Below are 114131 nucleotides of genomic sequence, written 5' to 3'. Positions count from 1 at the left end.
CACCACCGCCCAGCAGTGCATCAACGTCACCGACAACGGGTTCTCCATCACCCGGCAGGACGGCCAGGGCAGCACCAGCGGCGCACCGGTGTCGTACCCGTCGGTCTTCCTCGGCTGCCACTACACCAACTGCTCCCCCGGCACCAACCTGCCGATGCAGGTGAGCCAGATCAGCAGCGCGAACAGCAGCATCAACTACAACTTCGTCGGCGGCGCCACCTACAACGCCTCGTACGACATCTGGCTGGACCCGACCCCGAAGCGGGACGGCGTCAACCAGATGGAGATCATGATCTGGTTCAACCGGCAGGGCTCGATCCAGCCGATCGGCTCCCCGGTCGGCAACGCCACGGTCGGTGGGCGCAACTGGGAGGTGTGGCGGGGCAACAACGGCGGCAACAACGTCATCTCGTACGTCTCGTCGTCCCCGATCAACAGCTGGAGCTTCAGCGTTCTCGACTTCATCAACGACACCCGCAACCGGGGCGCGATCACCAACTCCTGGTACCTGACCAGCATCCAGGCCGGTTTCGAGCCGTGGATCGGCGGCACCGGCCTCGGCGTGAACTCGTTCTCCGCGTCGGTCAACGGCGGCGGCAACCCGGGGCCGACGAACCCGCCGACCAACCCGCCGGGCGGCGCCGGCTGCCGGGTGGCGTACACGGCGAACTCGTGGAACAACGGCTTCACCGCCTCGGTCACCATCACCAACACCGGTTCGAGCCCGATCAACGGCTGGACGATGAACTACACCCTGCCGTCCGGGCAGCAGGTGACCAACACCTGGAACGCGACGGTGACGCAGAGCGGATCGGCGGTGACCGCCCGCAACGTCGGCCACAACGGCTCGATCGCCCCCGGGGCTACCGCCTCGTTCGGCTACCAGGGGACCCTGAGCGGAAGCTACTCCTCGCCCACCTCGTTCACCCTCAACGGTTCAGCCTGCACCCGGGCCTGACCCACGGACAGAACCGGCGTGACACCCGCCTCCGGCCCGATCTCCGGGCCGGAGGCGGGGTCACCGCGACCACCAGTTCGGTTCCTACGCCACTGTCCCCCGATCAGCACCGACGATCGACGAATGGCGGCTGTCGAGCCGGGCACGGTAGGTGCGCAGGAGAACCGTCAGGACCGTTGTGCCGGCGACAACCCCGAGTACGTTGTGTACGGCGGCGACAGCCAGTTCCTCCGGCCAGACGGTGTCGGCCGGTGACGCCACCGCCAGGTAGAACGCGAACGGCAGCTTCCAGCAGCTCCAGGCGACGAGAAATCCCGACGCGAGCCAGCCGAGGCTCACCGGTATCCAGAGTGGCAGCGCGGCGTGACGGGCGTGGAGCAGAACCCAGACGCTCCCGGCACCGACAACCGACCAGATGCCGAAGTTGCCGGCCTGGAGATGCCACTCGAGGATGCGCGCGGAGGGATGCCGCAGGCCCAGCGTGCCACCCGCCGCCCAGTAGAGATTGATCGCGCCGAGAGCCACGGTCGACACGACGGCGGTCACCGCCGGCCACGACCGGTGGGGCTGTCCTTGGCAGGCCGCAGCCGCGTCGGGCCGTACCCGGCCGACAAACGCGGCCGGCCAGCGTCCGCGCAGATAGAGCGGGAGTGCGACGGCCAGCCCGATCCCCATACCGAGGAAGCTGAGCTGGATCAGCGACGCCTCCCAGCCGGGCAGGACAGCCGCGTCGGCACCGGATGCCCCGTCGTCGGCCGACAACAGAGAATCCAGCAGGGCGTAGGGAATCATCGGGATCAGGAATCCACACCCGATCCACGCGCAGGCGAGCAGCGGTACGGCGGGAATCCGTTCTCCCCAGGGCCGAACCAGAGCCAGGGCGAGTGTTATCCCGGCCGCCGCCATCCCGATGGTCACCACGTTGAGAAAGACGAAGCCCGACACGCTCAACTGCTCCGCCCGGGGCAGCAGACCCAGCAGGGCGCCGACCACCCAGGAGATCTTGATCAGCAGGTACGGCGTCATCGCCAGGGCGGCCCCGTAGGCGGAGAACCGACGAACCGACAACCAGCGACGCTCGGACACGAGAAGATCCACATCGCCGATCCTGACGCGCATCGGCTGTGACCGTACTGAGAGCGTCGATGCCCCCCGCCCGGGCTGTCACCCGGGCGAGGGGCCGCTCGGCGCGCTGATGCCGGCGGCGGCCGGATCAGTCGGAGGTGCCGCGACTCAGTTGTGCGACCTGGCCAGGTTGATGAACGCCTGCCAGGCGGCGGGCCGGAAGCTCAACGTGCCACCGTCCCGGTCCTTCGTGTCCCGGACCAACACCCGACCGGGAAGATTGTCGGCAACCTCGACACAGTTGCCCTGGTTGCTGCTGCTGCGGCTGCTCTTGCGCCAGCTCGGCTCAGTGATAGTCATTGATCGCCTTTGTGATCAGGTCTTGCGACAGGTTTACCGGTAGGGCCAGGCCCCGGACGATCTCCCACGACCGCTCCAGCTCGTCCACGTCCGCCCCATCGGTCACGGTACGGCCCCGGAGTTGGTCGTCAAGATAGACCGACCGGTGCCGCAGCGGCAGGGTCGCGAGCACAAACGCCCCCGCCAGGCCAGGATGCAGGCCGGCGGTCCGGGGCACAACCAGGATCTGCACCTGAGGGCGGCGGCTCGCCTCGACCAGGTGCGTCAACTGCTCCCGCATCACGTCGGCGGGCCCGTAGCCCAGCGCCGCCTCGCCGATGAGGGCGGAGAGCATCGGTGGCTTGGGCCGGTCGACGGTGGCCGCCTGCCGTTCCCGCCGGACCTGCACCGTCCGCTCGATCACGTCGTCCGGCAGCCGGCAGTTCCGCAGCAACGCCCGGGTGTACGCCTCGGTCTGCAACAGTCCCGGGATCAGGCTGTGCTCGAAGCTGCGCAGCATCGTCGCCCGCTGCTCATGCTCGGTCCAGGGGCGCAGCCAGGCCGGCCGGGCGTCGTCCCGGGCCTCCTCCGCCCCGCGCTGGATCTTGTCGCCGGTCTTGAACACCTGGTCCAGCCGCTCTATAGGAGCAGGTCCAGAGTGGAAATCGACGGAGCACAACACGACCCAACCCGCGTCGGGCGTTGCGTGCCCCACACGTACCCCGACGGGTCGCTCCGTCGGCGGGGGCCGCCCAACCGGCAGCGCCGTATCGCGCCGGGCGGTCCCCGCCCTCCTGTCCACCGAGAGCAGGGAGGTTCACCGATGGCGGTCCGAAACCAACAACCCCGTCCTCGACACCGACGCGACTGGCAGCGGCTCTGGCGCTACTGCCGATGCGGCCTCCGATGGCCCTGTCCCGACCTGGCGCCGCAGCCGACCCGGCCGTTCCACCCCGGTTCGGTCCCGCCGGCACCAGCGCCGACGACCCCGGACGGTCCGCCCGCGACCACCCGTCCACGCGGATGGAACCAACGGCCGGCCTGGGACGGCCCCACCAACCTCGGGCACCGGGTCGGACGGGCGGGGCGGCTGACCCCGGCCCAGACGTCCCGGGCCGAGCCCGGATTCTGAAAGGTGGGTGTCGTGGTGATGCGGGATGTCGCGGCGCTGGCCCGACCCGGCCGGGAGCACCCGCCCCGGCGTCCCACCTGGACGTGTCGGACCTGCGAAAACGACTGGCCCTGCGCGGCGGCGAGGGTGAAACTGCCGGCCGAGTTCAGGCTCGACCCGCTGGCACTCTTCGTGTACCTCGGCATCTGTCTCTACGAGGCAACCGCCGACCTCTGCACACTCAACCCGAACCCCGGGCCGGACCCGATCGTCCTACACGCCCGGTTCCTGGGCTGGGTGCCGGAACGTCGGCTGATCATCGGGGCACTGGCCCGCCGGTACGCCGACGGCTGGCCCGCAGTCCCGACAACCGGCACCGGACAGACCCCGGCCGCACCGGACATGCCCGACACCGGACGGATCACCGCCTGGCCCAACACGAACAGCGGCCCGTAGGCCGCAGGATCCGGCTCGTACTCAGTTGAGGGTCGAACCGCTCGGGGTACGTGGAACGCCGCCCGGACCGAGTTCCAGGCGCTGGCCGGGGACCAGCCCGTCGCGGTCCCGGGCATCGGCGAAGACGACCCGGCTCAGGTCGTGCGCGCCGGGGTCACCGGCCAGCACCCCGGGCACCGCCGACAGCATGCCCGAACCGACCGGCGGCACCGTCGGCAACTGCCCGGGACGACCGGGCGGCAGCACCGGGGCCAGCGCCCGGAACACGCCACGCACCCGGTCGGCCCGATAGTCGGCCGGATCGTCGGTCGCCCGGAGCAGTACGCCACCGTGGCGCAGCGGATACACCTCGGCGAAGGCCCCGCAGGCCCGCAGCCGGTCCGGCCCGCCCAGCTGACCGGTCAGCTCCCGGGGGCAGAGCGTGACCCACTCGTAACCGCGCAGCTGGTGCCGGCTCGCCGCCGCCGAGGCGGACGGGTCCCGGCCCAGCGCCGCGTCCAGCATGGTGGCCGGGGCGAGGATGCCGGCGTTGACCACGATCTCCCCGTACGCCGGGTCCGTCGCGTCGCCGACCCGCCGGGCCAGTTCGACAAGCGCCGGTACGACCAGCGGCAGCCGGCCCGGCCGGTCCGCGAAACCGACCGAGATCTGCAGTCGGACGTGCCGGGACCCGGCGAACCGGTCGAGGAAGACGTCCAGTTCGGAGGCGGTCGCCTGCGGAGGGGCGTCGAACCAGCGGGCCGACAGGTGGCTGCAGTCCGGGGTGAGCCCGTCGACCCAGCGGGTCGGTCGGCGACGCCGTCCCCGCCCGGTCGGATCCTGCTCGAACGCGGTCAGCGAGGTCGCCGGGGCGGCGGCGCCGGCCGGGTGGACGTACGGCAGCAGGGTCCGGCACGCCTCGTCGTACCACCACTGGGCCAGGGCGGCGAGTCGGGCCGGGTCGTCACCCGAGTCGACGTAGACCAGCCAGGTGACGAAGTCGGGCTCCGGCCCGCCGTCCCCCCGGCCCGGCGGCGCGTACCCACCGAAGAACTGGTCCCCCACCATCACGTGCCCCCCTCGCCCCACCCCGTCCGGATGCCGCGACCCGGCGACGGCGACGGCGGCGATACCGCACGTCAACCCGGGCAGCGGATCCGGTCAGGGTAGTCGGCGGCACTGATCTTGGGGCAGCCGGCGCCCACCCCGTCGGTCGATCCGCCCGGGTCAGCCGGCCATCGCGTCGAGCTGGCGCCGCTCGTCCTCGCTGAGTGAGAAGCCGAAGACGTCGAAGTTCTCCCGGATCCGGGCCGGGGTCGCCGACTTCGGGATGGCCACGAAACCGTGGTCGAGGTGCCAGCGCAGCACCACCTGGCTCGGGGTGACCCCGTGCGCGCGGGCGATCCCGGCCAGCACCGGGTCAGACAGGTTGGTGGTCTTGAACGGGCTGTACCCCTCCAGTACCACGCCACGGTCCCGGTGGTCGGCGACCACCCGCGCGTCGTACAGCGCCGGACCCCAGCGGATCTGGTTGACCGCCGGCGTCTCCCCGGTCGCCTCGACCAGCGCGTCGATCTCGGCGGTGTCGTAGTTGCTGACCCCGATCGCCCGGGTCAGCCCCTCGTCCCGGACGGCCCGGAGCTCCTGCCAGGCGGCAAGACTCTGCCGGGCCGAGGACGGCGGCCAGTGGATCAGCCACAGGTCGACCCGGTCGAGGTCGAGGGCGGCGAGACTCGCCGCGATGGTCTGCCGTTCCTTCCCGACCTGGGACGGGGGCAGCTTGGTGGTGACGAAGATGTCCTCGCGGGGCACCCCGCTGTCCCGGATCGCCCGGCCGACCTCGGCCTCGTTGCCGTACATGGTGGCGGTGTCCAGGTGCCGGTAGCCGACGTCGAGCGCCTCCCGGACGGCGTCGTACGCCTGACCGCCGGTGATCTGCCAGGTGCCGAAGCCGAGCAGCGGCATCCGGAGGCCACCGGGCAGTTCGACGGTGGGCTGGTCGGTAGCTCGACTCACTTCGTCCTCCTGCCCCGGTCGGCTGTCCTCATCCGGACCTGCTACCCCGGTCGGCCCGGGCCATGCGTTTCCGACCGTCACCGGCCGGCCTGCGGACCATACCCGACGCCGGTAACCTGCCCGGTAGGAAACGGACGATCGGTTCCGGGAAAAGAGTGATCCAGCCCGCACCGGGTACCACCGAGGTCGGCGACCGTGCCGGGGATCATGGGAGGACCCGACGTACTGGAGGCCAGCCGGTGTTTCTCACGCACCTGGAATGCCCACGCTGCGGCGCCACCCACGACGCCGACCGTCCGCAGAATCTCTGCACCTGCGGCTCCCCGCTGCTCGCCCGCTACGACCTGCCCAGGGTCCGGCAGGCGGTCCGTCCGGAGGAGTTCGCCCGACGCTCGGCCGACCTGTGGCGGTACCGCGAACTGCTGCCGGTCGCCGACGACCGGTACGTGACGACCCTCGGCGAGGGCTGGACCCCGCTGCTGCCGGCGCCCCGCTACGGCGAGTCGATCGGCCTGCCCCAGCTGATGGTCAAGGACGAGGGGCTGGTCCCGACCGGTTCGTTCAAGGCCCGGGGCGCGGCGGTCGGCGTCTCCCGGGCCGCCGAACTCGGCATCAAACACGTGGCGATGCCGACCAACGGCAACGCCGGCGCGGCCTGGGCGACGTACGCGGCCCGGGCTGGGCTCCGGGCGACGGTCGCGATGCCGCTCGGCGCCCCGACGATCACCCGCCGGGAGTGTGTCGCCGCCAACGCCGAACTGCACCTGATCGACGGTCTGATCAGCGACGCCGGCCGCCACGTCGGCACCCTCGTCGCCGCCGCCGGTGGCTCGCCGGGCGGGGAGATCTTCGACGCGAGCACCCTCAAGGAGCCGTACCGGCTGGAGGGGAAGAAGACCATGGGGTACGAGATCGTCGAGCAGCTCGGCTGGCGGGTGCCGGACGTCATCCTCTATCCCACCGGCGGCGGGGTCGGTCTGATCGGCATCCACAAGGCACTGCTGGAGATGCGGGAACTCGGCTGGATCGGGGACACCATGCCCCGGCTGGTCGCGGTGCAGTCGACCGGCTGCGCCCCGATCGTGCGGGCGTTCGGCGGCGGCGCGACCCGCGCCGAGCCGTGGGCCGACGCCTGGACGGTCGCCTTCGGGATCAACGTGCCGGCGCCGCTCGGCGACGAACTGATCCTCACCGCGCTGCGGGACACCGCCGGTACCGCGATCGCGGTCGACGACGAGACGATCCTGGCCGACCTGCACGAGTTCGGCGCCCGGGAGGGTCTGCTGCTCTGTCCGGAGGGGGCGGCCTGCCTGAGCGCCGCCCGGCGGCTGCGGGCCGGTGGCTGGATCCGGCCGGACGAACGGGTCGTGGTGCTCAACACCGGTGCCGGTCTGAAGTACCCGGAGACCGTCGACGTGGACAGCCTGCCGGTGGTCGACGCATGACGTAGGTTGCCCGTGGCTCGCCCGGAGATCACCCAAGGGGAATTCGGCCGGGCGGTGGGCGGAAATCCGACAGCGACAGCGGGCCCGGAGACAACGACGGCTCGCGGGAGACGGGCGTTGACTGGTTATGTTCCACCTGGCTAAGCACGCCCGGGCAGACGGGCCGACCGATCCCACCGGTACGTCGGCACCCGCCGACGACCTCGACGAGACGTTGTGGCGCGCTGCGGCCGCGATCCTCGACGCCAACTGGACGGGCACCTACACCGTGCCGTCCCGGACCCTCTATCCGCACCAGTGGAGCTGGGACGCCGCCTTCATCAGCGTCGGCCTGGCCCACACCGCGCCGGACCGGGCCTGGCGTGACCTGCGCAGCCTCTTCGAGGCGCAGTGGCCGGACGGGCGGGTGCCGCACATCGTCTTCGATCCGAACGTCACCGAGCGGGACTACTTCCCGGGGCCGACGTTCTGGGGCGGGGGCGGCACCACGCCGTACCCGGGGGCTCCGCCGACCGGCGCGCAGCGTGTGCCGGTACGGCTGAGCAGCGGGATCGTCCAGCCGCCGGTGCACGCCCTGGGCGCCTGGCTGACCTGGCTCCGGGCGCCCGGCGAGACCGCCGTCGCCGAACTTCGCTGGCTCTATCCGCGGCTGGTGGCCCAGCAGGAGTACCTGGCCACCGCCCGCGACGTGGACGGCGCCGGGCTGACCGCGATCGTGCACCCGTGGGAGTCCGGCCTGGACAACAGCCCGGCCTGGGACCAGGCGCTGGCCGCGGTACCGGCCGACCTCGCCGTGCTGCACCGGTACGCCCGACGGGACACCCAGGTGGTCTCCTCGACCCACCGGCCCACGGACGAGGACTACGCCCGGTACCTGACCATCGCGCTGTCGTACCGGGACCAGGGCTACCGGGACGCGGACCTGGCCGGGCGGCATCCGTTCCTGGTCGAGTGCCCGGGCTTCAACGCGCTGCGGGGCGCCGCCGAACTGGCGCTGGCCCGGATCGCCGAGGTGGTCGGCGCCGACCCGGCACCGCACCGGGCCCGGGCGGCGGCGATCACCCGGGCGCTTGTCGACCGGCTCTTCGACCCGGAGTCGGGGCTGTTCCACGTCCGGGACCTACGGACCGGACTGCGCGGTCCGGCCCGCTGCGTCAACGGGCTGCTGCCGCTGGTCCTGCCCGACCTGCCGCAGGCGCAGGTGTCGAGCCTGGTCGCGGCGGTCACCTCGCCCCGGTTCGGCGTCTCGGAACGGATGCCGGTGCCGAGCTACGACCGTCTCGCCGCCGACTTCGACCCGTACCGCTACTGGCGGGGGCCGGTCTGGTTCAACATCAACTGGCTGCTCTGGCGCGGCCTGCGTACGCACGGGCACGACGCCCTGGCCGACACACTGCGGACCGCCCTGCTCGGCCTGGTCCGCGACGCCGGCTACCACGAGTACTTCCACCCGGACAGCGGTGCGGGGATCGGCTCCCCGGCGTTCAGCTGGACCGCCGCCCTCGCCCTGGACCTGCTCGCCAAGCCGGACGACCTCGACTGATCACCCGGCCCCTGGCCCAACCGGGCCCGGCCGTCGGTCAGGAGGCGCCGTCCGACGGCAGGTCCGAGAGGTCCGGCATGGTCAGCCGCCAGGCGGCGTTGATCAGCCCGATATGCGACAGTGCCTGGGGGAAGTTTCCCAGGTGCGCCCCGGTGGTCAGGTCAAGCTGCTCGGCGAAGAGCCCGACGTCGTTGGCCCGGCGGGCGGTCCGCTCGAACAGCTCGGTGGCACGGTCCGTCTCACCGAGCATTACCAGGCACTCGACCAGCCAGAAGGCGCAGAGCACAAAGCCGGCCGGATCGTCCGGCCAACGGCGGATCAGTCCGTCGGAGCCGAGCTGGTCGTGCACCGCCTCGATGGTGGCCCGCATCCTCGGGTCGGTCGCCGGCAGGAATCGGGCGATCGGCAGCACCAGCACCGAGGCGTCCAGGTCGGGCGAGCCGAAGGCACCGGTGAAGGCGCCGACCTGCGGATTCCAGCCCCGGTCGAGCACGGTCGCCCGGATCTCGTCCCGTACGCGGGTCCAGCGCGCCGGGTCGGCCCGGTCACCGAGCTTCGGCGCGAGCCGGATCGCCCGGTCCAACGCCGCCCAGCACATCACCTTCGACGTCAGGTAGTGCCGGACCTCGCCGCGCACCTCCCACATCCCGGCGTCCGGTTCCCGCCACGTCTCGGCGGCCTTGTCCGCGACCCCGACCAGCAGGGTCCGCAGGGTGTCGTCGAAGTCGCCCAGCGTGTGCTGGAGCCGGTGTGCGGCGATCATGATCTCACCGAGCACGTCGAGCTGGTGTTGGTGCCACGCCTCGTTGCCGATCCGCACCGGTCTGCTGCCCCGGTAGCCGCGCAGGTGGTCCAGGCTCGTCTCACCCAGGCACCGCTCGCCCTCGACGCCGTACATCACGGGAAGCGGACGGGGCCCGATCTGGCCGGTGGAGCGGGCCATCCAGTCGAAGAGCCGGTCAGCCTCGTCAGGACACGCGCCCACCCAGAGGGCGTGCAGGGTGAAGGCGAAGTCACGCAGCCAGGCGTACCGGTAGTCGTAGTTGCGGTCTGCGCCGATCTCCTCCGGCAGCGAGGTGGTGAGGGCGGCGGCGACCGCGCCGCTGCGCTGGTAGGTCAGGCCCTGCAGCACCAGCGCGCTGTGTCGGACCAGCTCCGGATACCGCCCCTGGTAGCGGTGGATCGCCTGGATCGAGCGCCACGCCTCGACGGCGTCGGTGACCGCGGCCACCCGGTCGAGCACGAACTCCGGGGCGCCGTACGTCTCCGCGTAGGCGCAGTCGAACCCGACCCGCTCACCGGCGGAGACGGTGAACTCGGCGACCGCCGTGCTGTCGTCCCGGGCGGTCATCGGTACGTCGCCACGCAGCACCAGCCGGCCCGGCCCACAGTCGCTGACCAGCCGGTCGGCCCCGTTGTACAGGTACGGCGTGAGCAGGCCGTACTGGGGACGCGGGACAAACTCGGCACGCATCCGTACGCTGCCGGCCAACCCTCGGACGACACGGATCAGCACCTGTGGGGAGGCCATGCCGATCTTGTGCCCCCGGGCGCCGGGAGCGACGGCGAGCGCGTCGACAACCTCGACCGCACCGTCGGCGGTGTGGTGCTCGGTGCGCAGCACCAGGGTCCCCGGCAGGTAGGCCCGCTCGGACGACGGTCCCCGCTCGGGCGACGGGTCCCCGACCGGGGCGAGCAGCCAGTAACCGGCCTGCGGGTCGAGTAGTCGAGCGAAGACCGACGGCGCGTCGAACCGGCCGGGACACCACCAGTCGACCGAACCGGCGCGGCTCACCAGCGCGCCCGACCGACAGTCGGACAGGAGGGCGTACTCGCTGATCGGAACGTCGGTCATCGGGCCCGGATACCCGCGCCGCCCGGTTTCACCCGGTCGGCGGTTCGTCCTTACCCGCCTCTTCCAGCGCGTCAGCCTGCTCCTTCGTACGGTGCACCGCCTGGTCGGCGTGCTCCGGCGGCCCGTAGATGGTGTAGAGCACCAGCGGGTTCGGGCCGGTGTTCACGAAGTTGTGCCGGGTTCCGGCCGGTACGACGACCAGGTCGCCCTGCGTCACCTTCCGCCGTTCACCGGCGATCCGCGCCTCTCCGGTGCCGCTGACGAAGGTGAGGATCTGGTCGACCTCCTCGTGGACCTCCTCGCCGATCTCTCCGTCCGGGGGGATCGTCATGATGACCAACTGGGTGTGCTTGCCGGTCCACAGCACCCGCCGGAAGTCCGGGCTCTCCTCGGCGACGGTGGCGATCGTGAAGTGCTCCATGCCCGGTTCCTTACCCCGGGTGGGAACAGCTGATGCGCGGATCACCGGGACGAGGGATGCCGGCGGGAGAAGGCGGGACGAGGGATGCCGGTGGGAGCAGGGTTGCCGGCGGGGTGCCGGGTGCGGCCGAGGCTGGGGCGACCGCTCTACCAGGTCCCGTACCGAGGCAGGTTTGCTTCTCCGGACGGTGGGAAACCCCACACGTAGCCGGAACGGCCGCCATGCCGGGCCGGCGGGCCAGGTCCCCGCTGGCGTACCGCCACTGGGCTGCGCGGGCGGGAGACGGCCGGAGCGCGGCGACGCCTTGATCGATCGGGCGGCGCCGCGCGCTCGTGTGCCGGCACCACCACGCCCTCGTGCCGACGTCCCACTCCGACCCGGCGGATCAGGTCTGCGGCACCCCGGCGGCCCGCAGCGCCCAGAAGTTCGACCGGTACTGGTCGTGGATGGTCGCCGACTGGATCCGCAGCATCGCCTCGTCGTTCTCCCGCAGCGCCGCGTTCGTGTAGTTGTGGCTGCCGGTCACCACCCACTTGGTGTCACGCTGACCGGCGTACGTCCCCTCGATCAGCAGGTACTTGGAGTGCACGATGCGGTCGCCGCTGATCCGGTACAGCTTGATCCGGGCGTGCCCGTCGAGGATGCTCCGGACGTCTGCGTCCATCGTCGTGTAGACGACGTCGACCCAGCACTTCCGGTCGGCGAGTTCCCGCAGCTTGTTGGCGATCGGGTTGCGGCTGAAGTACCACATGCCGATCCGGATGATGGTGCGCCCGGTCTCGGTGCCGACCGAGGTGTTGCCCTCGCAGCTGACGTTCTCGTCGAGCATGTTGTAGACCGTGTCGGTGCCGGCATCCGACCCGGCCCGGGGGAAGAAGTACGACTTGGCGTTCCCGCTCGACGTGCTCCGGTAGTAGTCGTTGTTCTTCACCTGGGCGGCCAGGTCGTTGAAGTAGTCGACGTACGAGTTGTAGACGGCGGTGTTGCCGACCAGCGTGACCGCGTTGTTCCAGTACCGCTCGGCGTTGTCGCCGGTCAGGTTGGCCGAGCTCTGCACCAGCACGTTCGCCGAGCCCGAGGTGTGGGAGAAGAGGAAGAACTTGTTGTGCATGATCGGCGTGGCGAGGTTGCCGATGCAGGCCCGGTCGGTCGTGCAGATGGTCACCCAGGACGGGTTGGCCCGGTTCGTACCCAGCGCGGCGACGAGGTCGAGGGTCGCCTGGTGGCTCCGGGACTGGCTGTCGAGCACCAGCCGGACGTTGACTCCACGTTGGTACGCCGCGATCAGGTCGTTCGACATCCGGGTCAGGCTGAAGTGGTACATCGCGATCCGGATGGTCGATCCCGTGGTGGCGTTGCCGACCAGGCCGCGCAGGTGGTCGACGATGGCGTACTGCCGGTCGGGATTGGTGGGATCGTTGAAGACGGCGCCGCTGGTCACCGCGGCGGCGGCGGGGGCGGCGGGGGTGAGGCAGGCGGCGACGACAACGCCGGCGAGGACGGTTCGCAGGATACGACGCATCGATTGATCGTAGAGAGTCGGTGATCGATGTGACGCCTTCCCGAAGGACACCGGTTCGCAACAGTCACCCGGGACGGGCCGGGCACGCCGGTCCCCGCGGTACCGGGCCGTACCGCGGGGACCGGGGCCGGGCCTGCCGCCGCCCGGCCGGGGTGGGACGTCGGACCGGTGGCGCGCCGGTCCGACGTCGGTTCGCGCCTCCCGCCGTACGGCGGTAGACCTGGGTCAGGACGAGATGTGCAGGTGGAAGGCGCGGTCGGCAGGGGCGCCGGCGCTGTTCCAGGTCTGCACGAAGACCCCGTTGGCGTTGCCGGCCCGGCCGACCACGGCGATCTCACCGGGCGGGGACGCGCCGACGCTGCCGGTCAGCCCGATGGTGGCGGTGTACGCCGAGCGGACGACCGACTGGATGAAGACCACCTGGTACTGGCCGAGGGCCAGGCGGGCGCTGGAGACCACCCCGAACCCCCGGGCCAGGGTCCCGTTCGCGTTGACCACGGCGAAGTGGCCCTGTGCGGTCGCCGGCAGTCCGGCGAGGGTGGCGGGTACGGCCATCAGGCCGACGTCCTCGGTCCCGGCGTCGGTGTCGAGGGCGGGTGGCTGCTCGGCGGCGGCGTACTCGGCCTCGATGGCCTTGGCTGCGTCGTTGGCTTCGGACATGGTGGTGGCTCCTTGCCTGGTCGGGCCGGGGTGCGGCCCGGAGGGAGTGGACGGAGGCGGGCGGCGAGCGGTTGGCTCCCCGGCCGGTGGACGGCGGTGCCTCCGACATCGACGCTACTCTGCGTTATCGCTTGACCACAGTTAGTACGCCTGTCCGATCACGGACACGCTGGCCCGCGACCACACGGCCATGCGACCAGGCAGCCACCGGAGCATCGGGCCGCCGACAGCCGACCGGCCGATGGCGGAGCCCACCAGAGCTTGATAGATATCGATGCGAGCCGGGCACTGGTTGGATCACGATCTCAGAAAGGCTCTCGCCATGCTCCGCCGTACGCTGCCCACGTCGCTGCTCGCCGCCGTGCTCGGCCTGGCCCTGTTGCCGCTCTCACCGGCCCCGGCCCAGGCCGACCCGCTGATCCCGCTCCCCCCGCCGGGCCAACCGGTGGCCGCCTCGGTCACCGCGACCGGCGCCACCCTGACCTGGTCCCCACCCGACGGCCCGGTCTTCCGCTACTCCATGCTGCGCCTGGTCGACGGCGAGTGGCAGGGCTGGCTCTCCATGCCCCGCAACTCGGTGACCCTCGTCGAGCTCACCCCGGACACGTCGTACACCGTGGCGGTCCGGGCCGCCGCCCTGCCCGGAACGGGCTACACGACGAGTCCGCTCTCCGAACCGCTCACCTTCACCACGCTGACCGAGGAACCCACGCCGCCGCGCGGCTTCGGCTGCACCGTCGGTGTCACCGTCGACCGGTACGGCGGCTACCGGGTGAGCGGAAGCGTCACCTGGTCCGGCCCCGAACCGGCGCCCCGGTGGTCGATGCGGTTCACCATCGCCACCAGCGTCTCCATCACCCAGGTCTGGAACGCCAGCATCCAGCGCAGCGGCACCAGCGCCACCCTGACCCCCGCGGTCTGGGACGGTCCGACGCTGCCACCGGCCGACACCCCGTACCAGTTCGGCTTCTCCGGCCGGTACGTCGGAACGTTCGTACCGCCGGGCGACTTCCGGGTCGGCGACACCCCGTGCACCGTCGTCCACTGACGGCTGCCCCGGGGCGCCGGACCGGACGCCGTACGCCGACCCGTCGGTGACCGTCGCCACATGCCGCCTCGCCGGTCCGGCACCGGCGAGGCAGCATGGACGGGTGGATACGCGCACAGCCGAGCGGTACGGCCCGCTGGCGGAACTCCTGGCCGGCGGCGACGTGGTGGTGCTCAGCGGCGCCGGCCTGTCGACCGAGTCCGGGATCCCGGACTACCGGGGACCGAGCGGGGCGGCACGCCGGCACACCCCGATGACGTACCAGACGTTTGTCAGGGACCCGCTGGCCCGGCGCCGCTACTGGGCCCGCAGCCACCTCGGCTGGCGGCTGATGGCCGGAGCCGCCCCGAACGCCGGGCACCACGCGGTCGCCGACCTCGAACGACGGGGTCTGCTCGCCGGCGTGGTGACCCAGAACGTGGACGGGCTGCACCAGGCGGCCGGCGCGCGGTCGGTGATCGAACTGCACGGCAGCCTGGCCCACGTCACCTGCCTGGACTGCGGCGACCGGACCGACCGGGAGACCCTGGACCGGCGGCTGCGGGCCGCGAACCCCGACTTCACCGCCCGGTACGACACGGTCAACCCGGACGGCGACGTGACCCTGCCCGACGAGGTCGCCGAACGGTTCCAGGTGGTCGACTGCCCGGCCTGTCCGGGTGGCGTACTGAAACCGGACGTCGTCTTCTTCGGCGAGACCGTGCCGGCCGCCCGCGTCCAGGCCTGTTTCGAGCTGGTCGAGCGGGCCCGGCTGCTGCTGGTCCTCGGCTCCTCCCTGACGGTCATGTCCGGCCGCCGGTTCGTGATCCGGGCGGCGAAGCACGACATCCCGGTGGTGATCGTCAACCAGGGTCCGACCCGGGGCGACGAGCACGCCTCGCTGACCGTCGACGCACCACTGGGCCAGGTGCTGCCGGACCTGGTCCGGCTCCTGGACCAGGTTCCCGCCGGCCACAGGGTGGCGGCCGTCCCCGGCTAGCGCCTCGCCCTCGGGCCGGGCGCCGCCGACGCCCGCGGCCATCCCGTTCCGGCGGGGACCCGGGCACGGCGCTGTTATCCGCCGCTGGCGACATCCTCCACCGGCGCCGGTTCGCCCCCGGAAACCGTCGGCGCCGGTTCGCCTCCGGAGGCTGCCGGGGCCCCGCCGCCGTCGACCGGAGCCGGTGTCCCAGCACCCGACTGGCCGCCGAGGGGTGTCACACCCCCACCGGTGGGCCCCGGCACAGCCGCCGGCCCGGTGCCGCCCGCCGGGGCCTGGCTGGCGACCGCGGGCAGGCTCCGGGTCACCTCGGCCAGCAACTCCTTCGGATCGGTACGCCCGGTGACCTGGAACTCGACCTCGGCTTCGCCGACCCGCAGCCGTACCCGGGTGTCCCTGCGCTGCTGGGCCACCCAGGTCTGGAGCACCTGGAAGAGTCCGGGCAGCAACGCCTGCGCCACCACCGCGATGATCACCGCGTCGCTGAACCCCGCCCGCCCGTCCTGACGTCCGCGGGTCTCCCGTACCGCGTTGCGGTACTCCGGGTGCCGGCGGAGCCAGTCGCCCAACCCCTGCTGCGGCGACGACGCCGAGTGGGCGGTCAGGATCAGGTGCACCGGTTGGTCGGCCGGTCGCCGGGCGGTCTGCCCGAGCGACGCCGCCGCGTCCGGGTCGGTCACGGTCTGCTCCACTTTCTCCTCGTCGGGTGGCTGTCAAGCACTCTCAGTCGGTGGGGGGCTGGAAGGTGACCTGGTCGCCGTTCACCACCAGCACCCCGCGTACGAAGAACTCGTACTCCTCGGTGTACTGCCGCGACTGGCCGAGGTAGTCCTCGGCCGTCCAGGAGGCCGTGACCGTGCCGCTGCCGTCCTCGAGGGTGGAGACGGCGGCGGTGGCCGCGCCCGTCAACTCGGCTTGGATCGTCGGCTGCTCCGTGATCGTCCACCGCACCTTCTCCACGCTCGTGTTGTACAACCGGAAGGGGCAGCCCGTCGCGGCCGCCGCCCCCTGCTGCACACAGTTGTCGAGGTACGCCTCGACCGCCTGCTCGGCGCGGCTCTGCAGATCCGGTCGCGGCGCGGGGGTGACGACGATGCTGCCGCCCTGGCCGCCGAGCGCGACCACGACCGGGACCGGTGGTGTCTCGCTCAACACGCTGCTCGGCAGGGTGGCGAGGTACCGGCCGGGGAACGCGGTGACCGCCAGGAGGTCACCCTCCGACGCCGAGACCGGCACCCCGTTGATCCGCAGGCCCGGCTGGTCCGGGCCGGACATCTCGGAGAGGCCACCGTCGAGGTGCCAGCCGCGGAGACCGAACGAGGTCGACTCGTCGCGACGGAGCTGCAGCTCGACGGTCATCGGCGTGCCGGCCACCGTGTAGGAGACGTCCGCCACCGCCTGGTCACCCTCGCGCCGCACCGATGTGACGTCCACGTCGGTCGGCGGCTCGTAGTCGTCGGAGGCGACCATCGCGGCGAGCGTCTCGTCCTGCGCGAGGGCCTCGCGGACCGTCGGGTCCAGCCAGTCGAGCGCGGCGCCGGCGTCGCGGTCCTCGAGGGCGGAGAAGTAGCCGTTCACCGCGGACCGGGGCCCGAAGAACGCCCACTGCACGATGCCGAGACCGCTGGCGACCAGGCAGCCGGCCAGCAGCACCGCGAGCGTGACGACCACGGTACGACGCGAGGGGCCGCCCGGCACCGCGTCCTCGAACCCGACGGCGTACCCGGACGGGGCGCCGCCGTCCCCGGTGGACCCGGCGCCGGAGGTGGCGGGTAGGTGTGCCAGCCGGTCCAGCCGTTGCTCGTGTGCGGGGTGGCTGGCACAGACCACCTCGTCCCACCCGCTGCGGCCGTTCTCGAAGGACTTGCGCCGCTCCAGGATCGCCCGCAGTCCGTCGATCCGGCCGGCGTGGACCGCGCCGAGGTCGGCCCGGTATTCCGCCGCCCGGACGTCGCGGGCGTGCAGCGGCATGACCAGGTACTTCATCGTCAGCAGGACCGGCCAGAAGACGAGGAAGACGAGGAAGTTGGTCGCCGGGTGCGGGAAGCTGCGCATCAGCCAGACCGGCAGCGCGTGCAGCAGGAACAACGGCAACGCCACTCCGCGTACGAAGGCCGAGGTGACCTCGTCGCCGGTGCGCCAGTGCACGAGTTCGTGGCTGAGCAGCGCCTCGATCTCGTCGGTCGGTTCGGTCAGCAGGCTCGTGGTGACCACGATGTGCCGCGAGTAGGTACGGGCGTTGGTGAGGACGGGATCGTCCTCGATGAGCAGTCGGGGCACCGTCGGCAGGCCGAGGCGGCGCGCACACTCCCGGAGCACCGGCTCCAACGCGGCCCGCTCGCGTGCGCTGAGGGCGCGTGCGCCGGAGAGCAGCAGCAGCCGTGGCTCCAGCAGTACCCGGTAGAGCGTGTAGGCCACGCCGATCACGATCGCGGCGGCGACCGTTCCGGCCAGGCCGCTCACCAGCGTGACCGGGCTGTCGAGGCTGTCGCCCCAGGGCACCAGCACGACGTAGAGGAAACCGCCGAGGAAACCGACGGCGACCCCCAGCAACCCGCCGAACACGCCGGCCGACCGGGTCAGGAAGGCGTCGAGCAAGCTGCCGACCAGCGGCGTGTCCAGCAGTTCGGCGGGCACCTGGTCGGTCACGTCCAGCCCGCCGGAGAGCGACCCGAAGATCCCGAGCCCGACCGCCGCCCAGAATCCGAGCAACAGCGCGAGTGGTACGTACAGCCAGGTCGCGACGAAGGCACCGAGCACCCCACGCCAGTCGCGGAGGATGCCGGCGCGCAGCCAGACCAGTGCGTTCGGGTATCCCGGTGGTTGGTCGGGAATCTTGCGGCCGGTGGGCGGAGCGGACGACGACGGCGGCGGTCCGGGATCCGTCGTCGGGGGCCGTACTGCCTGCGGCGGTGTTGCCTGCGGCGGTGTTGCCGACGAAGCCGGTGCGGGTGGACCGTCCGGCGGTGGAGTAGGCGAACTCTCCGGCATGGGGGTGCCCCCGGGGTCTCATGGCGCGAGGACTGGAAACGCTCGGCCGCCCGGCGAACGGATGCGACACCGGACGGGTAGCCGTGACGTAGGGGGTCGTCCGGCTACGACTGCCCACAATAGAAGGGCATCGAGTGTGATGTGAGCCCGTTCGAGGATCGATTTTCAGCTCGGCCGTCTCCGACGGCCGGCCCGGCCGGGTGCCACCTGGCCGGGCCTGCCGAGCAGACCTGTCCGCCGAGCGGTTACCTGGTCACCGCCGGCGCGGTCGCCGACGCCCCGGCCCGGGTGGTCGGCGCCGCCGTGGCCAGGAGCACCGCCACCGCGAGCAGCCCGGCGCCGACCGCTCCGACCGGGCCGAGCCGGTCGCCCAGCAGCACCGCGGCGAGCAGCGCGCCGACCAACGGTTCCAGCAGCGTCACCAGCGCGGCGGTACCGGGCCGGACGGTCCGCAGCCCACGGAAGTAGAGCAGGTACGCCACCGCGGTCGGCCCGACGCCCAGGGCGAGCAGCAGCCCCACGGACCGGAGGTCCGGGTCGAACCCGAGCCCGACGGTACTCCCGGCGACGAGGGTCACCAGTAGTCCGCCGGCGGAGAAGCCGAGTCCGGTGCCGGTGAGGTCGTCAAGCGTCGCCACCGGTCGGGCGCCGACCAGGGTGATCGCGGCGAACCCGGCCGCGGAGAGCAGGGCGAGGGCGGCGCTGGCGAGGACGGCCGGGGTGCCGAAGTCGCCGGACGGCAGACCCACCAGCAGGCCGAGTCCGGTCAGCGCGAGGCCGCAGGTGACGGCGGCCCGACGGTCTGTCCGGCGACGGCCGGAGACGGCCTCGGCGGCGAGCACCAGCACCGGGGCGGCGCCGATGGTGACCAGCGTGGCCAGGCTGACCGAGGTCAGCGCCACCGAGCCGAAGTAGCAGACCTGGTAGCTGGCGGCCAGTGCGCCGAGGACGAGGATCCGGGTCCAGGCGGCCCGACCACGCGGCAGCCTCCGCCCGGTGAGCAGGAGGAAGGCCACGATCAGACCACCGCCGACACAGAGGCGGTAACCGGCCACCGCGACCGGGGAGAGTGCGGTGGTCCGGCCGAGCAGGCTGCCGGTCAGCCCTCCGGTGCCCCACAGGGTGCCAGAGATGATCAGGAAGAGAAGGCCGGTGCCGGGCCGGGGACGGGCGACGGCCGGCGAGGTGAACGCTTCGGATGAGGTGTGCATGGACGTACGCGCTCCTGCGACGAGAAGGGAGATGGTCGCGGAAGCGGGGCGTACCCGGGCTCAGGTCACCGGATCGAAGTCATCCACAGTGGAGCAGCACGTCGGCCGGGACGGCTCGACGCGCTGGCCTGGTCGCCCCGCTCAGGAGCGCGGCGGCGGGGTGATCGGAAAGCACCGGTGCACGGGCGTCACTCTACCGTCGGGCCGACGCACGACGGTACGCCCGTCGGGCCGGTCCGTACCGGCGCCGGCGGGCGTACCACGCCAGGTGCTGAGCTCAGCCGAGCGGCTGCTGCTCGGAGAAACCGAACTGCACGGTGCCCTCGGCGTCCACCGCCGCGTCGAGGGCCTTGTCGTCGAGTATCTGGGCGGCCTGCGGGTCGAGGAAGACCCGGGCACCGTCGCTGTCCACCACCTGGTCACCCTGGGCCGGGCTCTCCGCGAGTTCCAGGGTGAGCGACCCGGCGGCGAGGTCGCTGACGATCCGCAGCCCGGCGCCGTCCGGCACCTCCTGCTGTGCGGTCAGGTCCCGGATCACGAGTACGGCGTTCTCGGTCATCGTGAGCATAAAAAACTCCTTGTGGATTCTCTCCGGCCGCACGCCGCATCCCCTGACGCGGGTGCCCCGGACCATCCCCCGACACACCCGTGCCAAACGCGGGCGAGCCGGCAGAGGATGGGGAGGCCTCGAACATGTAGCCAGCCCATCGGAGGGGCCGCGGACGTGCGGCCGGGCTGGCGCCTTGACGTACGGCGGTCGGCGTCTCTCTCGAACTCGCGGGTGTGGCAACAGGCCGTACTTGCCCTACGTTGCCGCTTCCAACCTGATTCGTCAACTCCGGTGAGCCGTCCGGCGGCGTGTGTTATGCCCGCCGCCAGGCGGTGGTCAGCCGTCCGCGACGGACCCGGCCGACACCCGGTCCAGCAGCCGCCGGATCTCGCGTACCGCGGTCCGCCCGGCCCGGTTCGCGCCGATCGTGCTCGCCGACGGCCCGTACCCGAGCAGGTGGATCCGCTCGTCGACGACGACCCGGGTGCCGTCCATCGGGATGCCGCCCCCGGGCGCGCGCAGCCGCAACGGCGCGAGGTGGTTCAGGACGGCCCGGAACCCGGTGCACCAGAGGATCACGTCCGCCGCGAAGCTGTCACCGTCGGCCCAGACCACCCCTTCGGGGACGATCCGGTCGAACACCGGGAACCGCCGCAACACCCCGGTCTCGTGCATCCGGCGCAGTTGCGGGGTCCACGGCAGCCCGGTCACGCTGACCACGCTGCCCGGCGGCAGACCGACGCGTACCCGTTCCTCCACCCTGGCGACGGCGGCCCGGCCCTGTTCCTGGCCGAACCGCTCGGCGAAGACCGGCGGGCGGCGGGTGACCCACCGGGTCGCGGCGGCGACCGCGGCGACCTCGGCCAGCAGCTGCACGGCCGAGGTGCCCCCGCCGACCACCACCACCCGGCGGCCGGCGAACTCCGCCGGGCCCCGGTAGTCGGCGGTGTGCAGCTGCCGGCCGGCGAAGGTGTTCTGCCCGGGATAGACCGGCCAGAACGGGTGCCGCCAGGTGCCGGTGGCGTTGGCCAGGGCCCGGGTCGTCCAGGTGCCGGCGTCGGTACGCACGTCGAGCCGGCCGTCCGGTCGGTCGTGTACCGAACGCACGTTGACCGGCCGGTGCACCGGCAGCCCGAACTCCCGTTCGTAGGCGGCGAAGTACCCGGCCACCACCTCGGCGGCCGGACGGTCCGGGTCGGCGGGGCCGAGCGCCATCCCCGGCAGGTCGTGGATGCCGTGCACACCGGAGAGCCGCAGCGTCGGCCAGCGTTCCCGCCACGCGCCGCCGGGACCGGCCCCGCCGTCCAGCAGCACGTACCCGGTTTCCGGGGCGAACCCGGCCCGGTGCAGGAAGTATCCGGCGGAGAGCCCCGCCTGGCCCGCGCCGATCACCACCACGTCGACATCCCGACCGCTCACACCGGCGACAACCACCGGCCGTGGTCGATCCGTACCGGACCCGGGCGTCTCGTCGCTCACACTCCGCGCGACGCGGTGAGCCCTGGTCCGTGACGCCCGAGGATGCGATGATCCAGGCATGTCGATATGTAGGTTCTTTCCGCGATCGGCGACACGGTCGGCACTGGTCTTCACCGTCGCCGCCGCCACGATCGGCGCACCGGTTGGGCCGGCCGCCGCCGTCGAGCCGGACCCGGTGCTGAACAAGGCCGTCTTCAACCGGCCGACCGGTTCGACCGCCGCGCAGAACGCCATCTTCGTCCAACTGGCCCGGATCATCGACCGGGTACCGGCCGGCGGCGAGATCCAGATGTCGTGGTTCGGCTTCGGGGTGACCGACGTGACCGACTCGGCGACCACCCCGGACCTGCCGGCCCGACTGCTGAACGCACACCAGCGCGGGGTACGCGTCAAAATCATCCTCGACCACGAGCAGGTCAGCCAGCGCCCGTACCAGCGGCTGCTGCCGGTGCTCGGCGCGAACGACACCGCCGGGTCGTACATCGTGCACTGCGCGGACCAGTTCCCGAGCCAGGACCGGGGTTGCATCGGCACCCGGCGTATCGACTACAGCACCTCCTCGGTCACCGCGTACAACCACAACAAGTTCCTGACCGCGTCGAGCGTGGTGTTGGACAACGGTTCCACCGTCGCCAACGTCGTCTTCCAGGGCTCGGCCAACCTCGGCTGGTGGGACGCGAACGAGGCGTACAACAACGCGGTGACGTTCAGCGACGCGACCACTTACCAGGCGTACCGACAGTACTTCGCGGACCTGCGCTCACACCGGTACAGCTCGACCGGGAACAACAACTACTACTGGGGCACGCCGACCGGGACCACCTACCGGGCGTACTTCTTCCCCCGCCGGGAACGGTCCGGCCAGCCGGTCAGCGACCCGGCCACCGACACCATCGTCAGTGTGCTCGACTCGGTGAGTTCGTGCTCGTACGACGACGCCGGCACCCGCCGACAGACCGACGTACGGGTCAACATGTACTCGTTCAACCGACCCGAGGTGGCGAAGAAGCTGACCGCCCTGCGCAACGCCGGCTGCTGGGTCGACGTGGTCTACAGCGAGGCCAACGCCGGGGTACTCGACGCGCTCGGCGGCAACGTGCAGGTCACCCGCTGCAACTTCAACGTCGGGCCGGGCCGGGACATCCGTACCCACAACAAGTACATGCTGATCGACGGCGCGTACGACGACGACATCGTGCCCCGGGTCTTCACCGGCAGCCACAACTACAACGTCTCGGCGCTGCGCCAGGCCGACGAGGCGATGCTGCGCATCATGGGCCGTGGCATGCACGACGACTACCTCGCCGACTTCTGGCACGTCCGGGACACCTGCCGGGCCAACGGCGGCGCGGTCAGCTGACCCACCGGTGATCAGCCGCGCAGGTCGGGAAGGGGTGCCGCCCTCCACCGGAAGCGATAATGAGAGCCCCTTCCCCACCTGGAGGCGTGCATGATCGAGGTCACCGGCCCGCTGGGTGCGCGGTACGCGGAGATTCTCAGTGCGGAGGCGCTGGAGTTCCTCGCGGAGCTGCACCGGGAGTTCGAGCCACGGCGGCGGGAGTTGCTGGCGCTGCGGGCGGAGCGGGAGGCGGCGTTGGCCGCCGGCGGCACGCTCGGTTTCCTGCCGGAGACCGAACACATCCGGGCGGACCCGTCGTGGCGGGTCGCGGAGCCGGCACCGGGACTTGTCGACCGGCGGGTCGAGATCACCGGGCCGACCGACGCCAAGATGACGATCAACGCGTTGAACTCCGGGGCGAAGGTCTGGCTCGCCGACCTCGAGGACGCCAACACTCCACTGTGGTCGAACGTGGTCGAGGGGCAGCTCAACCTCCGCGACGCGATCGCCGGCTACCTGCAGTACGTCTCGCCGGACGGCCGCCGGTACTTTCCGCGCCAGGACGGCGAGTTGGCCACCATCGTGGTGCGGCCGCGCGGCTGGCACCTGACCGAGAAGCACATCCTGGTCGACGGCGAGCGGATCGCGGGAGCACTCGTCGACTTCGGACTCTACTTCTTCCACTGCGCCCGGGCGCAGCTCGCCTCCGGCTCCGGGCCCTACTTCTACCTGCCCAAACTGGAGAGCCACCTCGAGGCGCGGCTCTGGAACGACGTGTTCGTCCTCGCCCAGGAGCGGCTCGGCATCCCGCGCGGCACCGTCCGGGCCACCGTACTGATCGAGACGTTCCCGGCCGCGTTCGAGATGGAGGAGATCCTCTACGAGTTGCGGGAACACTCCGCCGGGCTGAACGCCGGACGCTGGGACTACATGTTCAGCGTGATCAAGAAGTTCCGGACCCGGGGCACCGAGTTCCTGCTCCCGGACCGGGCCGCGGTGACGATGACCGCGCCGTTCCTGCGGGCGTACACGGAACTGCTGGTCCGGACCTGTCACCGGCGTGGCGCGCACGCGATCGGCGGCATGGCGGCGTTCATCCCCAGCCGACGCGACCCGACGGTCAACGAGACCGCCTTCGCGAAGGTCCGGGAGGACAAGACCCGGGAGGCGGACGACGGCTTCGACGGTTCCTGGGTCGCGCACCCGGACCTGGTCCCGGTCTGCCGCGAGGTCTTCGACAACGTGCTCGGCGACCGGCCACACCAGCTCGGCCGGACCCGGGACGAGGTACGGGTCGACGCCGCCCAACTGCTGGACGTCGCCGCCACCGGAGGCCGGCCCACCGAGGCCGGACTGCGCAACAACGTCAGCGTCGGTATCCAGTACCTGGCGAGCTGGCTGCGCGGCTCCGGTGCGGTCGCCATCTTCAACCTGATGGAGGACGCCGCCACCGCCGAGATCTCCCGCTCCCAGGTCTGGCAGTGGCTGCACAACGGTGTCACCCTCGACACCGGCGTGCCGGTGACCCGGGAACTGGTCGAACGGATCGCCGACGAGGAGATCGCCCGGCTCGACGCCGACCCGGACCGGTACGCCGAGGCACGGGCCCTGTTCACGGAGGTCGCGGTCGCGGACGAATTTGTGGACTTCCTCACGCTGCCCGCGTACGAGAGGATGCCGTAACGAGCTGTCCGCAACGGAGGTCGGCGATGACCGGTGACGACGACGGACGATCGACGACGACCGGTCCCGACGGGGATCGGTCGGCGGAACGCGCGGCGACGATCGGGAGGTTGGCCGCCGAACTGCGTACCCGGCTCGACGCCGACCAGGTGATCGACGACCGGGCCCGGCTGCGGACGTACGAGTGTGACGGGCTGGCCGCGTACCGGGTCGTGCCGGCCCTGGTGGTGCTGCCGCACACCGCCCAGGAGTGTGCCCTGGTGGTCCGGTCCTGTGTCGCCGCCGGGGTGCCGTTCGTGGCCCGGGGCTCCGGGACCGGGCTCTCCGGCGGCGCCCTGCCGCACCCGGACGGGGTACTGGTCGTCACCTCCCGGCTACGCGAGATCCGGGAGGTCGCCCCGGCCGACGAGCGGGCGGTGGTCGAACCCGGGGTGATCAACCTGGCGGTCAGTCGGGCCGCCCACCCGCACGGCTACTACTACGCCCCCGACCCGTCCAGTCAGCAGATCTGCTCGATCGGCGGGAACGTGGCGGAGAACTCCGGCGGCGCACACTGCCTCAAGTACGGCTTCACCACCAACCACGTGCTCGGTCTGCAGGTGGTGACCCCGGACGGCGAACTGGTCCGGCTCGGCGGGGCGGCGCCGGACAGCCCCGGGTACGACCTGGTCGGCGCGTTCGTCGGCTCGGAGGGGACCCTCGGCATCGCCACCGAGGTCACCGTACGGCTGGTCCGGTTGCCGGAGTCGGTACGTACCCTGCTCGCCGCCTTTCCCACGACGGACGCCGCCGGTGCGGCGACCTCGGCGATCATCGCGGCCGGGGTGGTCCCGGCGGCGGTGGAGATGATGGACGCGCTCGCCATCGAGGCCGCCGAGGCGGCCGTCCGATGTGGATATCCGGCCGGCGCCGGCGCGGTGCTGATCGTCGAGCTGGACGGCCCGGCGGTCGAGGTGGAGGCCCAGTTCGCCGAGGTGGTGACGTTGTGCCGGACACACCGGGCGTTCGAGGTACGGATCGCCGCCGACGAGGCGCAACGGGCGCTGTTCTGGAAGGGGCGCAAGTCGGCGTTCGCCGCGGTCGGCCGGCTCAGCCCGGACTACATCGTGCAGGACGGGGTGATCCCCCGGACCGCGCTGCCGGAAGTGCTGCGCCGGATCGGCGAACTCGCCGCCGAGCGGGGCATCCGGGTGGCGAACGTCTTCCACGCCGGCGACGGCAACCTGCACCCGCTGGTCCTCTTCGACGAGACGATCGACGGGCAGACCGACCGGGCCGAGGAACTCTCCGGGGCGATCCTCGACCTCTGTGTCGCGTACGGCGGGTCGATCACCGGCGAGCACGGGGTCGGGATGGACAAGGCGACGTACCTGCCCCGGATGTTCACCGACGACGACCTCGACACGATGCAGCTGCTCCGGTGCGCCTTCGACCCCCGGTCGCTGGCGAACCCCGGCAAGATCTTCCCCACGCCCCGGCTCTGTGGTGAGGTGCCCGGCCGGCGCAAGGGTCCCCATCCACTGCAGGAGGCGGGTCTCGCGGAGGTGTTCTGACCATGTCCGACGTACCGGGTTCGGTTGACCTGCTCGCCACGATCGAGGACGCCGGGCTGGTCCGGCCGGCCGGTCCGGTGGACGTGGTCGGTGGCGTACCGGCCCGGTTCGTCGCCGAGCCCGCGACGACGGAGCAGGTGGCGACGGTACTGGCCGCCGCCGCACGGCACGGTCTGACCGTGGTCGCCCGGGGCTCCGGCAGCAAACTCGACTGGGGACATCCGCCGACGGCGCTGGACCTGATCGTCGACACCCGTCGCCTCGCCGGCGTGGTCGAACACGCCGCCGGCGACCTGATCGTGGTGGTCCGGGCCGGTACCCCGCTGGCCGAACTGCGACAACTGCTCGCCCCGGCCGGTCAGCAGCTGGCGCTGGACGACCCGCTGCCCGGGGCCACCGTCGGCGGGGTGGTCTCGACGAACACGAGCGGGCCGCGCCGGATGGGGTACGGCACGGTTCGCGACCTGCTGATCGGGGTCACCCTGGTCCGCGCCGACGGCGTGGTCGCCCACGCCGGCGGCAAGGTGGTGAAGAACGTCGCCGGCTACGACCTGGGCAAGCTGGTGACCGGCGCGTACGGCACCCTCGGGCTGGTCACCGAGTGCGCGTTCCGGCTGCATCCGGTGCCGGCCGCGCAGGCGTACGTCCGCTGCCGGGTCCCGCTGGCCGGGGCGGGTGGCGCCGACCTGGTCGGACGACTGGTCGCCACCGTGCGGGCGGCGCAGCTGGTACCGGACGCGCTGGAGGTCGACGCCCCGGTCGACGGGCCGATCGAGCTGGTGGTGCTGATCGGCGGCACCACCGCCGGGGTGGCCGGGCGGGCCGAGGCGGCCCGACGACTGCTGGCCGGGGCGGCGGGGCCGGGTCCGACCGGCGCCGATCTGGAGGTTCTGGTCGATGCCGGGTCGCCGCCGCCCTGGTGGTCGCGGTACCCGTGGCTGCCCGGTGACACCGGGCTGAAGCTCACCGGGGTGCTCTCCGCCGTACCCGACCTGCTCGGCGCGGCCCGGACCGTGGCCGACCGGCACGACGTGCCGATCCGGGTACGCGGTTCGGCCGGCACCGGGGTCCTCTACGCCGGGCTGCCGGCGAACGCCGAACCCGACCGGGTGGCCGGGGTCGTCGAGGAGTTGCGGGGGGCGGCCGGAACGGCCGGCGGGCATGCGGTGGTGCTGACCGCCCCCGACCGGGTACGCGACCGGGTCGACCTGTGGGGGCCGGTGGAAGGGCTGGAGCTGATGCGTCGGGTGAAGGACCGGTTCGATCCGGAGGCGCGGCTGGCGCCGGGACGTTTTGTGGGAGGAATCTGATGCCGTCGCCGCCGCCGTCTTCGCCTTCTTCCCCGTCGGGGCCGGTGGGGGTGGGGCCGGGTGCCCCGCTCTGGGCGGTCAGGCTTGATCCCGACGCGGGGTCACCCGGCCCCACCCCCCGACCAGGGCGAGCCGGGGACGGAACAGGCGGCTTCGCCTCCCGACCAGGGCGAGCCGGACGCGGAACCGCCGGCCCCGCCGGACCGGGGTGAGCCGGCGTTCGACGGGCACCGGCCGCCGCCGGCCGAGGTGGTGGCCGACTGTGTGCACTGTGGATTCTGTCTGCCCAGCTGCCCCACGTACCTGCTCTGGGGCGAGGAGATGGACTCGCCCCGAGGCCGGATCCACCTGATCAAGCAGGGGCTGGAGGGTGAACCGCTGTCCGAGACGATGGTCGGGCACTTCGACCGCTGCCTGGGCTGCATGGCCTGCGTGACCGCCTGCCCGTCCGGGGTCCGGTACGACACCCTGATCGAGCGGACCCGCCAGCAGGTGGAACGCCGACACGTTCGGTCACCCCGGGAACGGGCGCTGCGGGCAGCGATCTTCGCGCTGTTCCCGTACCCGAGGCGGTTGCGGCTGCTGCGCGGGCCGCTGTGGGCGTACCAGGCGAGCGGGCTGCGTAACCTGGTCGACCGGACCGGACTGCTCCGCCGGCTCGCCCCGACCCTGGCCACCCTGGAGTCGCTGGCGCCCCGGCTGACCCGGGCGCCCCGGCCACCGAGGCGGGTCCCGGCGTACGGGCCGAGGCGGGCGGCGGTGGGCATGCTCACCGGTTGTGTGCAGAGCGCGTTCTTTCCCGGGGTGAACTCGGCGACCGCCCGGGTACTGGCCGCAGAGGGCTGCGAGGTCGTGATCAACCCCGAGCGGCAGGGCTGCTGCGGCGCGTTGAGCCTCCACAATGGCCGGGAGGAGGAGGCCCGTCGGTTCGCCCGGGACCTGATTGACGCGTTCGCCGCCGAGCGGCTCGACTACTTTGTGGTCAACGCGGCCGGCTGCGGCTCGGCCCTGAAGGAGTACGGCGACCTGCTCGCCGACGACCCGGCGTACGCCGAGCGGGCCGCCGCCTTCGCCGCCCGGGTCCGGGACCTCTCCGAACTGCTGGTCGAGTTGGGCCCGGTGGCGACGCGGCATCCGCTGCCGGTCAGCGTCGCCTACCACGACGCCTGCCACCTCGGGCACGCCCAGGGGATCCGCTCCCAGCCCCGGGAGCTGCTGCGGGCCATTCCCGAGCTCGAGCTGCGGGAGATCGCCGACCCGGAACTGTGCTGCGGCTCGGCGGGGGTGTGGAACGTACTCAATCCGGAGCCGGCGGCTCGGCTCGGCGAGCGGAAGGCCCGGGACGTGCTGGCCACCGGGGCGAGCCTGCTGGTGACCGCGAACCCGGGCTGTCTGATGCAGATCGCCGCCGCGCTGCCCCGGGCCGCCGACGCATCGGGCCCCCGGAGTACGTCGCCGCGCGGCGACCGGGGAATGGCGCTGGCGCACACCGCGCAGGTGCTGGACGCCTCGATCCGGCGCCTGCCCGTCACCCGCCTGCTGGACTGAGCCCGCCGGAGCGCCGCCGGGGGGCGCGGTCCGCGCTCCCCGGGCGGGCGCGGGTCAGCTCTGGTAGAGCTTGCTGAGGTACTGCGCGCCGTAGTAGGTCTCCAGCTCCTCCAGCGACTCCGGGATCTCCTGCACCCGCTTGACGAGCTGCGCGTGCGACGGCAGGACCTCGGGGTGCCAGGTCTCCGGCTTCCACAGCTCGGAGCGGAGGAACGCCTTGGCGCAGTGGAAGAAGATCTGCTCGATCTCGACGACCAGCGCCAGCACCGGCCGGTGTCCCTTGACCACCAACTGGTCGAAGAACGGGGCGTCGGAGACGAGCCGGGCCCGCCCGTTGATCCGCAGGGTGTCGTTGCGCCCGGGGATGAAGTAGATCAACCCGACGTGCGGGTTGGCGAGGATGTTCAGGTAGCCGTCCGCGCGCCGGTTGCCGGGCCGCTCCGGCACGGCGATCGTGGTGTCGTCGAGCACCAGGGTGAAGCCGGGCGGGTCCCCCTTCGGCGAGACGTCGCAACTGCCGTCCGCACCGGAGGTCGCGACCAGGCAGAACGGCGAGTTGGCCAGCCATTCGCGGTCGATCTCGTGCAGTCGTACGCGTTCCTTGGTCACCGCCCGGGGCATCGGCTCGCCGAGCAGCTCCCGCAGCTCGGTCGGTGACGTGATCTCGACCAGTTCCGTTCCGGACGTGGCCTCCACCAGCTCGGTCATCTCGTTCCTCCCCGTCCTCCGCCTGTCTGGGGCCAAACCTACGCCTCGCCCGCCAGCAGGGGTATCGACTTCGTGCCGGGATTGAACCGACAGCGTCCGGCGCCCCGGGCGTCGGAAACGGGCCCTTCCTGTCGTTTCTTCGGGAAGGGCCGTTTCCCACTTCTCAGAAGGTGATCAGCGGGTCACCGACGAAGTCGGCGATGAAGTTGACGAAGAAGAAGCCGAAGAAGAGCACGTTGGCGATCAGCAGTACGTGGTGCCAGGGGCGGGGCCGGGCCGGTCGGGGCAGCCGGCGGTTGAGGTAGATCAACAGGAAGGGGTAGATCAGCGCGCCGAGGTTGGACATGTTCGCCGACCACTGGACGAGGTTGACCGGCACCGCCAGGTGCAGCACCACCGCGATGATCACGAGCAGGACCAGCATGAACGGGTAGTAGAACTTGCGCGGGTCACCTTCCAGCAGCCGGCGCAGCCGGGGGCTGGTCGCGTGCGCGGCGTCGGTGCTGACCCGCACCATGCCCTCGAAGATGCCGAGCTGCGTGCTGAACAGCACCAGTACGCCGATCAGCAGCATGCCGTAGAACATCAGCGGCCCGTAGTCGGGTTCGAGGGCGGTGGCGACGAACGTCGGTACGTCGGCGGCGGTCGGCGTCGTACCGGAGACCTGCACGGCGTGCGCCATCAGGATGGTCGGGAGCAGCATGCCGAGCATCGCCCCGACGAAGAAGATGCCCCACATGTCGGTGAGCAGCAGCCGGTACCAGCGCCGCCAACGGGCCGCGTTGACCGGGGTGTCGGGAAAGGTGACGCCGGTGGCGAGCAGTTCCCGCCGCTCGCCCCGCAGCCCGGAGAGGTAGCCGGTCCGGTGCCCCATGCCGTAGCCCTTGTCCCGGTAGTGGCCCATCACGTACCAGTTGAGGCCGGAGGCGAGGGCGGTGAAGCCGGCGAGTCCGCCGAGTTGGGTGGCGGTGATGCCGTCCGGCGGGGCGGCCGGGGTGACGAAGCCCCGGATCCCCTCCCACCAGATGTCCCACGGCACCACCAGGATCGCGACGACCAGGAGCACCACCAGGATGCTGCCGACCATCACCCAGTTGGCGAGTTCGAGGGCCCGGCTGATCCGTTTCGCCCCGGCGGCGATCAGGAAGACCAGCACCAGCAGGGCGATCGCCCAGAGCCGGGGTTCCTCGGCGCCGGCCGGGGCGACCTCGCCGTGGATCAACGCGTACACGCCCTGGCCGGCCGAGGCCGCCCAGCCCCCGGCGATGAACGCGAAGATGACGAGGAAGACCGAGGCCGGGACCCAGAGCAGGACGCCGGGCGGCACCCGACCCCAGCCGACCACCGGGGCCTCGCCGGTGGCCATCACGTACCGCGAGCACTCGATGTTGTAGAAGGTCTGCAGTACGGCCGAGACCAGGATGACCCAGCCGACGCCGACAAAACCGAACTGGCCGACGGCCTGCGGCCCGAGCAGCCACTCGCCGCTGCCGACCGAGATGCCGAGCGCGATCAGGCTGGGCCCGAGGGCGTACATGAACAGCTCGCGCGGTCCGAGGCGACGGACCTTGAAGACCTCCTCGGGTTCGGGGAGATCGGCGACGGCGAGCGGGGGACGACTGGTGCCGAGCGGGTGGGATGGGAGATCCGGAGCCTGGGTGACTTCCGCCATGTGACGCCTCCTTGTGGGAGATCCCCCCGGACATCAATGGTCATCCACACGTAACCGTCAGGCAATAATCGACGGCCATCTCAATCGGTTGTTTCCGATCCGATCCGGCTGGTATCCAGTGGACGGAGCAGGTTTCGATCGGGGAGGCGCCGTGGGCGTACTGGACGGCAAGGGTGCGATCGTCACCGGCGGATCCCGGGGAATCGGCCGCGCCGTCGTGGCCCGGCTGGTCGCCGACGGCGCCACCGTCGTCTTCAGCTACCGGGAGAATGAGACGGCGGCCCGGGAGGTCGCCGAGCGGTCCGCCGGCCGTGCCATTCCGGTACGGGCCGACGTCGGCCTCGACGCCGACGTGGACGCGCTCTTCGTGACCGCCGAGGACCATCTCGACGGGCTCGACATCCTGGTCAACAACGCGGCGGTCGTCCGGACCGCGATGATCGCGGACGTCTCCGACCAGGAGTACGACCGGACGATGGCGGTCAACGTCCGGGGTGTCTTCCGGGCCCTGCGGCACGCCACCGGTCGGATGCGCGACGGCGGACGGATCGTCAACATCTCCACCGCCAACACCGTGCTGGCCTTCCCCGGCATCTCGCTCTACGCGGCCAGCAAGGCGGCGGTCGAGCAGTTCACCCGGGTGGCCGCGAAGGAACTCGGCCCCCGGGGGATCACCGTCAACACCGTCTCCCCCGGCGCCACCGACACCGACATGCTGCGCGGCGCGAACAGCGCCGAGGTGCTCGAGCTGATGCGGTCGTGGAGTCCGCTGGGCCGGCTCGGCGAGCCGGCCGACGTCGCCGACGTGGTGGCGTTCCTGGTGGGGCCGGACGGACGGTGGATGACCGGGCAGAACCTGCGGGCGACCGGCGGCCTGGCCTGAGCCACCGCCCCCGTTGGGATGAATTCCCTGGTCATCGCGGCGTCCGTCGGGCCGGGTGTCGGGGTTGCGACAGCGGGTCGGGGCGGCACGGGGCACCGTGGGACGGACCGACCCCGACCCGTTCGGGTGTCCGGGCGCCCGCCGGGGCCACGCCGGCGGGCGTACGGGCACCGGCTGCCGCGTGCGGATCCTCCGTTCCGATCCAGGTGGGGCCTCATGCCGCTGCAGCGTCACAGCACGTCCCCGGTGCCGCGCCCGTCCGGGCTCGTCCCGCCGGTCCCCGACCTCGGCGGGGTCACCGAACTCCGGCTGCACGGGGTCGGCGGCACCACACCGGAGAACCTGCTCGGCGACCTGGCACCGCAGCAGGTCGCCGGGGACCGGATCGCCGGCTTCTACCGGACGGCGGACGTGGCCGGCCGGCACGTCGAGGCGTACTCCTGGGGTGGGTTGACCTCACGCAGCGGCGCCCGGGTGCTGTGGCTGCTGCTCTTCCCGTTCGCGCTGGCGAACGTGGCCGGCTGGATGTGCAGCCCGGGCACCCACGCCAGCCCGGTCCGGTTCTGGCTGCACCGGGCGGCGGTCCGCTGGGCCGCCGTCGGGCTCACCCTCAACCTGCTGCTGATCGTCGCGCTGACCGGGATGGAACTGCTCGGCTACCAGTGTGGTGGGCAGGCCGCCTGCGCCGACGACACCTGGCCGGTACGGCTGCTGCACGCCACTCCGCTGGCCGGTTTTCCCGGGCGGCGGATCCTGGCCGGTACGGTCCTGCCGCTCGCGGTACTCGCCCTGCTGGCGATCCTGGCGCTGCGCACCGTACGCCGGTACGAGGCGGTCAACCCCCGGCCGCCGGTCGCCGGGGACCAGGCGACCGAGTCTGTGCCCGGGCGGCCCGGCCGACGGTCGGAGACCGCGACCCGGTGCGGGGTGGGCCTGGCCGACCCGCGCTTCTGGGACGGCCAGCGCAGCACCCTCGACCTGGGATTCCTGCACCTCGCCGCCGGGCTGGCCTTCGTCGCGGTCACCCTGGCGCACACCGTACGCCAGACCGGGCGGCTGGCCGGCGCACCGGCCGCGGCCCCGGTGGTCGGCTGGGTCGCACTGCTGCTCGGCGGGCTGGTCCTGCTCGGCGCCCTGGTCCTCGTCGCGGTGGAGCACCGGCCGGCGGCAGCACCCGGCCTGCTGCTCGGGCTCGGCGGTGCGGCGGTCTGCGCGGCCGGCTGGTTCGCGACCGTGCAACCCGGGTACGACCAGCCGTTCGGTTACCTGCCCGGGATGCGTACCGTGGCCGACCTGACCCTCGGCGGGGTGTTCCTCACCGTGCTGCTGGTGCTGGCGGCCGTGATCCCGGGCGGCTGGGTACGCGGCACCTTCGTGATCTTCGGCCCGTTCGTGGCGTTCACGCTCAGCGTCTTCGCGCTCAACGTGGTCCTGGTCAGCATGATGACCCGGGTCGCCGCGCTGACCGCCGAGGTGTCGACCCGGGCGTACCTGCCGGACGGCCCGACCGGTCGGGTCGAGCTGTACGTCTATCCCGTGGTCGGCAAACTGGTGCACTACCTGACCCTGGTCCCGCTGGCGCTGATCCTGATCTTCGTCTGCTACGAGTTGGTCAGCTACGTACGGGCCGGCCTCGATCCGGTGGCCCGGGCCCGGATCGTCGCCTGGTACCGGGGTCAGCGGCCCCGGCCGGAGACCGAACCGGACTGGCAGCGCGACGCGATCGACGACGCCCGCCGCGACCGCCCCCGTCCCGGTACGAGGTCGCCCGCCCGGCCGGTCGTCCTGGCGCGGATCCCGTTGAACCGGATCCGGTTCCGTCGTGCCGGGATCGGCCAGGGCTGGGCGGCCGGGATCGCCCGGGCCCGCCGGTTCGCCCGGATGCCCCGGGACCTCGACAAGCTGCTCACCGCAATGGCGACGGTCGGGGCGGCCCTGCTCGCCGTGGTGCTGATCCGCTACTGGATCCACGACAAACTGCCCTGGGGCACCCAGTGGACGATCACCATCGGCAGCTGGCTGGCCTCCTGCATCCCGCTGCTGCTCATCGTCGTACTCCGGCGGGGCTGGCGGGACCTGCACAGCCGGCGCCGGATCGGGGTGCTCTGGGACGTCCTCACCTTCTGGCCGCGGGCGTACCACCCGCTGGCGCCGCCGTCGTACGCCGAACGGGCCGTACCCGAACTGCAGCAGCGGCTGTGGCGACTGCACGACAGCGGCGGACGGGTGGTCGTCGCCGCACACAGCCAGGGCACCGTGCTCGCCGCCGCCGCCCTGCTACAACCCGACAACCGGCCGCCGGACGACCGGGTGGCCCTGGTCACCTTCGGCTCCCCGCTGACCACCCTGTACGGCTGGGCCTTCCCGGCGTACTTCAACGAGTCGGTGCTGCGCCGGCTCGGCCCGACCGGCGACGACGCCGACTCCCCGGTGTACGCCTGGCGCAACTTCCACTACCGGACCGACTACATCGGCGGCCCGGTCTTCCCGCAGGGGCACCCGGCCGCGATCGACGTGGAACTACCCGACCCGCCCACCAGCTGGTACGTCCACGGCCAACCGGCGCCCGCGCCGACCCGGCACTCCGGCTACTGGGTCGACCCGGCGGTCTGGCGTACCGTCGACGACCTCGCCGACCACCTCACCAGAACCCGGGCGTGAGGAGGCGTCCCTTCCCGGTCCGGGGTGAAGAGCAGGTCACCGTTGCGCGGCGCTCGGTCGCAGCAGTCTGATCTGTCGGCGGAGTTCGACGACCCGCTCGTGGTCGTCGCCGAACTCGGCGCGTTCGTCGCGCAGCAGCTCGTCCAGTTGCCGCAGCGCAAGACTGGTCTGCCCGGTCAGGGCATGGCAGGCGGCCTCCTGGCGTCGGCAGTCGAGAGCCCGCTCGACCGGGACGCCGGGGCGTTGGGCGAGGTCGGCGGCGAGCCGCTGGTAGGCGGGAGCCGCCCGGCGGTAGTCGCCGCCGTTGAACAGCACCTCGGCGAGCTGCAGCCGGACGCTGAGCACGTCGTCGTCGAGCGGGCCGAGGGCCCGGCTCGCCGGTTCCACCACTGCGGCGAGTACGTCGGCCGCCTGCCGGTGCCGGGACTGTTCGACGAGTCGCCTGGCCTCGCTGCGGGCCTGGTCGAGGTCACCGCGACCGATCGGAGTTCCAGCGTTCCCGGCGCGGTTGTCCCTCGCGGCCGGTCTGTCGTCCCGGCCCTCCTCCGACGGCGGTCCGGCAGATGCCGGGGCCGGGGCGAGGACCCGACCGAGTACGTCGGCGTACATCCGGAGCGGGCTGGACCGGGCCGACCGGTCGACCACGCCCGGCAGCGGACCAAGATCGGCGGCGAAGGGCAGCAGCCGTTCGTAGACGACGTCGGCGTTTGCCGGCCGCTGTGCGGGGTCTCGCCGCAGCAGGTCGCGCAGCAGGTCGACCAGTGGGGCGGGGATGTCGGCCCGGGACATCCGGAACGGTCGACTCCATCCGTCGAGCTGGCCGCGGATCACCGCGTACGGGGTGGCGCCGGGGAAGAGCAGCTCGCCGGTCAGCATCTCGTACAGGGTGCAGCCCAACGCGTAGAGGTCTGTCCGGTGATCGCTCTGCGCGGCCTCGATCTGTTCAGGGGCCATGTAGGGCAGGGTCCCGACGCTCTCGCCGCTCTGGGTTATCCGCGAGAAGTCGGAGAGGTCCAGGGCGACCGCGAGCCCGAAGTCGAGCACCTTGACGCCGCCGTCGGGTTCGAGCATCAGGTTGTTCGGCTTGAGGTCACGGTGGACGAGTGACGCCCGGTGCGCGACGGAGAGCACCGCGCAGGTCTGGGCGGTGATCGCGGCGGCCCAGCCGAGCGGAAGCGGGCCGCCCGTCTCCGCGATCACGTCGGCGACGGTCGCCCCACGCACCCGCTGCATGACGAGGAACGACCGTCCCTCGTGGACGCCGAAGTCGTACACCGCCGGCACGCCGGGGTGGACGAGCCGGGCGGTGATCCGGGCCTCGCGCTCGAACCGTCGGACCAGGTCGTCGCTGCCGGCGTCGCTGCGCGGACGGATGAACTTGACCGCGACCTCGCGGCCGAGCGTGATGTCCCGGCCGCCCCACACCTCACCCATGCCACCCTTGCCGATCGGGAACTCGTCGAGTTCGTATCGGTCGTTGATGACCGTCCGGTCGGACACGGCTCCTCCAGCACGCTGTGGTCGGGGTCGTTGCGTGGCTAGTCGGTCAGTCGGCAGGTGGTGGCTGCACGCTCCCGTCAGCCAAACCGTTGAAGCTCAGGCGAGTCAGGGTGTCCGCGAGCGCCGTCGTTTCCCGCATGACGTCGGAAAAGACGGTCAGCTGCCGGAACGCCTCGCCGTACCGCTGCTGTTCGGCCAGCGGCAGTCGCGGGACGGGGGTACGGCGGACGTCCGTTCGGGCCAGCACGGACGAGGTACGGCTGCTGGCCGCCTGTTGCTGTGCCGCGCGGAGGAACCCGGCGAGGAAGTACGGATCCATCCGCTCGGGGTCGACCCGGAACAGGAAAAGCTGTGGACCGAGGACGGCACCCGCCGCGGTGACCACCCGTGCCACCGGTTCCCGCAATCCGGCCGGTACGACCACATCTCCCGCCTCGACCGTCACCAGCCCGGGCACGTCGACGGTCCGACCGGACGGCGGCTGACCGGCGAGCACGTCCTGCGCGGTGAGCACGGGAAGCTCACCCTCGTCGATCCGTGTCTTCAACGGAGCCTGGTGGAGGGTGACGATCCCCGCCTTGACGAGTTCAGCCACCGTCGTCGTGCTCCGCGTCGGCGCCCGGTCGCAGGTGCTCAGCTCGGGCAGTCGCTCCGGCAACGCCGCCAGGGCGGAGAGCAGCTTCGCCCGTACCGGCTGGAGTTTCCCGGCCTGCGCGTCCCGACCGGCGGCGTGCAGGTGGCGGGCCGGGCTGACGTCCACCTCGTCGTCGAGCAGGTCGATCACTCGTACCGCTGTGCTCGACGGCGGCAGGTCCCCGGCCGTGCCGTCACCGGTGCTGCCGGCGCCGGCCGCTTCGGCGGCGAGGAACGCCCGCCACGCCGGGCCGGCCACGGAGAGGTCCGCCACCGCGTCGACCAGCAGGATCCGCGACGGTGCCGGGTCCGTGTCCGCCGGTCGGCGGAGCACCCACAGGTCCGGCGGCACCGGGCCGGTGGCGGCGCTGGGCAGGCTGATGACGGCCCGCAGTGCGCCGGTCCGGAGCAGGTTGGCCCGGATGCGCCGCCCGGCGCGCCGGTTTGCCACGCTCGCCGGCATGGTCAGCAGCACCCAGCCGCCGGGTTTGACCCGGGCCAGGCAGTGCTGTGTCCAGGCGAGTTCCGGCTCGCCGCGCGGCGGCAGCCCGTACGCCCAGCGGGGGTCGCTGACCAGGTCGTCGTATCCCCAGGAGCGTTCGTTGAACGGCGGATCGCAGAGTACGACGTCGGCAAGTTCGTCGGCGAAGGCGTCGGCGCGCAACGAGTCGGCGGCGACGACGCGTACGGCACTGTCGTGCAGCAGCAGCCGGGCGGCGGCGAGGCGGGCGGAGACGGAGTCGAGTTCCTGCCCACCGAGCCGGGTCGCCCCTGCGTCGTGTGCCGCGATCAGCAGGGTGCCGATCCCGCAGGCCGGGTCGAGCACCACGCTCCCGCGTACGTCGGCCAGCTCGACCATCAGTTCGGCGAGTTGGGTCGAGGTGACCGCGGCGTGCCGGCGGGCGTGGACCTGGAGGTAGCGGTTGCAGAGGAACTCGAGAAGCTTCCGGCCCGGCTGCGTCCCGTCGGTCTGGGCGGACCCGTCGGTCTGGGCGGACTCCGCTGCCTCGGCGACGTGGCGGACGACGCCGACCCACCCGGTGTCGAGCCGGGTGACCGGCGTGCCGGGGACGTCCGGGAGGACCGAGGCCATCATCTCGGGCAGTCGCTCGGCGAGCGTCTCGTCGGGCTCGGTCGACAGCCGCTTCCAGCACGCCGGTTCCCGGCGCAGGAAGACCAGGAACGCGCCGAGGGTGCCGACCAGCTCGCCGAGCGCCAGGTCGTCGACCGCCCCCCGGACCTGTTGCCAGACCCGGTCCCCGGGCAGCAACCTGAACTGCTTGCCGTGTCGGGTCAGCCACGCCTCGACCTCGGCCAGGGAATAGAGCGGGCTGGCGGAGCTGCCGCCGACGGGCTCCGGGAAGTCGGTGAACCGGCGGCGCCAGTTGCTGACCGCGGCCCGTCCGACGTCGGCGAGACGGGCGATGTCGTGTGCGGCGACGGTCGCTCCGGTGTCGCCGCTCATCGTCGTCTCACTGGGCATGGTGTTCTCTCCCTACCGTCCGCCCCAGACTCGGTCAGGTTGGTGCTCGGCGCCAGCGGCGTCCGTGGGTCGGCCAGGGTACGGCCGGGCGACGTGGTGCGCCACCGCTGACCGCGCACCGCGAAACGATACGCGCCCCAGTGACGCGAGTCGAGTCTCCAAAAATTTCTGTGTCGCGAGTTCACAAACAAAACTGTTGACCGGATTCACAGTAGATGGTTTCCTTGACGTCGACATCAGATCGGGGAGGAACCATGCGGAAGATCGGCCTGTTCGGCCTGGCACTCGCGGCGGCACTCGCGTTCGGCTGCGGCGCGGGCGCCACCGACCAGGACAACGCCGGAGGCGGAGACGGCGACTCAGGGGCGGTGAGCGACTCCGGCGACACGAAGGACACCAAGGGCGGCGACGACAAGGGCGAGGACAAGACCGCGAAGGTCGGTGACCCGGCCCGGGACGGCAAGTTCGAGTTCACCGTCCAGCGCGTGAAGTGCGGTGTGCACAAGGTCGGCACCGACCTGCTCGGCACCACCGCCCAGGGACAGTTCTGCCTGGTCACCGTCAAGGTCAAGAACATCGCCAAGGAGCCGCAGTCGTTCTCCGACAGCTACCAGAAGGCGTACGCCGCCGACGGCACCGAGTACACCAGCGACTCGGAGGCCGCCATCTACGCCAACAAGGACGCCGCCACGCTCTTCAACGAGATCAACCCCGGCAACGGGATCACCGGCGTACTCGTCTTCGACATCCCCGAAAAGGCCAAGCTCGCCAAGCTCGAGCTGCACGACTCGATGTTCTCCGGCGGTGTCACCGTCCAGCTCAGCTGACCCGCCGCCATCCGTAGTCACGACGGAGGCCGGCCGGCGAACCCGCGTCGGCCTCCCGCTCCCTTCCCCCAACAGGAGTCGCCGTGCGCCCGGACCAGTTCACCAGATCCCTGCCCCTGCTTCCCCCGCCCGTGGCGGAACGCGCCCACGCGCTACGCCGCCACCTCTCCAGCCGCCACTGTGACCAGTGCCAGCAGGTCGCCGACGCGCTGAAGCTCGCGATCATCGCCGCCCGCTACGACGATGTCGCCGCGGCCACCCGACTCGTCGAGACGGCGGAGCGGCTCGCCGCCGGGCACGACACCCCGCGGGCCGGATCGTGCGCGCTGCCGCCGACCTGGCCGGCCACCTCCGGCGTACGCGGTCAGGTCACCCGCTGGCTCCGCCACGACGGCCCGCTGGTCGCCGCGACCGACGCGAGCTGGAAGGACCGGACCGCCGGCATCGGGTACGTGGTCAGCGACGGCCGCTTCGGGCTGCGGGGCCGGACCAGCGACCGGCTCGACCCGACCGGTCCGTCCCGGGTGCTGATCAACGAGCTCCGGGCGGTGGAGTTCCTGCTCGCCGACCCCACGCTCGGCGCCGAACCGGTGACCGTCCTGGTCGACAGCACCGGCGCCCTCTCCTACCTGCAGCTGTGGCGCGGCGGCGAGACCGGCACCATGCCCACCGGCTACAACCTGCGACCCCGGGCCCGGGGTGGCCGGCCCACCCTGGTCCGGCTCGCCCAACGGGTCGCCGACCTGCCGCAGGTCACCTTCGAGCACGTCCGGGGCCACACCGGCCACCTGCTCAACGAGGCCGCCGACGCCCTCTCCGCGATGGCCCGGCGGCGGCTACGGGAACGGTTCGACCACCGCGCCCGGGCCCGTGACCTGGTGGACGCCTTCCTGACCCAGTGGCACACCACCAACTCCCCGTCACCCCGCTGACCGGGCGACTCAAGGGGCGTTTGCGGAAGCCCGCCCCCTCGCCCCTCCTCCGGCGTGCGGCGGGTTGACACAGTGTTCGAGGTGACGACACCCGCCGATGCCCGCCCTCTGCCCGCCGACAACGCGGACGAGCTGGCCTGGCTGCTGTTCCGGCAGGACAACGTGATCGCCTGGCGGCAGGCCCGGGACTTCCTCACCCCGGCCGCCATCCGGCACCGGGTCTTCTCCGGACGCTGGCGTCGGGTCCACCCCCGGACGTACGTCACGCACAGCGGTCCGATCGGCCCGGAACAACGGCTCTGGATCGCGGTACTGTCCGCCGGTCCGGGCGCGCTGCTCGCCGGTCCGACCGCCCTGGACGGGTACGGTCTGCGGCGCTACCGCACCACCGGCGTCCACGTGCTGGTGGCGACCGAGCGGCAACCGAGGAACATCCCGCCGTGGGTGGTGGTCCACCGGACGAGCGTGCTGCCGCAGACCGACGTACACGAGATGGCGGCGCCGCCACGGACCATGCCGGCACGCTCCGTCGTCGACGCCGCGAGTTGGGCCGACAGCGACGACCGGGCGGTCGCCATCGTGGCCGCCGCGTTCCAGCGTCGCCTGGTGAGTCTCGCCGAGATCGAGGCGGTTCTGGACCATCTGCCCAGGGCCCGGCGGCGCGGCTTGATCGCCACGGCAGCGCAGGACGCCGCCGGCGGCTCCCACTCCCTCGCCGAACTGGACTACCTGCGACTCAACCGGCGGTACGGCCTGCCCGAGCCGAGCCGGCAGACGGTCCGCCGGGATCCGGACGGGAAGCGTCGTTACCTGGACATCTACTACCAGCGGTGGGGCGTGCACGTGGAGATCGACGGTAGTCAGCATCTCGACGTCGGGCAGCAGTGGGCGGACATGAAACGCCAGAACGAGATCTGGATCAGCGGTGACCGGGTGCTGCGGTTTCCGGCGTACCTGGTCCGGCGTCGCCCGGACGAGGTCTTCGGGCAGGTACGCGCCGCACTGGTCGCCGCCGGCTGGCGGCCGTGACCCTGATCGAACATGGATCTTGGTATTCCAGCGTTGCCAGAGCAACGCCGGAATACCAAGATCCAGAGAAGACAGGAGAGCAGATTTTCGCGTTCGGCGTCGCTCGCGTTATCACGATCATAGGCTTGACCTGCGGTTTTCCCATTTTCCGGGGCGAACCGAGCCGACCGATCGGTGGTCGAGATGCCACACCGCGCCAAACGAACGTGCCACGGAATCCAGCGGTCCGAACAGTGGGAGCAGCCGACACCCCGGCGGATCGGCCGGGAATCCCGCGCGGCCCCCGCCGTGCTGCCGCTGCCACGTCCCGGCCGCGCCGCGATTATCAAGATCCTCACAACGGTCGCCCTGCTCGCCGCGCTGTGCTGGGCCGGGCAGGCCCACCTGCGCCCGAACCGGCCCGACTCCTGGCTGCTCACCCCGCTGGACGGGCTGGCCATCGCGGTCGGCGGCGACGGGCCGCACCCGGCCCGGCAACGGCTCGGCCTGCTGATCCTCACCCTGATCTGCTTCGCCGCCTGGCGACACCACCGCCGGGTCCGGCTCGCCTACCATCCCGGGCCGGTCGACGTACACGAGTTCACCGACGCGACGGCGGACCGCAGCGCACCCGTCGACGACCTGAAGAGCCAGTTCTGCCAGCGACTCTCCGAGACGCACATCTATCCCCCGTACGCCGGACCGGCCGACCCGCCGCCGGAGAGTTTCCTCGACGTGGCCAGCGGCGTCGACCCGAAGACCACCAACCCGCTCGCCATGCTGCTGCAGATGCTGCCCCGACTCTGGCCGAAGGTCGGCTACCGGGTCACCGGGGTACTGCAGAAACGCACCCAGGAACCGTGTTACGGCGTCTCCGTCACGGTCACCTCGTTCCTCGGTGGCGGTCGGAGCGCGATGACCACCCAGTGGGGCGGCACCTGGGAGGAGGCGACCCGGCGGACCGCGTACTGGGTGCTGGCCACGATCCTGCCGGTGACCCGGCTGGGCCGGGCCGCGCCGTGGCGGAACTGGTGCGGCCGGGAGATGCCGACCGCCCTCTTCGCCGCCTACAACAAGGGCAAGGAACTGCAGGACCGTCGACAGTTCGACGAGGCGCTCTGGTACTACGCGGAGGCGCTCAAGCTCGACCCGTTCAACGCCGACCTGCGGGTGATGGTGGCGAGCGTGCAGGAGGAGATGGGGCTCTTCCTGGACGCCCTCGACACGTACCAGTCGGCGCTGGTCCTGCGCGAACAGGGCGGCTGGTACGACGACCACGTCTGGACCACCCGCACCGACCGGCTCCGCCACCCGCGCCGGCACATCCTCGGCACCCTGCGCTACCTGCGCCGCCGGCCCGACTCGATCAAGCTCCGCTACCAGTACGCCTGCACCCTCGCCTACACCGAGCGGACGGTGCACCAGTGGTTCAAGTCCGACGGCGTCGGCGACCGGGAGAAGGTACGCCGGCAGATCCGCCAGCGTCTGGAGAAGGCGTTCGTCGACCGGTACTGGCCGGTGGCGGTGACCTTCGCCGAGGCGCCCGGCGAGGCGGCGGCGAAGGAGTGGCTGCGCCGGGTGCTGCGGGAGTTCCCGGTGGCGGCCACGGTGGTGTTCCAGATCGCCGCCGCGCAGGAGCTGTACCGGCTCCGCGAGGACGCGGTGCTGGCCTGGTTCGTCCGGGCCACCCGCTCCGAGGCGACCCACTCCGCCCTGCTGCTGCTCCGGGATGTCTGGGCCCCGTTGCGGCTGGCGAAGGCGTGGCACGACTGGGCCGAGGCCGGCTGGCCGCCGGTTGGTCGGGAGCCGACCGGGCCGTTCGACGACGGCGGCTGTCTCGCCGACTGGTGGCGGCGCGGGCCACGACGGCGGGCCGGCATCCTGATGCGGGAGTGGCCCTCCGGCGGCGTACTGCTGGACCGGGCGATCCGCCGGGCCCAGCGGGGGCGGTGGCCGGCCCGTCCGCTCCGGTCGTTCGACTTCTACAACGCGGCCTGCACCTACGGCTTCGCCCTCAAGGGTTACTTCCCGGACCCGGACCGGGCTCCGGCACCACCGGTCTCCGCCGCCGGTCGGGCACTCGGGCTCGGCCGTCGGCTGATCTCCGACGCGCTGCCGCTGCCCCATCCACCCCGTTGGCCGCGTCGACCGTCGGCACCGCCGGCCGACCCGGGCACCGGCGGTGGCGGCTGGTGGGCCCGGGCCGCCACGACGGTGGACGGCCGGGCCGGATCGGACGGCAGCCGGGCCGGACCGGCCGCGCCGGCCAGCGGCGGCCGCGCTGGTACCGGTGCGGCCGTTGGCGGTACGCCGGTGACCGGTGCCGGCGCGGGCAGCGGCCCCGGCGGCACCGGCGCGGGCAGTGGCTTCGGAGCGGTCACCGGTGACCCGGCCGGGGGCGGGAACCCGCATCCGCTGCCGCCGCCGGTCGCGCCCCTGGTCGCAAAGGCGGTCGAGCAGTTGCGCGCCGCGCTGGCCTGCACCGAGAGCGGGGTGGCCGCCGACCGGCTGCGGCGGTGGATCCTGAGCAGCGAACCGGACCTGGCACCACTGCGCCGGCTGCAGGACTTCGGCTACTTCGAGGAGGAGGTCTATCCCAGTCTGCGGGTCGTCCTCCCCCGCCCGGACAAGCCGATCAACATCCGGATGTCGGCGTACGCCAAGCAGCTGATCTGCCAGGGCGCCGTGCTGCTCGAACAGACCTGGCACGACCGCGCCCTGCCACCGCAGACCGCCGACCCGCACCTGCTGATCCGCTGGCTCGACCTGGACGCCGAAACCTGGGACACGCTCTGCCGGATCGCCCTGGACCACGCCCGCTACTGGCGCGACCGGGCGGAGTTCATCCGGCTGCTCCGCCGGGCGGTCGACCCGATCCGGATCGCCGAGGCCCGGTTTCCGCCACAGATCCCGCGTTTCGACGACCTGGTGCTCTCCGGCGCGGACCGGCTGGTCGGCGACGGCACCCGCGCCGAGGAGAACGTCGAACAGGTGGCCCGGTCCAATATCGCGCTGGTCGACCGCAAACTCAACGCGATCCACCAGGCCGTCGCCGAGCAGGCCGGGGACGGCAGTCTGCGGGCCCGGCGGCGGCTGTCCGGAATGGACTACCGGGGTGAGCCGCTGCGCGGCGACGAGACACAGCAGATCTGCACCCGGCAGGCGGGACGGTGGCACCAGGTCGCCGAACGGATGCGGGAGACCGGTCCGGCGGTGGACGTCAACGGCCTGGACCCGGTACGCCTGCGCGAGTGAGCGCCGGGCAGCACCGCCCCGGACCACCGTCGGCGCCGCAGACCACCGACCGGGTCGCCGCCGCAGCAGGCCACAGACCAGGTCGCCGCGGTAGACCAGGGCGGGTCGCCGCCTCAGACCAGGTCGGCGTCGTGGACCAGCAGCGCCACCTGGACCCGGTTGTTCAACTCCAGCTTGGTCAGCAACCGCGAGACGTACGCCTTCACCGTGGCGACGCTCATGAACAGTTCGGCGGCGATCTCGGCGTTGGACCAGCCCCGACCGATCGCGACCGCGACCTCCCGTTCCCGTTCGCTGAGTCCGGCGAGCAGTCGTACCGCCCGGTCCCGGCGGAGGTCGGCGTCCCGGCGGCCGGGTGTGCCGGGGCCGGTCACGTGCGCGATGAGTCGACGGGTGACCGTCGGGGAGAGGGTCGCCTCGCCGGCCGCGACCCGACGTACCGCCTGGACGATCTCCGCCGGCGGGGTGTCCTTGAGCAGGAAGCCGCTCGCCCCGGCCCGCAGCGCACGCAGCACGTACTCGTCGGCGTCGAAGGTGGTGAGCACGAGCACCTGTGGCGGATCCGGCATCTGCCGCACCGCCTCGGTGGCGGCCAGCCCGTCGACCCGGGGCATCCGGATGTCCATCAGCACCACGTCCGGCCGGTACGCGGCGATCGCCGCCGGCACCTCGCTCCCGTCGGCGGCCTCGCCGACCACCCGCAGCTCCGGTACGCCGCCGAGGATCATCGACAGGCCGGCCCGGACCAGCGCGTCGTCGTCGACGATGAGGACCCGTACCGGGGTGGCCGGCCGGTCCGGCCCGGCGGCCGAGGTGTCGGCCGCTCCGGCGGCGGCCGAGGCGTCGACCGGCCCGGCGGTGTCCGGCCCGGGAGCGGTCGCGGCGGGCGGTTCGTGGGTCGTCACGACGGCCACGGTAGCCAGGCTGTCAGCCGGAAGTCACCCGCGTCGGTACGGCCGTGCTCCAGCCAGCCGCCGAGCAGGGCGGCCCGCTCGGCGAGCCCGACCAGGCCGCTGCCGGTGCCGGGGACCCGGGGTTCCGTCGGCTCCCGTACCGGCCACCGGTTGCGGACCTCCACGGTGAGGCCGAGTCCGGGCCGGCCCCGGGCGGTCACCGTGACCGCGGTGTCCGGTGCGTGTTTGCGGGCGTTGGTCAGGCCCTCCTGCACGATCCGGTACGCCCCCCGCCCCATCCCGACCGGCACGTTCTCCGCACCGGTCAACTCGGTCCGCAGTTCGACCCGCATTCCCGCCCCACGGGACTCGGCGACCAGGTCCGGCAGGTCGGCGAGGGTCGGCTGCGGCCGTTCCGGCGCGCCGGGAGCCGGACCGGCGGCGGTCGGCGAGGCCGGATCACCGGCGGTCGGCGGCGTCACCGGCGGGTACGGCGGATCCGGCCCGTACTTGAACCGCACCCGGGCCGACGCGTCCGAGCCGTACCCGGCCGACAGCGGCGTCCGGTCCAGCTCCTCGTCGAGCGCGGGCGGGTCCTCCCGGAGCACGCTGATCACCTCGCGGAGTTCCTCCAACGCCTGGTGGGCGTTGGTCCGGATCACCCCGGCGGCGCGGGCGATCTCCTCGGACGAGGCGTCCGGTCGGAACTCCAGCGCGCCGGCGTGCAGACTCAGCAGCGAGATCCGGTGCGCGAGTACGTCGTGCATCTCCCGCGCGATTCGGGTCCGTTCCATCCGGCGGGCCGCCTCGACCCGCAGCCGCTGCTCGGTCTCGGCCCGGATCGCCCGGTCCCGCCAGGAGTGCACGAGCTGTCGCCGGGCCCGGACGAACATGCCCCAGGCCAGCACCGACCCGGTCAGCACGACGGTGAGCACCATGCCGACCAGCGGACCGTCTGCCGGGTCGGCGTGCAGGTGCTCGTAGAGCACTCCGGCGCCGAGCTGGGCGACGACCAGCGGGCCGGAGATCGTCAGCGGGCGGTGCACCACCACGGTGAAGACGATGATCATGATGGCGAACGCCGACGGGGTGGAGACCACCGCCACCGGCAGGGTGATCAGGGTCAACGCCACCGGCCAGCGTCGGCGTACCCAGAGGGCGAGGCAGAGCGCGGTGGTCACCACCATGTCGATCACGAGCGCCAGTTCCGAGTCGACCCGGTCGGCGACCAGCGTCGGCTGTGGCCGTAGCACGTCCCAGAACGCGATGATCGCGAACCCGGCGGCGATCAGGAAGCAGAGCGTGTCGACGACCCAGTCCCGGGTCGACCGGCGGGGACGGCGGCCGGCGGCGGTGGACGGATCCGCGGTCAGGGTCGCCGGCAGCAGCCAGGGGTGCTCGGGCCGGACCGGAACCGCACTCATCAGACAATGTTACGGACCGTCGTACCCGACCTGACAGCTACCAAAGTCGACGTCCGGGGATGGTCGAAAGTCGCGTCCGGAAATAGCCGTCGGTCGCCGGATGTCAACCTCCGACCGCAGCGCCGGCCCCGGCCGCCCGGGCACGCTGGACGGCATGATCAGCGTCGAGCGCCTGAGCAAACGGTACGGCGGGCACACCGCCGTCGACGACGTCTCGTTCACCTGTGCGCCGGGCACCGTCACCGGCTTCCTCGGGCCGAACGGGGCCGGCAAGTCCACCACCATGCGGATGATCTGCGGATTCACCCCGCCGACCGCCGGTACGGCAACTGTGCACGGGGTCGACTACCGCCGGTTGCCGAACCCGGGACGGGAGGTCGGGCTGCTGCTCGACGCCGGGGCGATGCACCCCGGCCGGACCGGTCGGGAGACGCTGCGACTGTCGGCGCAGGTGATGGGGGTGCCGCGCCGCCGGGTCGACGAATGTCTCGACCAGGTCGGTTTGAACGCGGTCGCGGCCAAACGCCGGGTACGGGCGTACTCGCTCGGTATGCGACAGCGGCTCGGCCTGGCGCAGGCGCTGCTCGGCAGCCCTCGGGTGCTGATCCTGGACGAGCCGGCGAACGGCCTCGACCCGGAGGGCATCTTCTGGATGCGGGGCCTGCTGCGCGACTTCGCCGACCGGGGCGGCACGGTGCTGCTCTCCTCACACCTGCTGCGCGAGGTCGAGGCGGTGGCCGACCGGCTGGTCGTGATCGGCGCCGGCCGGGTGGTGGCCCAGGGCAGCAAGGACGAACTGCTGGCCGGCGCCGGTACGGCGGCCCGGGCCCGCGATCCGGAGGCCCTGCGGGCCGCCCTTGACCGGGCCGGGCTGCCGGTCCGGGCCGGTACCGACGGCGGGCTGCTGGTCAGCGCCGACCCCGGGGCGGTCGGGCAGGTCGCCGCCGACGCCGGCGTGGCGCTGGTGGAACTCCGTCCGGCGGAGAGCGCCGGCCTGGAGCAGATCTTCCTGTCCCTGACCGCTGGCGATTCCGTACGGGAGGCCGTGAGATGAGCGCCGACACCACACCGTCGTCGACCGAGACCCTGACCCGGCCGCCGGCCGTCCCGCAGTACGCGGACGGGCCGGGTGGCCAGCGTCCGTCGCTGCTCCGGCTGACCGCCGTCGAGCTGCGCAAACTCGCCGACACCCGGGCCGGCTACTGGCTGCTGATCGTCATCGCCCTGCTCTCCGCCGGCATCGTCACCGTGCTGCTGCTCTCCGCCCCCGAGGCCGACCAACGGTTCGAGAACTTCTTCGCGCTCGGCCAGTTCCCGGTCGGGGTCCTGCTGCCGATCCTCGGCATCCTCCTGGTCACCAGCGAGTTCTCCCAGCGTACGGCGGTGACCACCTTCGCCCTGGTGCCACAGCGGCACCGGGTCGTCGTGGCGAAGCTGGCCGCCGGTGCCGTCGCGGCCCTGGTCTCGGTGCTGGTCAGCGTGGCGACGTCGGCGGTCGGCACGCTGCTGGCCACGCTCGGCGGAAACCCGCCGGACGCCTGGTCGACCAGTGCGTTCGCGATGCTCGGCGCGGCGGTGTTCCAGGTGGTCAGCGTGCTGATGGGAATCGCCTTCGGTCTGCTGCTGCAGAACACCCCGCTGGCGATCGTGTTATCCCTGGTCCTGCCGATCGCCTGGTCGATGCTCGGCGGCATGATCAGCAAACTGCGTACCGCCGCCGAGTGGCTGGACACCGGGCTGACCACCGCCCCGTTGATCGAACCGCCGGGCGCCGGTGACCTGACCGGCGGCGAGTGGGCCCGGCTCGGTGTCTCGGTCGCGGTCTGGGCCGGGGTGCCGCTGGTCGCCGGGCTGGTCCGGACCATCCGGCGGGAGGTCTCCTGAGATGTCGTCCGGAACGGCGTCGCCGACGGGTACGCCGGACGCCCCGCGGACCGTGGTGGCCGAGCCGACCGGCACGGTGGTCGCGGTCTGGGTCCTGTTCCCACTGATCGGGGCCGCCGCGGGCTGCCTGCTGCGGTGGGCGGCGGACTGGTTGGAGTCGCAGCGCTGGGTGCCGTGGCGCTGGCTGTTCAAGCTGATCGACTCGGTGGACGAGCCGTGGACGTGGGTTGTCGCGCTGGCCGTCGGGGCGGTCGCCGGCCTGGTCGTGGCCGGGATCGCCGCCGCCGAACGACTCACCGTCACGGTCAGTCACCGATCCGTCGCGCTGGTCCGCGGCGACAACCGGCGGGAGGTCGACCGGGACCGGATCCTCGGCGTCTTCCGGGACGGCAAGCAGCTCGTCCTGCTCGGTCCGGCCGCCGAGGAGCTGGTCCGGGAGTCGTCCGACCTCGACGCCGACCAGCTCCGTACGGCGTTCGAGGCGCACGGCTACCGCTGGCACGCCGACGGTGACCCGTACCGGGACGGGTGGCGGCGCTGGGCCGAGGGGGGCGCCGGGTTGCCGCCCGGGGCGGACGCCCTGCTCCGGGTCAGACAGCGGGCGGTGGACAAGGACGACCGCCGGGACCTCGTGGAACTCCGGGACGAGTTGCTGCGGCTCGGCGTGGTGGTCCGGGAGCAGGACAAACGCCAGTACTGGCGGCCGACCCACCCCACCCGGTCCGACCCGGTCCCCGGCCGGGCGCGGCAGACTCCCGGCCCTGCGCAGCAGGTCCCCGACGATACGCAGCAGGCCGCCGGCCGTGCGCAGCAGGTTCCCGGCTGTGCGGAGCACGACAGCGGCGGGTGATTGCCGCCGTTTCCGACCCGGCAGTAAGTTTCCACAGATGAGCCTGCAGCGCACCGTGGACCCTGATCAGGTGGGTTTCGACCCGGCGAGACTGGCCCGCGTCGACCGCCACTTCGCCCGGTACGTCGACGCGGGTCAGCTGGCCGGTTGGCAGCTGGTGGTGACCCGGCGCGGCGAGGTGGCGCACGCCTCGACGTACGGGCTGCGGGACGTCGAGGCGAGCCGGCCGGTCGACCCGGACACGCTGTGGCGGATCTACTCGATGACCAAGCCGATCACCTCGGTCGCCGCGATGATGCTCTGGGAGGAGGGCCGGTTCCAGCTCACCGACGAGATCAGCCGCTGGCTCCCGGAGTTCGCCGACGTACGGGTCTACGACAAGGGGTCGGCGCTGAAGCCGTACACGGTGCCGGCGGTCGAGCCGATCCGGGTCTGGCACCTGCTCACCCACACCGCCGGGCTGACGTACGGCTTCCTGCAGACCTCGGTGGTCGACGGCCTCTACCGGGCCGCCGGCTACGACCTGTATCCGCCGTCCGGCGTCGACCTCGGCACCGCCTGTGCGGGGCTGGCCCGGCTGCCGCTGCTCTTCCAGCCCGGTAGCGCCTGGGGCTACTCGGTCGCCACCGACGTGCTCGGCCGGCTGGTCGAGGTGGTCTCCGGCCAGTCGCTGGACGCCTTCTTCGCCGAACGGATCTTCGGCCCACTCGGCATGACCGGCACCCGCTGGTGGGCCGAGGGTGACGACGTCGACCGGCTGGCCGCCTGTTACGCCCCGCATCCGATGACCGGCCAGGCGGTCCGGTACGACCAGATCGGCCAGTACGCGCTGCAGAAACCGGACCTGCTCTCCGGTGGCGGTGGTCTGCTCTCCACGGCGGGCGACTACCACCGCTTCACCCAGTTCCTGCTCCGGGGTGGGGAACTCGACGGGGTACGCCTGCTCGGTCCGCGTACCGTCCGGTTCATGACCCGCAACCACCTGCCCGGTGGCCAGGATCTGGGGCGGCTCTCCACCGGCGGCTTCGCCGAGACCACCTTCGAGGGGATCGGGTTCGGGCTCGGTTTCGCGGTGGTGCAGGACCCGGTGCCGAGCCGGGTACCGAGCAGCGTCGGCGAGTACTACTGGGGCGGCGTGGCGAGTACGGCGTTCTGGGTCGACCCGGTCGAGGAGATCACCGGCCTGCTCTTCACCCAACTCGTCCCCTCCAGCACCTACCCGCTCCGCGCCGAGCTGCGCCAGCTGGTCTACGCGGCACTGGTCGACTGAACCGTCCCGCCGGCCCCCGCCCCGGACCGACCGGCCGGCCGGGACGGCGGCCGGCACGGCCGGGCGCGGCTCCCCCGGCCCCGGGCGGAGGCTGGCGCGGCGGGAGTACCGTGCGCGGTGGTCGCACCATCGGGGGAGGACGCTGCGATGAGGGCGAAACGGGTAAGTCTGCTGGACATCGGGCTCGACTCGTCGTTCGACGCCGCGATGACGTTCGTCCAGTCGACATTGCAGAACATCAACGCCGAGCATCCGCGACCGGTCGTCGACATCGACTTCGTCCGGTCCCGGGACCCGGACACCGTGTTGACCGCGTTCACCGCCTCCTGCGACGTCCTGCACGTGATGGCGCACGGCGACCACAGCAGTACGCCCACCTTCGCCAGCAGCGACGGACGGACGAAGATCTCGCTGGAGGCGTTGGGCGAGGAGGCGGCGAGCCGGGGCCGGGGCATCTCGGCGCACGCGATCCTCGCGGACGGCTGCAAGACCGGCACCGGCGCCTGGCAGAAGGCGGTGCGGGACTGCCTGCAGGGCGAGGTGACCTACATCGGCACCTCGGCACAGATCGGCTGGCACGAGAGCGGGGTCTTCTGCTCGGCGTTCTACGGCGCGCTGTTCCGTAACCGGGGGCGGGGCATGACCCCGGCCGAGCAGGCGCAGGACGCCGCCGAGCGGGCCATCGAGGCGTACACCCTGCTCACCGACCGAAACTGTCCGTTCCGGGTACTCACCCTCACGCCGAGTCGGTGGGCCCGGATGGCTCTGGCCTGACCGGCCCGCACCGCCCCGGAGCCGCCGACCCGAAGCGGCTGCCGGTTGGCGCGGGGCGGGTCAACGGCCGGCGCGGGTCAACGGCCGGGGCGGGTCAACGGCCGGCGCGGGGCGGGTCAGCCCGGGAGAACCGGCCACTGGTGGTCGGGCTGGTCGAGCGGCGCGGGACCGGGATGCTCAGCCGGGAGATCGCCGGCAGGGTGATCGCCCCCTGCCAGTGGGTCAGCATCGGCAGTCGCTCCCAACCCACCTCCCGCAGTCGGGAGGTGGCGGTGGCGCAGCGGGCCCGCCAGCTCCACTGGTTGAGCTGCACGCAGGGACCGGTCATCTCGGCCCGCAGGCCGAGCAGCACGTCGACCGAGTGCCCCAGGACCAGTCCGGCGCGGCCCGCGTCGGGGCGGCGGACCAGCCAGGTCAGGTCCCGTCCGCCGCAGGTCGGGCAGCCGCAGTGCCACATGCCGTTGTCCGGGTACCGGCGGATGGCCGCCTCGACCTCCACCGTCGACTGGTACGAGAGGCACTGCCGGATCAGCACGGACGGCGTGCCGGCCGACTGCCTGCGCCACTCGGCGCCGCGTGGGTCGGAGCCGCGCGGCCCGGGATCGAGGCCGCGCAGTGTGGGGTCGAGACCGACCGCCGCGGCGACCGCCCCGGAGCCGAGGGCACCGAGCGCGGCCAGGTCCGCGCGGAGCAACAGCACGGGTACGGCGCAACGGAGCAGCTCCAGCAGTCCGCGTACCACCTCGACCGGGTCGACCGGGGCGACCGCGCGTTCGACCACGATCGCGACCGGTACGCCGACCACCTCGACGTACCGGACGAGGTGTTGTCGGGCGGTCGGGTCGGCGAGCCAGGCCGGATGCATCGGCAGCAGGGCGATGGCGTCGCCGAGACGGGCGGCGCGTTCCAGGATGCCGAGGCAGCCGGCGGTGTCGGCCGGGGCGAGGTAGCCGGAGTCGGTGAGCACCGGCAGGCCGAGGTCGCGTTGGGCGCCGATCCACCGGTCGTCGAAGGACGCCGAGGCGGTCAGCCGGTCAGGGCCGACGTACCGGGCGGCGTCGAGCAGCACCGGCTGTCGGTAGTGGTCCACCTCGAGCAGATGGCGCGCCCGGGCGAGGCAGCCGCGCTGGTTGCCGCGGTCGACGGTGACGACCAGGCCGCTGCCCGGTCGGTCGGCCACCTCGGCAGCCTGGGTGACCTGGCTGGTCCGACACTGGAGCAGCAGGCTGCGGTCGAGGTCCCCGATCCGCTGTTGTCCGCCGGTCGACCGTACGTCCCGGTCCTGCGCCACGAACCTCACCCCGCCGACTCGCCACGACATCGACCACCATAAGTGGCTGGATCGTAACTGGACGCATCGGAAGGGGTAACGGGCAGCAACCGGCTTTGGCAGATTACGGAAAGTGCCTTGGCCTCGGGCGGGAACTTCCGCTAACGGCGGCGGGGTGAAGGGGACGGCACGAAGGCGTCGTCAGATCGCCATCTCGCGCCACTCGGGGCGCCCGCCGAGCCAGGCGTCGGCAAGGATCCGCGCGGAGGCCTCACCAGGGCACTGCTGCACCTTGGACCGCCCCTGGGCGCCGCCGACCTGCGCCTCGACCTCCCACCGCTCCCCGTCCGTACGGATGTACACGTCGCGCCGGGAACGCGAACCACGATCACCGTTCCACCAGTGCCGCTCGACTCTCACTCAGCAACCGTATAGCACGGACTGACCTGCTGGATATCCTCATCCGCGAAATCCGGCCCTCCGGCCGATGCCCCAGGTCGATCCGGTCCGACAACTCCGACAGACCGCCCGCCCGACCCCGACGGCGACCCCACCGAACCCTCTCCGATCCCTCCATACCGGACGGTGGATCGGAGGTTCGGCGGCGGCGACAGGCACCCGGGGCGGGCTGGACGACCGTCAGCTACGGGGGAAGGTGACGGTCGCGGGTGCGGGCACCCGCCCCGGGGCCTGTACGCCGGCCGACCAGCGCGTTGTCGCGACAGGTCGGCCATCGACCGGTCCGCCGCCGCACCGGTGGGCGGGGGTCCCACCGGTCTCGGATCGCTGTGGCGTACCGACCCCCAGAGCATGCCGGCGGCTCAGCCGGTGATGCCGGACAATCCGTCCGACATCCGCACGCTCAGCCCGACCGGTCGGACAACGGGAACCGGGCCTGGACCCGTCCGGCCCGGTCGGCCAGCACCTCGCGCGCGTCGAGCCCGAGGCTCTCGATCGTGACCAGGGCGGCCAGCGCGACGTCGGCCAACTCGTCCGCCACGTCGGCCAGGTCGTGCGTGACGCCCTTGCGCGGGTTCTGTCCGAGCAGGCCGACCCAGGCGCGGGCGACCTCGCCGGCCTCCTCGGTGACCTTGAGTATCCGGCAGGTCAGCTCGGTTCGGTCGGTCCCGTTCGCCTGGTCCAGCCAGGCTCGGGCGGCCCGGACCGCCGTCCAGGTGGTTTCGCTCACCGGCTCACGGTACCGGCGTACCCGGTCACCGGCGGTACACCACGACACGGCGACTCACCACACGGAAAGTCGCGTTCATGGATGCCCATGTCTGAGGTTCCGGCCCGGTCGACGCCGCGGCCGTCCACCCGGCACCACCGATTCCGGCGGTCCGCCGACATCCACCGCGGGCCGCGCGGAGGGCCCCGCAACCGGTCATTGACTACGCTGAGTTCCGATTACTGTGCGCAGTGATGCGCCGGACGGAAGCCCGACAGATGCGGTGCAACTTTGGTCGTATCGCCCTGTTCCCTCGGGGGCAGGACAACAGTAAGTTAGCTGCACAGACAAGTACTCTGTCTTGCGAGCGGCGTCCTGCAGCCGGCGTGACACCCACGCCGCAGGAGTACTCGCAGGACAGACCGGCCGTCGCCCAACATCGCCAGCTGCTCGATGGCGGCGCTACGGGCAGTGACGTTCACACCGAGAATGGAGGCGCCGTCAGTGGCGAACCACCACCCGACCCGGCCGCTGAGCTCCCACGTGGGCACATCCTGCCGCCGCTGGGCTCCGACGGTCCGACGCGTCGAGCCCGTATCCGCCGCCGACCAGCAGCACCGGGTCGAGGGATGACGCCGGCCATGACCCAGTTCCGAGAGCCCGGACCGGGCGTGTTCGCCAACCCGCTGCCCCGGCGCAGCCCAGGCGCCGGGCTGGACAGCGGCGGCGAGGAGAACCTTCCGGCGGAGGCGCTCGCCGCACCACCGGTTCCGTTGGTCCACAGCGGCGGTCCGATGCCCGGCCAGTCCGCCGTCCACGTCGAACTCGGCGCCCTGCGCGAGCGGGTGCCCGGGGTACGCGGTGCCGTCCTGGCCGGTGTGGACGGACGGCTGATCGGCCACGACCTCCACACCGGCCCCGAGCCGTTGGATCTCGCCGCGCTCGCGGCGACCACCTTCGGACTCGGCCGGCAGTGCGGGCTGACCCTGCGCCAGGGGCGGATCCGGGAGCTGACCGTACACAGCGACCAGGGCTACTTCACCGTGTACGGCGTCAGCGACGAGGTCCTGCTCGCGGTGCTCGGTGACGACCGGCTGAACGTCTCCTGGCTGCACCTGGAGGCGGCACCCGTCGCCGAGCGGATCGCTGACCTGCTGCACGTCGGCGGCACCGCGTAGCAGCACGGGCCGGTGTGGCCGGTGCCGGGACTCCCCGGCACCGGCCACCCGCCCGCTCACCCCCACCGCCGGCCACCGGGCGGGCGAAGACCGGAGCCGGACAGCCGGCGACGACGACCCGGTCCGGGCAGCTGAAACGCGGGTCAACCGATCATCAGATAGCGGGTGACCACCCCGGCGGCGGCGGTGACCGCCTGCCGCAGGGTCGCGGCAGCGTCCACGATGCCGGCGTCCAACGCGGTCACGTACGTCCCGGAGACCACGTCGAAGGTGACTCCCGGGCCACGGCGACGCAGGTCGGCCGGCCCGGCCAACGGGTCCCGCCCGGCGTTGCGCATCAACTCCTCGTACGGGGCCACCAGCGCGTCGATCACCACCGCGTAGCCGAGCGCCTCGTCGTCGCCCCGCGGCACCCGGGTACTGATCCGGCCGGCCACGGTCAACAGGGCCGCCCCACCGCCCGGCACGACGCCCCACTCGACCGCCGCCTTCGTATTGCGTACCGCGTCGTCGATCTGGCGTTTGCGGGTCTTGAGCTGCCCCTCGACCGACTCGCCGACCCTGATCACCGCCACCCCGCCGGCGAGCCGGGCCAGTCGGGCCTGCTGAGCGGCCCGGTCCGGTCCGGCCTCCCGCCGCTCCAGGTCGGCCCGGAGCTGCCGTACCCGGCGTCGGATCAGCTCCAGGTCGCCCGCGCCCTCGACCACGGTGGTGTCCCGACGGGTCGTGATCACCTTGCGGGCGCCGCCCAACACGGTCGGTCCGGCCGCGCCGAGCCCACCGTCCGCCTCCCTGACCACGGTCGCCCCGGTCAGCAGGGCCAGATCCGCCATCAGGCTCCGTCGTTCCTGCTCCGGGCCGCCGAGTCGGACCGCGACCGAGGCGAGGGCGTGCCGCAACTTGCCGACGATCAGCGCGCTCAGCGCGCCGTCGCGTACGTCGTGGGCGAAGACCGCCAACGGGCGCCCCTGCGCGCCGGCGGCCTCGAGGAACGGCCGCAGGTCCGCGCCGTTCGCCAGCCGCTGGTCGACGACCAGGATCGCCGGGTCGGCGAGCACCGCCTCGGCGCCCTCCGGATCGGTGACGAAGTACGGCGACACGTGTCCGGCCGGCAGCCGCATCCCCTCGGTGAGTTCGAGTTCGAGGCCGAAGAGGTTGCTCTCCTCGACGATCACCACCCCGTCCTTGCCGACCCGTTCCATCGCCGAGGCGAGCAGGTCGCCGACGGTCTCGTCGTTGGCGGCGATGGTCGAGACCATTCTGAGCTGTTTCTTCGTCTCGACCGGCACCGCGAGGTCGGCCAGCTCGGCGAGGACGGCGTGGGTGGCCGACTCGATCCCCCGGCAGAGCGCGACCGGGTTGGCCCCGGCCCGCAGCGCCGTCGAGGCGCCGTCCATCATCGCCTGGGCCAGCACCACGGTGGTGGTGGCGCCGTCGCCGACCCGGTGTCGTACTCCCTCCACCAGTTCCCGGACATAGCTGGTGCCGATCGCGTCCCGGGTGTCGTACGCGGTGAAGAGCCGGACCACGCCGGCCGCGTCACCGAGTTCGTGGTAGGCCCCGGAGGCGTCCTCGACCAGGACCCGCCGGCCGAGCGGGCCGAAGGTCCGCCGGACCAGGTCGGCGCCGGCCCGGAAGCCGCGGGCGACGATCGCCTGGTGCCGGTTGTACGTGGTGGGCCGGGGTGCCGCCCCGGCGCCCGCCTTCGCCACTCCCCCCCGGGCCCCGGCGGCGCCGGAGGCGCCGGTGGCCGTGGCGACGGTCGTCGGCACGGTGGCGAGATAGATGTGCGGTTCGGCGTTGTAGGCGCTCCACTTCGGCTTCTGGTCGGGGCGGCGGCGGACCACGCCGTCGTGCACGTATCGGAACAGTTCGTCGATCCCGATCCGGCCGTCGCCGTCCAGGTCGGCGCCGCCGGTGGCCAGCCCCTCCAGCAGTACGTCGGTGAAGATCGACCCCCGGGGGGCCGACTCGACCAGGCCGTCGGACTCGAAGGCGTACTCGTAGCTGTCGCAGGCGCTGATCACCACGTACCCCCGGCCGATCTGGCCGTCCAGGGCGCCCTGCGGGTTGCCCTTGAAACCCTCGGCGAAGGCGCCGGCGAAGCAGCAGTCCAGGACGAGCACCTTGGCGGCGGCCCGGCACGCCTCCAGTTGCTCGTTGACGAAGGACCGGGAGATGGCGGTGCTGGCCGGCCGGGTCCGGACGGTGTTCGCGGCGGCGAAGTAGAGCCGGTGGAACGGGTCGACGATGCCGTGGCAGGAGAAGTAGAGCAGCACCAGGTCGTCGTTGACCCGTTCGGCGAGCAGGTCCTCGATCTCCCGCCGCACCTCGTGGTCGGCGGGGTCGGCCAGGGTACGGACGGTGAAGTTGCCCACCGCCGGGTCTTCCAGCACCGCCGCCAGCCGCTCGACGTCCTGCTCCGGGGCCCGCAGCTGGTCCAGCGACGGGTCGTCGTACTCGCCGACGGCGACGAGCAGCGCGTAGCGGCCGACGGGCGGGCTAGTCGGCACCGGACCCGACGCCGTTCCGTGTCGGCGGTACGCCCAGCCAGTCGGCGACCATCCGCTCGGTCTCCTCGTCCGGGTCGCTGATGGTCAGGGTGCGGCGGCCGTCCCGCAGGGTGATCTGGCGGGCCGCGCCGCGCTGGACGAAGGCGATGATGACCTGGGCCAGCGCGGCCACCGTGGTGGCCGAGAAGAGGCCGGTGACGACCAGTTCGGCGAGGGTTCCGAGGGTGGTCCCCTTCCGGCCGGTCGGATCCGCGACATCGGTCGGTTGCTCGGCTGTGGGGTGGGCGACGTGCAGGATCGTCCTGGCGTGCAACTCCCTGATCAGCGCGGCCACCGCCGCCGCGTCGGCGGACTCGCTGCCCGGCACCGGCCCGGAAACCCTCAGGGTGATCGCACTTCTGTTCATGGAGTAATCGTGCAGTAACTATGAGTAATCAACTGTCGGGTTTGCGTCACTGTGACGTCAGTCTGCGGACAGCCGGCCGCTCCCCTCACCACCCGAGGTACCTACGGGGGCTCGGCGATGCGCACCGAGAAGGAACGCCGGGCTACCCGGCCCACGCGCCGGCGGACCCGGGGCGGCCGACCGGTCGACGAGCCTCGCGGCCGGCGCGGCCGAGCCGACCAGCGGCGACGGTGCCGGGAATCACCGCCTCGCCCGTCGCCCCGCGCCGAAAGGCTCCTATCCTCAATAGACCAAAACCGGCCGGTGGATACAAGACTTCAAATTCTCACCGTTTGATCGCAGGATCTGTACATGCAATGGACGCATGACGGAACGATTCGCAACGCGCTCTGGATCGGCGGCGGCCAGTGGGCCGGCAAGACCACGGTCGGAAGCATGCTCACCAGCCGATACGACCTCGTGCACTACCACTGCGACTATCACGACGCACGGGGCCACGAGGATCGCCGTGTCGCCGCCAGGGTCCGTCGTCGGGAAGCGGCACCCGACTGGGCGGCGTACTGGACCGAACTCACCTGCCAGGAAATGGTCGAACGGGCGCTCGAGAACTTCACCGAGCAGTTTTCCTGGGTGCTGGACGACCTGCGCGCCCTGGTCTCCCGGCGCCCGGTCCTGGCCGACGGGTGGAACCTGCGGCCCGACCTGGTCGCCACCGTGGCCGACGACCTGCGCCGCATGGTCGTACTGGTACCGACGGACGAGTGGCGCCGACGGCAGGCCGAGACGCTGCCCCGGGCTGCCCGGTTCGGGATGGACCTCCCCGACCCCGCACGGGTCCGCCAGCGCCGTCTGGAACGCGACCGCGTCCTGGCCACCGACGCCGCGGAGCGGGCCCGCGCCCTGGGTATCCGGGTGATCGAGGTGGACGGCACGCGGGACGTCGAATCCGTCACCGACGAGGTCGCCCGCCACTTCGCGGCGTTCACCACCGGCTGAGCCGGGCCCTCGCCGGCCGGTGCGCCGCTCAGGGATGTACGACCCCGGTACGCGGCTCAGGGATGTACCCGGCCGACCGCGGCCGGACGCTCCACGGAGAGCGGCGGGGTCCGGACCGCACCCCGACGGAGCAGCACCGAGAAGAGGGCCGCGCCGAGGCAGAGCAGACCGGCGGCGTACCAGGCGATCGTGTACTCGCCGAGCCGGTCCCGGACCAGCCCGGCGCCGGTGGCGGCGACCGCCGCCCCGATCTGGTGGGCCGCGAAGACCCAGCCGAAGACGACCGCACCGGCCGGTCCGAAGTACTCCCGGCAGAGCGCCACGGTCGGCGGCACGGTGGCCACCCAGTCCAGCCCGTAGAAGACGACGAAGACCAGCAGGCTCGGCCCGGCCGCGTCGGCGAAGAGCCCCGGCAGCACCAACAGGGACCCGCCGCGCAGCGCGTAGTAGGCGCCGAGCAGCAGCCGGCTGTCCACCCGGTCGGTCAGCCAACCGGAGGCGATCGTGCCGACGATGTCGAAGAGACCGACCAGCGCGAGCAGGCCGGCGGCGGTGGTCTCGGCCATCCCGTGGTCGTGCGCGGCCGGGATGAAGTGGGTGCCGACCAGTCCGTTGGTCGACGCACCGCAGATCGCGAAACCGCCGGCGAGCAGCCAGAACGCGCGGGTCCGGGCGGCGTCGCGCAGCGTCCGCAGCGCCCGGGCCGCCGCCCCGCCCTGCGGGGCCGGCGCCGGCGCGACCTCGGTCGCCCCGTAGGGCGGCAGCCCGAGGTCCGCCGGGTGGTCGCGCAGCAGCCAGCCGACCAGGGGTACGACGGCCAGCGCCGCCCCGGCGACGACCAACGCCGCGCTCCGCCAGCCGTACGCCTCGACGAGGGTGGCCAGCAGTGGCAGGAACACGAGCTGTCCGGCGGCCCCGCCGGCGGTGAGTACCCCGGTGACGAGTCCCCGACGCCGGACGAACCACCGCCCGGTCACCGTCGCCACGAAGGCGAGCGCCATCGAGCCGGTGCCCAACCCGACCAGTACGCCCCAGCAGAGGATCAACTCGGCGCTGGTCCGCATGAAGACGGTCAGGCCGCTGCCGGCGGCGACCAGGGTCAGCGCGACCGCCACCACGCGTCGGATGCCGAACCGGTCCATCAGGGCGGCGGCGAACGGCGCGGTGAGCCCGAAGAGCAGCAGGTTGACCGAGACGGCGACGGAGATGGTGGCCAACGGCCAGCCGAACTCCGCGTGCAGCGGGTGCAGCAGGACGGACGGGGTGGCGCGGAACCCGGCGGCGCCGACCAGCGCGACGAACGCGACGGCGGCGACCGACCAGGCCGGGTGCAGACGGCGGATACGGGTCACCCGAGCAGTCTGCGACGGGGTGGGCGGCCCGACGAGTGGCCGGCGAGCCATGCTCCGTCATAATCTGGCCACTTGCCTGTTCGAGGCAACAACCGGCGTCGCCGAGGACAGGAGCAGCATGATCCGCACCACCACCGTCGCCGTCCTCGCGGTCGACTCGGTCGTCGCGCTCGACCTCGGCACCCCGGCCCAGGTGCTCGGCACCGCCCGGGACACCGACGGTCGGCCGCTCTACACCGTCGACGTCTGCACCCCCGGCGGACGGCCGGTCCGCAGCACCGCCGGTTTCCAGGTGCTGCCCGAGCACGGGCTGGACCTGCTCGACCGGGCCGACCTGGTCGTCGTACCCGGAGTCCACGCCGGGCCCGCGCTCACCGAGGGGGTCGTCGAACCCGAGATCCGCGACGCGCTGCGCCGGGCCCACGACCGGGGCAGCCGGATCATGTCCATCTGCACCGGCTCGTTCCTGCTGGCCGCGGCCGGCCTGCTCGACGGTCGGCCGGCGACCACCCACTGGGCGTACGCCGACCGGTTCCGTCGCTTCCACCCCCGGGTGCGGCTCGACCCGGACGTCCTCTTCGTCGACGACGGCGACGTGCTCAGCTCGGCCGGGGTGGCCGCCGGCCTCGACCTCTGCCTGCACGTGATCCGGGCCGACCACGGCAGCGAGGTGGCCAACCGGGCGGCCCGCAGCTGCGTGGTGCCGCCGTGGCGGGAGGGCGGCCAGGCGCAGTACATCGACCGGCCGCTGCCGCCCGGTGGCGACGCCGGTACGGCCCGGACCCGGGAGTGGATCCAACAGCGGCTGCACGAGCCGCCGACCCTGGCCCAGATGGCCGCCCACGCCAGCATGAGCGTCCGTACCTTCACCCGCCGGTTCCGGGAGGAGACCGGGCTCAGTCCGGCGCGGTGGCTGCTCCGCCAGCGCACCGACCATGCCCGGCTACTGCTGGAGACGACCGACCTCGGCGTCGACCAGGTGGCCCGGCGGTCCGGCTTCGGCACCGCCGCCGCACTCCGCCAGCAGTTGCACCAGCGGATCGGGGTGGCGCCGACCGCCTACCGGCGCACCTTCCGGGGCGTACCGGCCTGACCGTCGCTCAGTCCAGCACCCGGGCCAGCCAGTCGGTGCGGGTACGCCGCGCCGTCGCCGAGACCCGTGCCTGCGGGTACAACGCGTCGAAGCCGTGGAAGCCGCCGGCCCAGACGTGCAGTTCCGCCTGGCCGCCCGCCGCCCAGATCCGGGTCGCGTACTCGACGTCCTCGTCCCGGAAGACCTCGGCGGAGCCGGTGTCGAGGTAGCTGGTCGGCAGTCCCGAGAGGTCGTCGGCGAGCGCGGGTGAGACGTAGTCGGGCACGTCCCCGTCGGCGAGGTCGCCGAGTACGGACCGCCAGCCGTACTCGTTCATCTCGCGGGTCCAGACGCCGGGGCCGCCGGAGTACTGCCGGCTGGAGGTGGTGACGTTGCGATGGTCGAGCATCGGGCAGATCAGCACCTGGGCGGCGACCGGCACGGTGCCGTGGTCGCGGGCCAGCAGGGTGACGCCGGCGGCCAGGCCGCCGCCGGCACTCGCCCCGGCCACGACGATCCGGGCGGGGTCGATGCCGAGTTCGTCGGCGTGCTCGGCAACCCAGCGCAGACCGTGGTAGCAGTCGTCGACCAGGGCCGTCCCGGTCGCCTCCGGCGCCAACCGGTAGTCGACCGAGACCACGACGGCGCCGAACAGGTCGAGCCACTCCAGCGGGATGTCGATCTGCGAGTAGCGGTCCCCCATCACCATGCCGCCGCCGTGGATCCAGTAGACGCAGGGTGCCGCCGTGGCGCCTCCGGCGCCGGCCGGGCTCATGATCGACAGTGGGATCGGGTTGCCGTCCGGGCCGGGCACGGTGACCTCCCGCCGGTCGACGGTACGACCGGCGAGCAGGGTGTCGACCGGGGTCGACGGGAGTTGACGCAGGTGGGCGAGGACCTCGTCGTCGAGCGGGGGCATCAGTGGCATCTCGGCGAGCAGCGTGCGCAGTTCGGGGTCGAGGTCGGGACGGGTCAGGGGCATGACGGATTCCTCTGTGCTCAGGGTGGCGAGGGGATGGTGCGGGAGGAAGGCGGCCGGCCGCCGCCCGACCGGCGCGGTGTTGGCGGGCGCGACGGCGGACCGGCCAGAACGACCGGCGGGCCGGCGGTCGTACCGGGATCAGTCGAGAGCGGCCTTGCCGCCGACCGGCACCTCGTCGACGTACCGACTCTCGCCGGCGACCAGCGGCGCCAGCCGCGCGACGTACGCCTTCGCCACCTCGCTCGCGAAGAACCTGCCGTGCGCCTCCTCGCTGGTCCAGCCCTCGGTGACGTGGACGACGTCACGGTCGCTGGCGGAGCGTCCGACCAGGAAGACGACACAGTCCTGGTGGGACATCACCGGCGCGTCGAGCAGCAGTTCGACCAGCGCGTCGCCCTGTCCGGGCCGCGCGGTCATGGTGGCGTGGAATCCGTGCGTGACGGTCACAGGAAGCTCCTGTCAATTCGGGGAGGCGCCGCAACGGCGCCGTTCTTCTGATGTCCCCATCTCAACAGCGTGACCAGCTGAAACGTTAGAATGAAGCTCCTCAGCTCTTGCCTGATCCTCCCATCCTGGAGAGGATCGGTGATCGGCAAGGGCCCCGGCCGCCCGGTGACCGGAGCCCGTGCCGACCTCTCAGCCGCAGGGGAGGTTGTTCAGCAGGAATCCGGCGGGTGCGGGGTTCGCGCCGCTGTGGGTGCCGAGGAGGCCGAACTGGACGCTGCCTCCGGGCGGGATGTCCGGGTTCCAGCTGGCGTTGCGGGCGGTGACCACGGCACCCTGCTGGCTGCCGCTGGCGTTCCAGAACGTGCCGGCGCGCTGCCCACCGGTCAGGTAGGTCCAGTTCACCGTCCAGCCGCTGATCGGCTCGGTGCCGGTGTTGGTGATCGTGATGGTGGCGGTGAAGCCGGTCCCCCACTGCTGGTCGACCCGGTAGCCGACGGTGCAGGCGACCGGCGGGGCGGTGCTGCCGAACGAGATCCGGTGCAGCTGGCCGGGCAGGTCGTTGACCAGGTACAGCTCGCCGTTCGCGTCCTGACCGAGGCTGGTCGGCTGGATGGTCAGCTCGGTCAGCGCCCGGGTCTGGTACGCCTCGCCCGGACCGGCCGGGGGCCGGACCACGATCGCCGTACCGGAGCAGTAGTCGGTGGCGAGGTAGGTGCCGGTGGCGAGGTCCGCGTACTCCTGCCCCCGGTAGACGTAACCGCCGATCACCGCGCAGCCGTCGGTGGAGGTGCGGTACGTGTGGACCGGCTCGACGTAGCTGGCGCCGGCCTGACACCGGTCGGGGTCGAAGACCACCGGCCCCTCGCGGCACGACCAGCCGAGGTTCGCCCCGCCCTGGCCCGCCGGCAGGTGGTTGATCTCCTCGTACGTCCCCTGTCCGACGTCGGCGATCCACAGTGACCCGTCACCGCCGAGGTCGTGGGAGAACTTCCACGGGTTGCGCAGCCCGTACGCCCAGATCTCCGGCCGGGCGTCCGCCGTGTCGACGAACGGGTTGTCCGCCGGTACGCAGTACGGCCGCCCGTCGCAGGACCGGCTCACGTCCAGTCGGAGGATCTTGCCCAGCAGGGTGCCGAGGTTCTGCCCGGAGTCGAGTACGTCGTCCGCGCCGCCGCCGTCGCCGATGCTCCAGTACAGGTGGCCGTCGGGGCCGAAGCTGACGTGTCCGCCGTTGTGGTTGCCGAACTCGGCGTGCGGCTGGCTCAGCACGACCTCTTCCCGGTCGGCCAGGACCGGGGTCTGGTCGGCGCTGTCCAGGGTGAACCGGGCCAGCGTGACCGCCCCGTCGGGCAGGGCGGTGTAGGTGAGGTACAGGGTGCGGGTCTCGGTGAAGTCCGGGGTGGTGACGAGGCCGAGCAGGCCGCGTTCGTTGCCGGAGACGTCGACCCGGTCGGTGATGTCGAGTAGTGGTTCGGCGGCCAGTCCGGTGTCCGGGTGGTAGACCCGGATCCGGCCCTGCTTCTCGGTGATCAGGAGTCGGCCGCTGCCGTCGTCGGGCGCGAAGATCGCGGTGGGTCGTTGCAGGCCGAAGGCGACCTGGGTGGTGCTGACGGTGAGCCGGTCGAGCGGTACGGCCGCCGCCGCGACCGCGCTCGCGCCGGGCTGGCTGCCCCCGGCCAACTCCACGCCTGACCAGCCGGCGGAGACGGCGCCCGGCTGACCGCCGGCGTTCGAGTCCGACCGGCCGGCGGAATTCGCGTCCGGCTGACCGGCGGCCGGGGTGCCGAGGGCCAGGATCGGACCGAGGACGGCGACCGCGCCGGCTGCGCAGAACCGCCCGAGGGATAGACGTCGCAGCATATTGACTCCCATCGGTTAACAGGAAGGTAATGCTGCGGACGACCTCTAGATCCACGTGTCCCGAACTATGGGAACGCTCCCATGGGACATTAACGGGCGGCGGTACGCATAGCGCGCAACTGGTCGAGGTGCATCGGCAGATGGATCCGGCCGTGGATGTCGAGCATCCGCCCCCACGGCAGCGACTCCTCGATGACCAGCTCGACACTCTCCCGCAGCCGGCAGTCCACCGGGGTCTCCGCCGCCGCCCCCAGCCGCTCCATCAGTCCGCAGAGTCGTCCGCTCGTGGTGTGCAGCCAGGCGGCCAGCCCGGGCAGCCCGGCCGGGTGCGCCACCATCGCGTCCACCTGCGGCGGCAACGTCGACTGCGCGTCGTAGTAGCTCCACGGAGAGCCGGCCAGCACCGCTTCGGTCGCCTCGATCAGCAACTCGTCGTTGGCCGCGAGGTGCGCCAGCACCTGCTCGACGGTCAGCTCGCCGGCCGGCGGCGGCCCGAACCCGCCCGCCGTCACCTCGGCGAGCAGGTCCTCGTACGTCCGACGTAACGCCGCCGCCTCCACCCGTCCGAGTCTAGGAAGCCACCCCGCCGACCAGGCGGTTATCGCCCGGATGCCCTCCCCGGGACACCGGGGACACCGCCGGTCAGCGGCGACCGCGTCGGGTCCGCAGGTAGTCGGAGACGACGTACCGGCCGAGATCCTCCAGTTCGGGGGTGAAGACCCGGCCGCCGGAGCGCCGGGCCACCGCGTCGACGAACCGGCGCAGCCCCGGGTCCTCACCGAGCATGAACAGGTTCATCGTGGCGCCGTACCGGGTCAGCTGGTCGACCTCGGCGACGGTCGCCTCGATCGTCTCCCGCAGCGGCGGCCAGTTGAAGATCCCGCCGCCGGTTTCCGGATCCAGGTGCGCGGTCGGTTCGCCGTCGGTGACCACCAGCACCACCGGCTCGGCGCCGGGATGCCGGCGCAGGTGCCGGCCGGCCAGCTTCAACGCGTGCTGCAGGTTGGTTCCCTGCACCAGGTCCGGCTCGACCCCGGCCAGCTCCTGCTGGCTCAGCGGCATCGCCTCCCGGCCGAAGCCGATGATCTGCAACGAGTCCTGCGGGAACCGGGTGGCGATCAGGTGGGCCAGCGCCAGCGCGGTCTGTTTCATCGGACCCCAGCGGCCCTCCGAGATCATCGAGAAGGAGAGGTCGACGCAGAGCGCCACCGCGGTCGAGGCGCGCCGTTCGGTCTCCACCACCTCGAAGTCCTCGACCGCCAGCGTCACCGGCACCCTGGCGCCACCGCGCCGGACCGCCCGGGCGACCGTGCGCACCACGTCCAGCGGCTGCTCGTCGCCGTACTCCCAGGGCCGGGACGCCCCGGTGACCTCGCCGGCGGCGCCCGCCGAGCGCAGGTCGTGCTCGCCCCGCCGGCCGCTCTCCAACTCGGAGAAGATCCGCCGCAGCGCGGTGCCGCCGAGCCGGCGCAGCGCCTTCGGGCTCAGGGTCAGCCCGTCGGAGCCCCGGCTCACCCAGCCCTGCCGGCGCAGTTCCCGCTCCAGCTCCCGCAACCGGCGTACGTCGTCGGCGGCGTCCCGGCCCAGGTTGCGCTGCACCGACTCCACGTCGATGTCGTCCAGGGTCGCCCCCGGATGCTCCTGGCCGAGCTGGTCCAGCAGGTCGTCGAGGTCGGCGATCTCGCCGAGCGCACCGGCCGCCTCGCCGTAGCCGAGCGGCTGGTCGCCCCGGACCCGCTCGGCGCGGTCCCAGGACAGGTCCGGCCGCAGCGACCGCAGGTTGGCGCCCAGCTGCGCCATCTGGTTGGCCAGCTCGGGCCCGAGCGCGGACTCCATCATCCGGGCCAGTTCCTCGCGCTGGTTCGCCGGCAGCGACCGCATCAGCCGTTCCCCGGCGGCGGCCCGCCGGGCGAGCGCGTCGACCAGCTCGTCCACGTTCGCCGGCTTCTCCGGGAACAGGTCGCCGTGCCGGCGCATGAACTCGGCGAACGCGTCGGTGGTGTCCTCGCCCCGGTCGTGCCGGGCCAGCAGGTCGTTGAGGTCGCGCAGCATCTCGGCCATCTGCCGCTGCACCGCCGGGTCGGCGGCGTCGCGCATCGCGTCCCGCAGCCCGCTGAACCGCTGTTCGAGTACGTCCCGCCGCAGCCCGTCGAGGATCTGCTGGTACGTCGCCCGCGCCTGGTCGCTGGCCCACCGGTAGCCGGAGAGTTCCTCGACCGCCCGGGCTGTCGAGCGGGGCAGGTTGTCCAGCACCGCCTCGTTGAACCGGGCCTCCGGGTCGTCGCGGCCACGCAGCTCGTCGCGTTCGGCGGCGAGTGCCTGGTCGAGCAGGGCCCGGGCCCGGGTCACCGCGCCGTCCAGGTCACCGCGGCGCAGCGCCTCCCGGCGCAGCCGGCGGGCCCGGGCGAGCAGGTCGTCGAGGCCGCCCCGCCCCTCGGGACCCCGCCGCAGCAGGTTGCGCAGCGCGTCCCGCAGGCTGCCGCCGGCCAGCACCTCGGCACCGACCGAGTCGACCGCGGCCCGGACGTCGTACGGCGGGGCGAGCGGGTCGGGGCCGCCGCGCCAGGAGCCGTACCGGAAACGGTTTCCGCCGGACACGGTCAGGCCCAGTCGTCGTCGGTGTCCGGGCGGCCACCGGGGTGCCGACCGCCGCCGCCGAACTCACCGCCGCCGGGGCCGCGCCGGCCGCGACCGCTCGGCGGGGTCTGCCCGCCGTACACCGTCCGGCCCTCGTCGGTGACGTCCTTGGCCAGCCGGCGGGTCAGGTGCAGCCCCTCCAGCACGAACTCGATGCCGGCGGCGGCCTCGCCCGGGGTCGGGGCGTCGCCGAGGCCGAGCCGGTCCAGCGCCTTGGCCAGCCCCGGCACGGTGCCGACCTGGCCGAGCAGGTCACTCGCGCTGACCAGCTCACCGGTCTCGACCACCGCCCCCTCGGCGACCAGCGTGGTGAAGCCGGAGAGGTCCAGCCCGGCCATCCGGGCCCGGAAGGTGTCGGCGGTCGCGGTCCGCAGCAGGTGGGCGAGGATCTCGATCTCCCGGCCCTCCTCGCCGCTCTCGAACTCGACCTTGCCGCGCAGGGTGCTGACCACCGAGGCCGCGTCGCCGACCCGGGCCACCGGCTCGATGTCGACCGGGTTGGCGGGCCGGCCGTCGGCCGTCGGAGCGGAGAGCAGGCCGGCCCGACGCAGCGCGGCGGCGGAGACCGTCTCGGCGGCGGCGATGGCGAACCGGGCCGAGACGCCGGAGCGGGGGTCGACCGACGGGGACTCCCGGACCGCCCGGGCGAACCGGGCCAGCACCTCCAGGACGTGCTCCGGCACGGTCGCGACCAGGGTCGCCTCCTGCCGGATCAGCTCCAGCTCCAGCTCCAGGTCGATCGGGTAGTGGGTACGGATCTCCGCGCCGAACCGGTCCTTGAGCGGGGTGATGATCCGCCCCCGGTTGGTGTAGTCCTCCGGGTTGGCGCTGGCTACCAGGAGCAGGTCCAGCGGCAGCCGGAGCTGGTAGCCGCGTACCTGGATGTCCCGTTCCTCGAGCACGTTGAGCAGCGCCACCTGGATCCGCTCGGCCAGGTCCGGCAGTTCGTTGACCGCGAAGATGCCCCGGTTGGTCCGGGGCACCAACCCGAAGTGGATCGTCTCCGGGTCGCCGAGGGTACGTCCCTGGGCGATCCGGATCGGGTCCACGTCACCGATCAGGTCCCCGACGCTGGTGTCCGGGGTGGCGAGCTTCTCGCCGTACCGCATCGACCGGTGCAGCCAGCCGATCGGCAGGTCGTCGCCGGCCTCGGCGACCGCCCGGCGGGAGGCCGGGGTGAGCGGGTGCAGCGGGTGCTCGTTGAGCTCCGAACCGCGGATCACCGGGGTCCATTCGTCCAACAACTGCCCCAGTGCCCGGATCAGCCGGGTCTTGCCCTGGCCACGTTCGCCGAGCAGGACCAGGTCGTGCCCGGCCAGCAGGGCCCGCTCCACCTCGGGGAGCACGGTCTCGTCGTAGCCGACGATCCCGGGGAAGCGGGGCTCGCCGGTCCTCATCCGGGCCAGCAGGTTGTCCCGGAGCTCCTCCTTGACGGTCCGGTACCGGTGTCCGGCGGCGCGCAGCTCGCCGAGCGTGCCGGGCAGGTCGGCCGGTGGGGTGGGCGGAACCAGGGAAGTCTCAGTCACCCACCTACGCTAGCTCTCGAACCGGGCGACCGGACATCAGCGAGTGGCCCGCGACGGGGCACCCGGACGGCCGGGGCGCGCCAGGGCCACGACAGGCAGTGGAGGACAGCGATGAGCGGGACCGGAAACGGAAACGCCGGAACCGGGGCAACCCGCAACCAGGAGGCGGTCATGCTCGCCTTCGGGGTGGCCATCGGCGTGGCGTTCGGCCTCGGCGCCGGAGTGCTGCTGGGCATGTCGATGGGCAACCTCGTGCTCGGCCTCAGCCTCGGGCTCGCCGTCGGTGCCGGGGTCGGCGCCGCGCTCGGCAGCGCGGTCGGCGCCGCCCGCCGCCGTTCGAACTCCGGGTCCTGAGGATCCGCACCGGCCGGCGGCGGCCCCGCCCGGAGCCTCCGGCTCAGGCGGCGAGTTCCGCCCGGACCAGCGCGGCCAACTCGGCCGGCCGTGAGAGGAACGGCGAGTGTGAGGAGTTCATCCGCAGCACCCGCTCGGCCCGCTTCGCCATGATCTCCTGAGCGAAGGGCGGCAGCGCGTTGTCTGCCTCGCAGACGACGAACGGCTTCGCGTAGGTGCTCCATGCGGTGTCATAGTCACTGATTGCCCTCGTCAGGCGGGTGACGGGAAGTCGGCTTTCTGGACTCGCGCCGCTGCGTGGGCCTGTCGAGACGGGGGGCTGGCAGTCCCGTCGACTGTCGGGGTTCGGTTAACCGAACCACGGGGTTCCGTGGTGGCACCATTGGCCGGCCCGTGGCTCGCGGCAAGCATGGAGACGTACCCGTCATGCCTTGCCGGAAGGATGTTTCCCATGCTCACCACTACCGCCCTGCCGCCTCGTCCGCTGGCCCGCCGCCTCGCCCCCGTGGCCTCGCTGCTGCGCGCGCCGGTGCGCGCCGACACCTGGCGGCGGACCGCGTACACGGTCGTCGCGCTGCCCGTCGCGGTGGCCAGCGTGCCGTTGTCGCTCGTCGGCGGCCCCTCGGGGCGGCTGCAACGCGGGGTCGCCCGCGCGCTGCTGCGCCTGGAGGTCGGCGAGCCGGCCCGGACCGGCCCGAGGGCGTTGGCGCATGCGCTGCTGGCCACCCCTCTCAACTTGCTGATCCTGGTGATCACCGGATACGGCTGGTCGCTCGCCCTGCTCAACCTCGCCTACCCGGCCCGGTCGCTGGTCGGTCTTGGCTCCGGCGGCGCCGACGCCTGGGGCGGACCTACCCTGGCTGGCGCCTGGGCCTTCCATGCCCTGACCGGTGGGCTCGGTTTCCTCCTGCTCATGCCGTGGGTCGTGAAGGGGCTCACCTGGGTCCAGGGCCGGCTCGTTCGCGGCCTGCTCGGCTGAGCGGGCACACTTTCGGGGTGGGCACGGTGCGGACTGTCGGCGGTCAACTGGTGCGGGCACCGATCGCCCGCGGAACGTGGGCGGAGCTGGCGTACGTCATCCTTGGCGCGCCGCTCGCGCTCCTGGGGGTCGCCTACGTCTTGGTCTGCGGCCTGCTGGGCGCCGGTCTGGCGATCACCGCACTGGGCATCCCGATCCTGGCGATGGCCATTCCCGCCGCACGGTGGTTCGGGCGGATCCGTCGCGCTCTCGTCCGTACCCTGTTGGGCGAGAGCGTCCCGGCGCCCGCGGCGTTCCACGCCGGTCAAGGCCTGTTCGCCCGGACAAGCGCCGGGCTGCGGGACACCACGGGTTGGCGGGCGGTCGCATACCTGATGGCAGGCCTGCCGGTGACGCTGCTCGGGCTGTCGGCGGTGGTGGTCACCTGGGCCTGGGGCCTGATCGCGTTGACCTATCCGCTCCAACACGCGCTGGGTGTCAACCAGCTGACCGCCCGTGACGCGGACGGCGTGATCCGGCACGGGTTCCTGCTCGGTGGGCTCGTTCTCGACACCTATCCCCGGTTGCTGCTGGTCAGCGTGGGGGGCGTGGTGCTGCTACTACTCGCCCCCTGGGCCGTCCGGGCCGTCGTGCTGCTCGACCGGCTCCTCGTCCGGAGTCTGCTCGGCCCCGACGGTGCCGCCCAGCGGATCGCCGACCTGCGGCGGACCCGGGCGCTCGCCGTTGACGACGCCGCCGCGACACTGCGCCGGATCGAACGCGACCTGCACGACGGCGTACAGGCCAGCCTGGTGGCGCTGGGCATGAACCTGACGATGATCGCGGAAACGCTCGGTGGCGACGCCTCCGAAACCACCCGCAGCCTGCTCACCACCGCGCAGACCACCGCCAAGGACGCCATCAGGGAACTGCGCAACGTGGTTCGCAGCATCCACCCGCCGGCACTGGACGACGGGCTCGACACCGCCATCGCCACACTCATCGCGCGCGGTCCGATCCCGGTGAGTCTGCACATGGACATCACGCAGCGGCCGTCGCCCGCGATCGAGACCATCGCCTACTTCTGCGTCGCGGAACTGTTCACGAACGTCATCAAGCACAGCGGCGCGGACCACGCGACCGTCGAGATCAGCCAACGCGACGGCCACCTGCGCGTACGCGTCAGCGACAACGGCCACGGCGGAGCCCACCTCGACGGTGGCACCGGCCTGCGTGGTCTCCTCGACCGAGCCGCCACCGTCGACGGAACCATCGACCTGGTCAGCCCGCCCGCCGGCCCCACGGTGGTCACCATCAACCTGCCGGCACAACCCTGAGAGCCGAGATGTACATCATCATCGCCGAGGACAGCGCCATCCTGCGCGACGGTCTCGCCCAACTGCTCGGCTTACGTGGCCATCGGGTCACCACGGTCGGCGACGCCGCCGCCCTGCACGCCGCCGTCGCCGAAGAACCACCCGACGTCGCGGTCATCGACATCCGGATGCCGCCCACCCACACAGACGAGGGGCTGCGCGCGGCGGTCGAGCTACGCCGCCGCCTCCCCGCCGTCGGTGTCCTGCTCTTCTCCCAGTACGTCGAGACCCGGTTCGTGGACACGCTGCTGGCCGACGGCTCCGCAGGGGTGGGCTACCTGCTCAAGGAACGGGTCGTCGACATCGGCGACTTCAACGACGCCCTCGACCGAGTCGCGGCCGGGGGCACCGCGCTGGACCCCGAGGTTGTCACCCAACTATTCGGCCGAGGCCGCCGCAGCGACAGCCTCGCCGCACTCACCCCACGAGAACGCGAGGTGCTGTCCCTCATGGCCGAGGGCCGCACCAACGCCGCGATCGCCAGAACGTTCGTCGTCACCGAACGGGCCGTCGAGAAACACATCGCGAACATCTTCACCAAGCTCGGTCTCGCCGCATCGGACACCGACCACCGCCGGGTCCTCGCCGTCCTCCGATACCTCCAATCCAGCTGACCCTGCTCAGCCGTTCTGCGGGTCGGCCAGACCGGCCCGCCACGCCCAGGCGGCTATGCCCACCCGGTTGTTGAGCCCCAGCTTCGCCTGGATGTTCGCGACGTGGGTCTTGGCCGTGCCCGCGGAGATGAAAAGCTCGGCGCCGATCTGCGCGTTGGTCAACCCCTGGGCGACCAGCCGTACGATGTCGGTCTCGCGGTTGGTCAGGGCGTGGGGCGCCGGGGGCCGCTCGGCCCGGGTCACCGCGCGCAGCAGCCGGACGGTGACCTGGGGGCTGATCAGCGCGTCACCGGCCATCGCGGCACGGACTCCCTCAATGAGAAGCGCCGGCCCGGACCGCTTGAGCAGGAAGCCACATGCGCCGTTGCGCAGCGCGGCGTCGACGTACTCGTCGAGGTCGAAGGTGGTGACCACGACCACCCGCTGGCCCGCCTCGGTGAGCAGCCGGGTCAGTTCCAGTCCGTCGATGCCGGGCATCCGGATGTCGGTGAGCACGACGTCGGGCCGCAGCCTGCGCGCCAGGTCCAGGGCCGTGGTCCCGTCGGCGGCCTCGCCGACCACCGTGATGTCGGGCTGGGAGTCCAGAACGAGGCGGAAGCCGCTGCGCACGTCCCGCTGGTCGTCGGCGAGTAGGACCCGGATGCTGTTCATGCCGCGACCGCCGGAATGACGGCGACGACTTCCCAGCCACGCTCACACGGCCCGGCAGACAGCGTGCCGCCACCCGCGGCGACCTGCTCCCGTAGGCCGGAAAGGCCCCGCCCACCCCGCCTGTCACGCCGTTGCGGGGGCGACTGCCCCGCCGTGTCGTTGCGGACCCGCACCTCCATCGCGGAAGCGTCGCCAGTGACGGAGACGTCGACCCGGGTCGCCGTCGGCGCGTGCCGCCGGACGTTGGTCAGCGCCTCGACCACGATCCGGTACGCCACCGCCGCGCTGTCCCGGGGCACCTCGCCGACCGGGAGGTTCTGGACGAGTCGCACGTCGAGGTGACCCGCGGTGCGGAATCGGTCGACCAGACCCGGCAGGTCATCCAGCGTGGGCAGCGGCCGTACCGTGCCGACGTCCGGTTCGTGCAGCATGCCGACCATCCGGTCCATCGTGGCCAACGCGGCCAGACCGGCCGCCTCGATCCGCGCCAGTGCCGGGCCGGCCACCTCCGGCCGGCTGTCCGAGACGAAGCGGGCCGCCTGGGCCTGCGCCACGATCCCACTGAGGTCATGGGCGACAAAATCGTGCAGGTCACGCGCGACCTGCAGGCGTTGGTCATGTCGGGCCCGTTCGACGGCCACGGCCCGCCGGTGCACCATCAGCCGCGGGTAGCCGCCGACGACAACCGCGACAATGGTGGGCGTTGTCCAGACCGTCGACGCGGCGATCCGCTCCGTCGCGGCGATGCCGTCGGTGAACGGCCAGAGCACCAGTGCCATCGCGGCCCCGGCGAGCCCCGCAGCAGGAGCGATGTGTCGGTGCGGCCCCCACCGCACCGCGACGGCCAACAGCGCCGCGAGGACGGCCATCAGCAGAGGGAAGAGGTACGGCGGGCTGCCGACGTCGACCACGAACGTCACACACAGCAGGGAACCGCTGGCCGCCATGCTGAGCCAGCCAAGGTGCCGACGCGTCATCGCCCGATCGTAGGTGGGCCTCGCCGTATGCCGGTCGGCACAGAACAGCACGCCGTTGGGCAGCATCTCTGCCCATCGGCAGATGGTGCCCGGCACCCGGCGCGGCCGAGGCTGGAGAGGCAGCGGCGAGAGACGCCGCGCGGTCACGAGGAGCAACATGTCTCCATGGGTGAAGGCGGCGGCCATCGCCGCCCTGGGCGTCCTGACGACGCCGTCCGTCGCGCAGGCGGCGCCGGCCGACCACGCGGCCTTGGCCGGTCTCGGGCGGGTGGTGCTCAATGAGCCGGGTGCGCTCGGGCATCCGGTGTGGTTCGGAGTAGCCGCATCGGCTGCCATGGACGGGGAGTCGCACGGCCGTTTCTGGTTCCGGCACCTGCTTCCCGACGGCTCGCTGCTCGGGCAGGCCTGGGCCGACGTGACCTGCCTGCGGGTGACGGGCAATGTCGCGTTGTTCACCGCGGTCGTACCCGAGGGGGTGGGGCCGATGAAAAACCACGCGTTCTACATGAAGGTCATCGACGGTGGTGGTGCGCGCCCGGATCAGGTGGCGTTCATCCAGGCCCGTGGCGGGCCGGACCGGCCACCGACCAGGTGCCTCGACTTTGACGTGGAGTATCCGGGTCAGCCCCGCCACCAGGTCCGCACCGGGGGGTACGCCGTCCATGGTCACTGAGCGGATCTCCTCGGCGCCGGTCACGGGTCGGGTCGGGTGGTGGCGGCGTTGGCCCGCCTGGTCGGGGTACCTGGCGGCCGGCTGGTCCCTGACGTACGCCATGCTCGGGCTGTACTGGACGGCCGGCGGTGACGGTTTCCCGTTCGCGCCGATCGACGACGACCACAGGTCGGGGTCGATCCTGGAGGGCACCCCGGTCGAGGTCGTCGCGCCGCTCATGGCGCTGCTCGGCCTGCTCGGTACGGTTGTCGCGCTGGGGATGGCCCGAGGCGCCGGCTCCCGCCGCCAGTCAGCGGCGATGATCGCCTTCGGCTGGCTCGTGGCCGCCGGCCTGACCCTGATCATCCCGGACTACATCCTGATCGCCCTGCTGGCGTTCGGCCCGCTGCTGCTGGTTTTCGCCTTCACCGGTGTGCCCGGTCCGCAGGACGGCATCGGCGACATCCTGTACTGGCACCGCACCAACCTGATCATCCTGTTCGTGGGCGGTCTGTTGTGGGCCGTGGCCACGCTGGCCTACCAGCGGCGGAGCCGCGCGGCTTGTCAGCACTGCGGGCGTCGTCACGGGCCGGCCGGCGACGGCCCGTCCCGGCGGACGCTGCTGCGGTGGGGGCGCTGGGCGGTCGCGATCGCCTGCCTGGCGCCACTGCCGTACGAGATCACCAGGGTGGCCTGGTACCTCGGAGTCCCTCTCGGCATCAGCCGCGACTTCCTCACGATGATGCAGAACACCAACGGCATGCTCGAGGTCGGGTTGGGCTGCGCCGTCGCGTCGGCGCTGGGCGGCGTGCTCACCCACGGCCTGGTCGGCCGCTGGGGCGAGGTCTACCCACGGTGGATCTGGTTCAAGGCGGGAAGACCGGTGCCCCCTGCCCTCGCGATCGTGCCGGCATCCCTCGTCGCCGTCGTCCTCATCCCGGCCGGGCTGATGATGCTCTGGGACCCCGCGATCCGCGACGGATGGGGACTGCGGCTTCCCAGCGTGGCCTGGGTGCTCTGGGGCGCCGCTCTCGGTGCGGCCACCATCGCCTACCACCTGCGCCGGCGCGGCGCCTGCCGGCACTGCGGACAGGGGACGGACGCGGTGCCGGCGGTGGGAGAGCTCCAACACTCGAACTGATCCACCACTACTCGAGGTGTCGCCGTGACCGGTGTCGATCGCCCGCTCGCCGGCCGCCCGGGAGAGGTTTCCCGGCGGCGGGCGGACCGGGCCGGCACGGACGACACGCGAGCGGGTACGCCGGCGGACGTGGCTGGTCTTCGCGCAGGCTTCGACCCGTCAGCTCCGGGCGGCGCCGTGGCCATTCGAGGCCCCGCCGGTGGCGACGGCGGCACGCGGCCGGGTGGACAGGCCGACCCGCAGTGCCCGGAGCAGGACGGACGGCCGGCTCAGCGCGCTCGGGTGGTCGAGCATCGTGGTGACCCGGTTCAGCCGCTTGCTGAGCACCGGATCGGTCTGCGAGGCCCGGAAGACCAGGTCACCGAACCACTTCGTGATCTTGTATCCGCGCGGGTACGGCCCGTTGACGTGCGGCAGTTCGATGTCGGCGGAGGTGGAGACCTGCCAGGCCGCGTCCACGACCACCCGGACCAGGTCGAAGTACGCGTGTGCGGGTTGGTCCCGTACCGACGACGGGTTGGAGCGCAGGTACGCCGACAGGCAGGAGGCGTGCAGCATCGCCGACGTCATGCCCTGCCCGTACACCGGGTTGAACGAGGCGACCGCGTCCCCGGCGGCGACCAGCCCGGCCGGCAGCCGGTCGAGCTGGTGGAATTCCCGCCGCCGACTGTCCGCCTGGTGGTACGTGATCACGTCGCTGAGCATCTCCCCGTACTCGGCGATGGCGCCGAACATCTCCGGATACTGCTCCCGGCAGCGCTTGGTGAAGTCGGCGACGTCGCGGCTGGGCCGGTCGGTGTCGTAGCCGGCGACAAGCATGATCCAGCGGTCGTCCTCGACCGAGTTGATCCCACCGATCCTGGCGGTACGCCCCGGTCCGGCCATGGTGTGGTAAACCACCACCCAGGTGTCGCTGATCTTCTCGTCCCGCCGGTACAGCGCGGTCGCGTAGTTCAGTTTGATCGGCATCCGCCGCATCGGCGGCTTGGGCCAGCCGTTCTCGTCGAGCCAGTCGCCGAGCCGACTGGACCGGCCCATCGCGTCGACCACGAAGTCGGCGCCAACCGCGACCGGTTCGCCACCGCCCTCGGGTACGTACCGCACGCGGGACACCCGGGACGGGGCGAAGTCGATCCCCTCGGCCCGGCCGTACACCATCCGGATGTTGTCGATGGCGAGGGTGCGCCGCCGGACCAGCGCCTCCAGGAACGGCCGGGTGGTGATCAGACCCGGACCGGACGAGCCGGGCTTGGGCGGCAGTCCCTCCACCCCGTTGATGAAGATCCTGGCCGCGACCTCGTCGGACGGCGGCAGTGGGGCGCCCAGCGCGAACGCCTCCTCGGCGATGCCGGGGAACCAGCGTTCCAGCTGGACCTGGCCGGCCGGCAGCAGCGCGTGCACCTGGCTGCCCTGCGGTACGCCGGGCCGGGGCCCACCGTCCACGTCCGACGGATCGCGTTCGACGATCAGCACCTCGTCGGCGTGGTCGCTGAGCACCCGGGCCGCCATCAGTCCGGCGATGCTGCCGCCCAGCACCACCGCCCGTCGCATGACCACGGTGGTGTCGCCCGGCGGCTCGGCGGTCGTGATCTGGGCGAAGAGCCGGGACGGGGAGGCGGGCACTCGATCAACTCCTTGTGGTCGGGCCGGTCCTGGCGGTCCGCGGCGAGCCGGATCACCACGGCGATGAACCAGGACGCATCGACGAGCACCCGCATCCTACGTGGACGATCCCGCCCGTGACGATGTCAACCGTTCCGGGCCGCCTCCGGGCCGGTGATCCGGCGCAGCAGCGGCAGCGTCGAGGCGATGATGGCCAGCGACACCACCAGTCCGCCGACGACCATCAGATAGAACGGCAGGTCCGGCGGCCGCAGGGCGTAGTCGAGCTGCGCGGTGAGGAAGAGGTGCGCGGCCAGGAGTCCGGTACCGATCGCCACCACGGCGACGGTCAACAGTGGCACCACGGTCTCCAGTGCGACAACCCGACGCAGGGTAGACAGCTGGACGCCGGTGAGCCGGAGCAGGCTGAACGGGCGACGACGGTCGCTCAGCCCGCCGGCGACGCTGACCGCCAGGCTGCAACCGGCAATCGGCAGGCTGGCCAGCATGATCACGTTGGCCAGTTGCTGGAACTGCGTCATCTGTCGGGCGGCGTTCGACTCCCACTCGCGGACGCTGGCCGGGAAGCGTCCCAGCGGGAACGCGGTGGCCAGCATCGTCCGGGCCTGTTCGAACGCGGCGGGGCTGGTGGTGTCGACCACCACCGAGAGGATCGGCTGGCGGTCGACGTCCGCGGGCGCGATCGTCGCCGCCTCCCAGACGTACGTGTCGTTGGTCAGGTCGAAGGCGCGCATGCCGATCAGGTCGCTGGGGACGGCGGCGACCTGGGCGCCGGCCGGGCAGCTGCCGAAGACCGCCAGGCGGTCCAGTTCGGCACAGGTGACCAGGCCGTGCCAGCCGTCCGGGTCGGGGTTGGTGTGCACGACGGTCACACTCCGCACCCCGGGGATCGTGCCGAGCCCGGCCGGGATCTGCTCCGGTGTCGGCGCCGGGCCGTCCTCCGGCCAGAACGTCTTCGCCAGCGAGGTGGTGGCGACCGAGTCGGTACGCGGCTCGCCCCGGTTCGCGACGAACGTGGTGATGGCGCCGGTCGCCACACTCGTCACGAAGAGCGCCACAATCAGCCCGCTGACCGAGCGGAACCCGGCCTGCGGATCGTCGGCGAGCCGGCGGGCGGCGATCAGCGTGGCGGGTCGGCTCGCCCGCCCGGCCAGTGCCCGGGCCCCGGCCATGGTCAGCCACGGCCCGGCCAGCACCAGCCCGGTCAGGATCAACACAAACCCGGTGAGGTACGCGGTCAGCTGTCCGTTCGTGCTCTCCGGGCGCCGGCCGATGAAGTACGCCATCTCGGCGAGCCCGGCGACCAGCGGGATCAGCCGCCAGGCCCCCGGCGGTTTCGGGGTGACCCGTCGACTCACCCCGAGCGGGGAGATCCGTACCCGACGCAGCGCCAGCCAGGACGCGACGACGGCACCGAGCGGGACGCCGAGCCCGACGCAGAGCACGTCGAGGAAACGCAGCGACAGGTCGGTGGTGAAGAACGGTTCCCCGGTGAACGGGATCGCGGCGAGCGCCGGGCGGATCACGAGGAAGAGGCCGAACCCTATGACGGTGCCGACGATGGCCGCGACCGTGGCCTCCACCGCCGAGATGACGGTGATCTGCCGTGGGGTGGCGCCGACCAGCCGCATCGCGGCGAAGCGCTGCTCCCGACGGGTCGCGGCCAGCCGGGTCGCCGTACCGATGAAGATCAGCACCGGGAAGAGCAGCGCGGCGGCCACGACGGAGAGGACGAGCGCCATCGCGTCCTTGTTGAATCCGAGATAGCAGCCGCTGCAGGTGGACGGGTCGCCGGTCATGATCCGGTCGACCCGTACCGCGCCGAGCGGTTCCAGCTCGGCCGGGGTCCGGCCGACGACCACCAGCAGGGATTCCGGGGACGGCAGGGCCGCCGGGCCGATGAGACCGACCTGCTGGCCGGGGAAGCGGTCGCCGAGTTCCGCGGCCGGGGTGTCGCGCAGCAGGTCGTCGAGGGCCGGCGAGACATAGAACTCGCCCGGTCCGGGCAGGCGCGGCAGGCCCGGCGGTACGGGCGCGTCCGGGCCCTGCGCGGCAACGTCGATCCGGCCGATGGACCGGGCGTCGTGGTAGTCCTCCCGGAGCAGCCACCACAACGTGTCCCCGGACGACGGCGCCGACGGGTCGGCGGACCCGGCCGAGGGGTCGGGAGTGGTGGAGACGATGGCGGTGTTGAGCCAGGCGTACCGCAGGTTCTGTGCCTGTGCCGCGTTGAGTCCGGCCACCACGGAGAGCAGCAAGCCGACGCCGAGCGCGACCGCACCGGCGATGATGACGAGCCGGGTGGCGGCCTCCCGGCCACCGGAGAGGGTGAGTCGGAGCCCGAACCGGATCATGCGTTCACCAGCGCGTTCACTCGGCCGTCGCGGACGATGACCTGCCGGTCGGCGTACGCGGCGACCCGGGCCTCGTGGGTGACCAGCACGACCGTGGTCCCCTGCTCGCGGGCGGATTCGACGAGGAGGTCCATGACCTGTTCGCCGGTGAGGGTGTCGAGGGCGCCGGTCGGCTCGTCGGCGAAGAGCACGCCCGGCCGGGCGACCAGGCCCCGGGCGAGGGCCACCCGTTGTGCCTGACCGCCGGAGAGTTCACCGGAGCGGCGTTGTTCCATCCCGGCCAGGCCGAGCCGCTCGAACCACGGTCGGGCCTGCTTCAGCGCGGCGGCCCGACGTGTCCCGCCGAGCAGCAGTGGCAGTGCGACGTTCTCCTCGGCGGTGAGTTCCGGTACGAGCTGTCCGAACTGGAAGACGAAGCCGAACTGGTCGCGGCGGAGCAGGCTGCGGTCGTACTCGGTGAGGGTGTCGATCCGGCGACCGTCGAAGTGGATCTCGCCGGAGTCCGGTACGAGGATGCCGGCGAGGCAGTGCAGCAGGGTCGACTTGCCGGATCCGCTCGGGCCCATGATGGCCACCATCTCGCCCGGACTCACCGAGAGACTGGCCCCGCGCAGGGCCGGGGTCTCGCCGAAGGACAGGACGACGTCACGCGCCTCGATCGCCTTCATGCCCGGGTCACCACCTTGCGCAGCGCGTCGAGCCGGGCGACCGTGGTGTCGATCCAGTGCAGGTCGGCCTCCAGCCGGATCAGGCCGTGGTCGGCGAGCAGGGTGTCGACGAGGTCACCGGTGCGGCGGATCTCGGTGAGTTCCTTCATCCGCCGCAGGTGGGCGGCGCGTTGGGCGTCCAGGTACTCCTCGGCGGGGCGGCCGAGCATGAGGGCGAGCACGACCTTGGTGAAGAGCACGCTCTGCAGGTTGGGTTCGGCCTCGACCGGTTCGGTCAGCCACGAGTCGACGTCGGTCGCGCCCTGGTCGGTGATGACGTAGCGCTTGCGTTCGGGACCGACGCCCGGCTCGACCTCGCCGATGACGATCTTGCCGTCCCGGGCGAGCCGGCCGAGCGTGGAGTAGACCTGGCCGAACGGCAGTGGCTTGCCCCGGCTGAAGAAGGTGTCGTAGTCGCGCTTGAGGTCGTAGCCGTGGCTGGGCTCGCGTCCGAGCAGGCCGAGAAGGGTCATGGGAACGCTCATGCGATGACCATACACCGGGGGTATACCCCGGGTATATACCTCCGGGGTACATGCCCGGTGCATGGCCGCCGTCGAGCCGACTGACCTGCGGTTACGAGACGAGAAGGAGCGCGCTGATCACCAGCATCACCGCCGCAGTGGCGCCGTGGATGCCGTAGGCGGCCGCCCTGGGCCCGTTGCTGCGCAGCACGATCAACGCGTCACCCACGGGGATGCCGGTGGCGACCAGCATGAACCAGCCCAGCAGGTGGGTTGCCCCGCCGATCAGCACCACAAAAATGAGGAGCCCGGAGGCGATGTCCCGCACGGCCTTGACGGTCAGCCAGGCCCGGAAGGTGGGGTCCGCCGTCGGGGTGTCGGGGATACCAAAACCGGCCGCGTTCTGCGGAGCCCAGAAGGCAAGTACGCCGATGACGATGATGCCCACGCCGATCAGGCCGGCGAGCACGGTGGCGACGGTGCCGAGCATGTCGCTTCCTCTCGTTAGCAGCGCCCCAGATCCTAGCGGCGCTAGATGTTAGGTCGACGATAAGGATGCCTCCGACAGAATGTCTAGCGTTGCTAGGATCACAACATGTCCGCCGTCAAGGAGCGCCGTGAACGTGAGCGCGCCCAACGCCATCAACTGATCATCAGCGCGGCCCGCGAACTCGCCGAAGCCGAAGGCTGGGAGGCGGTGACGACCCGACGGCTCGCCGAGCGCGTCGAGTACAGCCAGCCCGTGCTCTACAGCCACTTCAACGGCAAGGACGCCATCGTCCGCGCCGTCGCGATCGACGGCTTCGGCGAACTCGCCGTCCAGCTGCGCCAGGCCCGGCTCGCCAACCCCGAGCCACGGCAGGCCCTACCCGCCGTCTGTCGCGCCTACCTGGCGTTCGCCACCGAGCGACCCGCCCTCTACCAGGCGATGTTCGTGATGCCGACGGACGTGAAGTTCGCGCACGCCGAGACACCACCCCAGCTGCGCGCCGGCTTCGACGAGTTCGTCGGCTGTTTTCCGCCGGACACCCCGGGACGCGAACTGCTCGCCGAGGTCGTCTGGAGTGCGTTGCACGGCATAGCCACCCTGTCGCGCAGCGGCCGTGTTCCCCTGGACAGCCAGGAGGAACGGCTCGACCTCCTGGTCAGCCGCTTCGCATCGCGGAGCGACCGGGACTAACCCGTGGCGAGGGTGGCGCCGGACTCCGGCCTGGTGGCCTCGAAGAGGGCGACGTTGCCACGCACCGTCACCTGGATGTCGGTGAACCGGGTGTCGAGCTGCCAGCGCAGGCCCGCCAGGTCGTCGTCGGTGTTGTGAAAGATGCCCTTGCCGTTGTAGACCGCCATCAGCCGGCGGGCCGCCCCGGTGACCTTCACCCCGGAGGAGAGGATGGTGCTGCCGAAGAAGCGTCCGCCGGGACGCAGCGCCGCCACCGCGTTGTCCAGCACCGCGCCCTTCTCCGCCCAGTTGCCGGGCAGGCAGTGCAGCACGAAGTTCAGCCCGACCGAGTCGTACGAGCCGGGTGGCAGGGTGGTGTCGTCGAACGGCAGCGGCCGGAGCAGGTCCGCCCGGACCGTCTCCGGCCGGTAGCGGGCCAGCCGGGCCGCGCTCATCCGGAGCACGGTCGGGTTCAGGTCGACCAGGGTCAGCTCGGGTGCCGCCGTCGGGAACCGGCAGTGGTCGAGGAGGTACGCCGTACCGGGGCCGAGCTCGAGGTGCCGACCGCCGGTGTTGCGGTGGTAGTTGTCGAGCATGTGCCGCTTGGGGCAGCGCCAGATGAGCCGGTTGGAGAAGCCGAGCACGTAGACGTCGTAGGTGGCCAGCACGAACCGGTTGTAGATCGCCTGTCCGGCGATGACCTCTTCATCGGTGGGCATGGCACTGCTCCTCGCACATCGTCCCAGCTAACCGGGCCCGGCGGGATCACCGCCACCCCCGTCCGGCAGGCATTTTCACACACTGTGAAGATCCGATCCCCTGCACGGGACCCGTGGGTAAGTAATCCCACCGTCGCCGATCGGAATCACCGGTGGACGGAAAGACGGTCGCGCCCGGGGGGGCGGGCGCGCCCCGGTGCTCGGAAGCACCCCGGCGCGACACCGTGCGACCGGTCAGCAGGTGGCGTCCAGGCCGGCCCAGTCCGCGCGGTCGTTGTAGCCGCCGTCGGCCGCGTCTCCCACCAGCAGGTCGAGCACGCGTACGCCGGTCAGGTCGACGTCGAGCTGGCGGACCGCGTCCCGGGTGACGACTCCACTGTCGAACAGCACCCGGCCGTCGCCGACGACCTGGAAGGTGGCGGTGCCGCCCTCGGGGCCGACGTTGCGGACCGCGTCGTCGATGCCCACCGTCGCGGTGAGCCGGCTGCACCGGTCGCCGAGGTAGTAGCGGACCGTCGACGGCGAGGCGACGCCGAGGCCGGTCGGGTACACCTGGCCGAGCAAACTGATCGGCGACCCGCCGCCGACACTGCGGTCGACCGTCGGACTCATCCAGCCGCTGGTGGCGCTGATCCAGGTGTGGTGCGAGAGCACTGCCGCGCCGCTCGGCGGGGTCGGGGCGACCACCACCGCCGAGGCGCTCGTCTGCCGCTGCCGGCCGTGCCCGCGTACGTCGTACGAGGTGGTGGCGGTCAGGGTCGCGGAGCCGGCGGTGGTGTCGGCCGGCAGCGTGACGGCGAAGGCGAGGGTGGTGGTCCGTCCGCCCGCCAGCCGCTCCGGCGCCCGGCCCAGCGGTCGGACCGTCCAGCCGGCCGGGGCGGCCAGCTCGACGCGCGGTGCGGTCACCGGCTGGGCACCGTCGTTGCGGACGGTCACCTCGACCCGTGCCTGGTCGCCGCCGGCGACCACCGGGGCGACCCCGGTCGGCAGCGGGTCGCCGCCGACCTCGGTCACCTGCGGCAGCCCGGCGACGACGTGCGGTACGCCCGGCTTGCCCTTGGCCCTGGCGACCCGGAACAGGGCCGTCCCGTGTGCCGGTACGGCGGCGCTGATCGTGCCGGCGCTCTCGGTGACCTGGTTGGTCCAGGCGTTGGCGAGGGTGAACCGGTCACCGGTGAGCCCGACGGACGTCGCGGTGGTGGTCAGGGTCGCCGGGCTGTCGCCCCGGTTCAGCAGCAGCACCGCGCGGTCGCCGTTGGCGAGCCGCTTGACCCAGGTCTCGGTGGTGCCGGCCGGGCCGACCCGGACCGCCTGCACCCCGGCCGGGTCCTGGTTGATCGCCAGCACCTCGGGGTCGGTGAGGATGTCGACCGAGGTCTGGCTGAGCGTGCGGACGTCGCTGGCGATGACCAGCGGCGCGGCGGCCACCGACCAGAGCGTCATCTGGCTGCGGAACTCCTCGTCGGTCATCCCGAGTTCGGGGCCGAGGTAGTCCGGGTCGTTGAAGTGGCCGGGGCCGGCGGCCTCCGGGTGCCGGGCGTTCGCGTCGTAGTTGCGCAGCACGTCCTTGTACTTGATCTCACCGACGAAGCCGACGTCGGTGTAGGTCCGCCAGGACTGCGCGATCCCGGGCGCGTAGCTCCAGGAGTGCGTCGACTGCTGCTCCTCCGGGTAGTTTCCCCAGTCGGGCGAGGTCACCGGGTTGCAGAGGTTGAAGATGATGTCCCGCCCGCTGGCGTTGTTGCGCAGCGCCTCGGCGAACTCGGTGTAGACGGTCTTCGGGTCGAGGTCGGCGGCGATGCCGCAGAGGTAGTCCACCTTGACCGCGTCGAACTCCCAGGCGGCGAACTGGTCGGCGTCCCGCTGGTAGTAGCCGTGGCTGCCGAGCCCGCACCTGCCCGGGATGTAGGGCCCGGCGTCGGTGTAGATGCCGGCCCGCAGCCCCTTGCCGTGGATGTAGTCGACAAGCGGTTTGAGGCCGTTGGGGAACCGGGTCCGGTCGGCCTGGAGGTCACCGGCGGCGGTACGCGGCTCCGGGTCCTGCCAGCCGCCGTCCAGCCAGACGATGTCGTAGCCGGCGTCGGCCAGGCCACGGGAGACGAGGGCGTCGGCGACCTGCTTCACCGATTCCTCGGAGAACTCCCCGCCGAGCCCGTAGTAGGTGTTCCAGCCCTGGTAGGGCGTGGGGCTGAGCACCTGGGGTGTGCTGGACGGGTGGCTGGTGACGCCTGCGTCGGCCGAGGCGGCGGACGCGGGCACGGTCACGGTGAGCAGGCCGGTGGTGAGGGCGATCAGCGCGCTGAGATGTCGTTTCACATCGGTTCCTTTGCTACCCGGGTAGGGGGATGGCAGCCGGTGACTCCTGCGGCGTGTTTCGCCGATCTTGCAGCTCGTTACGGATCGATGTCAAGATTAATTCGTAAATTATGAGGCTCGGAGCGACAGGGCTCCGCCTCGCGCGGCCCGTCGCCGAACGCCTGTCCGCGCTCCGGGCGCCTGTCCCTGCTCCGGGCGCCTATCCGCGTTCCGGGCCCGGTGGGGCGGCGGCGTTGTCGCCGGCAGGCGGGGCGAGTCTGGTGTGCAGAACCTCGCGGGCCTGTTCGGCGGCGCGGACGATGCTCTCGCTCATGAAGTCGAGGAAGCGGGCGACGTTCTCCAGCCGGGCGGCGGCGGGAGTGTCGGGGCCGAGGATCGCCACGCCCTGGCGTGCGATCGCGACGACCTGGTCGTTGGCCCGGGCACTGGCGATCGTCGCCTGGTAGAAGAGTTCGTTGTCGACGAGGTAGCGGTCGCGGCGGCGTTCGTCGCGTTCCCGGCGGACGAGGCTCTGGCTCTCCAGGAAGGCGATCGCCTTGGAGATGGACGCCGGACTGACCTGGAGTCGCTGGGCGAGCTGGGACGCGGTGAGGCTGCCCGCGTCGGTGGTGAAGAGGCAGGTCAGCACCCGGGCGGACATCTTGTTCAGACCGGAGGCCATCAGGACGGTGGTGAAGGTCTCCGCGTACTCGGCCAGGGCCTCGGCGTCACGCCCGGGTGGCGCCGAGGCCGACTCCGTCCCCCGGAGTGCGGCGGGTCGGCGCCGGTGGGCCCGGCGTTCGGTGGCCCGGTGGGCCAGGTCGGCACGGTAGGCGGTCGGGCCGCCGTTGCGCATCACCTCACGGGTCACCGTCGAGGTGGGACGGTCGAGGCGTCGGGCGATCTCCGCGTACGGGAGGCTGTCCGCCAGCCCCAGCGCGATCTGCTGGCGTTCCTGCTGACTGAGCCTGCCTCCCGGCATCGCGATCTCCCTCGTGATCTCCCGCGACGGTCCCTGACCCCCCGACCATAGCGTTCACCATCACCCATTGCAATCGTCATCGCCGCTGACGTTGCATTATATGCTAAACCATTGCAACACTTTTGCCTCTCTGACCTGCTGAAATAGCTCGACTACGCAACGAACTAGTTGCCGTCTCATGGAAAGCAACGTAGCGTTTCTGGCATCGGAAACAACGAGCGAACACCGGAGAGCATGATGCAGAAGTTCGACACCCCCGCCCCGATCTCCACCGTCCTGGAGATCCCCGCCGGCCGCGTCCAGTTCATCGCCGCCGAGCGCACCGACAGCACCGTCGAGATCCGGCCCAGCAACCCCGGCAAGAGCCGCGACGTCACGGCCGCCGAGCGGACCAGCGTGACCTACGCCGACGGCGTGCTGCGGATCCACACCGAGTCCGGGAGCCAGTTGCTCGGCCCCTCCGGATCCCTGGAGGTCACCGTCCAACTGCCCGCCGGCTCCAGCGTCACGGCGAAGACCGCCAGCGCCGAGCTTCGCGGCGTCGGTCGGCTCGGAGACGTCGCGTTCGAGGGCGCGTACCGGCAGATCAAGATTGACGAGGCGGCGAGTGTGCGGCTGACCGCGATCGACGGCGACGTCGAGGTCGGCCGGCTCAACGGGCCTGCGGAGATCAGCACCGCACGGGGCGACATCCGGATCACCGAGGCCGTACGCGGCACGGTCGTGCTCCGTACCCAGTCCGGCGACATCTCGGTCGGCGCCGCCGCCGGCGTCTCGGCCACCCTCGACGCCGGCACCGGCCACGGCCGGGTCAGCAACGCGCTCCGCAACGACGGCACCGCCGGCCTCGACATCCGCGCCACCACCCAGCACGGCGACATCACCGCCCGCAGCCGCTGAACCCGCACCCCCCGCACAGACCCCCAACCCGAACAGGTGGAACCCATGACCAGCAACAACACCTCCACGACCGGTACGACCTGGACCGGTCTCGTGCCGGTCGACGACACCGCCCTGGCCGTCACCGACACCGGCGGCTCCGGTCTGCCGGTGGTCTACCTCAACGGCCAGTTCGCCACCCAGAGCTACTGGCGCCGGGTCATCGCCGCCCTCGGCCCCGACTACCGACACATCACGTACGACGAGCGGGCGCGCGGCCGGAAGTCGGGGCTCTCGGCGGACTACTCCTTCGAGGCCGCCGTCCGGGACGTCGACGCCGTCCTCGCCGCCCGGGGTGTCGACCGGGCGCTGGTGGTGGGCTGGTCCTACGGCGCGGTCGTCGCGGCGCACTGGGCCGACCGCAATCCGGACCGTACGGTCGGCGCGGTCCTGGTCGACGGCGCGTTCCCATACGACTGGCTCGACGAGGCGATGGAGCAGCGGATCCGGAAACTGTTCCGGCGGATGAACTGGTTCATGCCGCTGCTGCGCCCGACCGGCCTGACCCCTCGGATGAACCCCGTACAGATGGCGGAGAGCAACATCGAGCTGGGCCGGCTCTCCCGGGAGAGCGAACTGGGGCCGGTGCTGGACGGCATCACCGTCCCGGTGCGGTACGTCGTCGCGTCCGGGACGTCCCTCGGCAGCAAGGGTGACGAGCAGGAACGGATTCGGACCAGCCTCGACGGGGTGACCGCCCGCAACCCGAACATCCGGATCGGTGCCAAGGTCGCCAGCAACCACGGCGCGATCCTCAAGAAGGACTTCGGTGCCGTCGCCGACGCCGTACGCGAGGTCGCCGCGACCGGACAACACTGAGGACGTGGCCGGCAGTTGACAACCGCACATCTCGCCGCCTGCGGCGCCGGGTCGGTCAGGTCAGTGGATCTGCACCTCCACCCGGTGCCGCAGGTACTCGTCGGAGGAGGTCCGGGCGATCTGGACCGCCTCGGCCACCAGGCCACGCAGCTCGGGGCGGTGTCTGGCCGGGTTGAGGGTCAGGACGGGGAGGATGCACTGCCGTACCCGGAGGTTGTCGTTCGTGACGAACTCCTGCAACGCCGTCTCCCGCCACTGCTGTCGGAGTTCCAGCAACGCGTCCTCGTCCCCGGGGTCCGCGTCCGGGGTGTACGGGCCGGCGTGGCGGCGGCGCGGCAGGTGGCTCCAGTACCAGGCCCTCGCCGCGCCAGCCCGCTCCTGGTTGGTGCCGGTCCGCAGGTGTTCGAGCAGTGCGGTCTGCACCCGCAGCGTCCCGAACCAGGAGAGCGCGGGCTTGACGAACCGTTCGTTGAAACTCGGATCCGGTTCGTGAACGGCCGCACGGATCAGCGGATCGAACCAGTCCTCCCGGGGCGACTGGTCCGCCGTGGCCCGCACCACCTGCCACGCCCGTATCCGCCACTCCTTGCTCGTCGCGGAGTCGGGCAGCGGTTCGCCGCCGAGTAGTTCCACCAGCTCGGCCATGCTCCGGATGATGGCGCTCTGGTCGGCCCCGGTGCCCCCCGGCAGCGGCATGAACTGCTGGGGCTCGGCATTGGTCGGTTCGGCGGCACGCCGATCAGTGCTCTCCATCGACGTACCTTATCCGCGCGTCGCGTGGTCGTCCGGTGGGTCGGGGTGCCGGCGCGGGGCCGCCCAGCCGAGGAAGCGGTTGTACATCCGGGTCGGGTCGGGGCCGGGCTGCGGGTTGAGCCGGTGCAGGTCGGTCAACGCCTCCTGCAACATGGTGGCCAGGTAGACACACAGCCCGGTCGGGTCGCGCAGGTAGTCGAGCGGCAGCAGACTCCGGGCGGCCAGGCACGGCCAGTCGGTGCCGCAGATCCGGCACAGCCAGGTCGGCCGTCGGGGCAGATGCTGCCGACCAACGGGTACGTCGGCCCCGGTCACCGCTCGACCCCGCTGGATCGGTCGGCAGGCCGCCGGAAGTGCCCCGGGTTCGGCGAACGGGTAGTGCGGGGTTGCGCGCCGGTGAGGAGTTGGTCCAGCGCCGCCAGGACGGCCGAGCCGGGCGGGACGGTGTCGAGGCAGCCCCAGGGTGCGCCGCACCGGCAGTAACGCCAGAGCCGGCGCCAGTCCGGTTGATGAATCCGCCGCATCCCGGTGCCTCCCTCGGAAGTGGAAGCGGGGGCCGTCTCGGGTGGGGGAAGGAATCCCGACGGCCCCCGCGCGGTTCCGCCCGTCCTTTCCGATGCCATGGCTCCGAGCGGTTCCGCTAGTGACACTCTGCTGTGGACGGCGCTACTGTGGGGAGCTTCTCCGGCTCCACCAATCACCCGTATCCGGTTTTGTCGCACCTGTACCCACGACGTATGGGAGTAGTCAGTGACCCACTCACCGATGCTCGAACACTTCGCCGAGGAGTTACGGCTGGCTCGGGCCGCCCGCAACATGTCGCAGGCGGCACTCGCCGAGGCGATCAACTACTCGGCCCCGATGGTGGCCAAGGTAGAGACCTGCGAGCGCCGCCCGAGCCTGGACTTCGCCCGCCGCTGTGATGTGCTCTTCGAGACCGACGGCCGGTTCGAACGGATCCAGCGGCGGATCAGCCGGGAGACCGTCGTGCAGTACTTCCGGGAGTGGGCCGGCGTCGAGGAGGAAGCCAAGGCGCTCCGGTCGTACCAACCGGCCTACGTGCCGGGTCTGCTGCAGACCGAGGAGTACGCCCGGGCGGTGCTCTCCGGGTCGGGGCTGCTCTCGGCGGACGAGATCGAGGAGCAGGTGGCGACCCGGCTGGGCCGGCAGGAGATCCTGACCCGGGCCAAACCACCCCTGTTGACCTTTGTATTCGACGAGTACGTGCTGCGTCGCCAGCTCGGCGGCCGGCAGACCATGCAGGAGCAACTACGGCACCTGGTCAAGATCGGCGAGAGTGTGCCGCAGGTGCGGATCCACGTGGTGCCGATCTCGGTCGGCGCCTATCCCGGGCTGGACGGTCCGTTTGTGCTGGCCACTCCGCCGAACGGCGAGCCGATGGTCTATTTCGAGGGGCACTGGCACGGTCACGTGGACGACCGGGCGGAGTTCGTCAACCATATGATCGACATCTGGGAGACCATCCGGAGCGTCGCGCTGTCCCACCAGCAGTCGCTCGACCTGATCGCGGAGGTGGCCGAATCATGGAGCTGACCGGCGCCGTCTGGCGCAAGAGCAGCCGCAGCAACAGCAGCGGCGGCGACTGTGTCGAGGTCGCCGACAACCTGCCGGACGTGGTCGGTGTCCGGGACAGCAAGGACCCGCACGGTCCGGCGCTGACCTTCGACCCGTACGCCTGGCGGGTTTTTGTCACCGGGATCGCCCGGCGGCGCTGACCGCTCTCCTTCGGGTGCCTACCACCGATAACCCGGTCCGGGTCGACGCCACGCACATAGCCTCCGGGCTGAGGGTCGACGTGCGACACGGGGGCGGTGGTGGTGACCGAGCCGAGAGAGGTCTTCGTCGGCCTGCAGGCACGCGTGGCCCGGCCGGGCACCTCGCTGCTGGAGCGGTTGCGTGAGGTTCAGCGGGAGCGGGGCGAGATCGGCTCTGCCGACCTGACCCGGCTCGCGGAGGAACTCGGGTTACCGGTGGCGGCGGTGACCGCGACGGCGTCCTTCTACGCCGACTTCGCCGAGGGGCGCCGTGGTCGGCGGCACGTCCGGGTCTGCGAGGGGACCTCGTGTTTCGCCAGCACCGGCGGCCGGCACATCCGGGACCTGGAACAGGTGCTGGGGGTGGCCCGGGGCACGTGCGCTGCCGACGGATCGGTGTCGGTGCAGGCGGTCCGCTGCCTGGGATACTGCTACGACTCACCGGCGGTGCTCGACGGCGACCAGGCTGGCACCGGCCCGACCCTGGGCGGGCTGCTGGACAAGCCGCCCGGCTCCGGCACCGGGTCCGCCGCGTCGGTTCGGGTTCCACCGCCGCCGATCCCGTACCGGAGTCTGGCCGATCCGCCGGTGGTGCTGGCCGGACTGCTCGGCACCGAGGGCGAGTGGCAGGTGTGGCCGGCGGTGGTGACCGGCGGTGCACCGGAGCGGGTGCACCGTGAGGTCGAGGCGTCCGGGCTGCGCGGGCGGGGCGGTGCCGGGTTCCCGACGGCGAACAAGTGGGCGATGGCCGCCGCCGAACCGGGGCCACGGTACGTGGTCGCGAACGGCGACGAGGGCGATCCCGGTTCGTACTGCGACCGGTTGCTGATGGAGCAGGACCCGCACCGGATCCTCGAAGGGCTGGCCCTGGCGGCGTTCGCCACCGGCGCGCACCGGGGGCTGGTGCTCGTCCGCTCCGAGTACCCGGCGGCCGTCGCTCGGATGTGTACGGCGGTGACCGAGGCACGGGCGGCCGGACACCTCGGCCGGCGGATCCACGGCTCCGGGTTCGACTTCGACGTGGCGGTGGTCGAGGGCGCCGGGTCGTACGTGGCGGGCGAGGAGACGGCGTTGATGCACACCGTCTCCGGGCTGCGCGGCGACGCCCGCCCCCGCCCCCCGTACCCGACCAGCAGCGGGTTCCTCGGCCGGCCGACCGTGTTGCACAACGTGGAGACGCTGGCCGCCATCCCGTGGGTGGTACGGCACGGCGGAGCCGCGTACGCCCGCCTCGGCCATCCCGACGAGCCGGGCACCAAGCTGGTCTGCCTGAGCCAGCTGTTCCGCCGTCCCGGCGTCTACGAGGTCGAGTACGGTGTGCCGCTGCGATACCTGGTGGAGGACCTCGGCGGCGGTCTGCGGGACGGACACACCCTGCGCTCGGTGCAGGTCGGCGGCCCCCTCGGCGGTTTCCTCACCCCGGACCAGCTCGACCTGCCGCTGCTGACCGGGCCGTTGGCCGAGGCCGGGGTGCCGCTGGGACATGCGAGCCTGATCGCGTTCGACACGGCGATGCCGGCGGCGGCGATCCTGCGGCACGAGTGGGCGTTCGGCGCGGCCGAGAGCTGCGGCGCCTGTACGCCGTGCCGGGTCGGCACCCGTCGGGGCCTGGAACTCGCCGAGCGGATCGGCGGGACTCAGCTCAACGGCGCGTCGGCGTCCGGGCCCGGCAGGCCGGGTCGGGCGGCGGAGCTGCTGACCCGGCAGGAGCCGCTGCTGGAGGTGCTCGACACGGCCAGCCTCTGTGCGTTCGGGCGAGGGGTGGCGTGCGCCGTACGGAACGTGACCAGGGTTTACTCCGACGAGCTCGCCCGGTCGTCGCCGTGATCCGGTTGACGGTTGACGACCGGCCCGTCGAGGTCCCCGAAGCGACCAGTGTGCTGGCCGCCGCGCGGGCGGCCGGCACCGGCCTGCCCGGGCTCTGCTTCGACGAGCGGATCTCCCCGCAGGGTTCCTGTCGGGTCTGCCTGGTCAGCGTCGACGGCGGCCCGCCGGTCACCTCCTGCACCCTGCCCGCCCGGGAGGGCATGGTGGTCCGGACCGACGACCCGAAGGCCGCCGGCGCGGCCCGGCTGGCGCTGGAACTGCTCGTCTCCGAACAGCCGCCCCGGGCGCTCCAGATCCCTGCCGACCGCAGCGAACTGGTCCGGGCCTGCCAACACTTCGGGATCACCGGAAGCCAGTTCCACGGCTCCGGCCACGCCCGGGGCGTCGACCACTCGCACCCGTACGTGAAACTCGACCGCGACCTCTGCATCGCCTGCGGTCGGTGTGTGCGGATGTGCGCCGAGGTGCAGGGCACCTTCGCGCTCTCCCTGGCCGGGCGGGGGTTCGACACGGTGGTCGTGGCCGGCACCGGCGAGCGGTGGCTCTCGTCGCCCTGCGTGGGCTGCGGTGGCTGTGTCGACAGCTGCCCGACCGGGGCGCTGGCCGAGCCCGGGCTGCTCGACCCGGCGCCGATCGACCGCACCGTCGCCACGACCTGCGGCTACTGCGGAGTCGGCTGCGCGTTGCGGGTGCACGTCCGGGCCGAGCGGGTCGCCGCGATCACCCCGGTCCACGGCGCCCCGGTCAACCGGGGCCACGCCTGCGTCAAGGGCCGCTTCGCGCACGCCTTCACCCGCTCCCGGGACCGACTCACCACCCCGCTGGTCCGTACCGCCGGGCGCGGCTCGCCACTCCGGGCGGCCACCTGGGAGGAGGCGCTGGACGTGGTGGCGGCCGGGCTGACCGCCGTCCGGGACCGGTACGGCGGCGACGCGATCGGGGTGGTCTCCTCGGCGCGGGCAACGAACGAGGAGAACTACCTGGCCCAGAAGTTCGCCCGGACCGTCCTCGGCACCAACAACATCGACAACTGCTCCCGGCTCTGCCACTCGCCGTCGGCGGCCGGCCTGACCGCCTCGTTCGGCATGGCCGGCGGCACCAACCCGTTCGACGACCTCGACCGGGCCGACTGCATCCTCGTCGCCGGGGCGAACCCGACCGAAGCCCACCCGGTCGTCGGTGCCCGGATCAAACAGCGGGTCCTCGACGGTGCCCGGCTCGTCGTCGTCGACCCGCGCCGGATCGACCTGGTCGACGTCGCCGACGTACACGTGCGGGCCCGGCCGGGTACGAACGTGGCCGTCTTCAACGGCATCGCCCGCGCCCTGCTGGACAACGGCCACGTCGACCGGACCTTCGTCCGCGACCGGGTCAGCGGGTTCGCCGAACTCGCCGAACTGCTCCGTGACTACCCCCTCGACCGCGTCGCCCGGCTGGCCGGCGTCGACGCCGCAGTGCTGCAGCAGGCTGCCCTCCTGTACGGCGGCGCCTCCCGGCCGGCGATCGTCTACGGCCTCGGGATCACCGAACACACCCACGGCACCGACGGCGTCCGCACCCTGGCGAACCTGGCGATCCTCACCGGCTCGGTCGGCACCCCGGACGGCTGCGGGGTGCTCACCCTGCGCGGCCAGAACAACGTCCAGGGGGCGTCCGACATGGGCGCGCTACCGGACCTGCTCCCCGGCTACCAGCCCGTCACCGACGGCGGCGTCCGGGCCCGCTTCTCCCGCGCCTGGGGCGTCGACGTGCCGGAACGGCCCGGGCTGCGGATCCTGGACATGTTCGACGCCGCCACCACCGGCCGGCTCCACGCGCTGTACGTCATCGGCGAGGACATCGCCCAGACCGACCCCGACACCCGCCGCGTCCAGGCCGCGCTGGCCGCGTGCGACCTCGTCGTCTGTCACGACCTGTTCCTGTCCCGCACCGCCGAACACGCCGACGTGGTCCTGCCCGCCGTCTCCTTCCTGGAGAAGGACGGGACCTTCGTCAACTTCGAGCGTCGTGTCCAGCGGGTCCACCCGGCGCTGGCGCCGCCCGGGCAGGCCAGGACCGACTTCGACATCCTCCACCTGGTCGCCCGGCGGATGGGCGCCGACCTCGGCTGCCCGACCCCGGCCGACGCGATGGCCGAGTGCGCCACCCTGACCCCGACCTTCGCCGGGATCTCGCACGAACGACTCGACCGGGACGGGCCGCTGCACTGGCCCTGCCGCGGACCGGACCAGCCCGGAGAGGCACGGCTCCACCTCGACCGGTTCGCCACCCGGGACGGTCGGGCCGCCCTGGCGGCACGGCACTACCTGCCGCCCGGCGAACAACCCGACCGGTCCTTTCCGTTCGTGCTCGTCACCGGCCGGCGGCTGGCGCACTACAACAGCGGGTCGATGAGCCGCCGTACCCCGAACCTGGACCTCTTCCCGCGCGAGGTGCTGGACGTGCATCCGGACGACGCGGCCCGGCTCGGGCTCGCCGACGGTGACCTGGTCGAGGTGACCAGCCGACGCGCCCGGGTGACCTTTCCGGTCAGCCTCACCGACACCGTCGCCCCCGGCCAGGTCTTCACCACCTTCGCCTTCCCCGACCGGCCCACCAACGCCCTCACCTCCGACTGCGCCGACACCACCACCGGCTGCCCGGAATACAAGGTCACCGCCGTGGCGCTGCGGCCGGGCTAGCTCGGCGGTCGGCCCGTCGCCGGCCGCCGAGCGCACGCAACGCGTTGAGGATCACGAGCACGTCGATGCCCTCCTGGAGGAACGCGCCGGCCACCGGGGGAAGGAGCCCGAACGCGGCGGCGACCATCGCGACCGCCGCCATGCCCATCCCGGCGACCGCGCTCTGCACCGCGATCACCCGGGACCTGCGGGCGATCTCCACCGCGTCGGCGAGCCGGTCCAGCCGATCCACCGACAGCACGGCGTCGGCGACATCCGCCGACGCGGTGGCACCGGTCGCCCCGAGCGCGACCCCGACCCCGGCCGTCGCCAGGGCGGGCGCGTCGTTGATCCCGTCCCCGACCATCACCGTCACCGCACGCTCGGACTCCGCCCGTACCCGGGCGACCTTTTCCTGCGGAGGACACCGGGCCACCACGTCGTCCACCCCGACCGCTCGCGCCACCCGCTCGGCAACCTCCGGCCGGTCCCCGGTCAGCATGATCACCCGGGAGAAGCCGGCCTCCCGCAGCCGCCGCACCGTCTCCCCGGCGTCCGGGCGTACCGGATCCCGCAGCAGCAGCGCCCCGGCGAGCATGCCGTCCAGACTCACCCAGACTGTCGACCGGCCGTCCGACTCCGCGCGCTGCCGCTCGCGTACCGCCCAGTCCGGCAGCTCGGCACCGTGCTGCCCCACCCGCACCAGCCGGCCGTCGACCTGACCGGACACTCCCTGCCCGGCCTCCTCGGTCACCTGCTCGGGTACGACCAGCCGCATACCCCGCTCCCTGGCCGCCCGCACCACCGCCGCGGCCACCACGTGCGACGACAGCTGCTCGACCGACGCGGCCAGCCGCAACAACTCGTCCCGGTCACCACCCGCCACGGTCACCACCTCGGCCAGCTGCGGCCGACCGGTCGTGAGCGTGCCGGTCTTGTCCACCAGCAGGGTCCGGGCCCGACCCAGCGACTCCAGCGAACCGCCGTCGCGGACCAGTACGCCGATCCGGGCCGCCCGCGACAGGCCGGAGACGATCGCGATCGGGGTCGCCAGCAGCAGCGGACACGGCGTCGCCACCACCAGCACCGCCACCGCGTGGACGAACCGGCCGGACAGGCCCCACGCGATCGCGGCCACGGCCAGGGTGAACGGTACGAACGCCGCCGCGTACCGGTCGGCCAGCCGTACCATCGGCGCCTTCTGCGCGTTCGCCGCCTCCGCCAGCCGGACGATGCCCGCGTACGTACTCTCGCCGGCGGTCGCCGCCGCCCGCAGGCCGAACGCCGCCCCGGCGTTCACCACCCCGCTGGCCAGCCGCTCCCCGGCCCGCCGTTCCACGGGTCGGGACTCGCCGGTCACCACGGACTCGTCGAGCGTCGCCGGGTCCTCGGCGACGCCGTCGACCGGTACGACGTCACCCGGACCCACCAGCAGCCGGTCACCCGTACGCACCTGGTCGGCCTCGACAACCTGGAGATCCCCGTCCGGCCCGCGACGCCGGGCTGTCCGTGGTGCCCGGGCCAGCAGGGCGTGCAGGTCCCGTTTCGCCCTCCCCTGCGCGTACACCTCCAGCGTGTGTCCGGTGGCCAGCATCAGCGCCACCACGGCCCCGGCCAGGTACTCCCGCGCCACCAGCGAGCTGACCATCGCCAGGGTGGCGACCACGTCCACCCCGATCCGGTGCTGCCGCAACGCCTGGACCATCCAGCGCAACGTCACCAGCAGGGTCACCAGTGCGGCGGCGGCCCAGCACCCGTTCGCCGCGTGGCGCAGGTCGGCGAGCCACAGGCCCGCACCGGCCAGCACCAGCATCGTCAGCGCGACCGCCGGTACGAAGTCACGCCATCTGCGCCACCGTCCGGCCGCCGACCCATCAGCCGCGCGACCCACGCGTTCACCCCCTGACGACGCCGGCTGCCCGAGCCCGGCGTCACCAGCGTCTCAACCACAGAAGCCCTGACCAGGCCAATCAGCCGATCCAGTGGGATCTGGCGGACATTCCGCCTGGTGGGTTTCGTCGCCGGGGTCGACCGGCGGCTGACCGTGCGATCTCGCCGGGGCCGATAGCCGAGCGTGCCGTGGGTACGCTCGGCCCATGTTGACCTGGCGATGGCAGGGCCGGGCCGCGAACCCGACCCTGGTGCTCGCCGTCGGCCTGGTCGCGCTCGGCGGCCTGATCGTGCAGGCTGACGGTCTCGACACCGCCGCCGAGTGGGCGGCACTGCCGATCGTGCTCGCTTCCTCCGCCGCGCTGTGCCTGCGCCGCCGCCATCCGGTGGTCGTGGGCCTGGTGGCGCTGGCCGCGGTCGGTGCCTACGGGCTGCTGCTGCACCGGCCCGGCCCGATCATGCTGGTGTTTGTCGTGGCGCTCTACACCGTCGTCGACGAGGGACATCTCGCCGCCGCGATCGGGCTCGGCCTCGGTTCGGTGGTCGCCTTCGCGGTCGCGGACGGCTACGACCGGAACACCGCGAACGGCGCGACGCTGCTGCACGTCGGTTGGCTGGTCGCCGTCATCGTCGGGGTGACCCGTAACCGGCGGGCGTATCTCGCCGAGGCGGCGGCCCGGGCGCTGGCCGCCGAACGGCGTACCGAGGAGGAGGGCCGGCGCCGGGCCACCGAGGAGCGGCTGCGGATCGCCCGCGAGCTGCACGACGTACTCGGCCACCACCTGTCGCTGATCAACGTGCAGGCGAGTGCCGCGCTGCACCGGCCCGACCCGGAGCGGTCCGCGCAGGCGTTGACCGCGATCAAAGAGACGAGCCGGGAGACGCTGCGCGAACTGCGTACCACCCTGGGGGTGCTGCGGCAGAATGAGGCGGCGCCGACCGCTCCCCCGCCCGGGTTGCACCGACTCGACGAGCTGGTCACGACGGCCGAGCGGTCCGGCCTGACCGTCCACACCGAACTGGCCGGGGGTCGAGAGCTTCCGTCGGAGGTCGACCTGGCGGCGTACCGGATCGTCCAGGAGGCGCTCACCAACGTGACCCGGCACGCCGGCGCGACCACCGCCGTGGTCCGGGTCCGACCCGACGAGAACACGCTGCTGGTGGAGGTCGAGGACAACGGCGACGCCGTGCCCGGCCCGCCGGGCAACGGAATCGTCGGCATGGGCGAGCGCGCCCGGGCGCTGGGCGGTTCGCTGACCGCCGACCCCCGGCCCGACGGCGGTTTCCGGGTACGCGCCCGCCTGCCGTTGCGCCCCGGACGAGTACCCGCGGAGGCGGTGAAATGATCCGACTGCTGCTCGCCGACGACCAGACCCTGGTCCGGGCCGGCTTTCGGTCCATCCTGGACGGTGAGGACGGGATCGAGGTGGTCGGCGAGTCCGCCGACGGTGCCACGGCGGTACGCCTCGCCCGGCAACTGCGGCCGGACGTCGTCCTGATGGACATCCGGATGCCGGTCCTGGACGGCCTCGCCGCCACCCGGGAGATCAGCCCGATGGCGGGCGTCCGGGTGATCATCCTGACCACCTTCGACCTCGACGAGTACGTCTACGCCGCGCTACGGGCCGGCGCCAGCGGTTTCCTGGTCAAGGACACCGAGCCGACGGAGCTGATCCACGCCGTGCGGGTGGTGGCCCGGGGCGACGCCCTGATCGCGCCGTCGATCACCCGCCGGCTGATCGCCGAGTTCAGTGCCCGGGCCAGCCACCCGGACCCGGGCCCCCGACTGGGCGGGCTCACCGAGCGGGAGCGGGAGGTGATGGCGCTGGTCGCCGCCGGGCTCTCCAACGACGAGATCGCGCAGCGGCTGGTGCTGAGCCCGGCCACCGCCAAGACCCACGTCAGCCGGATCATGACGAAGACCGGGGTACGGGACCGGGCCCAACTGGTGATCCTCGCGTACGAGTCGGGGCTGACCGTCCCCGGCTGGGCCGCCCGCTCCTGAACAGCCCCGCGCGTTGGCCGTCAGGCGGTTCGTCGGGAGCGGAGCAGGGCCAGCCCGCCGAGCGCGACCGCGACCAGCCCGAGCACCAGGGCGACGTAGCCGCCACCGCGCCCGTTGCCGGTGCCGAGGCCACCGTCGGAGGTGGCCACGACCAGGCCACCGCCGACCATGGAGAGCAGTCCCGCCAGCAGGGCGACGGTGGCGCCGAGCGGACCGGAGCCGACGCCGATCCGACTGGCGGGGCGGGCCAGCGCCAGCCCGCCGACAACCACACCGGCCAGCCCGAACACGCCGGCGACGAGGGAGCCGATCCGCCCGGCGCTCATCGTGTATGCATCGGCGGCGACAAGCAGGTTACTGACGTTCATCGGAGGTCCTTCCGCTGGTATGACACGTACAGCGGAAGCGTATGTAGCGGTGTGGTCACCGGTCGTCATGCCGGAGTTGCCGGTTCGGCTACCACCCGGGTTGCGGCTGCGCCGCTCGTCGTACCCCCGGAGTTGTCCCCAGCCGGCTCATGGGGCGGGGTCGGTGCAGTGGGCGATGGTGGCGTCGTCCGCCGGCACCGCCCCACGTGCCTCCGCCTCCCGCACCCGCCGGATGATTTCGCCAGGCCCGTCCGCGCCGAGGATCGCCAGGACCTCCGGCCAGTCGGCGAGCCCGAACCGGTCCTCGATCCGGCTGGCGCCGTTGCTGAGCAGCACCGCACCGGACAGCTCGGCGACCGGACAGCTTCCGGTGTACGCCTGCTCCGCCGCCCGGGGATCCTCCTTGGCCACCCAGTAGCCGCCCGGTCGGTTGCGGCTGTCCCGGACCACGGTGACCGCCTCGCGATACACCTGCTCGTACTCGGCGCTGCCCTCGACAAGCGTGGCCAGCCGCTCCTCGTACGGCTGGCAAATCGTCGCCTCCCGGTGATCGGTGACCACCACCGGCCCGCCGACCCGGTCGAGGACCAGCGTCGCGTCGCCGAGGACAAGGTGGTCGACCCGGTCGTCGACGAGGCGCAGCATCGCCACCGCCGCCCACGGGCTGCGCGGATCGGTGACGTCGCAGCCGCCCCGGTGGGCGTCCGTGACCCGCTCGATCGCCTCGGCGAGCAGTACGGGGAGGGGCGATTCGGGGTGACCTGGTAGGAGGGTGAGCAGTTCCGTGCCGAGCCGGGTGGCGTACCAGCCGACGTCGTGCCGGCAGACCAGTTCGGCGCCGGCCACCCCACCGGCCCCGTCGGTGAGCACGACCGCCGTGGGTACGGCACCGACAAAGTCCTCGTTGCCCCGGCCGGCCTTCCCCGCGGCAACACTCGCCATCGTCACCCGCATACGGCTCATCCTCCCCCGCGCCGACCCCGACCCCAAGATCCGAGATCTTGGATGGTAACCGTCGTTACCGCGACTGTTTCTATTCAAGATCTCAGATCTTTCATGGAAGCCGGGCCGGCCGGGCGGGCGCCCGTTCGGCACAGCCGATCGGTAGGGTGGCCGGGTGAGCCAACCGCCCCTCGAACCCCCGCAGCACGGTCCCACCTCATCGGCCGGAGCCGGCCAGCCCTGGCCGACCGGTCAGCCCACGCCGTCGGGAGCGGCGGCCGGGCCGTCGTACCCGACGGGGGCGCCGCCAGCGAAGAAGAGCCGGCGCCCGCTGGTGATCGGGCTGATCGTCGCGGGCGTGGTGGCGCTGCTCTGCGTCGGCGCCGGCTGCGTCGGCTTCGGGGCGTACTACTGGTCCGAGGTACGGGTCGAGCCGACCTCGGACGCGCCGCTGCCGGCTCAGCCGCTCTCCTGCCAGGCCAGCAAGATGGAGGGTGGCCCGGAGATCAAGGCGGTCGGCATGCCGGACTTCGACTCCGCACCGCAGACCGGTACCGCCACCATGCAGATCAATACCGGCCTCGGGCCGATCGCCATCACCATGGACCGGGCCAAGACCCCGTGTACGGTGGCGAGTTTCCAGCACCTCGCCGACAAGAAGTTCTTCGACGAGAGCCGGTGCCACCGCCTGGTCACCGAGGGCATCTTCGTCCTGCAGTGCGGCGACCCGACCGGCACCGGCCGGGGCGGCCCGGACTACCGCTTCGCGGACGAGAACCTGACCGGCGCGAAGTACACCCGGGGCGTGGTGGCGATGGCGAACATCGGCGAGCCGAACACCAACAGCAGCCAGTTCTTCATCATCTTCAAGGACAGTGAACTGCCGCCGCAGTACACCCCGTTCGGTACGGTCAACGCCGGGCTCGACATCGTCGACCGGGTCGCCGCCGGCGGGCACGACAACTCGTTCGGCGAGGTCGGCGGCGGTGCGCCGAACACCCCGTTGAACATCCGGACCCTGACCGTGGGCTGAGCTTGACGACGAGTTTCCCGCTGATCTTCCTCGACGTCGACGGCACGCTCATCCCATTCGGTGGCGGACGGACGTCACCCGTCAACCAAACCAGGTGGTCGACGCCGACGGAGGAGCCCGGCAACCCGCTGCTGGCCCGGCTCGACCCGGCACTCGGGCCCCGGCTGGCGGCCCTGCCCGGCCAGCTCGTCTGGGCCACGACCTGGATGGACGAGGCGAACACCGAGCTGTCCCCTCGGCTCGGCCTGCCCGCCCTGCCGGTGGTCGACTGGCCCGACGAGCCGGCCGGATCCGGGCCGCCCGTACCCGGCCTGCACTGGAAGACCGCCGGGCTGGTCGACCGGACGGCCGGCCGTACCTTCGTCTGGGTGGACGACGAGATCACCGACCTGGATCGGGCCTGGGTGGCGGCGCACCATCCGGGTCCGGCACTGCTGTACCGGGTCGAACCACACCTCGGCCTGGTGGAGAGCGACGTCCGACGTATCGCCGACTGGCTGCGCGGGCTCGCCGGCTGAGCGTCGGGGTTCCGGCGAGACGCGCTCAGGCCGCCGGTTCGGCGACCGGGGCGACGGCGGCCTGACCAGCCCGGGCACGGGCCCGCCTGGTGTAGAGGATCGTCCAGGTGACCAGGGCGGCGGTGACGACGTACGGCAGGACGGCCGAGACCGCCACCATCGTGTCGACGGAGAGCAGCTCGGTCAGTTCGATCCGGGCCGCCGCCTCGACCACGAACGTGACTCCCCAGACCACGGTCAGGATCCGCTGGGTACGCCGGAAGCCGGCGTACCGCCACAGGCCGTTCCACCACGCCAGTTTTTCGGCCGACCCGTCGGTGGCGAACTTCCGGCCGAAGTAGAACATCAGCGGTCGGGGTGCCAGCAACGAGCCGAGCAGGACAAGCCCGAAGAGGCCGGTCACCGCGGAGTCCTTGATCAGTACGAGCCGTTCGTCCTGCAGGGCGAGCGCGGAGACCACCCCGAGGGCGATGATGAGCAGGCTCAGTACGCCGATCTCGTCGATCCGGCGTCGGATCGCGAACAGCGCCGCCACCTCGACCGCCGGCCAGACCGCGCTGACCGCCAGGGCGGAGAGTTCGCTCATTCCCCGGTCGGTCAGCATCCCGTACGTCAGGAAGGGCAGGAACGCGTTGAACAGGATCGTGGGACCCCAACTCCACAGGACGGCTCGGAGCTTCCCCATGACACCCTCCCGACTTTGAACGAATATTCTCACGAACGTGCAAGAGAATGTAGCATCTGAGTCGGGTCGGGGCACCGTCCCCACCGGACGGTCGTCCTCGCTGGTCCCGTTCCTGTTCGGGGTCGCCCAACGCCCCGAACTGCCCGGCACCGTGCTGACCCGCCTGCTCGGCGACTTCGGCCTGACCGAGGCCGCCGCCCGCGCCCTGCTGCTGCGGATGCGCCAGGAAGGCAAACTGGAGAGCGTCCGCCGGGGTCGCGGCGTCGGTTACCGCCTCACCGGCGAGTACGGGCGCCGCTTCGACCGGATCCGCCAGGGGGCCGGGGACCCGCAACCCACCTGGACCGGCTCCTTCCACGCCCTGGTCTACCGGGTGCCGGAGTCCCGCCGCGCCTTCCGGGACGGGTTGCGCCGCGCCGCCGTACACCTCGGGTACGGGCTGCTCCAGCAGGGCGTACTCGTCAACCTCCAGGACCGCTCCGGGGAACTCGACCTGCTGGCCGAGCCACCGGAGGACGTCCGCGTCTTTGTCGCCCGGTTGGAGATGTCGGAGCCGGACGCCGCCCGGGCGGCCCTGCTCGCCTGGGATCTCGACGATCTCGCGGACCTGTACGCCGGCCACGTCCGCACGCTCGACGCCGCCGTACGGGCCCAGCCGACCCCGCCGGAGCCCGGTCCGGAGACGCTGCGCCGATACGCGGAACTGCTGCGGGCCCCGATGGTCGACACACTGCGCGCTCCCCGGCTACCCGCCACGCTGCTGCCACCGGACTGGCCGTTGCCCGCGCTGTGGCAGGCGATCCAGCGGGTGCAGCAGGTGTTCGCCGGCCCGTCGGTCGCCTACGTCGCCGGGCAGGTCGACGCGGCGACGCCCTGACCCCGGCGACGGGTCAGCCGGCGGCCGGTGCCTCGGTCGGCGCCGGGCACTCCGACGGTCAGCCGGCGGCCAGCACCTCGGTCGGCGTCAGCCGGCTGGCCCGGACCGCCGGATAGAGCCCGGCGACCGCGCCGATCAGCAGGGTCGCCGCCAGCCCGCCGCCGGTCGCCCAGGCCGGCACCATGGTCGGCCAGCCCTGGACGTACGCGTACCCGCCGGTGACCCCGATCCCGAGCAGCAGTCCACCCACCCCGCCCAGCGCGGAGAGCAGCAGCGACTCGGCCAGGAACTGGGTCCGTACGTGCCCACGGGTGGCGCCGAGCGCCCGGCGCAGCCCCACCTCGGACCGCCGCTCCAACACTGAGATGATCATCGTGTTGGCGATGCCGACCCCGCCGACCAGCAACGCCACCGCCCCAGTCCGAGCCGCAGCCCGCGCATCGCCGAGTCGGTGGCCTGTCGGGCGACGAGCGCGTCGGACGGCCGGGAGACCACCACCTCGCCCGGCGCCCGTGGGTTGGCCGTCGGCCCGAGCACCGCCCGCACCGCCACGACCTGACTCTCGGTGGCCCGGACGTAGATCCGGGTCGGATGTCCGTCGAACTTCAGGAACGTCGTGGCCGTCTGCCAGCCCACCAGCGCAGCCGAGTCCAGGTCCTCGGCCAACGGCACCGGCGCCAGGATGCCGACACGGCGAACCACTCCCCGCCGAGCCGCACCCGTACCCCCACCCCCGGTACGTCGAGCCGGCGGGCCGCCACGTCGCCGAGGACAACCGCCGGATAGGTCACCCGGCCCGGTGTGCTCAGCACACCGGGCCGGTGGAGGATCAGGTCAGCGGCGGCTCAGGGGAAACCAGTGCCAGCCGTCGGTCGAGCCGTGGATGCCGGTCGCGGGGTCCCGGGCGTAGTAGAGGCCGTCGACGGTCCGGCCCACCGGATCCGCCAGCGACGGCAGACCGTCCAGTTCGACCGGTCGGTACCCCGACACGCCGCCCCGGGCCGCCCAGAACCGGTAGCCCCCACCCGAACCGTCCCGGCCGCTGCCCTGGTAGAGCACGTGGCTGCCGTCCGCCGTCACGAACGACCCGAGATCCGAGTCAGCGAGCGGCAACGCGTCCACGCCGGTGGCCCGCCGCCAACCGGTGGCCGCCGTGTAGCGGTGCACCGCCTGTTCGGAGAAGGTGCTGATCACGGCGTACCCGTCGGTCCCGGGACCGGGAGTGACCTTCGGCGCGACGCAGCCGTCGGTACCGCACGCCGGTCCGTCCGTGAAGACGTGACTGGACCAGGTACGGCCGCCGTCGCCACTGATCGCGACCGCGGGCCGACCCGTCGCCTGATCGAGGCCCGGCGCCCAGAGCCGGCCGGACGCCCCCGGGACCACCAGCAGGTTACCGAGGACCAACGAGGGCCGGTTGGCCAGCGGCGAGAGCCGGTTCGACGCCGGGTCGAACGCGTACAGCCCACAGGAGCGCAGCGCGGGCGCCACCGAGGACTGCGAGTCCGTTCCCGGCACCGGTCGGCAGAGCACCGGATGGCCGGGGGGCGCCGTCGACACCTCCGGACCGGCCTGCGGCGCCTGCCAGCTCCGGCCACCGTCCCGGCTGCTCATCAGCGTCGGCGCTCCCGGCGTGGCCGGGTTCAGCGTTTCGGCGATCAGCACGTCCGGGCCGACCACCGCCAGAGCAGCGACGTCGACCGGGGCGCCACGCACGGTCCAGTTCCGGCCACCGTCGTCGGAGCCGACCAACTGCCAGACGGTCTTGCGACACGGCTGACGCTCCGGGGAGCAGGTCGACAGCGCGGCGTAACTGTGCCGGACGTCGGCGGCACCGACCCACTGGACGATCCCGTCGCCCGGCAACACGCCCCGGTCGCCGGCCGCCGTCGTACCCGGTGACGGATCGCCGGCGACCGGCGTACCGGCACCGCCGGGCAGGACGAGGGCGGCGATCACCAGGGCCAGCGAGGTGGCGACCGCCGCCCCGCCCCCGGCCAGTACGGCGCGGCGCCGTCGCCACCGGCGCCGGCCGGCGCCGTACACCTCGTCGGCGAGCAGCCGGGTCGGTGGCGGCTGCTCCGCCGCATCCTCGAACATCTCCCGAATTCCGGTCATCAGGTTCGCTCCTCCACCGTGATCAGTTCACCGCTCGGTACCGTTTCGTCGAGCACCCGGCGCAGCGTGGCGAGTCCACGCGCCGTCTGGCTCTTCACCGTTCCCTCCGAGCACCCCAGTACGGCGGCGGTCTCGGCCACGTCGAGTTCGTGGTAGAAGCGGCAGACCAGGGTCACCCGTTGCCGGGGTGGGACCTGCCGCAACGCCCTGGCGAAGAGCACCCGCCGGGTGGCCGCCTCGGTCGAGTCGTCCGGGTCGACCGGGTCGGGGGCGTCCGCCACGACCCGCTCACGCCGCCGCCAGAGCCGCCGGGTTTCGGCCAGGTACGCCCGGACCAGACAGGTCCGGACGAAGGCGTCCAGCGCCTTCGGGTCGCGTACCCGGTGCCACGCGGCGGCGAGCCGGATGAACGCCGTCTGCGCCAGGTCGTCGGCCCAGTGCCAGTCGCCGCACATCAGGTACGCGCTGCGCCGCACCACATCCCGCCGCGCCGCGAAGTACTCGCTGAACTGGCGGCGGTCCTCGTTCTCGTCGCGTCGCATCCCGCTCCTCTCGTCGGATAGGTGCGCCTCGACGACTCGACCGGTTGCACGGCGCCGGCAGGTTTTTTGCCGGTGCCCGCCGGGACACCGCGCCTCGACCGCGTCCGCCAGGATGGGCCGGGTGACCGACGGACACCAGGATCTCATCGGCGAACTACTCAAACTGTCCTTTTCGGACGGCGTGGAACAGGCGGCGGAGCGGTACAGCGAAACCGACTTCCACCTGGCGGTCCTGCACCGCACCCACGACTTCTGGGACGACCGTGGCGAAGAGCGGTACGCGGCGGCCGATCGGGAGATCGAGGCCGTCCGCCAACCACTGGTGGTCGCGTTGACGGCACGCTGGGGTACGCCGGTGCCGGTGGACCTGACCGCGTACCTCCGGCCCGAGGATCCGACACCGCCGGAACCGTTCGAGCGGCTCAGCCAGGTCAGCGGCGAGGTGCTGGTCTGGCGACCGCCGGGAACGGACCGCTGGGTCGGGCTCGCGGTGGGCCAGGCCGACAACGAGTTCCCGGTCGAGTTGATCGCGGTGGTCGGGGTCGCGCCGCTGCCGGCAGCGTCGGGTCCGGACGCGACCGTGTCCGGCCGGGAGAAGACCGGGAGGCCCGTTGTCGCCCCGTAAGCCGGACGTGGACGGCGCCGCGATCGACGTCCTGCTGCGTCGGGTCTTCGGCACCTCGGTCCCGGTGACCTGGCAGCGCACCCCGGAGGGCGTCTCCACCCAGGTCTACCGGCTGTCCCGGGGATCCGAGACGTTCTACCTGCGGATCGCCGAGGAGGCCGACGACAACCTGGAAACCGACGCCGAGCTGCACCAGCGGCTGTGCGACCTGGGGGTCCGGGTCGCCCGGGTGGTCGACGTCGAACCGTTCAACCCGGCGATCGGCCGTTCGACCATGGTCACCACCGAGGTTCCCGGCCTCCCGCTGTCCGGCATCGCCGCACCGACCCGCACCGGGTCCGGCGTGGACGCCGCGTCGGTCGTCGAGGCGGCCGGAGCCGACCTCGCGCTGCTCAACCAGGTGCCGGTCGACGGGTTCGGTTGGATACGACGGCGTGGCCGCCAGTGGCCACCGCAGGCGGACCACCCGAGTTATCCACCGTTCGTCGCGTCGTACCTGCCAACGCCCTGGCCCGGCCCGCTCGCCTCGTTGTTCCCCACCCCGGTCCTCGACGCCCTCGCGGACCTGGTCGGGCACGAGCGCCGACAGCCACCGGGACAGGCCCGACTCGCCCACGGCGACTTCGACCTCGACCAGGTCTTCTGCGCCGACGGCCGGTACACCGGTCTGATCGACTTCGGCGAGATCCGGGGCGCCGAGCCGACGTTCGACCTGGGCCACTTCTGGCTGCACGACCGGACGACCCCCGGGCTGCTGCCCGCCCTGCTCACCGGCTACCAGCGGGTCCAGCCGCTGCCCGCCGACCACCTGGAGTCGATCCGGCGCAGCGCGATCCTGCTCGCGCTGCGTCAACTCTGCCGCTGGCTCGGTCCGCCCCGCCACCTCCCGCTCGACCACCCCGGCGTGACCAACCGCGCCAGGCGGATCAGGGAACTCGTCGGCACGCCCTCGCCCTGAGCACCGCCGTCCGGCAGGGCGGGCGTCAGCGGTGCCCCTCGACGTACGCCCGGGGGTCCTTGTTCTGGAAGAGCAGGTCCCGGCCGCCCGGATGCTCGCCGTAGAAGGTGAGCCACCGGATGGCCAGTTCGGCGCGCAGTTCCCGGCTGGCGTTGCGCCGGAAGTCGGCGAGGACGCCGTCCTCCTCCTCGGCCAGGTGCGCGCTGTTCTCCCGCCGGGCCTGCCAGATCGCCGCCCACCAGCCGTCGGTGCCGGGTACGTGCCGACGCGCCTCGGCGACCGCGTCCCGGATCCGGTTGTGGTCGCCGATCGCGTCGTCGGTCTCGTCGGCGGCGGTGTCGGGGTCACCGTGTCGGACCAGGTACGGATAGAGGATCGCCTCCTCCGCCTCGGCGTGGATGTCCAGGTGCAGGGAGAGCGGGTCCCAGATGGCCCGCAGCTCCGTCTCGCCCCGGGCGTCGTCGAGCCGGGCGAATCCGCGCCGGAACGCCTCGTGGTCGTCGAGGACCAGTCCGGTGATGTCGTCCATCGCCCACCCCTCCGATGTACAGAACAAATCTCACGGATTACACGCGGAAGTTCTATTTTTACGGGGTACTAGCGAAGTATTGCGATAAAGGCCAGAATTCCCCGCATGGCTGTTGGGGGGTTCCAGACGCAGGTCATCCGGCGCGCCCGGGGGATCAGTGCGGTGCTCAGCGCACCGCCGTACGTGAAACCGGGTCACTACTACTCGCCGGCCACCGCGCCCGCCGACCGGACCACCGCGGTCGGCTGGCGTGACCTGGCCCCGGTCGGGATCGACCTGCGCGAGGCCGAGCAGGTACGCCTCGCCGCCGAACTCACGCCGTACCTGCGGGAGCTGCCGACCGACCGGTGGCACGACCACAACGGCATGTACGGGCGCCCCGACGCCGCCGTACTGCACGCGATGCTCCGGCACCATCGCCCGGCCCGGCTGATCGAGGTCGGCTCCGGCTACTCCACCGCGGTCGCCCTCGACGTCGTCGACCGGCACCTGCCGGAGCTGCGGATCACCTGCGTGGAGCCGCACCCCGAGCGGCTGCGGTCCCGACTGCGCCCCGGGGACCGGGTCGAGTTGATCCAGCGTCGGGTGCAGGACGTCGACCGGGAGACCTTCGCCGCCCTCGACGCCGGCGACATCCTGCTGATCGACTCGACGCACGTGGTGAAGGCCGGCTCGGACGTGGTCTGGCTGCTGCTGCACGTCCTGCCCACGCTGCGGCCGGGGGTGGTGGTGCACGTGCACGACATCCACTGGCCGTTCGAGTATCCGGAGAAGTGGCTGCGCGAGGGCCGGGACTGGACCGAGGTCTACCTGCTCCGGGCGTTCCTCACCCACAACACCTCCTGGCAGGTGCTGCTCTTCACCTCGTGGCTGTGGGCGCAGCGGCCGGACGCCGTACCGGCCGAGCTGCGAGGGCTGCCGACCGGCGCGTTCTGGATGCGCCGTACCCGCTGACGGCCGAGCCGGCGCGCCCGGCCGCCGCGGCGGTCCGGGGCCGTCGGGTGCCGGGCGGAACGGGTCAGGCCGGGTCCGTGGCCCGGCCGGGCAGCACGGGTACGGGCCGGCCCGGCGGCCGGTCCCGGGCCTGCCACTCCCGTGGGTAGCCGAGCGACACCTCGGCGAACCGGACCCCGTCGAACCAGTTGACCCGGGGGATGTGCAGGTGCCCGTAGACCACCGCGGCGGCCCGGTAGCGGACGTGCCAGTCGGCGGTCCGGACCGTGCCGCACCACTGCGCGAACTCCGGATACCGCAGGATCCGGGTCACCTCCTGCACCAGCGGGAAGTGGTTGACCAGCACGGTCGGCAGCGTCGGGTCGAGTTCGGCCGCCAGCCGCCGCTCGGTCGACTCCAGCCGGGCCGCGCACCAGTCCTGCCGGCTCGGGTACGGGTCGGGGTGCAGCAGGTACTCGTCGGTGGCGATCACCCCGGTGGAGTGGGCCAGGGCGAGCGCCTCCTCCCGACTCGTCACCCCGGGCGGCCAGAACGTGTAGTCGTACAGGAGGAAGAGCGGGACGACGGTCACCGGCCCGCCCGCACCGGTGAAGACCGGGTACGGGTCCTCCGGGGTCAGTACGCCGACCCGCCGGCAGATCTCGACCAGCAGGTCGTAGCGGGCCACCCCGCGCAGCTGCACCCGGTCCTGCCGGGGTGTCCACAGCTCGTGGTTGCCCGGCACCCAGACGACGGTGGAGAACCGCTCCCTGAGCACCCGCAGCGCCCAGTAGATGTCCTCGACCCGCTCACCGAGGTCACCGGCGAGCAGCAGCCAGTCCTCGTCGGAACCGGGGGTGAAGCCCTCGACCAGCTTCCGGTTGTCGGCGTATCCGACGTGCAGGTCGCTGACCGCGAGCAGTTCACCCCGGGCCGGGGCGACGTCGCCGGGAACGGCCGGGTTCAGGGCTCCACCCAGCCGTGCACCCGGGCGAGGTTGACGATCTGCTGCCGGATGGCGCCGATCTGGGCGCCGGTCAACGTCGGCACCTTGTCGATCAGCAGTTCGGTGACCTCGGCGCTGAGTTCGGCGCCGGACAGGACGTCACACAGTTCCTCGTTCTCGCCCGCCGGCCGGGCCGGCCGGGGTTTGACCGCGGGCCGGTCGACGATCCGGATGGTGGTCGCCTTCAGGCCCCGTTCGCCCTGCTCCACCTCGTACTCCAGGCGCATGCCGGGATAGATCAGGTGCTTGTCCTCGCCGAAGTCGTTGGCGTGAACGAAGACGTCCTCACCACCGGCGTCCGGCGCGATGAACCCGTAACCGCGTACCTCGTCGAACCGCAACAGCTTCCCGACCGCCACGACCGCCACCACCACTCACTACAGAACCGACAACCACACAGAACCGAACACAGCCGGCGACCGCACCGGTCGATACGACCGCCCTCCGTCACGATAGCCGCACCGGCCCCTACCGTCAGTCCGTGACGAGCGCCGGCCGGCACGGTGACGAGGTCAGCGGGCGCGCCGTGGCAGACGCCGGCCGAACTCCACGACGCCGGCCGAACTCCACGACGAGGGCCGGCGACCAGGTCAGGCTGGCTCGGCGACGACGATGACCGGCTCGTGGCGTACCGGGAAGTTGACCGAGCTGGCGATGAAACAGAGCCGGTGCGCCCGTTCGTGCAGCTCGGTGGCCTGCTCGACCATCTCGGGGGCGGCGACGGTGACCCGGGGTCGGAGCACCACCTCGGTGAACGCTCCCCCGCCGTCACCGCTCTCCACCATCGTGCCGACCGCCTCGTCGGTGTACCCGGTCACCACGACCCGCCCCCGCGCGCAGAGGCTCAGGTACGACAGCATGTGGCACTGGGCGAGCGCGGCGACGAGGAGCTGCTCGGGGTTCCACCGGGCCGGGTCGCCCCGGAACAGCGGGTCGGCCGAGCCGAGCAGCGGCGGCGGGCCCTCGGCGACGAGCGTGTGGTCGCGGCCGTAGGCCCGGTAGTTGACCGTGCCCTCGGCACCGGCGCCGGTCCAGGTCAGCGTGAGCGGGTACTCGTGGGATCTCTCCATCGTCCGATCCTGCCGCACGCCGGGGCCGCCTCGGCGAGGCGGCCCCGGTGAGAGTTCAGCCCGACACAGCTCAGAAGTCGTCCGCGGTGCGGATCCGGTCGCGGATCCAGACGCCGGCCTCCTTCAGCCGTCCGGTGCCGGAGAACTGGCCGGTCGCGCAGGTGCCGGTGGTGAAGACCGCGCCGGAGCGGAAGTCGTCGGAGAGGTTCCAGTTCACCCAACTGATCTTCCGGCTGGCGAACAGGTCGAGGTAGCGCTGGGCCATGGTGAAGTTGTTCGGGCCGTCGCCGGTGTACTCCTGGGTGCCGAACTCGGTGACGAACAGCGGCAGCCGGTCCGCCGCCCGGGTGACCGTGTCGAGGTAGTAGTCGTCGTGCGAGGCGGCGTAGAAGTGGAAGACGTACATGACGTTGTTGTCGTTCACCGGGTTGGCGGCGATCACGTCCGGCCCGCCGCCCTCACCCGAGGCACCGAGCGAGGACCAGTCCGGGGTGCCGACCAGCACCACCGCGTCGGCGTCCCGGGTACGGATCACCGGGATGATCTGGTCGGCGTAGCCCTTGATCGAACTCCAGGCCACCCCGTTGGGCTCGTTCGCGATCTCGTAGATGACGTTGTTCTTGGCCCGGTGCCGGTCGGCGATCTCGGCGAAGAAGGTCCGCGCCCGACCCAGGTTCTCGTTCGGGTCACCCGGGGTGAGCATGTGCCAGTCCACGATCGCGTACAAGCCCCGGGCGGTGGCCAACTCGATGTAGTTGTGTACCAGGTCGGTGAAGCGCCGGGGGTCGGTCTCGTAGCCGCCCTCCTGGACGTACATCGAGATCCGCAGCACGTCCGCCCGCCACTCGTTGGCCAGGACGTCGAGCGAGCCGGGGGTGGCGCAGTTGGCGTACCACTGCAGGCCGTGCGTGCTCATGCCGCGCAACTGGATCGCCTTGCCCCGGGTGTTGCAGAGCTGCCGGCCGCAGACCCGGAGTTGGCCGTTCGCGGCGACCGGCGTGCTGCCCGGCGGCACGGTCGGGGTCGGGGTAGGGGTGGCCGTCGGGGTCGGGGTCGGGGTGGTGCCGCCGGCGCAGGGCTGGCCGTTGAGCCGGCAGCCGGCCGGGGCGCCCGGGCCGGAGCCGATGAAGCCGAAGGTGACCGAGGAACCGGGGGTGACGGTGCCGTTCCAGGCGCGGTTGCCGAAGGTGTGGCGCTGCCCGCTGCTGGTCAGGGTGGCGTCCCAGTAGCTGCCGACGGTGGTGCCGGTGGGCAGGTCGAACTCGACCCGCCAGGAGGTGATGGTGCTGGTGCCGGAATTGGTGATCGTGTAGCGGCCCTCCCAGCCCGAGCCCCAGTCGGCGACCTTCGCGAAACTGGCGGTCGGGGTGGCGGCGGCCCGCGCGGCCATGGTCAGCGGTGCCGACACCACGGCCGCCGACGCGGTCACGACGGCGGCGACCAGACCGGCCAACAGCAGAGTCCTTCGGGTACGCGTCACAGGTGCCTCCGGGACGGTCGACGGCGGTGCCCGGTCGGTGAGCGGCCGACAGGCATCAATTAGCGTCGAACTATAAGGAAGGCTAAGAGTCCCCGCAACCGGTGGCGCGGTCAGCGCGGCAGGCTGGCCAGGAACATCGCGATCAACTGCTCGTACGTCTCGTCACGGTCCTCGGCCAGACCGAATCCGCCGTTGGCCTCGATCGAGGCGAACCCGTGCGCGATCGACCGGGCGCACCGGGTGGCGTGGATCGCGGCGGAGTCGGTGAGCCCGTAGCCGCGGAGCATGCCGAGGAAGACCTGCATCATCCCCTTGCCGGCCTCGAGCATGCCGGCGTCGTGCAGCGGGTCGAGCGGCAGCGCGGCATACCGGGCGGGGTGCTCGCGGACGTACTCCCGGTAGGTGCGGAGCAGGGCGGCGACCGCGTCGTCCCCACTGCGCCCGATCACCGCCGCGGTGAACCGCTCGGTCATCTCCGTCAGCACCCGTACGCCGACCAGGGCGCGGAGTTCGGCGAGCCCCGCGACGTGTTTGTAGAGCGACGGCGCGGCCACCCCGGTACGGCTGGCGACCGCGGCCAGGGTCAGCCCGTCCGGGCCCTGCGCGTCGATGACGTCGAGCGCGGCGGAGACGACGGCGGCGGTGGAGAGTCCGACCCTAGGCACGGGCCCACCCGCGATCTGCCCGTTTTCCGTTCACCACAAAAAGGACCATAGCCGGAAAGCTAATCTGGCTAGCGTCCACCGTCAAGTCGACCGTCGGCCGGCGCCGCCGGGGTGACCGCGGCCAGGGCGAGATCCACCACGCCGTCGGCGTACGCCTCGGTGAGCGGGCCGGTACGCAGCAGCCAGCGGTGGTAGATCGGCCCGAAGAGCAGTTCCACCACCTGGTCGAGGTCGACGTCGGACCGGACCTGCCCGACGCGCCGGCCCGCCTCCAGCCGGGACCGGACCGCGTCGAGTTGGGGCCGCAGCAGCCGGTCGCGGACCTGTTCGGCGAGCGTCTCGTCGGCGAGCGTCTCGATGGTGATCGCCCGGGTGGTGGCGGACAGCCGGGGGTCGGCGAACTCGGCGACCGTGGCGCGGATCAGCGCCCGCAGGTCAGCGGCGACGTCACCGGTGTCGGGCACCGACCCGTCACCGGCCGTCGCGGCCTCCACCAGCGCGTCCAGGATCACCGCCCCCTTGCCGCGCCACCAGCGGTAGATCGTCTGCTTGCCGACCCCCGCACGCGCGGCGATCCGCTCGACGGTCAGCTCGGGATAGCTGGTCTCGGCCAGCAGTTCCAGGGCGGCGACGAGGATCGCCCGGCGGGCGCGGTCGTTGCGGCGGGCGGGGTCGGCGGGCACGGACCCAGCGTACCGCAACGAGACGAGACGGATCGTCTTGCCAGCGCCGCCCCGACGTGACACAGTGCCTGGACGAGACGTCTCGTCTCGCGACTGCGCCACCCACCCCCGCCGAGGAGAACCCGTGTCCCACATCGCCATGGTCAGCATCCCCGCCCCCGGGCACGTCAACCCGAGCCTGCAGATCCTGCGCGCCCTGGTCGACCGGGGACACCGGGTCACGTACGCGAACGACCCGTCGTTCGCCGACGTCATCCAGCGCACCGGGGCCGAACTCAAG

At 72.2% G+C, this 114131-nt stretch carries 105 protein-coding genes and 1 pseudogene (2 of these 106 cut by a window edge); 47 read left to right on the top strand and 59 right to left on the bottom strand.

All coding sequences use genetic code 11. The annotated features are described in order from the left end of the window. Positions 1 to 958 carry the 3' portion of a cellulose binding domain-containing protein gene (locus tag ABGB21_RS07210; protein WP_347676937.1) on the top strand. Its footprint begins 167 nt before the window's first position, so 958 of the gene's 1125 nt are visible here — the last part of the coding sequence; the start codon falls outside the window, past its left edge; the stop codon is at positions 956 to 958. 84 nt (positions 959 to 1042) lie between these two features. Here the strand turns inward: ABGB21_RS07210 and ABGB21_RS07205 are convergent, their stop codons facing one another. The 3 genes from ABGB21_RS07205 to ABGB21_RS07195 all read right to left on the bottom strand — a co-directional run bounded on the left by ABGB21_RS07205 (position 1043) and on the right by ABGB21_RS07195 (position 2987). Continuing rightward, positions 1043 to 2077, bottom strand: coding sequence for a hypothetical protein (locus tag ABGB21_RS07205; protein WP_347676935.1), 1035 nt, complete (start codon positions 2075 to 2077; stop codon positions 1043 to 1045). Between the two features lie 114 nt (positions 2078 to 2191). After that, positions 2192 to 2383 (bottom strand): DUF397 domain-containing protein, encoded by a 192-nt coding sequence (locus tag ABGB21_RS07200; RefSeq protein WP_347676933.1) that lies wholly within the window; start codon positions 2381 to 2383, stop codon positions 2192 to 2194. Continuing rightward, on the bottom strand, positions 2370 to 2987 hold the full coding sequence (locus ABGB21_RS07195; protein WP_347676931.1) for a DUF5753 domain-containing protein: 618 nt from the start codon (positions 2985 to 2987) through the stop codon (positions 2370 to 2372). Before ABGB21_RS07195 ends, ABGB21_RS07200 begins: the two co-directional genes overlap by 14 nt. A gap of 519 nt (positions 2988 to 3506) precedes the next feature. Between ABGB21_RS07195 and ABGB21_RS07190 the strand changes: the two genes are divergently transcribed. Beyond that, positions 3507 to 3929 (top strand): hypothetical protein, encoded by a 423-nt coding sequence (locus ABGB21_RS07190; RefSeq protein WP_347676929.1) that lies wholly within the window; start codon positions 3507 to 3509, stop codon positions 3927 to 3929. Positions 3930 to 3950: 21 nt separating this feature from the next. Here ABGB21_RS07190 and ABGB21_RS07185 read toward each other — a convergent pair whose 3' ends face one another. Beyond that, positions 3951 to 4976 carry a hypothetical protein gene (locus ABGB21_RS07185; RefSeq protein WP_347676927.1) on the bottom strand — a complete coding sequence of 342 codons (1026 nt, stop codon included), beginning with the start codon at positions 4974 to 4976 and terminating at the stop codon, positions 3951 to 3953. A gap of 159 nt (positions 4977 to 5135) precedes the next feature. Continuing rightward, complete coding sequence (locus tag ABGB21_RS07180) at positions 5136 to 5873, bottom strand: aldo/keto reductase (RefSeq protein ID WP_347677175.1); 738 nt, start codon at positions 5871 to 5873, stop codon at positions 5136 to 5138. A gap of 290 nt (positions 5874 to 6163) precedes the next feature. On the opposite strand from ABGB21_RS07180, the gene ABGB21_RS07175 reads away from it, so the two are divergent. Beyond that, positions 6164 to 7369 (top strand): threonine synthase, encoded by a 1206-nt coding sequence (locus ABGB21_RS07175; protein ID WP_347676925.1) that lies wholly within the window; start codon positions 6164 to 6166, stop codon positions 7367 to 7369. Between the two features lie 127 nt (positions 7370 to 7496). Beyond that, entirely contained in the window at positions 7497 to 8912 is a 1416-nt protein-coding gene (locus ABGB21_RS07170) for a hypothetical protein (RefSeq protein ID WP_347676923.1), read from the top strand. Positions 8913 to 8949: 37 nt separating this feature from the next. On the opposite strand, the gene ABGB21_RS07165 is transcribed toward ABGB21_RS07170, so the two are convergent. The 4 genes from ABGB21_RS07165 to ABGB21_RS07150 form a co-directional block, all read right to left on the bottom strand. Continuing rightward, positions 8950 to 10767, bottom strand: coding sequence for a glycoside hydrolase family 15 protein (locus ABGB21_RS07165; RefSeq protein ID WP_347676921.1), 1818 nt, complete (start codon positions 10765 to 10767; stop codon positions 8950 to 8952). Between the two features lie 28 nt (positions 10768 to 10795). Continuing rightward, positions 10796 to 11188, bottom strand: coding sequence for a cupin domain-containing protein (locus ABGB21_RS07160; protein ID WP_347676919.1), 393 nt, complete (start codon positions 11186 to 11188; stop codon positions 10796 to 10798). Between the two features lie 385 nt (positions 11189 to 11573). Beyond that, positions 11574 to 12710 carry a phospholipase D-like domain-containing protein gene (locus ABGB21_RS07155; protein ID WP_347676917.1) on the bottom strand — a complete coding sequence of 379 codons (1137 nt, stop codon included), beginning with the start codon at positions 12708 to 12710 and terminating at the stop codon, positions 11574 to 11576. Positions 12711 to 12935: 225 nt separating this feature from the next. Further along, entirely contained in the window at positions 12936 to 13370 is a 435-nt protein-coding gene (locus tag ABGB21_RS07150) for a hypothetical protein (protein ID WP_347676915.1), read from the bottom strand. Positions 13371 to 13692: 322 nt separating this feature from the next. Here ABGB21_RS07150 and ABGB21_RS07145 point away from each other — a divergent pair, with 322 nt between their 5' ends. Then, entirely contained in the window at positions 13693 to 14418 is a 726-nt protein-coding gene (locus tag ABGB21_RS07145; protein ID WP_347655418.1) for a cellulose binding domain-containing protein, read from the top strand. A 103-nt stretch (positions 14419 to 14521) separates the two neighbouring features. Beyond that, on the top strand, positions 14522 to 15397 hold the full coding sequence (locus ABGB21_RS07140) for an NAD-dependent protein deacetylase (protein ID WP_347655419.1): 876 nt from the start codon (positions 14522 to 14524) through the stop codon (positions 15395 to 15397). Between the two features lie 74 nt (positions 15398 to 15471). On the opposite strand, the gene ABGB21_RS07135 is transcribed toward ABGB21_RS07140, so the two are convergent. The 5 genes from ABGB21_RS07135 to ABGB21_RS07115 form a co-directional block, all read right to left on the bottom strand. Further along, complete coding sequence (locus ABGB21_RS07135; RefSeq protein WP_347655420.1) at positions 15472 to 16089, bottom strand: hypothetical protein; 618 nt, start codon at positions 16087 to 16089, stop codon at positions 15472 to 15474. 31 nt (positions 16090 to 16120) lie between these two features. Continuing rightward, entirely contained in the window at positions 16121 to 18388 is a 2268-nt protein-coding gene (locus tag ABGB21_RS07130; RefSeq protein ID WP_347655421.1) for a M48 family metalloprotease, read from the bottom strand. 245 nt (positions 18389 to 18633) lie between these two features. After that, a complete protein-coding gene (locus tag ABGB21_RS07125; RefSeq protein ID WP_347655422.1) occupies positions 18634 to 19599 on the bottom strand; it encodes a DMT family transporter in 966 nt (321 codons plus the stop codon). Between the two features lie 277 nt (positions 19600 to 19876). Next, positions 19877 to 20167, bottom strand: coding sequence for an adhesin (locus tag ABGB21_RS07120; RefSeq protein ID WP_347655423.1), 291 nt, complete (start codon positions 20165 to 20167; stop codon positions 19877 to 19879). A gap of 318 nt (positions 20168 to 20485) precedes the next feature. Further along, the gene (locus ABGB21_RS07115) at positions 20486 to 21568 is read right to left on the bottom strand and encodes an NAD(P)-binding domain-containing protein (RefSeq protein ID WP_347676913.1); all 1083 of its coding nucleotides are present in this window, start codon (positions 21566 to 21568) and stop codon (positions 20486 to 20488) included. 118 nt (positions 21569 to 21686) lie between these two features. Here ABGB21_RS07115 and ABGB21_RS07110 point away from each other — a divergent pair, with 118 nt between their 5' ends. The 5 genes from ABGB21_RS07110 (at position 21687) to ABGB21_RS07090 (ending at position 29061) form a co-directional block, all read left to right on the top strand. Beyond that, positions 21687 to 22988 (top strand): phospholipase D-like domain-containing protein, encoded by a 1302-nt coding sequence (locus ABGB21_RS07110; RefSeq protein WP_347655425.1) that lies wholly within the window; start codon positions 21687 to 21689, stop codon positions 22986 to 22988. 90 nt (positions 22989 to 23078) lie between these two features. Further along, the gene (gene aceB / locus ABGB21_RS07105) at positions 23079 to 24650 is read left to right on the top strand and encodes a malate synthase A (protein WP_347676911.1); all 1572 of its coding nucleotides are present in this window, start codon (positions 23079 to 23081) and stop codon (positions 24648 to 24650) included. 26 nt (positions 24651 to 24676) lie between these two features. Then, the gene (locus tag ABGB21_RS07100; RefSeq protein WP_347655427.1) at positions 24677 to 26203 is read left to right on the top strand and encodes an FAD-linked oxidase C-terminal domain-containing protein; all 1527 of its coding nucleotides are present in this window, start codon (positions 24677 to 24679) and stop codon (positions 26201 to 26203) included. A gap of 2 nt (positions 26204 to 26205) precedes the next feature. Next, positions 26206 to 27513, top strand: a complete 1308-nt coding sequence (locus ABGB21_RS07095; protein WP_347676909.1) for an FAD-binding oxidoreductase — start codon at positions 26206 to 26208, stop codon at positions 27511 to 27513. Between the two features lie 84 nt (positions 27514 to 27597). Continuing rightward, entirely contained in the window at positions 27598 to 29061 is a 1464-nt protein-coding gene (locus tag ABGB21_RS07090) for a heterodisulfide reductase-related iron-sulfur binding cluster (RefSeq protein ID WP_347676907.1), read from the top strand. Positions 29062 to 29115: 54 nt separating this feature from the next. Here the strand turns inward: ABGB21_RS07090 and ABGB21_RS07085 are convergent, their stop codons facing one another. Continuing rightward, positions 29116 to 29769, bottom strand: a complete 654-nt coding sequence (locus ABGB21_RS07085; protein WP_347657683.1) for a pyridoxamine 5'-phosphate oxidase family protein — start codon at positions 29767 to 29769, stop codon at positions 29116 to 29118. A gap of 163 nt (positions 29770 to 29932) precedes the next feature. Beyond that, positions 29933 to 31441, bottom strand: a complete 1509-nt coding sequence (locus tag ABGB21_RS07080) for an Nramp family divalent metal transporter (protein WP_347657684.1) — start codon at positions 31439 to 31441, stop codon at positions 29933 to 29935. Between the two features lie 151 nt (positions 31442 to 31592). Between ABGB21_RS07080 and ABGB21_RS07075 the strand changes: the two genes are divergently transcribed. Beyond that, a complete protein-coding gene (locus ABGB21_RS07075) occupies positions 31593 to 32324 on the top strand; it encodes an SDR family oxidoreductase (RefSeq protein WP_347657685.1) in 732 nt (243 codons plus the stop codon). A 216-nt stretch (positions 32325 to 32540) separates the two neighbouring features. Then, the gene (locus ABGB21_RS07070; protein ID WP_347676905.1) at positions 32541 to 34985 is read left to right on the top strand and encodes a hypothetical protein; all 2445 of its coding nucleotides are present in this window, start codon (positions 32541 to 32543) and stop codon (positions 34983 to 34985) included. Positions 34986 to 35021: 36 nt separating this feature from the next. Here the strand turns inward: ABGB21_RS07070 and ABGB21_RS07065 are convergent, their stop codons facing one another. Both ABGB21_RS07065 and ABGB21_RS07060 read right to left on the bottom strand, forming a co-directional pair. Next, complete coding sequence (locus tag ABGB21_RS07065) at positions 35022 to 36485, bottom strand: serine/threonine-protein kinase (protein WP_347657687.1); 1464 nt, start codon at positions 36483 to 36485, stop codon at positions 35022 to 35024. 46 nt (positions 36486 to 36531) lie between these two features. Further along, a complete protein-coding gene (locus ABGB21_RS07060; RefSeq protein WP_347676903.1) occupies positions 36532 to 38601 on the bottom strand; it encodes an N-6 DNA methylase in 2070 nt (689 codons plus the stop codon). Between the two features lie 254 nt (positions 38602 to 38855). On the opposite strand from ABGB21_RS07060, the gene ABGB21_RS07055 reads away from it, so the two are divergent. From ABGB21_RS07055 to ABGB21_RS07040, 4 genes are all read left to right on the top strand, one after another. Further along, positions 38856 to 39428 carry a DUF4352 domain-containing protein gene (locus ABGB21_RS07055; RefSeq protein ID WP_347676901.1) on the top strand — a complete coding sequence of 191 codons (573 nt, stop codon included), beginning with the start codon at positions 38856 to 38858 and terminating at the stop codon, positions 39426 to 39428. Between the two features lie 83 nt (positions 39429 to 39511). After that, positions 39512 to 40360: an RNase H family protein gene (locus ABGB21_RS07050; protein WP_347676899.1), complete on the top strand. Its 849-nt coding sequence runs from the start codon at positions 39512 to 39514 to the stop codon at positions 40358 to 40360. An 81-nt stretch (positions 40361 to 40441) separates the two neighbouring features. After that, positions 40442 to 41389, top strand: coding sequence for a DUF559 domain-containing protein (locus ABGB21_RS07045; protein ID WP_347657691.1), 948 nt, complete (start codon positions 40442 to 40444; stop codon positions 41387 to 41389). Positions 41390 to 41572: 183 nt separating this feature from the next. Next, the gene (locus ABGB21_RS07040) at positions 41573 to 44623 is read left to right on the top strand and encodes a tetratricopeptide repeat protein (RefSeq protein WP_347657692.1); all 3051 of its coding nucleotides are present in this window, start codon (positions 41573 to 41575) and stop codon (positions 44621 to 44623) included. A 113-nt stretch (positions 44624 to 44736) separates the two neighbouring features. Here ABGB21_RS07040 and ABGB21_RS07035 read toward each other — a convergent pair whose 3' ends face one another. Continuing rightward, complete coding sequence (locus tag ABGB21_RS07035; RefSeq protein WP_347657729.1) at positions 44737 to 45390, bottom strand: response regulator transcription factor; 654 nt, start codon at positions 45388 to 45390, stop codon at positions 44737 to 44739. 134 nt (positions 45391 to 45524) lie between these two features. Continuing rightward, positions 45525 to 46940 (bottom strand): histidine kinase, encoded by a 1416-nt coding sequence (locus tag ABGB21_RS07030; RefSeq protein ID WP_347676897.1) that lies wholly within the window; start codon positions 46938 to 46940, stop codon positions 45525 to 45527. A gap of 154 nt (positions 46941 to 47094) precedes the next feature. Between ABGB21_RS07030 and ABGB21_RS07025 the strand changes: the two genes are divergently transcribed. The 5 genes from ABGB21_RS07025 to ABGB21_RS07005 all read left to right on the top strand — a co-directional run bounded on the left by ABGB21_RS07025 (position 47095) and on the right by ABGB21_RS07005 (position 51718). Beyond that, positions 47095 to 47994: an ABC transporter ATP-binding protein gene (locus ABGB21_RS07025; protein ID WP_347677173.1), complete on the top strand. Its 900-nt coding sequence runs from the start codon at positions 47095 to 47097 to the stop codon at positions 47992 to 47994. Further along, on the top strand, positions 47991 to 48824 hold the full coding sequence (locus ABGB21_RS07020) for an ABC transporter permease (RefSeq protein WP_347676895.1): 834 nt from the start codon (positions 47991 to 47993) through the stop codon (positions 48822 to 48824). The genes ABGB21_RS07025 and ABGB21_RS07020 overlap by 4 nt, the downstream gene beginning before the upstream one ends. A 1-nt stretch (position 48825) precedes the next feature. Beyond that, positions 48826 to 49674: a hypothetical protein gene (locus ABGB21_RS07015; RefSeq protein WP_347676893.1), complete on the top strand. Its 849-nt coding sequence runs from the start codon at positions 48826 to 48828 to the stop codon at positions 49672 to 49674. A gap of 37 nt (positions 49675 to 49711) precedes the next feature. Beyond that, entirely contained in the window at positions 49712 to 50944 is a 1233-nt protein-coding gene (locus ABGB21_RS07010) for a serine hydrolase domain-containing protein (protein WP_347676891.1), read from the top strand. A 147-nt stretch (positions 50945 to 51091) separates the two neighbouring features. Beyond that, on the top strand, positions 51092 to 51718 hold the full coding sequence (locus ABGB21_RS07005) for a hypothetical protein (protein WP_347657697.1): 627 nt from the start codon (positions 51092 to 51094) through the stop codon (positions 51716 to 51718). Between the two features lie 94 nt (positions 51719 to 51812). On the opposite strand, the gene ABGB21_RS07000 is transcribed toward ABGB21_RS07005, so the two are convergent. From ABGB21_RS07000 to ABGB21_RS06990, 3 genes are all read right to left on the bottom strand, one after another. After that, positions 51813 to 53039, bottom strand: a complete 1227-nt coding sequence (locus tag ABGB21_RS07000) for a hypothetical protein (protein WP_347676889.1) — start codon at positions 53037 to 53039, stop codon at positions 51813 to 51815. Positions 53040 to 53189: 150 nt separating this feature from the next. Further along, positions 53190 to 53408 carry a hypothetical protein gene (locus ABGB21_RS06995; RefSeq protein ID WP_331212979.1) on the bottom strand — a complete coding sequence of 73 codons (219 nt, stop codon included), beginning with the start codon at positions 53406 to 53408 and terminating at the stop codon, positions 53190 to 53192. A 442-nt stretch (positions 53409 to 53850) separates the two neighbouring features. Then, positions 53851 to 54177: a MazG-like family protein gene (locus ABGB21_RS06990; protein ID WP_347676887.1), complete on the bottom strand. Its 327-nt coding sequence runs from the start codon at positions 54175 to 54177 to the stop codon at positions 53851 to 53853. A gap of 620 nt (positions 54178 to 54797) precedes the next feature. On the opposite strand from ABGB21_RS06990, the gene ABGB21_RS06985 reads away from it, so the two are divergent. After that, positions 54798 to 55334 carry a roadblock/LC7 domain-containing protein gene (locus ABGB21_RS06985; protein WP_347676885.1) on the top strand — a complete coding sequence of 179 codons (537 nt, stop codon included), beginning with the start codon at positions 54798 to 54800 and terminating at the stop codon, positions 55332 to 55334. A gap of 143 nt (positions 55335 to 55477) precedes the next feature. Here the strand turns inward: ABGB21_RS06985 and groEL are convergent, their stop codons facing one another. Further along, on the bottom strand, positions 55478 to 57847 hold the full coding sequence (gene groEL, locus ABGB21_RS06980) for a chaperonin GroEL (RefSeq protein ID WP_347676883.1): 2370 nt from the start codon (positions 57845 to 57847) through the stop codon (positions 55478 to 55480). Beyond that, complete coding sequence (locus tag ABGB21_RS06975) at positions 57837 to 58253, bottom strand: hypothetical protein (protein WP_347676881.1); 417 nt, start codon at positions 58251 to 58253, stop codon at positions 57837 to 57839. Before ABGB21_RS06975 ends, groEL begins: the two co-directional genes overlap by 11 nt. Positions 58254 to 58604: 351 nt before the next feature. Here ABGB21_RS06975 and ABGB21_RS06970 point away from each other — a divergent pair, with 351 nt between their 5' ends. Beyond that, positions 58605 to 59249, top strand: a complete 645-nt coding sequence (locus ABGB21_RS06970) for a hypothetical protein (protein ID WP_347676879.1) — start codon at positions 58605 to 58607, stop codon at positions 59247 to 59249. A 56-nt stretch (positions 59250 to 59305) separates the two neighbouring features. Here the strand turns inward: ABGB21_RS06970 and ABGB21_RS06965 are convergent, their stop codons facing one another. Continuing rightward, positions 59306 to 60601, bottom strand: coding sequence for an MFS transporter (locus tag ABGB21_RS06965; RefSeq protein ID WP_347676877.1), 1296 nt, complete (start codon positions 60599 to 60601; stop codon positions 59306 to 59308). A gap of 118 nt (positions 60602 to 60719) precedes the next feature. On the opposite strand from ABGB21_RS06965, the gene ABGB21_RS06960 reads away from it, so the two are divergent. Then, positions 60720 to 61694, top strand: coding sequence for a helix-turn-helix domain-containing protein (locus ABGB21_RS06960; protein ID WP_347676875.1), 975 nt, complete (start codon positions 60720 to 60722; stop codon positions 61692 to 61694). 7 nt (positions 61695 to 61701) lie between these two features. On the opposite strand, the gene ABGB21_RS06955 is transcribed toward ABGB21_RS06960, so the two are convergent. The 6 genes from ABGB21_RS06955 to ABGB21_RS06930 form a co-directional block, all read right to left on the bottom strand. Next, positions 61702 to 62655 carry an alpha/beta hydrolase gene (locus ABGB21_RS06955; RefSeq protein ID WP_347676873.1) on the bottom strand — a complete coding sequence of 318 codons (954 nt, stop codon included), beginning with the start codon at positions 62653 to 62655 and terminating at the stop codon, positions 61702 to 61704. Positions 62656 to 62793: 138 nt separating this feature from the next. Continuing rightward, entirely contained in the window at positions 62794 to 63102 is a 309-nt protein-coding gene (locus ABGB21_RS06950) for an antibiotic biosynthesis monooxygenase (protein WP_347676871.1), read from the bottom strand. Positions 63103 to 63291: 189 nt separating this feature from the next. After that, a complete protein-coding gene (locus ABGB21_RS06945; protein WP_347676869.1) occupies positions 63292 to 64962 on the bottom strand; it encodes a PQQ-dependent sugar dehydrogenase in 1671 nt (556 codons plus the stop codon). 89 nt (positions 64963 to 65051) lie between these two features. Continuing rightward, positions 65052 to 65522, bottom strand: a complete 471-nt coding sequence (locus ABGB21_RS06940) for a hypothetical protein (RefSeq protein ID WP_347676867.1) — start codon at positions 65520 to 65522, stop codon at positions 65052 to 65054. Positions 65523 to 65604: 82 nt separating this feature from the next. Then, entirely contained in the window at positions 65605 to 67560 is a 1956-nt protein-coding gene (locus tag ABGB21_RS06935) for a VWA domain-containing protein (protein WP_347676865.1), read from the bottom strand. Positions 67561 to 67562: 2 nt separating this feature from the next. Continuing rightward, on the bottom strand, positions 67563 to 69125 hold the full coding sequence (locus ABGB21_RS06930; RefSeq protein WP_347676863.1) for a magnesium chelatase: 1563 nt from the start codon (positions 69123 to 69125) through the stop codon (positions 67563 to 67565). A 111-nt stretch (positions 69126 to 69236) separates the two neighbouring features. On the opposite strand from ABGB21_RS06930, the gene ABGB21_RS06925 reads away from it, so the two are divergent. Further along, positions 69237 to 69479, top strand: coding sequence for a hypothetical protein (locus ABGB21_RS06925; RefSeq protein ID WP_347676861.1), 243 nt, complete (start codon positions 69237 to 69239; stop codon positions 69477 to 69479). 43 nt (positions 69480 to 69522) lie between these two features. Here the strand turns inward: ABGB21_RS06925 and ABGB21_RS06920 are convergent, their stop codons facing one another. Then, the gene (locus ABGB21_RS06920; protein WP_347677171.1) at positions 69523 to 69723 is read right to left on the bottom strand and encodes an alpha/beta fold hydrolase; all 201 of its coding nucleotides are present in this window, start codon (positions 69721 to 69723) and stop codon (positions 69523 to 69525) included. Positions 69724 to 69930: 207 nt separating this feature from the next. Between ABGB21_RS06920 and ABGB21_RS06915 the strand changes: the two genes are divergently transcribed. Genes ABGB21_RS06915 through ABGB21_RS06905 form a run of 3 tightly spaced genes read left to right on the top strand, consistent with a single transcriptional unit; the run spans position 69931 to position 72427 of the window. Next, positions 69931 to 70458: a hypothetical protein gene (locus ABGB21_RS06915; protein ID WP_347676859.1), complete on the top strand. Its 528-nt coding sequence runs from the start codon at positions 69931 to 69933 to the stop codon at positions 70456 to 70458. Between the two features lie 17 nt (positions 70459 to 70475). Further along, positions 70476 to 71774, top strand: a complete 1299-nt coding sequence (locus tag ABGB21_RS06910; RefSeq protein ID WP_347676857.1) for a sensor domain-containing protein — start codon at positions 70476 to 70478, stop codon at positions 71772 to 71774. An 8-nt stretch (positions 71775 to 71782) separates the two neighbouring features. Continuing rightward, on the top strand, positions 71783 to 72427 hold the full coding sequence (locus ABGB21_RS06905) for a response regulator transcription factor (RefSeq protein WP_347676855.1): 645 nt from the start codon (positions 71783 to 71785) through the stop codon (positions 72425 to 72427). 6 nt (positions 72428 to 72433) lie between these two features. Here the strand turns inward: ABGB21_RS06905 and ABGB21_RS06900 are convergent, their stop codons facing one another. Further along, positions 72434 to 73078, bottom strand: a complete 645-nt coding sequence (locus ABGB21_RS06900) for a response regulator transcription factor (RefSeq protein WP_347676851.1) — start codon at positions 73076 to 73078, stop codon at positions 72434 to 72436. Next, positions 73075 to 74055: a histidine kinase gene (locus tag ABGB21_RS06895; RefSeq protein ID WP_347676849.1), complete on the bottom strand. Its 981-nt coding sequence runs from the start codon at positions 74053 to 74055 to the stop codon at positions 73075 to 73077. Before ABGB21_RS06895 ends, ABGB21_RS06900 begins: the two co-directional genes overlap by 4 nt. Positions 74056 to 74224: 169 nt before the next feature. Between ABGB21_RS06895 and ABGB21_RS06890 the strand changes: the two genes are divergently transcribed. Next, the gene (locus ABGB21_RS06890) at positions 74225 to 74728 is read left to right on the top strand and encodes a hypothetical protein (RefSeq protein WP_347676847.1); all 504 of its coding nucleotides are present in this window, start codon (positions 74225 to 74227) and stop codon (positions 74726 to 74728) included. After that, on the top strand, positions 74718 to 75848 hold the full coding sequence (locus ABGB21_RS06885) for an NYN domain-containing protein (RefSeq protein WP_347676845.1): 1131 nt from the start codon (positions 74718 to 74720) through the stop codon (positions 75846 to 75848). The genes ABGB21_RS06890 and ABGB21_RS06885 overlap by 11 nt, the downstream gene beginning before the upstream one ends. Before the next feature lie 159 nt (positions 75849 to 76007). Here ABGB21_RS06885 and ABGB21_RS06880 read toward each other — a convergent pair whose 3' ends face one another. The 5 genes from ABGB21_RS06880 to ABGB21_RS06860 form a co-directional block, all read right to left on the bottom strand. Further along, positions 76008 to 77471, bottom strand: a complete 1464-nt coding sequence (locus ABGB21_RS06880) for an FAD-dependent oxidoreductase (RefSeq protein WP_347676843.1) — start codon at positions 77469 to 77471, stop codon at positions 76008 to 76010. A 125-nt stretch (positions 77472 to 77596) separates the two neighbouring features. Beyond that, complete coding sequence (locus ABGB21_RS06875; protein ID WP_347676841.1) at positions 77597 to 79825, bottom strand: FtsX-like permease family protein; 2229 nt, start codon at positions 79823 to 79825, stop codon at positions 77597 to 77599. Next, positions 79822 to 80493, bottom strand: a complete 672-nt coding sequence (locus tag ABGB21_RS06870; protein WP_347676839.1) for an ABC transporter ATP-binding protein — start codon at positions 80491 to 80493, stop codon at positions 79822 to 79824. The genes ABGB21_RS06875 and ABGB21_RS06870 overlap by 4 nt, the downstream gene beginning before the upstream one ends. Then, entirely contained in the window at positions 80490 to 81017 is a 528-nt protein-coding gene (locus tag ABGB21_RS06865) for a PadR family transcriptional regulator (RefSeq protein ID WP_347676837.1), read from the bottom strand. The genes ABGB21_RS06870 and ABGB21_RS06865 overlap by 4 nt, the downstream gene beginning before the upstream one ends. Before the next feature lie 91 nt (positions 81018 to 81108). Continuing rightward, complete coding sequence (locus ABGB21_RS06860; protein ID WP_347676835.1) at positions 81109 to 81486, bottom strand: DUF4267 domain-containing protein; 378 nt, start codon at positions 81484 to 81486, stop codon at positions 81109 to 81111. Between the two features lie 105 nt (positions 81487 to 81591). On the opposite strand from ABGB21_RS06860, the gene ABGB21_RS06855 reads away from it, so the two are divergent. After that, complete coding sequence (locus ABGB21_RS06855; RefSeq protein WP_347676833.1) at positions 81592 to 82176, top strand: TetR/AcrR family transcriptional regulator; 585 nt, start codon at positions 81592 to 81594, stop codon at positions 82174 to 82176. Here the strand turns inward: ABGB21_RS06855 and ABGB21_RS06850 are convergent. From ABGB21_RS06850 to ABGB21_RS06840, 3 genes are all read right to left on the bottom strand, one after another. Further along, complete coding sequence (locus ABGB21_RS06850) at positions 82173 to 82874, bottom strand: class I SAM-dependent methyltransferase (RefSeq protein WP_347676831.1); 702 nt, start codon at positions 82872 to 82874, stop codon at positions 82173 to 82175. The genes ABGB21_RS06855 and ABGB21_RS06850 overlap by 4 nt on opposite strands. 234 nt (positions 82875 to 83108) lie before the next feature. Beyond that, entirely contained in the window at positions 83109 to 85190 is a 2082-nt protein-coding gene (locus tag ABGB21_RS06845) for an NPCBM/NEW2 domain-containing protein (RefSeq protein ID WP_347676829.1), read from the bottom strand. Between the two features lie 199 nt (positions 85191 to 85389). Beyond that, the gene (locus ABGB21_RS06840; protein ID WP_347676827.1) at positions 85390 to 86151 is read right to left on the bottom strand and encodes a helix-turn-helix domain-containing protein; all 762 of its coding nucleotides are present in this window, start codon (positions 86149 to 86151) and stop codon (positions 85390 to 85392) included. Positions 86152 to 86388: 237 nt separating this feature from the next. Here ABGB21_RS06840 and ABGB21_RS06835 point away from each other — a divergent pair, with 237 nt between their 5' ends. Then, positions 86389 to 87051: a DUF4097 family beta strand repeat-containing protein gene (locus ABGB21_RS06835; RefSeq protein ID WP_347676825.1), complete on the top strand. Its 663-nt coding sequence runs from the start codon at positions 86389 to 86391 to the stop codon at positions 87049 to 87051. 45 nt (positions 87052 to 87096) lie between these two features. Further along, positions 87097 to 87909, top strand: coding sequence for an alpha/beta fold hydrolase (locus ABGB21_RS06830; RefSeq protein WP_347676823.1), 813 nt, complete (start codon positions 87097 to 87099; stop codon positions 87907 to 87909). 60 nt (positions 87910 to 87969) lie between these two features. On the opposite strand, the gene ABGB21_RS06825 is transcribed toward ABGB21_RS06830, so the two are convergent. Both ABGB21_RS06825 and ABGB21_RS06820 read right to left on the bottom strand, forming a co-directional pair. Next, complete coding sequence (locus ABGB21_RS06825; protein ID WP_347676821.1) at positions 87970 to 88662, bottom strand: hypothetical protein; 693 nt, start codon at positions 88660 to 88662, stop codon at positions 87970 to 87972. Positions 88663 to 88671: 9 nt separating this feature from the next. Next, entirely contained in the window at positions 88672 to 88977 is a 306-nt protein-coding gene (locus ABGB21_RS06820; RefSeq protein ID WP_347676819.1) for a hypothetical protein, read from the bottom strand. A gap of 435 nt (positions 88978 to 89412) precedes the next feature. On the opposite strand from ABGB21_RS06820, the gene ABGB21_RS06815 reads away from it, so the two are divergent. From ABGB21_RS06815 to fdhF, 4 genes are all read left to right on the top strand, one after another. Then, positions 89413 to 90216, top strand: coding sequence for a helix-turn-helix transcriptional regulator (locus ABGB21_RS06815; protein ID WP_347676817.1), 804 nt, complete (start codon positions 89413 to 89415; stop codon positions 90214 to 90216). Next, on the top strand, positions 90207 to 90398 hold the full coding sequence (locus ABGB21_RS06810) for a DUF397 domain-containing protein (RefSeq protein ID WP_347676815.1): 192 nt from the start codon (positions 90207 to 90209) through the stop codon (positions 90396 to 90398). The genes ABGB21_RS06815 and ABGB21_RS06810 overlap by 10 nt, the downstream gene beginning before the upstream one ends. Before the next feature lie 102 nt (positions 90399 to 90500). Further along, entirely contained in the window at positions 90501 to 92264 is a 1764-nt protein-coding gene (locus ABGB21_RS06805) for an NAD(P)H-dependent oxidoreductase subunit E (RefSeq protein ID WP_347676813.1), read from the top strand. Then, a complete protein-coding gene (fdhF, locus tag ABGB21_RS06800) occupies positions 92261 to 94945 on the top strand; it encodes a formate dehydrogenase subunit alpha (RefSeq protein WP_347650975.1) in 2685 nt (894 codons plus the stop codon). The genes ABGB21_RS06805 and fdhF overlap by 4 nt, the downstream gene beginning before the upstream one ends. On the opposite strand, the gene ABGB21_RS06795 is transcribed toward fdhF, so the two are convergent. After that, on the bottom strand, positions 94917 to 96815 hold the full coding sequence (locus tag ABGB21_RS06795; protein ID WP_347650976.1) for a heavy metal translocating P-type ATPase: 1899 nt from the start codon (positions 96813 to 96815) through the stop codon (positions 94917 to 94919). The genes fdhF and ABGB21_RS06795 overlap by 29 nt on opposite strands. 205 nt (positions 96816 to 97020) lie before the next feature. On the opposite strand from ABGB21_RS06795, the gene ABGB21_RS06790 reads away from it, so the two are divergent. After that, a complete protein-coding gene (locus ABGB21_RS06790) occupies positions 97021 to 98160 on the top strand; it encodes a sensor histidine kinase (protein ID WP_347676811.1) in 1140 nt (379 codons plus the stop codon). Next, a complete protein-coding gene (locus tag ABGB21_RS06785; RefSeq protein ID WP_347650978.1) occupies positions 98157 to 98819 on the top strand; it encodes a response regulator transcription factor in 663 nt (220 codons plus the stop codon). The genes ABGB21_RS06790 and ABGB21_RS06785 overlap by 4 nt, the downstream gene beginning before the upstream one ends. Before the next feature lie 20 nt (positions 98820 to 98839). Here ABGB21_RS06785 and ABGB21_RS06780 read toward each other — a convergent pair whose 3' ends face one another. After that, positions 98840 to 99187, bottom strand: coding sequence for a DUF6223 family protein (locus ABGB21_RS06780; protein ID WP_347676809.1), 348 nt, complete (start codon positions 99185 to 99187; stop codon positions 98840 to 98842). Positions 99188 to 99334: 147 nt separating this feature from the next. Then, complete coding sequence (locus tag ABGB21_RS06775) at positions 99335 to 100129, bottom strand: hypothetical protein (RefSeq protein WP_347676807.1); 795 nt, start codon at positions 100127 to 100129, stop codon at positions 99335 to 99337. Between the two features lie 175 nt (positions 100130 to 100304). Here ABGB21_RS06775 and ABGB21_RS06770 point away from each other — a divergent pair, with 175 nt between their 5' ends. Then, positions 100305 to 101162: a peptidylprolyl isomerase gene (locus tag ABGB21_RS06770; protein WP_347650981.1), complete on the top strand. Its 858-nt coding sequence runs from the start codon at positions 100305 to 100307 to the stop codon at positions 101160 to 101162. Continuing rightward, positions 101159 to 101680, top strand: a complete 522-nt coding sequence (locus tag ABGB21_RS06765) for an HAD domain-containing protein (protein ID WP_347677169.1) — start codon at positions 101159 to 101161, stop codon at positions 101678 to 101680. Before ABGB21_RS06770 ends, ABGB21_RS06765 begins: the two co-directional genes overlap by 4 nt. 25 nt (positions 101681 to 101705) lie before the next feature. Here ABGB21_RS06765 and ABGB21_RS06760 read toward each other — a convergent pair whose 3' ends face one another. Beyond that, the gene (locus tag ABGB21_RS06760; RefSeq protein WP_347676805.1) at positions 101706 to 102365 is read right to left on the bottom strand and encodes a VC0807 family protein; all 660 of its coding nucleotides are present in this window, start codon (positions 102363 to 102365) and stop codon (positions 101706 to 101708) included. A gap of 37 nt (positions 102366 to 102402) precedes the next feature. On the opposite strand from ABGB21_RS06760, the gene ABGB21_RS06755 reads away from it, so the two are divergent. Continuing rightward, positions 102403 to 103242 carry a hypothetical protein gene (locus tag ABGB21_RS06755; protein WP_347676803.1) on the top strand — a complete coding sequence of 280 codons (840 nt, stop codon included), beginning with the start codon at positions 102403 to 102405 and terminating at the stop codon, positions 103240 to 103242. Between the two features lie 58 nt (positions 103243 to 103300). On the opposite strand, the pseudogene ABGB21_RS06750 reads toward ABGB21_RS06755, so the two are convergent. From ABGB21_RS06750 to ABGB21_RS06740, 3 genes and pseudogenes are all read right to left on the bottom strand, one after another. Further along, positions 103301 to 104027 (bottom strand): annotated as a pseudogene (locus tag ABGB21_RS06750) (FtsX-like permease family protein); the annotation flags it as partial. A 49-nt stretch (positions 104028 to 104076) separates the two neighbouring features. After that, a complete protein-coding gene (locus ABGB21_RS06745; RefSeq protein ID WP_347676801.1) occupies positions 104077 to 105360 on the bottom strand; it encodes a hypothetical protein in 1284 nt (427 codons plus the stop codon). Then, on the bottom strand, positions 105360 to 105902 hold the full coding sequence (locus tag ABGB21_RS06740) for a SigE family RNA polymerase sigma factor (RefSeq protein WP_347650985.1): 543 nt from the start codon (positions 105900 to 105902) through the stop codon (positions 105360 to 105362). Before ABGB21_RS06740 ends, ABGB21_RS06745 begins: the two co-directional genes overlap by 1 nt. Before the next feature lie 121 nt (positions 105903 to 106023). On the opposite strand from ABGB21_RS06740, the gene ABGB21_RS06735 reads away from it, so the two are divergent. Together ABGB21_RS06735 and ABGB21_RS06730 are read left to right on the top strand one after the other, a co-directional pair. Then, complete coding sequence (locus ABGB21_RS06735; RefSeq protein ID WP_347676799.1) at positions 106024 to 106527, top strand: hypothetical protein; 504 nt, start codon at positions 106024 to 106026, stop codon at positions 106525 to 106527. Next, entirely contained in the window at positions 106514 to 107485 is a 972-nt protein-coding gene (locus tag ABGB21_RS06730; RefSeq protein ID WP_347650987.1) for a phosphotransferase, read from the top strand. The genes ABGB21_RS06735 and ABGB21_RS06730 overlap by 14 nt, the downstream gene beginning before the upstream one ends. 25 nt (positions 107486 to 107510) lie before the next feature. Here the strand turns inward: ABGB21_RS06730 and ABGB21_RS06725 are convergent, their stop codons facing one another. Next, positions 107511 to 108014: a hemerythrin domain-containing protein gene (locus tag ABGB21_RS06725; protein WP_347650988.1), complete on the bottom strand. Its 504-nt coding sequence runs from the start codon at positions 108012 to 108014 to the stop codon at positions 107511 to 107513. Positions 108015 to 108119: 105 nt separating this feature from the next. Here ABGB21_RS06725 and ABGB21_RS06720 point away from each other — a divergent pair, with 105 nt between their 5' ends. Then, positions 108120 to 108968, top strand: a complete 849-nt coding sequence (locus tag ABGB21_RS06720; protein ID WP_347650989.1) for a class I SAM-dependent methyltransferase — start codon at positions 108120 to 108122, stop codon at positions 108966 to 108968. A 64-nt stretch (positions 108969 to 109032) separates the two neighbouring features. Here ABGB21_RS06720 and ABGB21_RS06715 read toward each other — a convergent pair whose 3' ends face one another. From ABGB21_RS06715 to ABGB21_RS06690, 6 genes are all read right to left on the bottom strand, one after another. After that, positions 109033 to 109914 (bottom strand): metallophosphoesterase, encoded by an 882-nt coding sequence (locus tag ABGB21_RS06715; RefSeq protein WP_347677167.1) that lies wholly within the window; start codon positions 109912 to 109914, stop codon positions 109033 to 109035. Beyond that, positions 109911 to 110312, bottom strand: a complete 402-nt coding sequence (locus tag ABGB21_RS06710) for a cold shock domain-containing protein (RefSeq protein ID WP_347676797.1) — start codon at positions 110310 to 110312, stop codon at positions 109911 to 109913. The genes ABGB21_RS06715 and ABGB21_RS06710 overlap by 4 nt, the downstream gene beginning before the upstream one ends. A gap of 231 nt (positions 110313 to 110543) precedes the next feature. Continuing rightward, positions 110544 to 111023, bottom strand: coding sequence for an OsmC family protein (locus ABGB21_RS06705; protein WP_347676795.1), 480 nt, complete (start codon positions 111021 to 111023; stop codon positions 110544 to 110546). Between the two features lie 70 nt (positions 111024 to 111093). After that, positions 111094 to 112482: a cellulase family glycosylhydrolase gene (locus tag ABGB21_RS06700; protein ID WP_347677165.1), complete on the bottom strand. Its 1389-nt coding sequence runs from the start codon at positions 112480 to 112482 to the stop codon at positions 111094 to 111096. Positions 112483 to 112613: 131 nt separating this feature from the next. Next, complete coding sequence (locus ABGB21_RS06695; protein WP_347676793.1) at positions 112614 to 113168, bottom strand: WHG domain-containing protein; 555 nt, start codon at positions 113166 to 113168, stop codon at positions 112614 to 112616. A 68-nt stretch (positions 113169 to 113236) separates the two neighbouring features. Next, positions 113237 to 113851, bottom strand: coding sequence for a TetR/AcrR family transcriptional regulator (locus tag ABGB21_RS06690; RefSeq protein WP_347676791.1), 615 nt, complete (start codon positions 113849 to 113851; stop codon positions 113237 to 113239). 124 nt (positions 113852 to 113975) lie between these two features. Here ABGB21_RS06690 and ABGB21_RS06685 point away from each other — a divergent pair, with 124 nt between their 5' ends. Then, positions 113976 to 114131 carry the 5' portion of a macrolide family glycosyltransferase gene (locus ABGB21_RS06685; RefSeq protein ID WP_347676789.1) on the top strand. The gene runs 1038 nt beyond the window's last position, so 156 of the gene's 1194 nt are visible here — the first part of the coding sequence; its start codon is at positions 113976 to 113978; its stop codon lies off the right edge, out of view.

The organism is Plantactinospora sp. B24E8, assembly GCF_039871735.1.
Lineage (GTDB): Bacteria > Actinomycetota > Actinomycetes > Mycobacteriales > Micromonosporaceae > Plantactinospora.
The sequence above is the reverse complement of the archived record's forward strand: the minus strand, read 5'-3'. Positions and strand labels throughout refer to the sequence as shown.

Excerpts from the sequence above, each read along its gene's own strand:
- ABGB21_RS06945 (WP_347676869.1), bottom strand. The coding sequence starts at position 64,962 with ATGCTGCGACGTCTATCCCTCGGGCGGTTCTGCGCAGCCGGCGCGGTC.
- ABGB21_RS06720 (WP_347650989.1), top strand. The coding sequence starts at position 108,120 with ATGGCTGTTGGGGGGTTCCAGACGCAGGTCATCCGGCGCGCCCGGGGG.
- ABGB21_RS07000 (WP_347676889.1), bottom strand. The coding sequence starts at position 53,039 with ATGTCGTGGCGAGTCGGCGGGGTGAGGTTCGTGGCGCAGGACCGGGAC.
- aceB (WP_347676911.1), top strand. The coding sequence starts at position 23,079 with ATGATCGAGGTCACCGGCCCGCTGGGTGCGCGGTACGCGGAGATTCTC.
- ABGB21_RS06905 (WP_347676855.1), top strand. The coding sequence starts at position 71,783 with ATGTACATCATCATCGCCGAGGACAGCGCCATCCTGCGCGACGGTCTC.
- ABGB21_RS06855 (WP_347676833.1), top strand. The coding sequence starts at position 81,592 with ATGTCCGCCGTCAAGGAGCGCCGTGAACGTGAGCGCGCCCAACGCCAT.
- ABGB21_RS07030 (WP_347676897.1), bottom strand. The coding sequence starts at position 46,940 with ATGAGTGCGGTTCCGGTCCGGCCCGAGCACCCCTGGCTGCTGCCGGCG.
- ABGB21_RS06865 (WP_347676837.1), bottom strand. The coding sequence starts at position 81,017 with ATGAGCGTTCCCATGACCCTTCTCGGCCTGCTCGGACGCGAGCCCAGC.
- ABGB21_RS06775 (WP_347676807.1), bottom strand. The coding sequence starts at position 100,129 with ATGGCGAGTGTTGCCGCGGGGAAGGCCGGCCGGGGCAACGAGGACTTT.
- ABGB21_RS06895 (WP_347676849.1), bottom strand. The coding sequence starts at position 74,055 with ATGACGCGTCGGCACCTTGGCTGGCTCAGCATGGCGGCCAGCGGTTCC.
- ABGB21_RS06985 (WP_347676885.1), top strand. The coding sequence starts at position 54,798 with ATGACCCAGTTCCGAGAGCCCGGACCGGGCGTGTTCGCCAACCCGCTG.
- ABGB21_RS07155 (WP_347676917.1), bottom strand. The coding sequence starts at position 12,710 with ATGCGTCGTATCCTGCGAACCGTCCTCGCCGGCGTTGTCGTCGCCGCC.
- ABGB21_RS07125 (WP_347655422.1), bottom strand. The coding sequence starts at position 19,599 with ATGCACACCTCATCCGAAGCGTTCACCTCGCCGGCCGTCGCCCGTCCC.
- ABGB21_RS06740 (WP_347650985.1), bottom strand. The coding sequence starts at position 105,902 with ATGCGACGCGACGAGAACGAGGACCGCCGCCAGTTCAGCGAGTACTTC.
- ABGB21_RS06870 (WP_347676839.1), bottom strand. The coding sequence starts at position 80,493 with ATGAAGGCGATCGAGGCGCGTGACGTCGTCCTGTCCTTCGGCGAGACC.
- ABGB21_RS07010 (WP_347676891.1), top strand. The coding sequence starts at position 49,712 with ATGAGCCTGCAGCGCACCGTGGACCCTGATCAGGTGGGTTTCGACCCG.
- ABGB21_RS07180 (WP_347677175.1), bottom strand. The coding sequence starts at position 5,873 with ATGCCGCTGCTCGGCTTCGGCACCTGGCAGATCACCGGCGGTCAGGCG.
- ABGB21_RS06840 (WP_347676827.1), bottom strand. The coding sequence starts at position 86,151 with ATGCCGGGAGGCAGGCTCAGTCAGCAGGAACGCCAGCAGATCGCGCTG.
- ABGB21_RS07205 (WP_347676935.1), bottom strand. The coding sequence starts at position 2,077 with ATGCGCGTCAGGATCGGCGATGTGGATCTTCTCGTGTCCGAGCGTCGC.
- ABGB21_RS07060 (WP_347676903.1), bottom strand. The coding sequence starts at position 38,601 with ATGCCCAGTGAGACGACGATGAGCGGCGACACCGGAGCGACCGTCGCC.
- ABGB21_RS07085 (WP_347657683.1), bottom strand. The coding sequence starts at position 29,769 with ATGACCGAGCTGGTGGAGGCCACGTCCGGAACGGAACTGGTCGAGATC.
- ABGB21_RS06875 (WP_347676841.1), bottom strand. The coding sequence starts at position 79,825 with ATGATCCGGTTCGGGCTCCGACTCACCCTCTCCGGTGGCCGGGAGGCC.
- ABGB21_RS07165 (WP_347676921.1), bottom strand. The coding sequence starts at position 10,767 with ATGACCGACGTTCCGATCAGCGAGTACGCCCTCCTGTCCGACTGTCGG.
- ABGB21_RS06915 (WP_347676859.1), top strand. The coding sequence starts at position 69,931 with ATGCTCACCACTACCGCCCTGCCGCCTCGTCCGCTGGCCCGCCGCCTC.
- ABGB21_RS06925 (WP_347676861.1), top strand. The coding sequence starts at position 69,237 with ATGAGCGGGACCGGAAACGGAAACGCCGGAACCGGGGCAACCCGCAAC.
- ABGB21_RS07185 (WP_347676927.1), bottom strand. The coding sequence starts at position 4,976 with ATGGTGGGGGACCAGTTCTTCGGTGGGTACGCGCCGCCGGGCCGGGGG.
- ABGB21_RS06885 (WP_347676845.1), top strand. The coding sequence starts at position 74,718 with ATGGTCACTGAGCGGATCTCCTCGGCGCCGGTCACGGGTCGGGTCGGG.
- ABGB21_RS07080 (WP_347657684.1), bottom strand. The coding sequence starts at position 31,441 with ATGGCGGAAGTCACCCAGGCTCCGGATCTCCCATCCCACCCGCTCGGC.
- ABGB21_RS07020 (WP_347676895.1), top strand. The coding sequence starts at position 47,991 with ATGAGCGCCGACACCACACCGTCGTCGACCGAGACCCTGACCCGGCCG.
- ABGB21_RS07070 (WP_347676905.1), top strand. The coding sequence starts at position 32,541 with ATGCCGCTGCAGCGTCACAGCACGTCCCCGGTGCCGCGCCCGTCCGGG.
- ABGB21_RS07120 (WP_347655423.1), bottom strand. The coding sequence starts at position 20,167 with ATGCTCACGATGACCGAGAACGCCGTACTCGTGATCCGGGACCTGACC.
- ABGB21_RS06810 (WP_347676815.1), top strand. The coding sequence starts at position 90,207 with ATGGAGCTGACCGGCGCCGTCTGGCGCAAGAGCAGCCGCAGCAACAGC.
- ABGB21_RS06705 (WP_347676795.1), bottom strand. The coding sequence starts at position 111,023 with ATGGAGAGATCCCACGAGTACCCGCTCACGCTGACCTGGACCGGCGCC.
- ABGB21_RS06975 (WP_347676881.1), bottom strand. The coding sequence starts at position 58,253 with ATGAACAGAAGTGCGATCACCCTGAGGGTTTCCGGGCCGGTGCCGGGC.
- ABGB21_RS07145 (WP_347655418.1), top strand. The coding sequence starts at position 13,693 with ATGCTCCGCCGTACGCTGCCCACGTCGCTGCTCGCCGCCGTGCTCGGC.
- ABGB21_RS06955 (WP_347676873.1), bottom strand. The coding sequence starts at position 62,655 with ATGCCCCTGACCCGTCCCGACCTCGACCCCGAACTGCGCACGCTGCTC.
- ABGB21_RS07040 (WP_347657692.1), top strand. The coding sequence starts at position 41,573 with ATGCCACACCGCGCCAAACGAACGTGCCACGGAATCCAGCGGTCCGAA.
- ABGB21_RS06780 (WP_347676809.1), bottom strand. The coding sequence starts at position 99,187 with ATGAACGTCAGTAACCTGCTTGTCGCCGCCGATGCATACACGATGAGC.
- ABGB21_RS07095 (WP_347676909.1), top strand. The coding sequence starts at position 26,206 with ATGTCCGACGTACCGGGTTCGGTTGACCTGCTCGCCACGATCGAGGAC.
- ABGB21_RS06970 (WP_347676879.1), top strand. The coding sequence starts at position 58,605 with ATGCAATGGACGCATGACGGAACGATTCGCAACGCGCTCTGGATCGGC.
- ABGB21_RS06835 (WP_347676825.1), top strand. The coding sequence starts at position 86,389 with ATGCAGAAGTTCGACACCCCCGCCCCGATCTCCACCGTCCTGGAGATC.
- ABGB21_RS06825 (WP_347676821.1), bottom strand. The coding sequence starts at position 88,662 with ATGGAGAGCACTGATCGGCGTGCCGCCGAACCGACCAATGCCGAGCCC.
- ABGB21_RS07200 (WP_347676933.1), bottom strand. The coding sequence starts at position 2,383 with ATGACTATCACTGAGCCGAGCTGGCGCAAGAGCAGCCGCAGCAGCAGC.
- ABGB21_RS06860 (WP_347676835.1), bottom strand. The coding sequence starts at position 81,486 with ATGCTCGGCACCGTCGCCACCGTGCTCGCCGGCCTGATCGGCGTGGGC.
- ABGB21_RS06745 (WP_347676801.1), bottom strand. The coding sequence starts at position 105,360 with ATGACCGGAATTCGGGAGATGTTCGAGGATGCGGCGGAGCAGCCGCCA.
- ABGB21_RS07170 (WP_347676923.1), top strand. The coding sequence starts at position 7,497 with ATGTTCCACCTGGCTAAGCACGCCCGGGCAGACGGGCCGACCGATCCC.
- ABGB21_RS06850 (WP_347676831.1), bottom strand. The coding sequence starts at position 82,874 with ATGCCCACCGATGAAGAGGTCATCGCCGGACAGGCGATCTACAACCGG.
- ABGB21_RS07130 (WP_347655421.1), bottom strand. The coding sequence starts at position 18,388 with ATGCCGGAGAGTTCGCCTACTCCACCGCCGGACGGTCCACCCGCACCG.
- ABGB21_RS07150 (WP_347676915.1), bottom strand. The coding sequence starts at position 13,370 with ATGTCCGAAGCCAACGACGCAGCCAAGGCCATCGAGGCCGAGTACGCC.
- ABGB21_RS07110 (WP_347655425.1), top strand. The coding sequence starts at position 21,687 with ATGTCGATATGTAGGTTCTTTCCGCGATCGGCGACACGGTCGGCACTG.
- ABGB21_RS06725 (WP_347650988.1), bottom strand. The coding sequence starts at position 108,014 with ATGGACGACATCACCGGACTGGTCCTCGACGACCACGAGGCGTTCCGG.
- ABGB21_RS06785 (WP_347650978.1), top strand. The coding sequence starts at position 98,157 with ATGATCCGACTGCTGCTCGCCGACGACCAGACCCTGGTCCGGGCCGGC.
- ABGB21_RS07055 (WP_347676901.1), top strand. The coding sequence starts at position 38,856 with ATGCGGAAGATCGGCCTGTTCGGCCTGGCACTCGCGGCGGCACTCGCG.
- ABGB21_RS06960 (WP_347676875.1), top strand. The coding sequence starts at position 60,720 with ATGATCCGCACCACCACCGTCGCCGTCCTCGCGGTCGACTCGGTCGTC.
- ABGB21_RS06830 (WP_347676823.1), top strand. The coding sequence starts at position 87,097 with ATGACCAGCAACAACACCTCCACGACCGGTACGACCTGGACCGGTCTC.
- ABGB21_RS06790 (WP_347676811.1), top strand. The coding sequence starts at position 97,021 with ATGTTGACCTGGCGATGGCAGGGCCGGGCCGCGAACCCGACCCTGGTG.
- ABGB21_RS07005 (WP_347657697.1), top strand. The coding sequence starts at position 51,092 with ATGAGGGCGAAACGGGTAAGTCTGCTGGACATCGGGCTCGACTCGTCG.
- ABGB21_RS07025 (WP_347677173.1), top strand. The coding sequence starts at position 47,095 with ATGATCAGCGTCGAGCGCCTGAGCAAACGGTACGGCGGGCACACCGCC.
- ABGB21_RS07100 (WP_347655427.1), top strand. The coding sequence starts at position 24,677 with ATGACCGGTGACGACGACGGACGATCGACGACGACCGGTCCCGACGGG.
- ABGB21_RS07160 (WP_347676919.1), bottom strand. The coding sequence starts at position 11,188 with ATGGAGCACTTCACGATCGCCACCGTCGCCGAGGAGAGCCCGGACTTC.
- ABGB21_RS06900 (WP_347676851.1), bottom strand. The coding sequence starts at position 73,078 with ATGAACAGCATCCGGGTCCTACTCGCCGACGACCAGCGGGACGTGCGC.
- ABGB21_RS07015 (WP_347676893.1), top strand. The coding sequence starts at position 48,826 with ATGTCGTCCGGAACGGCGTCGCCGACGGGTACGCCGGACGCCCCGCGG.
- ABGB21_RS06760 (WP_347676805.1), bottom strand. The coding sequence starts at position 102,365 with ATGGGGAAGCTCCGAGCCGTCCTGTGGAGTTGGGGTCCCACGATCCTG.